The organism is Murinocardiopsis flavida (assembly GCF_003014485.1).
GTDB lineage: Bacteria > Actinomycetota > Actinomycetes > Streptosporangiales > Streptosporangiaceae > Murinocardiopsis > Murinocardiopsis flavida.
In genome coordinates, this window is the sequence record NZ_PYGA01000025.1 from 1 (window position 1) to 96,179 (window position 96,179).

Sequence of the window (96,179 nt, forward strand, 5' to 3'; positions counted from 1 at the left end):
CCGGAGTGGTTGCACCACTACAATCACCACCGGTTCCACACCGCGATCAGCGGCCCTCCCGCCACCCGCGTACCTAACCTCTCAGGTCAGTACAGTTAGCGCGCTTCGAGGTGGGCTTTTGCGGCGTGGATCTCCTTGGCGACGTCGGCGGGGAGGGTGCGGCGCAGGATCGGTTCGAGGAGCCACCGGGCGAAGGGGGCGAAGTCGATCGAGATCGTTCGCGTGACCCGGGTGCCGCCGTCGGCGGGGGCGGCCGCGAAGCTCGCGGCGAACCGGGACAGGCGGTGGTTGAGCCGGTTCTGCGGCAACGGGGCGTAGCGCACGTCGACGCGCTCGCCCGGAGTGAGCCGCATCTGGGAGACCAGCTTCGGTGCCGGGCCGGGCACGCCCGGCAGTTTCGGGCGGAACCTGAACTCGGTGAGGTCGCCCTCGCGGCGGACCCAGTCGATCGCGCCGATCTTGTCGTCGACCCGCGCATAGGCCTCCGGGTCCAGCACGAATGCCAGGAACTCCTCGGGTGTGCAGCGGATGACTTCGGCCACGGTCACTTCTACCATGGAAAGAGAGTACTCTCTTTCCATGGCGAGAACCACCCCCGGTGTGACACGGGAACGCATCCTCGACGCTGCCGTCCGGCTGTTCGCCGAGCAGGGGTACGACGCGACCTCGGTCGTCGACGTCCAGGTCGCGTGCGGGCTGAAGGCCGGGTCGGGTGCGCTGTACAAGCACTTCCCCTCGAAGCGGGCCCTGCTCGAGGCCGCGGTCGGCCGCAACCTGGAGACGATGGCGCGGCGCACCCAGGAGGTCGTCGCGCACGTTCCCGACGACCCGCGCGAGGCGCTGGGGCTCATGGCGGACGCGGTGTGGGGCGTGATCGACGCAGACCGCGACCTGGTCCGCATCATGCTGCGCGAGTTCACCGCGTTCCCCGAGCTCTTCGAGCAGATGTGGCAGGGCGTGGCGGCGGGCCTCTACAGCGAGTGCACGCGGTGGATCACCGTGCAGCGCGACCGCGGCGTCCTGGCCGCCGCGGATCCGGAGGCGACGGCCACCGTGCTGGTCTCGTCGCTCACCTACTATCCGCTGCTGGCGATCCTCATCGGGCACACACCCGGCGACCTCGGCCCGGACCGCTTCCGCGCCGCCTGGATCGACCACGCCGCCCGCACCCTCGCGATCCCCGCCCCGGAGTAGCGCTCACCCCGATCGCCCGGCCGAACGGCGCCCGCCGGGAGCGGCCGCTGGGTCGATGCTCTGCCGGTACTCCGCGGCCTCGGGGGTCTCGTCGTACTGGAGCAGGTCGCCCGCCACGCTCGCCAGCAGGTCCCGCACCTCGGACGGGGTGGCGTAGAAGAACTCGCGCCGGTGGTTGACGCGGTTGACCCGCTTTTCGGCCAGACGCCGGTGCATCTCCGCCTCGACCCCGACCGCGTCGTCGGAGAAGTGGATGGCGTGCACGTCGAAGTTGAACGGCACCGAGGCGTCGCTCAGTTCGCGCACGCGGTCCATCGGGTCCAGGCGGCGGGTCATGCCGACCTTGATCACCTGCTCTCCGAACGAGCCGAGGTTGGAGATCACGTACACGTAGCCCGCGCGGACGTTGGCGGCGCGCTGGTCGACGTCCGACATGGCCTGCTCGATGCCGTGGATCTGCTCCCGAAGCCGGTCCGCGCCCGAAAGGTCGCCCTTGTCCCGGAGGGCGGCGAGGGCGTTCTCGTAGTGCCGGCGCTCCTTGTCCAGGCGGTTCTTCTCGCGTTCGAGTTCGGCCTGCGCCTGGCGCTCCTCGCGCAGGCGCGCCTTCTCCTCGCGTTCGCGCTCCTTCTCCTCGGCGACCTTGTTGAGGTGGTCGGCGGTCAGTGACAGCTCGCGCCGACGCAGCCGGTGGTAGCGCCGGGAAATGCCGATGTCCATCGATCGGCCGAGCTTCTCGACGGTGTCCTTGGTCTTGTCCAGGCGGTCGGCGGACGTGGCGAGTTTGTACGCCTTCATGCCGCGCACGAGGTTGTCGGCCTCATTGTTGTAGGCGCGCAGCAGCAGTTTGGAGAACTCACCGACCATCTTCCGGCCTTCGGGAAGCGAGCCGTTCATGGTGAAGGAGGTCGTGGCCGTGACCGCGCCGCCGTCCTTGCGGTTCATCGCCTTGATCTCGTCCTTGAGCTTGGCGAGCGCGGTCCGGTAGGCGACCGAGTCGTCGAGCGGGTGCGTGTACTCGTAGACCCCCGCTTCCTGGAGCGCCGCGAGGTCTTCGGTGACGACGATGGTCCGGCGCAGATCGGTGAGATGACGTTCCAACCCCTCGATCTCGGCCGCGGCCTGGGAGGCGGCGGCTTTGCGGGCGGTGTCGGCGCGGCCGCGCTCCTCGGCCTGCTCGACCCGCAGGGCCGCGGTCTCACCCTCCAAGCGCTGTTTCAGTTCTTCGAGCCGGATGGCGTCGAGCGCGCCGAACCGTTCGAGGTCGGCGCGCAGCCGCGTGTTCTCCTCGGTCAGGTGGGCGACCTCGATCGCGAGTTCTTTCGCTCTGGAGCGCGCGCCGAATATGCCGATCTCGTTGTCCGCGTGGCGGGCGTGGGCGCCGCGCGTGCGCGGCGCCGCCGGAGGCGGTGCCCCCGCGGGGGCGACGGCCATCGGCGGGGTGCCGGCGGGCGGCTGCTGAACGGCGGGCAGGTGGGGGTGCCGGATCGCGGCCGTTGGTCGGCCCGACGCCGTTTCCACCCAGAACGGCCACCCGTTCGGCGCGGGTCCCCACGCCGGATCGGGGCGCCAATCGGCGGGCGGTGTCCACCCGGGCGGGGGAGCCGGCCAGTTGGGTGGCGGGTTGTACCGGTACCGCGGCTCCGCGTCGCCGCCTTGGTGTTTGCTCGTGGACACAGGGGCTCCTGTGAAGTGGGGCGGCCGAGCGGGGGACGCGGGTCTGCTGATCGAGGAGAGGGGAATCGGCTGCCACCGGCCCTCCACGAGGGCATGCTAATGCGGGTGACCGTCGAAAAGGCATGATTTACGCGGAATTGTAGGAGATCGAGAATTCTGCGAGGTCCGTGTGGGTGGGGGGCCGGGGGCTCTGCTCACCGGGACGGGTTCAGGGCGTGATCTCGATGAGGGACGGGGTGTCGGTGGCGAGGGCGCGGTCGAGGGCGGCGGCGAAGTCGGCGGGGGTGCGGACCTGCTCGCCGTGCGCGCCGAACGCCTGGGCGAAGACCGCGAAGCTCGGGTTGACGAGGTCGGTGCCGACGACCCTGCCGGGGAACCGCCGTTCCTGGTGGTCGCGGATGGTGCCATAGCGGGCGTTGTTGACGACGATGACGGTGATGGGGAGCCCGTACCGCACCGCGGTGGCCAGCTCCTGGCCGGTCATCAGGAAGCAGCCGTCGCCGGCGAAGGCGACGGTCGTGCGGTGCGGGTCGACCAGCCGGGCGGTGATCGCCGCCGGCAGGCCGTAGCCCATGGCGCCCGACTGGGTCGCGAGCTGCGACGGGTAGGCGGTGTAGCGGCGGTAGCGCTGGTGCCACGCCGTGTACATTCCGGCGCCCGCTGTGATCACGCTGTCGGCGGGCAGACGCGCGTTCAGCTCTCGCATGTAGGGGCGCGGGTCGATGCCGTCGGCGGCCGGGGCCTCGTGCGCGCGGAGGTAGACCTCCCGGAGCCTCCGGCGCCACGATGTGTCCGGTGCCGGTGCCGGTGCCGGTGCCGGTGCCGGTGCCGGTGCGGTCGCAGGCGCGTTCGCTGCCGCCGTCGCGTTCGGCAGTGCGGCGACGAACTGCGCCGGGCGCGCGCAGATGGCGAGGTCGGCGCGGTACACGGTGCTGAACACATCGGGGTCGGGGTGGACGTGCAGCAGGCTCGGCCCGCCGTCCGGCGTGAGCGCGCGGTCGAGTTCTTCGGCGGTGAGCCCGTCGGGCCGGGTGCCGATGAGCGCGACGAGGTCGGCCTCGCGTGCCGCCGCGGCGAGCCCCGGAGTCGTGTTCAGCCCTAGCGTGCCCACGTAGGCGTCGGAGTCGTTGTCGACGAGGTCCTGATGGCGGACCGCCGTTGCCACGGGCGCGCCGAGGGCGTCGGCGAACCGCAGGAGTCCGTCGGCGGCAGCCGCGGTCCACCCGCTGCCGCCCGCGACGAGCAGCGGACGCTCGGCGGCGGCGACCATCCGCACGAACGCGTCCACGCTCGCCGCCGACGGGGCGTGGTGGGTCTCGTCGGCCGGCGGGACGACCGGGGCGTCCGTCGTGGCGGCGAGGACGTCGGCCGGCAGGACCACGACAACGGGCCCTGGTTCGCCGGAGACGGCGGTCCGGAACGCGCGGGCCACCAGCTCCGGCAACCGGTCGGGCCGGTCGGCGTGCAGCACCGCCTTCGCCATAGGGGCGAACGTGAACCGGTGGTCGACCTCCTGGAACGACCGCCGTCCGAGGTGCGCGGTGTCCACCTGCCCCACGAGCAGCACCATGGGGACGGCGTCCTGGTGGGCGACGTGGACCCCGATGGCGGCGTTCGCCGCGCCGGGGCCCCGTGTCACGAGGCAGACGCCGGGCCTGCCGGTGAGCTTGCCGTGCGCGGCGGCCATGAGGGCGGCGCCGCCCTCATGGCGCGCGGTGATGAGCCGGATCCGGTCGCGCGCCTCGTACAGGCCGTCGAGCACCGGCAGGTAGCTTTCGCCGGGCACGCAGAACGCGAGTTCGGTGCCGTGCTCCAGCAGTTGTTCGACGACGGCGTGTCCGCCCAGCCGTTCCATGGTCCCTCGTTCCCTGTCGCCGTCCCCGTCGCCGTGTGTGCGCCGATCGTCTCGTTGCCCGTCAGCCGAGCATGCCCACCGCCTTGCCGAGGCCCTGGACGGCGGCAGCGGCGACGAAGACGGCGATGAGTCCGAGGCCCAGGTTGTCCTTCCAGGTGTTGACGTGGTCGCCCATGATCGCGCGCCGGTTCATCATGAACACCATGCCGATGACGATCATCAGCAGGAACGGCGAGGTGAGAACGTGTGAGATGACGACGAGGACGACGAAGCCCGGCGCCCCGGGCAGCGACCAGACGACGGCGAGCAGGCCCCAGCAGACCATCAGCGTGTAGAAGCCGTCCCTGCTCGCTTCGCCGCCCGTGCGGGCGGCGCGGGCGGGCCGGACGACGTGCAGCGCCTCCACGCTCATCTTGCTGAGGGCGAAGATCGAGCTCGCGACGGTGGTCCAGGCCGCGCCGAGCAGGCCGAGGTAGAAGATGTAGGGCCCCGCCGGGCCGATCGCGACGCCGAGGGCGCCCGCGATGTCGTCGGCGGTCTCGACCCCGCTCTTGCCGTGCAGCACCTCCGCGCCGATGGCCCACACGGCGACCGCGAGGAAGAACACGACCGCGATCCCGAACAGCAGGTCGTAGCGCTGGACCCGCCGGTGCGCGGGCGTCGTCCAGCCCTTCTCGTGCAGGAACTGCGGGTAGAAGAGGTTGGCCATCGAGCCGAGCGTCGCCAGGACCAGGCTGGAGGCGACCAGGCCGGAGTCGAAGATCCCCTCCTGCGGCGGCAGCTCGAACGCGAAGCCGCGCAGGAACTCGGCCCAGTTGATGCCGACCATGACGATGCCGACCACGAAGGACCCGACCATGACGGCGAGGACGACCTTGAAGATCTGCTCGATCAGCAGGTAGGTGCCCTTGAACGTCACGACGAAGACCGAGGCCGCGCCGACCAGCGTCCACACGAACGGCGACAGGACGCCGAAGAGCCCGTGCAGGGCCACGCCCACGCCGCTGAGCGTGAAGGCCATGAGGATGTGCGTGTAGACCACGAACGACACGAGCATGACCCAGCCGAAGATCGGGTGGGTCCGCGCGAATCCGCGGACGATGCTCGGGTCGCGCTGGAGGTTGTACAGCGGGTACTTCCCGAGGTTGTTCACGAAGATGAAGCGGAAGACGAGCGTCAGCGGCAGGACCCACAGCAGGGCGTAGCCGTAGTTGCCGCCCGCGACCGAGTTGTCGATCAGGTCGCCGGTCCCCACCCAGCTCAGCGCCATGACGATGCCGGGGCCGAAGGACTTCACGTAGCCGAGGAAGGATCCCTGGACCGGTGCCGGCCGGGGCGTCTCGGCGGCGACGGAGGGCGGGACCGGCACCCCGCCGTCCCAGCCTCCGGGCGGTGCCGCCGGGCGGTCCGCCGGCGCGTCGCGTCCCGTGTCGCCGGGTTCGGCCATGGTGACTCCTCTGTGTCGAGGGCTCCGTGCCGTGCCGCTCCGCGAAGGGCGGGGGCGCGGTGGGTGCGGGGAGGTGCTGGGAGTGTGCGTGCTGGGTGATGGCACGCACGTAAGCTGCGTCACAGTCATATCTTGATATGGTGGTATACCATAACCGCGGCCTAGAGAGAGGGCAAGGATGAGTCGACGAGGTCTGCGGATCGCCGTGGCGCCCGACACCGACGGACGCGTGGCGGCCGCCGCCCGCGGCGAGGGCGCCGAGGTGGTGCCGCTCGACCAGGCCGAGGCGCTGGCCTGGACGGTCTCGGACCCCGCCCGGTTCCCCACCGAACTCCCCGACGGCGTCCGGTGGGTGCAACTGCCCTCGGCGGGCGTCGAGGCGTGGTTCGCGGCGGGCACCATCGACGCCGCACGGGTGTGGACCTCGGCCGCCGGCGCCTACGCCGCGCCGGTCGCGGAGCACGCGCTGATGCTGCTCCTGGCGGGCGTCCGGCGGCTCCCGGAGAGCCTGGCCGCCGACACATGGCGCAAGACCGAGTTGCGGCCGCGCGTCGGCACGCTGGCGGGGGCGCGGGTCGCCATCATCGGGGCCGGCGGGATCGCCCGCGCCCTGATCCCCTCCCTCACGGCACTCGGCGCCGACGCCATCGCCGTGAACCGCAGCGGGCGCCCGGTCCCCGGGGCCGCCCGCACGGTGGCGGCCGACGCTGCGGAGGACGTGTGGTCCGCGGCCGACCACGTCGTCATCGCCGCGCCGCAGACCGCGCAGACGCACCACCTCGTGGGGGGCCGGCGGCTGGCGCGGATGAAGAGCACGGCGTGGCTGGTCAACGTCGCAAGAGGGACGCTGGTCGACACCGACGCGCTCCTGCACGCCCTGGACACCGGCGGCATCGCCGGCGCCGCCCTGGACGTCACCGACCCCGAGCCGCTGCCCGACGGCCACCCGCTGTGGACCCATCCGCGCGCCATCGTCACCCCGCACGTCGCGAACCCCACTGCGACGCTGGCCGCGGCGCTGGACACCCGCCTCGCCGAGAACATCCGCCGCTACCGCGACGGCGCCGCGCTGCTCGGCGTGGTCGACGCCGCGGTCGGCTACTGAATCCGCACTGATCCGACCCGCACCGACCCGCACCGACCCGCATCGAACTGACCTGACCTGCACCGAACTGACCCGACTTGACCTGACCCCGCACCGACCCAACCCGGACAGGACCGACATGGCGAGCACACCCGAGTCGACGCACGCGCAGAGCGGGGAGCCGGCGGCCGCCGAGCCGCTGGACGAGCACACGATGGCGGCCCTGCACACGGTCAGCACGGCGACGCTGACCACCCAGCTCATGGACCGCGGCCTGCGCAACACCTTCATGCAGGGGCCGCGGCCGCTCAGCGCCACCCGGCGCCGCGTCGTCGGCGAGGCGTTCACCCTGCGCTACATCCCGGGCCGCGAGGACATCGACGTGGTGTCGGTGTTCCAGGACTACGACCACCCGCAGCGCCGCGCCTTCGAGGCGGCACCACCGGGATCGGTCCTGGTCATCGACGCCCGGGGCCGGACGCGCGCGGCGGCACTCGGCAACATCCTCGCGACCCGGTTCCTGCGTCGCGGCGGCGCGGGGATCGTCACCGACGGCGCGGTGCGCGACCTCTCCGGGTTCGCGCGGCTCGACCTGCCCACGTTCGCCTGCGGCGCGGCGCCGACCACGAACCTCGCCCAGCACCATGCCGTGGACATGCAGCAGCCGATCGGCTGCGCCGAGGTGCCGGTCTACCCGGGCGACGTCATCGTCGGCGACGAGGACGGCGTCATCTGCGTCCCGCGCCATCTCGCCGCGTCGGTCGCCCACGACGCGGCGGCGCAGGAGGCGGTGGAGGAATTCGTACTGGCCCGCATCGACGAGGGGCGGCCGCTGCGCGGCACCTACCCGCCCGACGAGCGGACCCTGCGGGAGTACCGGGGGGCTCCGTGAGCACCGCGGCGGCGCGCAGCAGCGGTGCGCGGCGGTCGGCCGGGTCCGGCCGCGGCCGCCGGTCAGCCGGGTGCGGCCGCGCTGCGCAGCCGGGCGATCGACCGCTCGATGTGCGTGCGCATCAGGTCTTCCGCGCGATCGGCCTCGCCCGCCGCGGCGGCCTGCTGGATCTCGTGGTGCTCGGCCGCCTCGGCGCGCCACGTCGGCCAGTTCTCCCAGAGCACGCCGACCGTCGCCAGCGCGGTCAGGTCCTGGAGGTCGTCGAGGGCCTTGACGACGAACGGGTTCTCGCACTGGGAGTAGAGGCCGCGGTGGAAGCTCCGGTTGGCGGTCGCCAGCGCCGTCGCGTCGTCGTCGGCGGTGAACGCGTCGGCCTCGTCCATGGTCGGGAGGTGCCCGGCGACGTCGAGCGCGCCCTTGGCGCGGATCGCCGAGGCCAGCGCCCACGGTTCGAGGAGCGCCCGCTCCTCGTACACGTGCCGCACCTCGGTCAGGGTCAGCCGCCGGACGGCGACGCCCCGGTTGCGGGTCATGGTCAGCAGCCCGGTACTGGACAGCATGATCAGCGCCTCGCGGACGGGGGTCTTGGAGACGCCCAGCATCTCGGCCAGGCGCCGCTCGACAAGCACCTCGTCGGGATCGAGGCGCCCCGAGAAGATCGCGTCCCGGATGGCCTCGGCGACCAGGTCCGAGCGGGAGGTCGTCGTGCCCAGCGGGGGCATGCTCGATCCGACCTGCATATCAGCACACATAATATTGGTATACCACGCGGATCCGGGTGCTCCGGGTGCGCTGGAGGGGTCGCCCGATGAGTCCTGCCACTGACACAGCCGCGGCAACGGCCGACGGCCTCGACCGGGTGCGCGCGGCCCTGGCGACCGTGGTCGCCATCCCCGTGACCCCGTTCCGCCCCGACGGCGCGGTGGACGAGGCGGCCCACACCGTCCTGCTCGACCGGCTGACCGAGGGCGGGGTCACGGCGCTCACCCCCAACGGCAACACCGGGGAGTTCTACGCGCTGAGCCCGGCGGAGCGGCGCGCCCTCGTGGCGCGGACGGTGACGGCGGCCCCGCGCAGCCTGGTGGTCGCCGGTGTCGGGCTCGACCTCGCAACGGCGGCCGAGGACGCGCGTGCCGCGCGCGACGCCGGCGCCGGATGCGTCATGGTGCACCAGCCGCCGCACCCGTTCCGCAGCCTCGACGGCTGGGTCGACTACCACGCGGCGATCGCCGCAGCGGTCCCCGACATCGGAATGGTCCCCTACGTCAAGGATCCTGCGGTCGACGCGGCGGCGATGTCCGCGCTGGCCTCGGCGTGCCCCACTCTGGTCGGCGTGAAGTACGCCGTGCCCGATCCCGCGCGGTTCGCCGACCTCGTGGCGCACACCGAGGGCGCGCGGGCGACCTGGCTCTGCGGCGCGGCCGAGACCTGGGCGCCGTTCTTCGCGATCGCCGGTGCGACCGGGTTCACCTCGGGACTCGTCGGAGTTGACCCCGCCCGCAGCCTGCGCCTGCTGGCGGCGCTGCGCGCGGGCGACATGGGGGCGGCCATGGCCGAGTGGCGCGGCGTGCGCGGATTCGAGGACCTCCGGCTCCGCTCGGGCGCCGAGAACAACGTCTCGGTGGTCAAGGAGGCCCTGCACCAGTTGGGGCTCTGCTCCCGCGACGTCCGCCCGCCGATCACCCCACTGCGCGCGGCGGACGCGGCGGCAGTAGCGGACATCCTCGCCGAATGGGGCCTGAGCAGGGGATGCACCCGGCCCGGCGGCCGCTAGACCACGCCCGGGCGGCGGAGGGCTTCGGCGCCGCCGTCGGCGAAGATGATCTGGCCGGTGACGTAGGTGTTCTCGGCGCCGACCAGCCACGCGAGCAGGTCGGCCGGTGCCGTGGGCGGGGCGGCGGGCCCGTTCAAGGGCGCCGGAGCCCCCGCGGCGAGCATGGCGCGGCCCTCCTCGCTCGCGAGCACCTCGGCGGTCATGGGGGTCTCGATCACGCCGGGTGCCACGGCGTTCAGCGGGATTCCCGCGCCGGCCCACGCCGGGGTGGGCGCCTGGGCGCGCAGCCACAGCGCGATCGCGTTCTTGGTGGAGTTGTAGATGGAGTTCTCGGATTCGGCGGTCCACGCCTCGGTGATGGCGGCGGCCAGGGCGAGCGCCCGCACCTCGTCCCCTGCCAGCAGCGCGGCATGCAGGTCGGGGTCGACCCGGTCGATCGCGGCGAGCGACGACACGAGAGCGGCGCGCGGAGCGGGTGACTCCGCGAGGAGTGGCCGCAGGCCCTCCAGCGTGGCGATGGCACCGAAGTAGTTGACCCCGACGGTCGCCGGGACGGGCGCCGCCAGCCCGGCGACCGCCACGACGGCGTCGATCCGGCCGCCGGAGCGCTCGCCCGCCTGCACGACGAGGTCGGCCCGCCCCTGCGCGGTGGTGAGGTCGACGAGGATGTCGGTGTCGCGCAGGTCGACGCCGAGCACGGTGTGCCCCTCGCCGCGCAGCCGCGCGGCAAGCGCGTGGCCGATACCGGAGGCCGCCCCGGTCACCACATAGGTTCGCGTCATTGTGTTCGCCCTCTGCTTCCCATCGCTGCCGCCGCGGACCGCTCGGGCAACCCGAACGCGACCCTGAGCGGCCTGATTCTGCGGATCGCCGCATAACTCGCAATGCTCAAACCGAAGGACGATATCATGATGAGGATGAATGGGGCAGGGCCGCTGTCGGCGAACTGGATAATATAGTAGGCGGCAATGACCAGATAGGTCTGATGCAGAATATACACCGGCAGCGCGGCGGGGTTGAAATACGTGTCGAATGTCGATCCCCCGGAAAGGTACCGCCTGCCGTATCCGAGGATCGCGAGCAGTGTTGTCCAGCAGACCAGGAAATGCGCCGCAGTGGACAACGCGCTCGACTGCGCGCCGACCGTGTATGTCTCCGCGAGGATCCCCGCCGCCCCCGCCAGCGCCCCGGCGAGGTAACCGGCCCGGTGTTTTTCGATCATGTCGGTCACCGCGTCGTCGGCCGCGATGAAGTAGCCGAGCATGACGTATGCGGCGTAGACCGCGATGTTCTTGCCGCTCGCGTCCGGGAGCACCGAGAGCAGGGCCGGCCCGGCGAAGGGCAGCAGCACGAGGAGCGGGTGCCGAGGCCAGGCGGGTGCGTAGCCGGCGCGCGCGGCCAAGCGCATGAGGGGCAGCAGGGCGATCGAGATCAGAAAGAGGAAGAGGAGGAACCACAGGTGCGCGGGTGAGATCCCCCCGGCGTACTCCGACCAGTCGGAGAAGTCGGTGAAGTACCGCACCAGGAACTCGCCGTATCCGCCTCGATAGCCCAGATGGAACCGCATCGCGTAGTACGCCTGCGGTGGGACGACGACCAGCGCGCCGAAGAAGAACGGGACCAGTAATCGCGCGAACCGCTCCTTGGCGAATTCCGCCGCCGTTCTCCGCTGCAATGCGTGGTAGCTCGACATCCCCGCGAGGAGGAAGAGCAGGGGCATGAACCAGAAGGACGAATGCACCAGGACCGAGGCGGCCGCGCTCGGCGCGCCTTTGGCGTAGAAAGGCGAGATGTCGTCGAACACCCGCGCCGCGTGATAGGGGAACAGGAAGAGGATGGCGGCGTTGCGGAGCCGGTCGATGTAATGCTTCCGCATGAGGATTCTCCTTCGCGGTCGAATATCCCCGGGGCCGCTTACCGCGGTGCCCCGGTTCCGGTAGGCGGACGGCGCCTGTGCACGCGGCTCAACTGGTGGTGCGCAGCCGGATCGCCCCGTTGTCGGTCCGGGCCGTGATCCGGTGCCGGCTCCCGGAGTCCTTGCCGAGGCCGTTGCGCACCTCGCCGTTGTCGGTCGCGGTCGTCACGTCGTACGCGGCCTCGGGCACCTCGACGGTCACCCCGCCGTTCTCCGCCGCGGCCTCGACGTCGTCGGGGACCGCGGCGAAGGAGAGGTGGATCCTCCCGTTCTCGGAACGGGCATCGACCCGGTCCGACCTGATCCCGGTGGCGCGGAGCCCTCCGCTGGTGGTGCGCAGGGAGAGGGGAGAGGCGGCGTCATCGACGCGGACCGCCCCGTTGTCGGAGTCGATGCGCAGCGGCGTGTCGAAGCCGGCGGCGGTGACCGCCCCGCTGCCGCCGTCGACCGTGAGCCGGGTCGACCTGGGGACGCGTACTTCGTAGCGGGCATCGCATCCGCTGAGCACCGCGGGCCCGCATTCGGCCGTGAGGGTGAGCCGGTCGTCCTCGAACTCCCAGGCCGGCTCGGCCTTGGTGCCGGTGATCGACCACGCGGTGAACCAGCGTCGCACCGTGACTTCGTCGACGTCGGCGGGCCGGACGTCGAGTTCGCCGCTGCCGACCGCGATGGTGAGGCGCGGGCCGACCGGACCGAACCCGCGCTCCTCGGGGGCGGCGTCCTCGGCGGGGCCGCCGCACGCGGCGAGGGTCGCCAACGCCAGCAGGGTCCCGCCGACAGCGCGCGGTATGCGGCGCGGGCGATTCCGAAACGTCATGAGAAGACTCCAAAGGGTAATGAATCGGGGGTATGAGGTGCTTCCGTGCGGCGCGCAGAGGGCACGGCCGGTGGCGACGCCGCGGATCGGTGCGCAGCGGCGGGGACGGGTCAGGTGCCGTGGCCGCTCATGGCGGCCGCGGTCGGGGCAGGGGAGAGGCGGGTGGGAGAGGGTCGGAGGCCGGTCGGGCGGGGCTGCGGCTCAGTCGTCGGCAGGCGCGGCAGGCGCAGCAGGCACGGCAGTCAGGGCGGTGAGGACGGTGGCGAGGGCCTGCTCGACGCGGTCGGCGCCGACCTCCTCAGGGTCGGCCAGGTGTTCCATCGACAGGCCGTTGGTCAGGCAGTGCAGGATCAGGGCGGCGGTATCGGGGTCGGCGGTGAGCCGGGTCCCGCCCTGCTCGGCGAGCGCACCGATCGACCGGGCGGCCGCCGCCCGCTGGGCGCGGCGCAGCGGAGTGAGGATCGCCTGCGTCTGCTCGTCGCGCGCCGCCCGGGCCGCGAACTCCAGGCCGAGCTGGCCCCGCTCGGTGTCCCCGGTGATCCGCTGTGCGACGACGCCGGCCGCCCGTGCGGCGGCGCCGCCCGGGTCGTCGCCGATGCCGGTCATGACCGTGGCGAGCTCGGCGTCGGCGCGCTCACTGAGGATGGCGCCGAACAGCTCCTGCTTGCTGGCGAAGTTCGAGTAGACGGCGCCCTTGGTGAACCCGGCGGCGCGGGCGATGTCCGCCAGCCGGCTGTCGGCGTAGCCGCGTTCGGCGAAGACCTGTGTGGCGGCGTCGAGCAGGCGGCGGCGTACCTCCTCGCGGGGTGTGCGCGGGGTCGGACCTGGGGGAGCGGGCTCGTTGCCGGTCATAGTGGGAACCATAGCATACCCAAGGTATTGAATACTCTTGGTACTGAAATTTCCGACGGGCACCCGGAGCCCAGCGGAGGGCACTGGGCCGGGCGGCTCAGGGTTGGGGGGTGGGGGTCAGGAGGCGCTTGAGGGTGTCGAGTTGGGCCCCGACCAGGGCGCGCGCCTGGGCGGGTTCGAGGTCGGCGTGGCGGTGCATCGTCCACTCGTCGAAAGTGCGCAGTACCGCGAACGTGAGGCGGCCCTGCAACTCGGCGGGGAGGTCGTCGCGGACGGCGCCGGAGGCGCGGCCGATGGCGAGGGTCTCGCCGAGCCATTGCCCGATCGCGCGTGTGGACGCCGTCCAGCCTGTGGTGCGCAGCCGGATCACCCCGGGCACCATCCAAGCCTGATCGCGCGGAAACGGCTCCCTCACCTGCGGGTGGACTTTCGGCTTCCCGGTGGGGCGTGGGGATGCCCGGAGCCCGCTGGGCGCCAACGCCGCCCGGCGCCGATTCCGCTCAGAGAACGCTGGGGGAAGCCAACGGAGTAGTCCTGGGGCGGGGGGGCGCCGAGACGGCGGGTTCCGGGGAACGCGTTCGGCTGGGGTGCAGGCGGGCGTCGTCGCGCTCCCCCTCTGCCGGGCGTGCCGGTTCGGATCAGGGGGTGATGGAGCGGGCGATCTCTTCGGCGGCCTCTTTGGCGAGTTCGCCCAGTTCGGGGAACCGCGACTCCGGGACCCTGGTGTCGGGGCCCCAGATCCCGAGTACGGCGAGTGGCCGCGCGCGGGAGTCGAGGACCGGCGCCGAGACGCCGAACACGCTGGACTCCATCTCGCCGACGCTGACCCCGTAGCCGCGGCCGCGGGTCGCGGCGAGTTCGGCGCGCAGCACCGAAGGGTCGGTGATGGTGGTGCCGGTGTGCGCGGACAGCGTTTCGGCGAGCATGGTCTCGGCCTCGGACTCCGGCAGCCACGCCAGCAGCGTCTTGCCGGTGGAGGTGGCGTGCAGCGATGCCTGGTGGCCCAGCCAGCGGGCGCTGAGCACCGCCTGCGGAGCCACCTCGTCGATGTAGGTCAGGCCGACGCGCTGGGTGACCGCGAGGTTGGCGGTCTCGCCGGTGGTGGCGCACAGCCGCTCCAGTACCCCGTGGGCCCGCCGGATCAGGCCGTCCATCCGCGCCGAGGCGGCGAGGTGGGCGATGGCGAAGCCGATCGAGTAGCGGTTGGTGCTCGGATCGCGCTCGACGAGCGCGTGCTGCTCCAGGGTCGCCAGCAGCCGCCACGCCGTGGCCCGGTTCAGGCCGCACGCCGCGGCGAGGTCCGCCACCGTTTCGCCGTCGGGGGAGCTGGCCGCCACGGCGGTCAGCAGCGCGATCGCGCGCTCCAGCGACTGCACCCGTCCGGACCCCGGTGCGGCGCGGGCGGCGTGCTCGCCGCCGTTGACGTGAACGGGTCCCATCGGTCTCCCCCTGCTCCACGCTCGGCACCGGAGTCCCCAGCGTATCGGCGGTCCGGCGGTCGGCCCGCCCGTCCGCCGCGCCGCCGCACGGGTGCGGGCCGAGACGGCGTCCACCGCAGAGGCGACCGCGGTGGCGGGCGGGCGTGCGGCGAGGGACGACCGCGCATCCACGTATTGCATGATGCGAACAAGCATCGCATAATGCGAACATAGTGCGCGCTGCTGACCGACCCGCGATCAATGAGGAGGGCGCCGCCCATGACGGAGACCGATCGGACCGATCGCGTGGTCACCCCCTATGAGGGCGCGGCCGCACGCGCGTGGGACGACGCCGCGCCCATCGCGGCGCCGCTGTGCGTCCACGAGACCCGGGTGCGGCCCGAATGGCTCGACTACAACGGGCACATGAGCGAGTCGTGCTACCTGCTGGTCTTCGGCGACGACTCCGACGCCTTCTTCCGCTACATCGGTATCGACGAGGCGTACCGGGCGGCCGGGCATTCGCTGTACACGGTGGAGACGCACATCTTCAACCGCCGCGAGGCCGCCGCCGACGACCCGCTGCGCCTCACGCTGCACCTGCTCGACCACGACCCCAAGCGGCTGCATGTGTTCCACGCCATGCACAACGCCGAGACCGGGGCGCTGCTCGCCACCGCCGAGCAGATGCTGCTGCACGTCGCGACCGGGTCGGGGCGCACGGCCCCGATGCCCGAGCCGTTGCAGCGGCGCCTCGCGGCGATCCGCGCGGCGCACGCTGCGCTGTCCGTGCCGGACGAGGTCGGCCACGTCATCGGGATCCCCCGCCGCGCGTCCTGACCCCCTCTGCCGCACGACCCGGCACGGACCCGTCCTCGTGGTTCGGACGACCCCGCCGTGGTCCCCGCCGTTGTCCCGGCCGCGCGTCCTGACACCGCGCGCGGCCGCCGCCCCGAGCGCCCGGGCACCGCCGCGCCTGCGTCCCCCGATTCCCGCCCGCGTCCCGCCACCCCCGCCGATTCCCGCCCCCGCGCCGCCGATCACGACCACAGGAGGCCCACGGTGCATTTCGCGCTGACCGACGAGCAGCACATGATCGTCCAGACCGTCCGCGACTTCGTGACCGCAGAGCTGTACCCGCACGAGGACGAGGTCGAACGCCTCGACGACGTCCCGCCCGACCTGGCGCGATCCATCCGGCAGAAGGCCGTCGCGTCCGGCCTCTACGCCGCCAACATGCCCGCCGAGCTGGGCGGCGGCGGCCTCGACGGGCTGAGTATGACCCTGGTCGAGCGCGAGCTCGGCAAGGCGTCCTTCGCCTTGCAGATGCTCGTGGCCCGGCCCGGCAACATCCTCCAGGCGTGCGAGGGTGAGCAGCGGGAGCGGTACCTCCTCCCCGCGGTGCGCGGCGAGCGCCACGACTGCCTCGCCATGACCGAGCCGGGCGCCGGTTCCGACATCCGGTCGATGAGCACCACGGCCGTGCGCAGCGGCACCGACTACCTGATCAACGGGACCAAGCACTTCATCAGCCACGCCGACGCCGCCGACTTCGTGGTGCTCTTCGCCGCGACCGGCACCGAGGACACGCCGCGCGGACCCAAGAAGCGCATCACCGCCTTCGTGGTCGACCTCGACGCGCCGGGGGTGACCGTGCGCCGCGGGTCGGCCGCCGTCTCGCACCGCGGCTACCACCAGTGCGAGATCGCGTTCGAGGACTGCCGGGTGCCCGAGGCCCAGCGCCTCGGCGCCGAAGGCGCCGGGTTCGACCTGATGTCGGAGTGGCTGGGCGCGAGCCGCCTCACCGTCGCGGCGACCAGCGTGGGCCGGGCCCGCCGGGTCCTCGACATGACCACGGAGTGGGCCGCCACCCGGGAGCAGTTCCAGCAGCCCGTTGGGCGCTTCCAGGGGGTCGGCTTCCAGCTCGCCGACTCCGTCACCGAACTGGAGGCCGCCGAGCTGCTCACGCTGCACGCGGCCTGGAAGCTCGACAACGGCGGCATGACCGACCGCGACGCGGCGATGGCGAAGCTCTACGCGTCGGAGGCGCTGGGCCGCATCACGGACCGGGCCGTGCAGATCTACGGCGGGATGGGGCTCTTGGCGGAACTGCCGATCGAGCGGTTCTGGCGCGACGCCCGGGTCGAGCGGATCTGGGACGGCACCAGCGAGATCCAGCGGCACATCATCGCGCGCTCCCTGCTGCGCCCCCTGGGCGCATGAGCGGGGGCGCGACGGCCGCGGCCGGCACCGCGGATCCCGCAGCCACTGCAAGCCCCGCAACCACGGCAACCCCGGCATCCCCCGCGGCCCGCCGGGCGGCGGGGATGCGCCGTCTGCTCGCCCCCCGCAGCATCGCGGTCGTGGGCGGCGACGCCGCCGCCGAGGCCATCCGGCAGTGCCGCCGGGTCGGCTACACCGGTGCGGTGTGGGCGGTGCACCCCCGCCGCGCGCACATCGAGGGCGTGCCCTGCGTCCCCACCGTCGATGACCTGCCCGGCGTGCCCGACGCCGTGCTCCTCGCGGTGCCCCCCGCTGCCGCGGTCGAGGTCGCCGGGCGGCTGTCCCGCATGGGCGCGGGCGGCATCGTCTGCCACACCTCCGGGTTCGCCGAAGCGGGGGAGGAGGGCGCCGGACTCCAGCGCGCCCTGCTCGACGCCGCCGGCGACACCGTGGTGATCGGCCCCAACTGCAACGGCGTCCTGAACTACGCCGACGGCGTCGCCCTCTGGCCCGACCAGCACGGCGGCGAACGGGTCGACCGCGGGGTGGCGATCGTGTCGCAGAGCGGCAACATCGGCTTGAACTTCACCATGCAGCGCCGGTCGGTGCCGATCACGCACGTCGTCTCGCTCGGCAATGGGGCGGGCGCCGGCCTGGCCGACGTCGTGGACGCCCTGCTCGACGACGACCGGGTCGACGCGATCGGCCTGCACATCGAGGGCATCGGCGACGTCGCCGCCTTCTCCCGCGCCGCGCTGCGCGCACTGGAGCGCGGCGTGCCGCTGGCGGTGCTCAAGTCCGGCGCGTCGGAACTCGGCGCGCTCGCCACGCTCTCCCACACCAGCTCCCTCGCAGGCCCCGACGAACTGAGCGACGCGCTGTTCCGGCGGCTGGGCATCGCCCGGACACCGGACCCGGCCGGGCTGCTGGAGACGCTGAAACTCCTCGCCGTGCACGGGGGGCTGGCAGCGGCCGAGGTCGCGTCGGCGAGCTGCTCCGGGGGAGAGGCGTCCCTGGTCGCCGACCTGGCCGAGCCGCGCGGCCTGCGCATGCCCCCGCTGCCGGGCCCGGTCCGCGAACGGCTCGAAGGGGTCCTCGGGCCGCACGTGCCGGTCGCCAACCCGCTCGACTACCACGGCTACATCTGGGGCGACCTCGCGGCGCAGACCGCCTGCTTCGCCGCCTTCCTCGGCAGCGGGGCGGCGGCGCACCTGCTGGTACTCGACTTCCCCCGTCCGGACGTCTGCGGCACCGACCACTGGCGCACCACACTCGACGCGTTCATCGCCGCGCACCGCGCGCACCCCGTTCCGGCCTGCGTGGTCAGCTCCCTACCCGAGGGCCTCCCGGAGTCCGTCCGCGGGGAGATCCTCGCGGCGGGCATCGCCCCGATGCAGGGGATCGCGGAGTGCCTCGACGCCGTCCGCGCGGCCGCCGAGGTCGGCGCGGCGCAGCGGCGCGCCCGCGCGGGCCCGCCCGCGCCGCCCGGCCCGCCGCCCGCGGCAACGCGCCGCCTGGACGAGTGGGAGAGCAAGCGCGCGCTCGCGGCACACGGCGTCGCCGTCCCGGCGGGGCGGCTGGTCGCCGACGGCGCGGGCGCCGCAGCGGCGGCGGCCGACCTCGGCTACCCGGTCGTGCTCAAGGCGGTGGCGGCGCACCTGGCGCACAAGACCGAGGCCGGCGCGGTGCGGGTCGACCTGCGCACGCCCGACGACCTCGCCGCGGCACTGGAGTCGATGCGCGGGCTGGGCGACCGGTTCCTCGTCGAGCGGATGGCCGGCGGCGCGGTGGCGGAGCTGATCGTCGGCGTCCGGTGGGACCCGGTATTCGGGGCCGCCCTGACCGTCGGCGCGGGCGGGACGCTCGTTGAGCTGCTGCGCGACAGCGCGACCAGCCTGCTCCCGGTGTCGCGCGACGACATCGGGGCGTCGCTGCGCTCTTTGCGCACCTGGCCGCTGCTCGCCGGGTACCGGGGGCGGCCCGCGGGGGACGTGGCGGCGGCGGTCGAGGCGATCGCCGCTGTGGCGGACCTCGCCGCGGCGGACGCCGACCGCGTCACCGAGATCGATCTCAACCCGCTGCTGGTGCTGCCGGAGGGCGCGGTGGCGGTCGACGCGGTGGTCACCGTGCGCGCGGGCGCGGCGGTGGGAACGGCAGAACCGGACACGGAGGAGGACGGCGATGGGTGACGCGGTACGCACAACGGCGGCGGACGGGGTGCTGACGATCACCCTCGACCGCCCCAAGGCGAACGCGATCGACGTGGCGACCAGCAGGGAGCTGTACGCGGCGTTCGCGCGGCTGCGCGACGACGACGCCCTGCGCGTCGCCGTCGTCACCGGGGCGGGCGAGCGCTTCTTCTCCGCGGGCTGGGACCTCAAGGCCGCGGCGGAGGGCGAGGCCATCGACGCCGACCACGGCCCGGGCGGCTTCGCCGGGCTCACGGAGTTCTTCGGCCTGCACAAGCCGGTGGTCGCGGCCGTCAACGGCCTTGCGCTCGGCGGCGGCTTCGAGCTCGCGCTCGCGGCCGACCTGATCGTCGCCGCCGACACGGCCGAGTTCGCGCTCACCGAGGTCACGATGGGGATGGTCGCCGACTCCGGCGGGGTGCTGCGGCTGCCGCGCCGCGTCCCGCGCGCCGTCGCCGCCGACATGCTCTTCACGGGACGCCGCATGGCGGCGGCGGAGGCGCACTGGCACGGCCTGGTGGCGGAGGTGGTGCCGCAGGGCGAGACGGCCGCTGCGGCGGCGCGGCTCGCCCGGACCATCGCCGACGCCGCGCCGCTGGCGGTCGCGGCCGTCAAGGAGATCCTCGACGCCACCGAGGGCGACGACCTGGCAGCGGCCTACCGGCGGCTGCGCGCCGGGGACCTGCCGCGCTACCGGGCCATGCTGGGGTCGGCCGACGCGGAGGAGGGGCCGCGGGCCTTCGCCGAGAAGCGCCCGCCGCGCTGGCAGGGGAGGTAGCGGCGGGGGACGGTGCCCCGCGGATGCCCCGGTGACACGGGGGGCATCCGCGGGGCCCGGGTCACGCGCCCCGTGCCCGGGTCAGGCGCCCTGGGTCCAGGGCCGTTCGGGGTCGATCACCCGGCGAACCATCGGCTCGAAGACGTCGAGGGGCAGCGTGTCGTAGTCGGGGTCGAAGCTGGCCTGGTCGTACAGCTCGCAGAAGTCGACGCACGCCTGGTAGTGGGGGCTGTCGGCGAAGTGGTCGCGGGCGTTGCGGTCGTCCCCGTAGTGGTGGGCGTAGTAGTACATCTGGAACGCGCCGTGGTGCTTGACGATCCAGTGCACCTGCTCGCTGACGTAGGGGCGCACGATGGCGGCCGCCATCTCGCTGTGGTTGTCGGGGGCCAGGTCGTCGCCGAGGTCGTGGAGCAGGGTTGCCACCACGTAGTCCTCGGGGCGGCCGTCGCGGTGCGCGCGGGTGGCGGCCTGGAGGCTGTGCTCGTAGCGGGTGACCTGGTAGCCGTCGAAGGAGTCCTTCAGCGACTCCAGCGCGGCGAGGAGCCGGTCGGGCAGCCCGCGCTTGATCTCGGTCTCCCGTTCGGCGAGGAAGAGGTAGTCCTCCTTGGTCCCCTCGGACATCTGCCGGAAGCTCACGGTCCGCATGGTCGATCCTCCTAGGTGGTGGTGCGGCGCGGCGGCCGCAGGTCGATGACGACCGCGCCGTCGTCGATCCGGACGGGGTAGGAGCGCGCCCGGAGCCCCGGGTCGGCGAGGGACTGCCCGCTCTCGACGTCGAACTCCCAGCCGTGCCACGCGCAGCGCAGCACGCGCCCCTCGCGCTCGTACTCGAATCCGAAGAAGTCGTCGGCGGTGCGCGTGGTGCCTGTCAGCGGGCCTTCACACAGCGCGCCGCCGGCGTGCGGGCAGACGCCGTGCAGGGCGAAGAACCGGCCGTCGACGCGGAACAGCCCGATCCGCCGGCGGCCCACCTTGAGGAGCAGCCGCTCGCCGTCGCCGAGTTCGTCCTCCCGGCAGGCGGTCACCCGCCCGTCGGTGTCGCTGTCAAGCACCCGCACCGGCGGCCTCCTCGCGTGGCCGGGCCGCGGGCAGCCGGTAGAGGGCGCGGGCGTTGCCGTCGAGGACGGCGTCGCGCCACTCGGCGGGGAAGCGGGTGGTGAACGGGTCGTCGAAGTCCCAGTGGGGGTAGTCGGAGGCGAACATGAGCATGTCGCGCCCGCCGATGTCGTCCAGCGCGGTCCACAGCGCGTCGGGGTTGCGGGGCCGCTCCAGCGGCTGGGTGGTGACGCGGACGAACTCGTGGGCGTACTCGCTGGGCAGCCGCTTGAGCCACGGCGTCTCCTTGCGCAGCGCCGTGTAGTCGGCGTCGAGTCGCCACAGGACGGCGGGCAGCCACGCGACCCCGCACTCGACCAGGACCAGCCGGGTGTGCGGGTAGCGCTCGAAGACGCCGTGCGCGAGGACGCTGGCGAGGTGGCCCATGCCCGTCTCGCACAGCATGGCGTGGGTCTCCCAGTAGAAGGTGGGCGGGCCCGTTCCGGTGGGGTTGGCGTTGACGCCGCCCTGGCCGCCGAGGTGCGCGGCGATCGGCAGCCGCATCTCCGATGCGGCCTCCCACATGGGGTGGAAGAAGGGGTCGCCGTAGGGGCGCTGCGAGCCCGACGTCACCACGACCTGCGACACGCTGGGGTGGCCGCCGACCCGGCGGATCTCGGCGGCGGCGCCCTCGGGGTCCTGCGGGGCGACGGTGATGGAGATCCGCAGCCGGTCGTCCAGCGGCGCCCAGGTGTCGAGGACCCAGTCGTTGTGGGCGCGCGCCAGCGCGCTCGCGTAGTAGGGGTTGGCGAGCGTGGACACCTCCATGCCCTCCTCGCCGAGCAGGATCGCGTAGTCCAGGTCGTAGCGGTCCAGCAGCTGCTCGCACATGTAGGCGTAGTCGGTGGCGGGGGCGCCGCCGCTCGGCGGGAGGGTGTCGTAGCGCATGTAGCCCTCGGGGTGCAGCCAGGCGCGGTGCCCGTGGGGGAACGAGTCGCGGCCGCCGGGCAGCTCGCCCCGGTCGAGGTAGTCGCGGAAGCTCCGATCCAGGTAGGGGAGGAGGACGCGGGCGGAGTCCCACCCGTTGTGCACGTCGCAGTCGATCACCGGGACCTCCTTCGTTGTGCTCAAATTGCACGGCAATGCTCATATAGCACGGTACCGAACGTCAACACCGCGCCGTCGACCGCCATACTTGAACGCATGAAACCGCTGGAAACCGTCGACCGGGCGCTTCAGGTCCTCCAGGTGTTCGACCAGGACCACCGCGAACTCGGCGTCGGCGAACTCGCCGCGAGCCTGGGGATCCACCACAGCAGCGCGTCCCGGCTCGCCGCGACCCTCGCACTGCGCGGGTTCCTGGAGCGCTCCGCCGACTCCGAGCGCTACCGCGTCGGCCCGGAGCTGCGCCGCCTCGGCCTCCTCGGCCTCACGAGCCCCGACCTGCTGAACGAGGCCCGGCCCATTATGGACGCGCTCGTGGAGCGCGTCGGCGAGACCGTCGCGCTCTCCCAGGTCGACGGCGACCGCAGCATCGACATCGCCGAGGCGCCCGGGCGGCACGTCATCGGCGCCCGGCAGTGGCTCGGCCGCCGCTTCCCCCTGCACGCCACCTCCGACGGCAAGGTCTTCCTCGCCTTCGCCGTCGGGCGCCCGGCAGCGCTGGAGACGGAGCTGGAGCGGTACACCGAGTGGACGATCACCGACCCCAGCGTCCTCGCCAAGGCGCTCGACCGGGTGCGCGAACGCGGCTGGGCCTATGCGGGCTCGGAGTTCGAGGAGGGCCTCGCGGGGGTCGCGGCGCCCGTCTTCGACGCCGCCGGGCGCTGCGTCGCCGCACTCAACATCACCGGCCCCGACTACCGCATGCCCAAGGACCCCGACGAGCTCGGGACGGCCTGCCGCGCGGCGGCCGACCGCATCACCACCCGCCTCGGCGGCCCTTGAGCCACGGCGCCGGGACCACGCCGCCGGGACCACCCCGCAGAAGTCCCGCGACGCCTGGTCCAGCAAGCCAGGCCGCGGCGCCGGGGCGTGTTGCCTGCTGCGCGGCGCCGCGGCCCCGGCGCCGCTGTCAGTCGTCAGTCGGAAAGTGTGATCGCCCGCGAGGGGCACAGCCGCACGGCGGCCCGCGCCGCCTCGGCGTCCTCCCCGTCGGGCTCTCGTTCCAGGACGACGACGCGGCCGTCATCGTCGTCCTGTGTGAAGACGGCGGGGGCGGTCAGCGCGCACATCCCCGCCCCCGCGCACGCCTCGCGGTCGGTGCCGATCCTCACGACGGCGCCGCCCAGGTGACGGGGAGCCGCCGGACCCCGTAGACCGCCGAGGTCTCGCGGAGGGGGACCTCGGCGGCGGGGACCGCCAGCCGCAGCCCGGGGAACCGCTCGAACAGTGCGCGGTAGGCGATGCGCATCTCGACGCGGGCGAGCTGCTGGCCCAGGCACTGGTGGACGCCGTGCCCGAACGCGAGGTGGCGGCGGGCCCCCGTCCGGTCGAGCCGGAGGTCGGCCGAGTCGGGGAACATGTCGGGATCGCGGTTGACCGCGGGCAGCGACACCATCACCGTCTCGCCCTTGCGGACGAGTCGGCCGTCCAGTTCGACGTCCTCCAGCGCGGCCCGGGTGGGCGCGCCGAGGTGCAGGATCGACAGGTAGCGCAGCAGTTCCTCGACGGCGTTCGCCGCCAGTGCGTCGTCGGCGCGGAACGCGGCGAGCTGCCGCGGGTGCCGGAGGAGCGCGAAGGTCCCCAGCGCCAGCATGTTCGCCGTGGTCTCATGCCCGGCCACGAGCAGGATCAGCGCGATGTTGGTCAGCTCCTCGTCGCTGAGTTCGCCCTCTGCGACGAGGCCGCCGAGCAGGTCGTCGCCCGGCGCCGTGCGCGTGCGCCGCACCAGTCCGGCCAGGTAGTCGGTGAGCGTGCCCAACGCGGCCATGGTCTGCTGCTCGGTGCTCTCCAGGTCGACCATGACACTGCTCTGCTCCTCGAACAGCGTGTGATCGGAGTAGGGGACGCCGAGGAGTTCGCAGATCACCAGGGAGGGGATCGGCAGCGCGAACGCCGACACCAGGTCGGTCGAGGTCCCGGCCCGCTCCATGGCGTCGAGGCGGTCGGCGGTGATCGCGGCGATCCGCGGCTCCAGCCGGCGCATGCGGTGCACGGTGAACCGGCCGGTGAGCATCCGCCGATAGCGGGTGTGGTCGGGCGGGTCCATGTTGATGAACCAGCCGGGCGCCGCCGGCTGCCGCGCGCCTCCGGGCCGGGGAACCGTCGCGAAGACGGTGTGCTTGACGTCGGGCCGGTTGCTGAACCGCGGGTCCGCCAGGACGGCGCGCGCCGTCGCGTGGTTCGTCACCAGCCAGCCGACGTGCCCGTCGAAGTACGCCATGCGGGTGAGGGGTTCCGCGGTGCGCAGCCGGTCGAGCTCGGGCGGGGGGTCGAAGGGGCAGCCCGGAGCGCGCCCGGTCGGCAGGGCGACGGGTTCGGAACCGGCCCCGGTGGTCCTCGCAGGGTTTCTGGCCATGACGGCGCCTCTCGAACGTGCGGACAATAATAGGAGAGTACTCCTATTTTAAGAGTTGACAACCAAAATAGGAGTAGACTCCTAACCAAGGTTCGAGTGAGGACTGAGTGCGGGCCGCGCACCGCAGGGGGCCCGCACAGGGGAGAGGTGGCCGCCGCCGCGGCCGCGAAGCGTCCGGGCGAAGCGTCCGATGAAGCCAACGGCTACGAGACGTCCCGCGGATCGGCGGCGCAGCCGATAGGCTGTGGGCGCTCTGCGGCGCCGCGACCTCGCAGGGGATCCCCCCGAGCACGCCGCACGGCCAGACGGGAGTACACGCGATCCGCGCATGAGCACAACGACGGAAGCCGCCCGCAGCGGGCGCTGGGAGCGCAAGAGGGTCCGCACCAAGACGGCGATCCAGGGGCACGCCCTGCGGCTGTTCCGCGAGCAGGGCTACCAGGCCACCACCGTCGACCAGGTGGCGGAGGCCGCCGACGTCGCCCCCAGCACGGTCTTCCGCTACTTCCCGGCAAAGCACGACCTCGCCGTCCTGGCCGACTACTTCCCGCTCGCCGACGCCGCCCGGGAGGCGTTCGAGGCGCAGCCGCCCGAGTTGGGCTCTATCGGGGCACTGCGCGAAGCGATCCGCGCGGTCTTCGCCGACCTCACCCCCGCCGAGCGGTCCGCACGCTACGAGCGCGACCTGGCGTGGCTCGCGATCCCGGAAGTCTGGGCCGCGAACGTCGAGATCGTCACCAAGAGCCGGTCCATGGTCCGCGACCTCATCGCTGGCAGGTGCGGCCGCGGCCCCGACGACCCCGCGGTGCGCGCCCTCGCCGACGCCGTAGTGGGCGTCAGCCTCGGCGCCCTCCTCGACTCCCTGCACGCACCGGACGTCGACCCCGTCGAGGCACTGGACCAGGCCCTCGCCCACCTCGAACCCGGCCAGTCCCTCTAGCGGCCACCCCGAACGGCATCGCAGGCCGGCTCGCGATCGTCATCCGACACAACCCGCCTGATTTCTCCGGTCCAACGTATTCCGATATGGGTATATGATGGCTAACATGGCACGAGCAGCGACGACGTCGGACGTCTTCAATGCGATCGCCGAGCCTCAGCGCCGGGAGATCCTGGTGCTGTTGCGGGCCGGTGAGCGGTCGGTGACCGAGTTGTCCCGGGAGATGGGGGTGTCCCAGCCGGGGGCGTCCAAGCACCTGCGGGTGCTCCGGGAGGTCGGGCTGGTGCGCGACCGCAAGGCAGGCAAGCAGCGCCTCTACGAGCTGGACGCCCGTGGGCTGCGAGCGGTCCATGAGTGGACCGGCGGGTTCGAGCGGTTCTGGAACGAGAGCTTCGACAGGCTGGACGCCTACGTGCAGGACCTGAAGCAGGCAAGGCAGGAGGAGTAGCTGATGAGTGAGACAGGACGAGGAGCGCCGGCGCAGTCCGCGACGGCCGACCGCGAGGTCGTGGTCTCCCGGGGCATCGACGCTCCACGAGAGCTGGTGTTCGAGGCGTTCACCGAAGTGCGGCACCTGTCGCAGTGGTGGGGGCCGGAGGGGTTCACCACGACCACGCGGTCCTTCGAGTTCCGCGTCGGCGGGGAGTGGGACTTCGTGATGCACGGACCGGACGGGACGGACTACCAGGAGTGGATCACCTGGACCGAGATCGCTCCGCCGGAACGGATCGCGATGCTCCACGGTGAGTCCCGCGATGACCCGAACGCCTTCGAGTCGGTCCTGAGGTTCGAGGCCGACGGTGCGGCGACCCGGATCGAAATGCGCGCGGTGTTCCCCACCAAGGAGCTGCGCGACGAGGCGGTCGAGAAGTACCACGCGATCGAGGCCGGAAAGCAGACCCTCGGCAACCTGGCTGCCTACGTCACCGCGAACGTCCGGAAGGGAGCGGAGGACTGATGGCCGGAAAGGTGTTCTTCAGCGTGTCGATGTCGCTGGACGGCTTCATCGCGCCCGAGTCCTCCGAAGAACTGATGAAGCGGCAGTGGATGGAACTTCAGCGGTGGGTCTTCCCGCTGCGGTTCTTCCGGGAGAACCTGAAGCTCGGCGGGGGCGGCGAGGAGGGGCGCGACAACGACATCGTTCGGGAGACGTTCGAGCGCACCGGCGCGAGCGTGATGGGCAAGCGCATGTTCGACGCGGGCGAGCAGATGTGGCCGGAGGAGGCGCCGTTCCACACGCCGGTCTTTGTCGTGACGCACACCAAGCGCGACCCCTGGGAGCGGCCGGGCGGGACCGCGTTCCACTTCGTCAACGACGGCATCGAGTCCGCGCTCGACCAGGCCCGCGAGGCGGCCGGTGATCGCGACGTCCGCATCGCGGGCGGTGGCGCAACGATCCTGGAGTACGTGAACGCCGGCCTGGTCGACGAGTTCACGATCGCGCTCTCACCCGTGCTGTTCGGCTCCGGAATCCGCCTGTTCGAGGGCGTGGACGCGGGCCGCGTGGCCCTGGAACAGATCCGCGCGGAGCCGACACAGCGGGTGACCCACCTGACCTACGCAGTCCGAGAGCGGTAGCCGCACGGAGGACACCACGCGGCGGGCCCACCGACGGTCCTCCTACCAGGACGACCACCCCACCTGGGAGGATCGGTGGCCCCGGGCCACTCGGCGCCTATTAGGCCGCAACTACACCCTAGATCGTTAGGAGCCCCCAATGAGCTCCCACCGGATCCGATCAAGGCATTACATACGATCTTTGCAGCCCGTACGATATTCACGACGCGTGTGAATCGAAGATGGGTGGCGAGATGGAACGTCCTTGGGAGGCCGATCCGTCGGCGAAATTCGCGAAGCGATTGGGGAAATCAGCTGAGGAGTTGGGGGATTCAAAGGGCAGAGACGGGTGTCCGGACATCTGGCGCCTCGATAACGGTGATATTGCCGTAATTGGAAGAGATCTTACCGATAGCTATAATTCACGTCTCCCGGAGAACGTTCAAATTTCTCCAGATGAACGGTTGGTCGTCATTCCGGGAAATATGCTCACCGCTGCGAAGCCGGATATCGCCGATGAGTGACCGCCTCGTCCTGGATCTTCCTCCCTCGATGGGAAGACGACTTGCCCTGGACGACTACCGCCGCGACTTTCGGAAGCGAGATGGGGAGGTCGTCGACCGTCCCTCGTGGAAGTTTGAGCGGCGACAGTACTTCTATGAGAAAGGTGATCCCAGTCGAGAGGCGTTTCGACTAGGGAAATGGCGTGAGTCATTGAGGCTTCTCGATGCGGAACGGGATGAACTGCGTGTCTCGGCGCTAGAGGATGAAAAACGTGGACACCTCTTCCATCGGGTGCGTGTTGTGCAGGAACCACTAACACCGTATTTGCAGTGGGAGTTGCATGCCCTGCGTGTGCAGGAAGAATGTGGGCACCCGATTCGCGTAATCCAGGCAGAGGACCTGGGCCCATGGGAGAGGTTCCAGCTCTTGCCCGAGGTCGTGGTCCTCGGCGGCCGAACACTCTACGAGGTGGTCTACACGGAGTCCGGGGTCCTGGACGGGGGAATCCGGTTCACTGACTCCGACCTTGCCAAGCGGTGGGAATCCTTCATCAAGGATCTCTTCGTGGCAGGCGAGGACGTGATCTCCTACACGGACCGCCGTGTAGTCGAACTCCCCGCGCCGCTGGCCGGAGAATAGGTGAGCAGCGAGGATGCGGAGTGGTGACGAGGACCGGAACAATGGATCGCATTCCGAGCTGTCGGGGTCGTCGCGCGATGTAGTCCAAGCCGGGAACGTCAGGGGTGGAGTCCACTTCCACGCGCACGAGCAGCGTGGAGCAGGCGAGTTCGGGCCTCCCCGACCTCAGCAGCTCCCGCGGGATGTGCGGGGTTTTGTCAACCGCTCCCAGGAATTGGACGGACTCAACGCGATCCTGGCGAGCGCAGAAGCCGATCACCACGCCGTGTCCCTCTGCGTGATCGCCGGGACCGCGGGCGCCGGTAAGACGGCATTGGCATTGCACTGGGCGCATCTGGTGCAGGACCGGTTCGCGGACGGGCAGCTTTATGTCAACCTGCGCGGTTATGACCCAGGGGAACCGGTCGCGGCTGGCGATGCCCTGAACCGGTTCATCATCGCCTTGGGTGTTCCCGTTCAAGCGATCCCACAGGATACCGAGGCCGCTGCCGCGCTCTACCGCTCGCTGCTGGCCGAGCGAAGCATGTTGATCCTGTTGGACAATGCCGCAGCGGTCACCCAGGTTCGCCCTCTACTGCCGGGAAACTCCGACTGCCTGGTCATCGTGACCAGTCGCGGCCGGATGTCCGGTCTCGCGGTCCACGATGGAGCGCACCGTCTCACCCTTGGGGTTCTGCCCGAAGCGGAGGCGGTCGCGCTCCTACGTGCCGTCATCGCCGGGTATCGGCCTGAGGATGACGCGGACGCGCTGGCCGAGTTGGCCCGCCTGTGTGCGCGATTGCCCTTGGCCCTGTGTATCGCAGCGGAGCGTGCCGTGACACGACCGCATATGCGGCTGGCCGAACTGATCAGCGACCTGAAGGACGAGTCGGCACTCTGGGAGGCGTTGAGCACGGATGACGAGGAGGCCGACGCGGTCCGGTCAGTGTTCGCCTGGTCCTATCGGGCGTTGCAGCCGGCGGCCGCACGCCTGTTTCGGCTGCTCGGCCTGCATCCGGGGCCCGAGTTCGGCATTGGTGCGGCTGCCGCCCTGGCGGGCACGAGTGTGCGACGGGTGCGACAACTGCTGGACGTACTGGTCGGAGCCTTTGTCCTGGAGCAGACCGCACCCGACCGGTATGAATTCCATGACCTGCTGCGTGTTTTTGCCGCAGAGCAAGCTCAGCATGAAGAATCCGCTGGTCAGCGGGATTTGGCGACGCGTCGCATGCTCGATTGGTATCTACATACCGCCGACTCCGCACAAAGCTGGATCGAACCTGCTGAAGACCACCTGCCGCTCGACGTTCCGGCTGAAGCGGCTGCGCCATTGTCCTTCCCCGACTACGACCGCGCCGTGGATTGGGCTGAGCAAGAGCACGCCAATTTCCTCCCGGCGGTACGGGCTGCGGAGCAGGCCGGATTCGAACGGCACGCCTGGCTCCTGGCCGCAGTCCTTTGGAACGCACAGGCACCATCCGCTGTCGTCACCGACTGGCTTGAGATGGGGCGCATCGGCCTGCGCGTCGCGCGCAGGATCGGCGACCGTGCCGCCGAAGCGAAATTACTGGAGAACCTCGGGTTCGGCCATGTCCAGATCCACCGGACTACGGAAGGACTCGACTACCAGTACGGAGCCTTGGAGATTTGGCAAGAGTTGGGCGAGCGTTCGGGCCAGGCCGCAGCCCTGAACGCCATCGGCCTTATCCACCTGCGGGTGAGGAGGCTGCACGACGCTGAGGTGTGCTTTGCCCAGGCGATCACGGCTTTCGGTGAACTCGGCGAGCGCCACTGGGAGGCAGTATCCGTCGCCAACCTCGCCGAAGCACGGCACCAGGCGGGGCGTCTTCAGGAGGCCGAAGACTCGATCCGCAGGGCCATGGCTGCACATCGCGAGTTGGGAAGCAAGCGGAGTTTGGGAAACGCCTTGCGGATCGTCAGCGGGGTACACCTCGATCGGGGCGAACCGGACAAGGCCGCGAAGGCGGCGAACGATGCGCTGGAGATTGCCGCGGACCTTCGCGACCACGTGCTGGAAGGCCATTGGCTACTGGCGTTCGGAGATACTCAGCAGGCGCTCGGCCACTTCGACGAAGCCCTGATCGCCTACCAGCGGTCCGCCACACTTCAGCGTCGCCAAGGCGACCGCAGCCGTGAAGCACGTGCCTGGCAGGGGGCGGGCGAGGCGTACGGCCGACTGGGTCGCCTAAGCGAGGCGGCCGACTTCCACCGCAGGGCGGCCGCGGTGCAGCAGGAACTCGGCCACGCCTGGTACGAGGCTATGGCACTCGACGGGCTCGCGACCGTGGTGCGAGACGACCGTCCTGACGAAGCCCGCCGCCTCTGGAGCGAGGCGTTGAGGTTGCTCGCCGACTATGGCGACTCCCGCGCCGAGCAAGTACGCGAGCGCATTTCGGGCCAGCTGGCGTAGATCCGCCCGCATCCGTGACGGCCGCCCCCGGGGACCGGGGGCGGCCAGGTGGCGAGTCAAATAGTGCCGACGATGACGGTATGCGTCTCCAGCACGACGGCTCCTTCGGGCAGCGGCGTCGTGTCGTCGGGGGTGATGGTCCGCACCCAGATGCTGGTGCCGCGGGAGTAGAGATCGTGGCGTTCTATGGACTCCCACAGGTCGTAGGGGAGGGCGGCAGCCGCGCACGCGCAATGCGGACCAAACCCGCCAGAGAGGGGCGAGCGCATGCCCGCGAAGCAAAGACCGCTGTCGTCCGGCTCACCGCCGTCGATGACCTGCACGATCGACACGGACAGACTGACGCCGTCGGGGATGGCCACACTCATCGGGGAACCTCCAATGTGCGAAGACGAAGTGCAGGACCGTTGTCACTCAAAGAATTAGGTGTCTGACTTGGCCTGCACAGAATCGATGATCCATCTACCGAAAGGAGAATTCCAGTCGTTCTACTGACCTGCGGGGATCTAGTCCATGGTGTAGACGTGAGTAGGGTCTCGGTGCTCTTATCTACTATATGAAAGGAAACTACGACCCCCAGCGGCGCAGGCTCGGCCTCCAAGTGCGACGACTGCGCGAACAAGCAGGTCTTTCCCAGGAGGAGCTATGCAAGCTGCTCCCGATCCAGGCGGGGATGCTGAGTGCGATCGAGAGGGGGACCCGAGGTGTGAAATCGGACTATGTCGATGCAATCGACCTGGCGCTCTCTACAGGCGGCAAACTCAGGCGACTGCTGGAGTCCATGTCCTCCAGTGCGGGGACGCCATCATGGTTCAAGAACATCCTGGAGCTCGAACAGCAAGCGACGGAGTTCCGTGAGTACGATCCGCTGCTGATCCCCGGCCCCCTACAGTCAGCGGACTATGCGCGCACCATCCTTCGCGATGGCCGTCCGGATGACACCGATGACGAGATCGAAGCGCTCGTAGAGGCACGGATGCGCCGGAAGGACATTCTTTCCGGTGACCGACCGCCCATAATGCTCATCGTTCTGGACGAGATCGCGGTTCGCCGTCCGATCGGTGGAGACGGCGTCATGAAGGACCAATTGGCAAGCCTGCTCGATATGGCCGCCGATGCGAGGACCGTGCTTCAGATCGTCCCGTTCTCGACTACGAGGCACCCGGGACTCTCTGGCGCCTTCCGCCTCATCATTGGTCCTGACGTCGGTGAAGTCGTCTACCTTGAGACCGCGCTGGGCGGTTCGGTGGTCGATGACGTCGATGCGACGGGGAGGTGCTCCCGTACCTTCGGTGACCTGCGGGGCGTAGCGTTGCCCCCGCAGCAGTCACGCGAACTGGTCGAAAAGGTCATTAGAGGAGGTTTTTGAACATGCGGTCTGAGATTCACGCGTGGCGGAAGAGCAGCTATAGCAATGCGAGTGGTGGCCACTGCGTGGAGGTCGCAGAGCTTCCTGAGGGGGTGCTGGTGCGCGACTCACGCTTCCCTGCCGATGGGTGCCTGAGTTTCCCGACAGGGCAGTGGGCGGCCCTGCTGCGCGACGTCAAGGACGGGACGCTGTAGCACCCTGACCTCTGCATCGCCCCGGGTGCGGGGTCAGTCGGGGCGGGGGAGGGGGGTGAAGCGGCCGTAGGTGTGGTGGAGGTAGAGGAGTGGGCGTTTGGACTCGTCTATCGATGTCTTGGCGACTCGGCCGACCACCAGCCAGTGGTCGGCGACCCGCACGGTGGTGTGGCGGTGGCAGACCAGGTGGGCGCTTGTTCCGGCGAGGATCGGCGGGCCGTTCCAATCGGTGGTCCACCGTGTCGGCGGGGCGAAGCGGTCGATCCCCTGGGTGGCGAACCGCGTGGCGAGGTCGCCCTGGTCGTCGGCGAGCAGGTGGACGGCGAAGCGGTCCGCCCGCCGCATCCGAACCCAGGTCGATGACGTGTCGGCGACGTAGAACGAGACCAGCGGCGGGTCGGCGCTCACGCTCGTGAACGACGTCGCCGTGAGGCCGACGGGCCGCCCGTCGACCAGCGCGGTGACCGCCGTGACCCCTGCGGCGTGCCGACTGAGCGTCTGCCGGAACCGGGCGGAGTCGACCTGCCCGGCGTCCGGATCGGTGGAACCGGCCGCGGAGCCGTTCACGGTCCTGTCCTGGTGCTCGGTGGCGTTGGCTGCGGTCACGGTGATTCCCTCCGGACTTTCGTTGGCGGGTCGTCGGCGCCGGGTCAGCGCGCAGCGGCATCGTGGTCCATTGGGACGCGGGTCGCTGTTGGCGCCGACGTCGGCGGTCCAGTGCGGTGGGGGTCGCCGGTGTCGGTCGAATCAGCGGGTGATGGCGCCCTGGTGCAGTGCAGTCCGGACGGCCGGGGCGACCGCGGCGGCCCACTCCTCGGCGATCGCGGCCACTCGGGGCAGGTCGGACTCTGGCAGGGCGAGGCCCGGCGAGGGGACGAGCGCGCCGAGTTCCACCAGCAGCGGGCGCAGGTGCACCTCGACGGCGAGTGTGTGCGCCGGCGAGCCGACGACCAGCAGCGGCAGGGCGACGGTGCCCGCGAGCCCGCCGGTGCCGATCTGGTCGAGGAACACCTTGAGGAGCCCGGTGTAGGTGGCCTTGTAGGTGGGGCTGGCGACGACCAGTACGCGGGCCGCCAGCACCCGCTCCAGCGCGTGGGCGGCGTCGGGATGGCGCTCCCCCGGCTGGAGGAGTACCGGGGCGAGTTCGGCCAGTTCGATCACGTCGGCCTCGCCCGCGGTGCCGACCTCGGCGGCGACCGCGCGGGCCGCGGTGCGCGCGGCGGCGGACGTTCGGGAGTGGGCGCGGGGGTTGCCGACGACGACGGTGATGCTCATCGGGTGCGGTCCTGTTCATTGTGGTGGGCTTGTCGCGGGCTCAGAGTTGCGCTGAGCCGCGCGGGGCGAGCGGTGCGGGCGGTGCGCGGGCATCGTCGGCGGTGTGGGCTCAGAGCCGCGCGAGGGCGAGCGGTGCGGGTGGGCGCGTGGGCATCCATCGTCGGCGGTGTGGACTCAGAGCCGGGCGGCGGCGTCCGTTGCCCCGGCGTCCGCTGCCATCGGGGCGACGGACCCGGTGGAACCAGTGGAGGGGGACGGGGGAGTCCACCGGCCCCGTTCGCGCAGCAGCGGGAGCACTCCTTCGGCGAACCAGTACGCCTCCTCCAGGTGCGGGTAGCCGGACAGGACGAACTCGTCGATGCCGATGCGGTGGTACTCCTCGATCCGGTCGGCGACCTCCGCGTGCGAGCCGACCAGCGCGGTGCCCGCCCCGCCGCGCACCAGTCCCACCCCGGCCCACAGGTTGGGGTGGATCTCCAAGGCGTCGGTGCGGCCGTTGTGCAGCTCGCGCATCCGCCGCTGCCCCTCCGACTCGCTGGTGGCGAACCCGGCCTGCGCCTTGGCGATCGCGTCCGGACTGATCCGGGAGAGCAGCCGGTCGGCCTCGGCCCACGCCTGCGCCGCCGTGTCGCGGGTGATGACGTGCAGCCGTATGCCGAACCGCAGTGTGCGGCCGTGCGCCGCGGCGCGTTCCCGGACGGCGGCGATCTTCGCCGCGACGGCGTCGGGCGGCTCGCCCCACGTGAGGTAGGTGTCGACGTGGCGGGCCGCGACGTCCAGCGCGGCGGGCGAGGACCCGCCGAAGTACACCTGCGGGCGCGGTTCGGGGACCCGGCCCAGCCGGGCGCCCTCGACCCGCAGGTGGGTGCCTGCGAAGTCGACGGTCTCCGCGTCCCACAGCCGCGACACGATCTCCAGGAACTCCCCAGTGCGCGCGTAGCGGGCGTCCTTGTCGAGGAAGTCGCCGTGGCCGCGCTGCTCCGCCGACTCACCCCCGGTGACCACGTTGAGCAGCAGACGTCCCCCGCTGAGGCGCTGGAAGGTCGTCGCCATCTGCGCGGCAAGGGTCGGCGAGGTCAGGCCGGGTCGGAAGGCGACGAGGAACTTCAGCCGCTCGGTCTGCGCGATCAGCGCGGACGTCGCCAGCCAGGCGTCCTCGCACCACGTACCGGTCGGGGTGAGGACGCCCTCGAAGCCGAGCCGGTCGGCGGCGCGGGCGATCTGGGCGAGGTAGTCGACGGTGGGTTCGCGGGTGCGGTCGGCGGCGTCCTGCGCGGCGCCGTGGCCGCCGCCGACGATCCCCCTGCTGTCTCCGCTCGTTGGCAGGAACCAGTGGAAGGTCAGGCTCATGGTGTGGTCCTTCGGGTCGGGCCGATGCCGTGGACGTTGTGGGTCAGGGGCTGTCGCCCCGGTGGTGCGCGCGTGGGCGGGGAGGGGCGTGCACGTGGGTGGGGAGAGGGCTGCCGTGCGGGTGGTGTGCACGTGGGTGGGGAGAGGGCTGCCGTCGCGATTGCGAAGCATCCGGCGGCACGAAACACCACGCTTGAGGAGGCCACCGGACCTGCACCCCCGCTCGCGGCAGGCTCGCCCCACTACTCGGGGCACCCGAGCCCGGGCACCGGACCGCTAAGCCTGTGCGCACGGTCTGGCGGGAAAACTCCAGCGTGGTGCTCGCACCGCCGGATGCTTCGCAATCGCGGCGGTAACTTTTTCTGCGGGTGCGGGTGCGGGTGCGGGTGCGGGTGCGGGTGCGGGTGCGGGTGCGGGTGCGTTGGGGGCGGGGCGCGCGGGCTCACTTGGGGACGAGGTGATTGAACCGGTCGTCGGTGAAGTCCGCGATGGACGGCGCCTTCGGGATCTCGCCCGCCTCGGCGAAGGAGTCGGCGAGGCGCTGTTCCAGGGCGATCAGCTCCTTGTCGACCCGCCGCGGGGTCGGGTGCCGCCGCTCGGCCGCGACCCGGGTGACCTCGACCGGCAGCTTGCTGTGCGCCGCCCACACCTCGGCGTACTCGTCCGGGTTCCGACCGCTCCACACCACGGCGCGGTGGATCCGCTCGATGTAGTCCTCCAGCGCGGCGGCCTTGGCGGGGTCCTCCAGCGCGCTGTTGTTCGCGACCTGGAAGGAGAACGTGTTGCTGTACCCCTCGGCGTTCACCAGGATCTCGGCGTCGGCCTTGTCCTCGGCCTGGGCGACGTAGGGGTCCCAGACCGCCCAGGCGTCCACCCGCCCCTCGGAGAACGCCGCGAGCGCGTCGGCGGGTTGCAGGTACTTCACGTCGACGTCCTCGAACGCCAGCTTCTCCTGCTTGAGCACGCCGAGCAGGTGTGCGTGCGCCGAGCTGCCCCTGGCGACGGCGACCGTCGCCCCGTTCAGGTCGGCCGGGTCGGTGAGGTCGGACTTCGGCGGCACCACGATGGAGGATCCGTCGGGCGAGGCGTCGAACGCCGCGGCGATCGAGATGTCGGATCCCGCCGCCGCCGCGAAAACCGGCGGCGCGTTGCCGACCTGACCGATGTCGACCGCGTTGGCGTGCACAGCCTCCAGCAGCGGCGGTCCCGAGGTGAAGGTCGACCACTCCAGCGTGTAGGGGACGTCGTCCAGCTCGCCCGCCGCCTCCAGCAGCGGCTGCGCCCCGGCGATCTGGTCGCCGACCTTCAGGGTGACCTGGGACAGGTCCACCGAGCCGTCCTCGTTGACGGCTCCGTCGGCCGCGCCGCACGACGTGGCGAGCAGCAGGGCGGCGAGCGCGGCGGGTGCAGCGGGCAGCAGGTGTCTCATCATCGGTCTCCTGTCGGGTGGACGCCGAGGACGGCGAGGAGGCGGTCGCGGGCGTGCAGCAGCGCGTCGGCGTCGCGGTGCCGGGGGCGGGGGAGTCCGATGTGCTCCTCGTGCGCGATGCGGCCGTCGGCGAGGACGAGGACCCGGTCGGCGAGCAGCAGCGCCTCGTCCACGTCGTGGGTGACCAACAGGACGCCCGGCAGGTGCCGCCGCCACAGGTGCAGCACCAGGTCGTGCATTGTGATGCGGGTCAGCGCGTCGAGCGCGCCGAACGGCTCGTCCAGCAGCAGGAGTTCCGGTTCGCGTACCAGCGCTCGGGCGAGGGACGCGCGCTGCGCCTCGCCGCCGGAGAGTGTCAGCGGCCAGGCGTCGGCGTGGTCGGCCAGGCCGACCTCCCCGAGCGCGGCGACGGCGGCCTCCTTGGGCGCAGTCCCGTCGAGCCCGAGGGCGATGTTCGCCCAGACGCGTTTCCACGGCAGCAGCCGCGGTTCCTGGAACGCCACCATCGCCGAGTCGGAGGCCGCCACGGTGCCCTCGGCTTCGCGGTCGAGCCCGGCGAGCACGCGCAGCAGGGTGGATTTCCCCGACCCGCTGCGGCCGAGCAGGGCGACGAACTCGCCGGACTCGATCCGCAGGTCGACGTCTGCCAGCACCGGCCGCCCGTCGAACGCGCGGGACAGGCCGCGGACCTCGGCGGCTGCACCGCCGGAGGCGGCCGCCTCCGGTGCGGCCGGGCGGTCGGCTGTAGCGTCCACGGCGGTTGCGCGGGACGCCCCGCCGTCCAGCGCCGCCGATTGATCCGCTGTGCCGTCCACGGCGGCCGGGCGGGCCGCCGCGGCGCCGTTCACCGGGTGCCGAAAGCGCGCCGCCATACCAGCGCCCTCCTTTCGAGGAGCCGCACGAACGCGTCGGTGATCAGTCCGAGCAGGCTGTAGACGATGAGGCCGAGGACGACGATGTCGGTGCGCAGGAACTCCCGCGCGCTGTTGATCATGAAGCCCAGTCCGGCGTCGGCGTTGATCTGCTCGGCGACGATGAGCGCGAGCCAGGCCGAACCGAGGCTCAGCCGCAGGCCCACCAGCAGTCCGGGCAGCGAGCCGGGGAGCACGACGTGCCGGATGACGCCGAGCCGGGAGAGGCGCAGGACATGGGCGACATCGCGGAACTTCGGGTCGACCCCTCGGATGCCAGCGGCGGTGTTGACGTAGAGCGGGATGGTGACCGCGAGGGCCACCAGCGCGACCTTGGGCGTCTCGCCGATGCCGAACCAGAGGATGAACAGCGGGATCAGGCCGAAGATCGGCACGGTCCGCAGCATTTGCAATGGGGGGTCGACAAGGTTGTCGCCCCAGCGGCTCAGCCCCACGACGACCGCGAGCGCGATTCCTGCTGTCGCGCCGATGGCGAACCCGGTCAGGACCCGTTGCAGAGAGACGCCGACCGCGTCGACGAGTGAGCCGTCCTGGAGCAGGCCGAGCGCCGTCGCGGCGACCGTGCTCGGCGCGGGCAGCAGGCGCTCGGGGAGGATGCCGAGCGACGCGCCGAGCTGCCAGCCCACGAGCAGCGCGATGGGGCTGACCCAGCGGTCCAGTAGCCGGTTCCGGCGCCGGGGCGCGACGGCGGGGCGGCGCGGCGGAGCGCCGCTGCCGTTCTCCGTGGCCGGGGCGCGGGGTGGCGCCGCGGTAGCGGGCGGGTGCATGGGGCGGGGCCCTCCATCGATCGGGGACGCGCCCGGTGGTCGGCGCGCTCGTATCGAAGTTTACCAACCTAAATAGTAGGAATTAAAGCCCCCTCTGTCCCGGACATGAATGAGATCCCGGGAGTCTCACCCCGGCGACGTGCGATCGAGTGCGGCGTATGGCCGTTGAACTGCGGAATCGTCGCCTCAATGGTCCGGCCGGGTCGGGGGGTCTCGGGGAGGCGCGCGGATGTCGGTGGTGGGCGGGAGGATCGGCGGAGGGGCGTCCGGCCCCGCCGCCGGTCCCAAGGAGGAACCACCGATGCTCTTGCGCGATGTCGAACCCGGCGACGTCGATGCCTACGTCCGGATGCGGTGCGACCCGGTCATGATGGCCGAACTCGGCGGCCCCGCGCCGCGCGAGGGCATCGAGGCGAAGGTCGAGAAGGACGCCGCCACCACCGCGTCCGGCGAGACCTGGATCAAGATGATCGTCCCCGACGCCGGGCGGCCCGCGGCGGTGGCGGGCTCCGTGAGCCTGTGGTCCCACGACCTCGACGGCCCGACCATCTCGGAGATCGGTTGGATGGTGCTGCCCGAGTACCAGGGCCGCGGACTCGGCAAGCGTGCCGTCCGCGCCGTGCTCGAATCCGCGCGCGACACCGATCAGTGGGGGCTGATCCATGCCTACCCGGCCACGACCAACGCCCCCTCGAACGGTATCTGCCGCTCGCTCGGCTTCCACTTCGCGGGCGAACAGGACCTGCCCTTCGCCGACCGGGTCCTACGGGTGAACCACTGGACCATCGACCCGCGGACCGACCTGGCCTGAGGTCGGCTGGACCGGCCCCGCGTCCGCTCGGCTCAGTCGGGTCGGACCACCCGGTTCAACAGGACCTTCAGCTCGCGCAGTTCGCTGCTGGGCAGCACCCCCAGCGGGGTCTTCTCCAGCGCAGTCCGGACCAGTTCGGCGCGGACCCGGCGGCCCTCGGCGGTCATGACCACGACCCGCGAGCGGCGGTCGGCCGGGTCCACGGCGCGCTCGACCAGACCCCGTTCGACGAGCTGGTTGATGATGAAGGTCAGGTTCGGGGCGTTGCAGTACAGGCGCTCGGCCAGCACTTTCATCGAGGGCGGCGGTTCGGCCGGGTCGATGGACCACAGCGCCTGGAACGTCGCCGGCGTCAGGTGGTGATCGGCCAGCGCCTGCCCGATGAGGTCGTTGGTCCGCATCCAGATGTCGTGGATCGCGGCGACCACCTCGGTGAGGTCGGGTGCGGTCATGCCGCCATCCTACCGGAACTTTGAGTCTCGAAGGATCGTGCTAGCGTCAATGCTTCGAGACTCGAATCAATGGAGGACTTGTGAGAGACGACTATCGGGGCGTCACCGCGCTCGTCACGGGCGCGTCCAAAGGGCTGGGGCGGGCGTACGCGCTGGAGCTGGCGCGCCGGGGAGCGCGGGTGATCCTGCTGGCCCGCTCGGAAGGCGACCTGCGGGAGCTTGCCGCGCAGATCCGGGAACGGCACGGAAGGCACGGCAGACCGGGCACTACCGCTCCGGACATCGCGACATCGGGCACCGCGGCATCGGACGGCGAGGTGGCCGAGGTGGCGGAGGTGCTCGTCGGCGACCTCGCCGCCCCGGACGGCCCGGAGCGGATCGTGCGAGAGCTGCACGACCGCGGCCTGGCCGTCGACCTGCTGCTCAACAACGCGGGCGCGGGCAGCGCGGGCCCATTCCTCGACCGCCCGCTCCAACCGCAGCTGAGCTCCATCGGGCTCAACGTGAGCGGCCTGCTCGCGCTGACTCACGCGATAGGGACCGACCTGGTCGCCCGCGGCTCCGGCGGCATCATCAACGTCTCGTCCACCGCGGCCTTCCAGCCCATGCCCTACCAGGCCAGTTACGCGGCGACCAAGGCCTTCGTGCTCTCTTTCACCGAGGCGCTGGCCGAGGAGCTGCGCGGCTCCGGTGTCCACGTCATGGCGGCGCACCCCGGCGCGATCGCGACCGGCTTCTTCGACGGCACCTCGGCCACGATCAACGCCTACGCCGACACACCGGCCGCCGTCGCGGCCCGCACCCTGGACGACTACGCGCGGCGGCGCCCGGTGTCCTACCCGGGCCGGGCCCTGAACCGGCCCTTGACCTGGCCTGCGCGCCTGCTGCCCCGCACCACCGCCGCGCGGGTGGCCGGCGGGTTCAACCGGCGGCTGCGCCTGCACGAGGTCGTCGACATCGCCTAGCCGAGCGGTTCCCAGGTGCCCGGGTTCCCGAGAAGGGCGCCGGGCGACAAGGGCGGGGGAGCCCATGGCCGTGCGTCACGGCAGGACCATGGGCTCCCCCGCACCAGTGACTCTTGGGGGTACCGGTCCGGATTCCGGCCGAGAGCGGTCGCGGCTGCGCAGCAGCGACCGCCGAAGCGCATCCTGATCGGAACAGGCCAGACCGGCATCCCAACAGCTTCTTACGCGCGGACCCGGCACCCCGTGCGACCACCCGCCCCGAGGGCCCGGGGCCGGGCCCGCGCCCCGGGCCGGGCCCCGGCCGCTCTATGCGGGGCAGGCGGCAGCGGCGACGGGACGCTGCTCTGCCGCGGCGCCCAGCGAGGCGCCGACCAGCACCAGGCGCAGGGTGCGCTCGGCCGCGTCCGTGGTCAGCGCGACCGCCTGCTCCATGGCGCCGCCCAGGTCCACCGGGGCGGCGATGATCCCGGTGTAGGCGTCGATCCCGGCGCCATAGGTGCGCCACGCGCCGCGGCCGATCGTGCCCGCCAGCGCGATGACCGGCTTGCCGCTGAGCTTGGCCCGGCGTGCCACCTCCGCCGGCACCTTGCCGTTCGGTGTCTGGAAGTCGATCGCGCCTTCGGCGGTGATCACCAGGTCGGCCGCTGCCAGCCGGCCGTCGAGGTCCACCCCGTCGAGCAGGACGTCGAAGCGCGGGGAGAGGCGGGCGCCGAGCACCCCGGCGGCACCGGCACCCAACCCACCGGAGGCGCCGGTGCCGGGCGCGGTGCGCAGGTCGAGTCCGCTGTGCTCGGCGAGCAGCGCCGCCCAGTTGTCCATCGCCGCTCCGAGGCGGCGCACCTGGGCGGCGTCGGCGCCCTTCTGCGGGCCGAACACCTCGGCGACGCCCTTCGGTCCGGTGAGGATGTTGCACGGGTTGCAGGCGAGGACGATCTCGGTGTCCCGGAGCCGCGGGTCCATGCCGCGCACGTCCAGGTGGGTCGCACGCGCCACCTCGTAGCCGCCCCTGCCGATGGGCGCGCCCGCGGAATCGAGCACGTCGGCGCCGAGCGCCTGGAGCATCCCCGCTCCGCCGTCGCAGGTGCCGGAGTCGCCGCAGCCCACGATGATGCGTCGGCACCCCTCGTCGAGCGCGGCGCGGATGAGGGTCCCCACCCCGTAGGTGGACGTGCGACCGGGGTCGCGGGCGTCGCGGGGCACCAGCCGCAGCCCCGCGGCGGCCGCCATCTCCACGAGCGCGGTGCGCGGGCCGGGCCCGCCGAGGATCCCGAAGTGCGCCGGCACCGTGCGGCCCACCGGTCCGTCGACCCGAACGGGGACCACCGTGCCGCCCGTGCTGCGGGCCATCGCGGTCGCGGAACCCTCGCCGCCGTCGACCATGGGCGCGGTGTCGATCAGCGCCTCCGGCATGACCCGGTGCACGCCGGCCGCGATCGCGCCGGCGACGGTCGGTGCGTCGATGGACTCCTTGAATCCGCTGGGCGCGATCATGATCCTCATCGGCTCGCGAACAGGCATGGTTCCCTCTTTCGTCGGTAATCGGTGTGCGGCGCGCGATCAGCGCAGAGGAAGCCCGAGATGGGGCCAGACGGAATGGCTGAAGACCAGCACCAGTGCGACCATCAGCGGCCCCAGCAGGGCGGACAGTCGGATCAGGTCGGCACGTCGGTAGGTGGGCACGTCGGGCAGGTCGGCGAACATCGCCACCGGCTTGGCAGAGGACGGGAGTGTGTGGCAGAACCCGGCCGCGGCCGTCGAGGCGAACGCGACCGCCGCGGGGTCGAGTCCGGACGCGACCGCGAGGGGGACGATCACCGGGATGAGGACGGCCGAGCGTGCCGAACGCGACTGGAGCACCAGGTGCGCCGCTGCGCTCACCGTGACGACCATGGTCAACACGACCGTGCCGTCGCCCGGCCCGAACCCGCCGAGGGCGATCCCGGCGAGCCAGTCGGCGGCGCCCGACCGCGCGAGCGCGTCGCCGAGCGCGGCCGTGCAGACCATGAACAGCAGCAGGGCCCAAGGGACCGAGGCGAGGGCCGCCGACATGCGCACCGTCCCGAGCCCCGGTGCGGTCGCGGCGAGGGCGCCGACGAGCGCGACGAGCGTGGGGGAGAAGCCGTGCAGGGGCTCGGTGCACCACAGCACCACGACTCCGACGAGGACGCCGAGCATGCGCAGCTGCGCCCCGGTGAGGGGTCCGGTGGCGCCGTCGCCGACGAGCTCGGCCAACCGGTCCCGCCGCAGCTTCAGCGGGTCGCGGCGCTCGGCGCGGTCGGTCATGGTGATCAGCACCAGCTCGGCCGCCAGGTGCGAGCTGACCACCGCGAGGGGCAGGCCGAGCAGCAGCCACTGCCCGAACCCGATCCCCGTCCCGGTCATGGCCGCGAGCACCTCACTGGTGATGAGGTGCGCCGCGGCACCGATGAGAGAGGCGACCGCCGACAGCAGAACAACGGTGGGGAACAGCAGCGCGAGCGCCCGCACCAGGACGGGGCGGTCCGTGAGCAGCCGCGCCAAGGCCAGGAAGACAGGGAGCACGAGGGCCGCGCGGCCCGAAGTCGCCGGGACCGCCAGCGCGGTCAGCAGCACCGCGAGCGTGGTCATATGGGCGAGCTGGCGCGGGCTGCGGGCCCGCGCGATCAGCGCGAGCGCGGCCCGCGCCGGCAGCCCGCTCGCGCTCACCCCGGCGGCGATCACGCAGGCGGCGACGAGCAGCCAGATCGTCTCCGACCCGAGGACGCCGAACACGGCCTCCTCGGCGAGCAGGCCGCACGCCACGAGCGCGGCCGCGGCGGTGAGTCCGATGAAGACGTCGTCCAGCCGGGTGAGGGTCCAGCCGACCAGCGCCGCCGCGAACACCGTGATCGTGCCCCGGCCGGTGTCCGTCAGCCCGGACTGCCCGCCGGACTGCCCTCCGAACTGCCCGCCGGGCAGCAGCGTGTAGAGCGCGGCGAGCCCGCCTGCCGCCGCCAGCGTGCCCGTGACAACGAGGAGGCGGCGCGCAATGGTGCGGCGGGGGACAGCGGGCGAATCCCGATCGGCGGGCGTCGGGGGCTCTGGACTCATGGAGACCACAGTCGGACCTGGGACTGAAAGACCGATTAACGCCAGATGAGTGTTTGTTCACGGAGCGTTCCGCAAAGCACGGGACCAGCGCAGCAGTACGTTCATGTCCCAATAGGCCGGTCTCGCGCACCGTGTGCGCGGGCGTCGGTCATGACGGCTTCGTCGGATCCGGTACCGCCGTCGCACGCGGAGTGGCGGCGATCGGCGGGGAATGCGAGGGAAGCGGACAACGGAAACACGACTGCGCCCGCGGCCGTTGCTGCTGCTTTCGACCGCAGGCGGCCCGCATCCGGCACTGCGACAAGGCCGCCCCGCGGACGGGCCGCCCCCGAAAGGCCGGAAGCCCCCCGCAGCCGAGCGACACGACCGGCGGGGCCGTTGCCGAACACCAACCGGCGATGTGCTGCCGGACCGTCCGTCGTGCTGCCGGACCGTCCGTCGCGGTTGGGACCGGGTGTGGTCTGGGCGGGTGGGCGGGTGTGCCAGGCGGTTGACGGGTGATGTCGCGCGGCGGGGTGCCTGGGGCCCGGGGGCATAATGGGGACCGATTCGATGATTCAGGCTCGCGGAACGGTCATGAGGTGTTGATGGATCCCGATTCGCCTTCCGCCAAGGAGCACCGCACCGTCACCCGGATCACGACGATCCTGGAGACGGTGGCCGGGGCCGAGGGCGGTGTCCGGCTGCGGGACGTCGTCGACGTACTCGACGCGCCGAAGTCCTCGGTGTACGGACTCGTCCAGGGGCTCGCCGCGGTCGGCTACCTGGAGGAGCGCGAAGGGGTGTACCGCATGGGCCCCGCTGTGACCATGCTGCTGTCGCCCAACCGCTCCGCGCTGATCTCGGCGGCGCGGCCCGCGCTGGAGCACCTGCGCCGCCAGTTCGACGAGACCGTCACCCTCGCCGTGCGGGTGGGCTACTCCACGGTGTACCTGGACTCGGTGGAGTCGAGCCGGCCGATCCGCTACTCCGCGCCGCTGCGCCAGCGCCGCCCGCTCTACCCCACGAGCGCGGGCAAGTGCCTGCTCGCGTTCATGCCGCCGAACCTGCGGGGCTCCTACCTGGTGAGCGCGGTGGACGAGGGTGAACGCGGCGCGGTGGTCGCCGAGCTCGCCCAGGTCAGGGAGGAGGGGGTCGCCTACAACCGCGGCGACACCCTGCCCGACGTGACCGCGGCGGGGGCGATCGTGCTGCTGGGCGACCGCCCGGTCGCCGCCGTGGCGTGCGCGGGGCCGACGAACCGGATGGCCGGCGGGCTCGACGCCGTCGGGCGCGCGGTGCGCTCGACCGCCGACGACATCGCGCGCCGCATCTCCTGACGGCGTCGACGCCATGCGGATATACGTCCCTTCATACGCATATGAGAACATTCCCGGAACGGGAAACGACCGCGGACCGGGGCCGTCGCTCCGGGCGCCGACAGCAGGGAGTTGAGGCACGGTGCACGGAGGCCGACAGGACGAGGAGACCGGCGGAGCAGGCGGCGACCTGCCGCGGACGGTGCAGCGCGGCCTGTACTTCGAGGAGCTGAGCACGGAGACGGTCTATGACCACCGGCCCGGCCGCACGGTCACCGAGGCCGACAACACGTTCTTCAGCACACTCACCATGAACCCGCAGAGCCTGCACCTCGACGCGCACTTCAGCGCGGCGACGGAGTTCGGCCGCCCCCTCGTGAACAGCCTGTTCACGCTGTCCACGCTGGTGGGGTTGAGCGTCGCGCAGATCACCCAGGGCACGACGGTCGCCAACCTCGGGTTCGGCGCCGTCGAGTTCCCCAGCCCCGTATTCCACGGGGACACCCTCTACGCCGAGACCCGCGTGCTCGACAAGCGGCTGTCGCGGTCGCGCCCCGGCAACGGGGTCGTCCGCTTCGAGCACCGCGCGCACAACCAGGACGGCGAACTGGTGGCGCGCGCCGAGCGCACCGCTCTGATCCTGCTCCGCCCGCAGGCGGACGCCTGATGGGCGCGCCGGTGGAACCGTCGGTGGAGCTGCCGGGCCCCGCGCTGCTGTTCTGTCCCGGCGACCGGCCCGACCGCTACGACAAGGCCGCCGGGCGCGCCGACGCCGTCATCCTCGACCTGGAGGACAGCGTCGCCCCTGAGGACAAGGAGCGGGCCCGCGCCGAGGTGGTCGGGGCGCTCGGCCGGCTCGACCCCGCGCGCACGGTCGTGCGCGTCAACGCGCCGGGCACGGAGTGGTGGGACGGCGACGTCGCCGCCGTCGCGGCGGCGGGCGTGCGGCTGGTGATGCTGCCCAAGGCGCAGTCGCCGGAGGACGTCGCGGCGCTCGCCCCCGCGGGGGTGATCGCGCTGTGCGAGACCGCGGCCGGGGTGCTCGCCGCGCCGCAGATCGCCGCGGCCCCGTCCTGCCTGGCACTGAGCTGGGGCGGTGAGGACCTCATGGCGGACCTCGGCGGCGCGTCGAGCCGCGGCGCCGACGGAGCCTACCGCGACGTCGTCCGGCACGCCCGCTCGGCCGTCCTGCTCGCTGCGGCGGCGCATCGGCGCCCCGCCGTCGACACCGTCCACCTCGACATCGGCGACCTCGACGGCCTCGCGGCCGCGTCGGTCGACGCGGCGGAGTCGGGCTTCGCCGCGAAGATGTGCATCCACCCCGACCACGCCGCCGTCATCAGGTCGTCCTTCGCCCCCGCACCCGCCGACGCCGCATGGGCGCGGGGCGTCCTCGCCGCGGCGCGGGACGAGCCGTCGGGCGTGTTCCGCTACGAGGGGCGGATGATCGACGCCCCGGTGCTCGCCCAGGCCGAGTCCATCGTGCGCAGAGCGTGCGGCTGAGCTCGGCCCCGGCGCCGGGCCGCCGCCCGCGCAGATGCACGACTGGTGGGAACACTCCAGCGTGGTGCTTCGTGCCGCCGGGTGCTTCGCAGCCGCGACGGCAGCCGATACCTCCTGCTCCCGGGGGCTTCGCGGTCCCGCCCGCTTCGCGGTCCCCTGCTCCCGGGGGTGGGTTCGCTGTCCCCTCCTTCCGGGGGCTTTGCGGTCCCCGGCTCCCGGGGGGTTCGCGGTCCCGCCCTCTTTGCGGTCCCCTCTTGCCGGGGGGCGCTGTCCCCTGCTCCCGGGGGCTTCGCGGTCCCCTGCTGTGCCCGCTTCGCGGCGTGGCGCGCAGCGGGGGACCGCGACGGCGGCCGCCCCCTCCTTCCGGGGGCTGTGCGGACGCTCTCCCCTTTCGTCCGGGGCGCCGGGGTGCGGAAGGGGTCTCGGAACCGGGGGTCAGTAGGAGCGGGGGAGGCCGAGGGTGTGTTGGGCGAGGTAGTTGAGGACCATCTCCTGGCTGACCGGCGCCAGCCGCAGGATCCGCGACTCGCGGAAGTAGCGCTCCACGTGGTACTCGGTGGCGTAGCCCATGCCCCCGTGCGTCTGCACCGCGCGGTCGGCCGCCGCGAACCCGGCCTCGGCGCACAGGTACTTGGCCATGTTCGCCTCGGTGCCGCACGGGCGCCCCTGGTCGTAGCGCCAGGCGGCGTTGCGGGCCATCAGCCGCGCGGCGTCGAGCCGGGCGCGGGACTCGGCGAGCGGGAAGGCGACGCCCTGGTTGCTGCCGATGGGCCGGTCGAACACGACGCGGTCCTTGGCGTAGCGCACGGCGGCGTCCAGCGCGGCGCGCCCGATCCCGAGGGCCTCGTGCGCGAGCAGGATCCGTTCGGGGTTGAGCCCGTCGAGGAGGTAGCGGAACCCGTCGCCCTCGTTGCCGATGCGGGCCGAGGCCGGGACCCGCAGCCCGTCGATGAAGACCTCGTTGGAGGAGACCGCGTTGCGCCCCATCTTGGGGATCGGCCGGATGTCCATGGCGGAGCGGTCGATGTCGACCAGGAACAGCGACATCCCGTCGGTGGGCCGCTCGACCTGGTCGCGGGGCGTGGTGCGGGTGATGAGCACCATCTTCTGGGACTCGGCGGCCTTGGTGATCCAGACCTTGCGCCCGTCGATGACGTAGTCGTCGCCGTCGCGGCGCGCGAACGTCGAGATCCGGGTGGTGTCGGTCCCGGCGTCGGGCTCGGTCACCGCGAAGCACACGTGCAGGCTCCCGTCGACCACGGAGGGCAGGATCTCGCGCCGGAGCTCCTCGCTGCCGTGCTTGACGATCGTGTTGATGCCGAAGATGGTCAGGTGCAGGGTGCTGCACCCGTTCATCCCGGCGCCGGAGGCGGCGACCTCCTCCAGCAGGATGGCGGCCTCCTGGATGCCGAGCCCGCCGCCGCCGTAGGCCTCTGGCACGGCGATCCCCAGCCAGCCGGCCTCGGCGAAGGCGGTGTAGAACGCCCACGGGAACTCGTGGGCGGCGTCGCGCGCGGCCCAGTAGTCGGCGTCGAAGCGGGCGGCGAGGTCGGCGACGGCGTCGGCGATCGCGCGCTGGTCGTCGGTCAGGTCGAAGTCCACGGTGTCACTCCTCCTCACGGCCGAACGCGCCTTGGGCGCGCAGGGCGTCGATCGCGGCGGCGTCGTAGCCGAGCTCGCCCATGACCTCTGCGGTGTGCTGGCCCAGCGTCGGCGGCGGCGCAGAGGGGCGCGCCGGGGTTTCGGACGCCCGGAACGGGAAGCCGGTCCCCACGTAGGTGCCGGCGACCGGGTGCGGCAGCCGGACGATCTGCTCGCGCTCCTCCGCCCACGGGTCGGAGTACAGCTCGGCGATGGTGTTGATGTTGCCGCTGGGGATGCCCCGCTCGGCGAGGGCGTCGAGCCAGTACGCCGAGGTCTGTTCGGCGAGCAGCGGTTCGATGACCGCGTTGAGGGCGTCGCGGTGCTCGACCCGCAGCGCGTTGGTGCCGAACCGGGGGTCCTCGGCGAGGCCGTTGCCGAGCAGCGCGCAGAAGGACGCCCAGAACTTGTCGTTGGGCACGGCGACGGTGATCCAGCCGTCGGCGGTGGCGTACGCCTGGTAGGGCGCGATCATCTCGTGCTGCGAACCGCGCCGCTGCGGCGAGCGTCCGGTGTGGAAGTACATCCCGGCGCCGTAGACGTGCCAGGACATCTGCGCTTCGAGCAGCGAGAGGTCCATGTACTGGCCGCGCCCGGTGCGTTCGCGGGCCTGGAGGCCCATGAGCGCGGCGATGATCCCCCAGGTGCCGCCGTTCAGGTCGGCGACGGGGAACCCGGCCTTGACCGGCTCGCCGCCGGGCGCGCCGGTGACCCCCATGAGGCCGCCCATGCCCTGGGCGATGAGGTCGTATCCGGGCCGGTCGCGGTGGCGGCCGGTCTGGCCGAAACCGCTGATGGCGATGTAGATGAGCCGGGGGTTCGCCTCGCTCAGCGCGGCGTGGTCCAGGCCCCATTTCGCCATGGTGCCCGGCCGGTAGTTCTCCACGAGGATGTCGGCCTCGGCGGCGAGCTCGCGGGCGATCGCGCGGCCCGCCTCGGTCTTCAGGTCCAGGGTGATTCCGCGCTTGCTGCGGTTGGCCGCCATGAAGTAGACGGACTCGCGCTCCTGCGCCCCGCCGACGAAGGGCGGCCCCCATCCCCGCGTCTCGTCGCCGGTCAGCGGCGGTTCCACCTTCACGACCTCGGCGCCCATGTCGCCCAGGAACTGCGTGCAGTAGGGGCCCGCGAGGACGCGGGACAGGTCCAGGACGCGGATCCCTGCTAACGGCGGCATCTCGACTGCCCCTCTCGGTCGCCTGTGTTCGTTCTTATATAAGAACAATCGTTCGTACTCAGGGACACCGTAACCGATGTGGCCCCGAGTGGGGCAGGGGAGGCGGCGTGCCCGCCGGTGCGGGCCGCGTGGCTGCGGCGCTGCGTCGGGATCACCTTGTGTGCGTATATAGGAACAGTGGAAGAGTCTTCCTGGGTCGTTGCGGCGCACTCGGTCCGCAGGTGCGGTGGCGGTCGTGTTCCGGGCATCCGGCGTGCCCGTGCCGCTCCGCACGAAGGGACCGTGGGGCGGGCCTGTCGGGGTCCGCCGCGACGATCATGATTGACAGTGATTTGCGTCTCGCCCTACTGTCCAGGGGGTCACGTGATCGAGTTCTTATATAAGAACGCGTGGCCGAGCAGTGTTCGGTAGGCAACGACGTCGGTTTCCGGTGCCGGGCCCGCCACCCGACCGTTGTGGAGGTAGAGCGTGCACGATCGGCGCCGTGAGCTGAGAGACCCCCCGTCCCGCGGGCGGGGTTCGCCGTCCCGGGGCGCGCGCACCGGTGCCGCCGCACTGCTGCTCGCCCTCGCCGCGGCGACCGGGTGCACCCCGGCACCCGTCGAACCGGGGGAGGACGGCCGGTACACGATCGTCCTCGGCGACTCCTACCCGGTGGGCCACCCCATCTCCGAGCACGGTGCCGAGTACTTCATGGAGCGCGCCGAGAAGCTCAGCGGCGGCCGGATCACGTTCGAGTACTACCCCTCGGAGCAGATGGGCGCCGCCGACGAATTGATCGACTTCACCGGCGCCGGCGTCGTCGACATGGCATCCGTCGCACCCGCCTACGTCCCCGCCAAGCTTCCGATGTCGGGGGTCGCCGACCTCCCCGGCATGGTGTCGTCCTCCTGCGAGGGCGCACTCGCCACCGAGGCGCTGATGTCCGAGGGCGGCGTGCTGTTCGAGGAGGAGTTCCAGCGCTACGGCGTGCGCCCGCTCGTCATCGGCCTCATCCCCTCCTACGAGCTCATGACGGGCAGCACCGAGGTGACGGCGCCCGACCAGGCCCAGGGCATGCAACTGCGGTCCTCCGGCGGGACGATCGACGGGGTCGTGACCTCGTTGGGCGCCTCGCCCGTGAGCATGCCGGCGCCGGAGATGTACGAGGCCATCTCCCGCGGCACCGTCGACGGCACCGTCCTGGCGCCGTTGAGCGCCCTGCCCTACCGCCTGGACGAGGCCGCGCGGCACTCCACGCTCGGCGCCAACCTCGGCAGTTTCACCAACACCTACTCCATCAGCGAGGACGTGTGGGACGGCCTGCCCGCCGACCTCCGCGACGCGCTCGGCACCGCCGGGCGCGACACCACCCGCCACCTGTGCGCGGCCCTGGACGAGGAGAACACCGCCTCGCGCAAGAGCCTCGCCGAAGGCGGGATGGTCTTCCACCGCCTGACCGGCACCCAGCGCGAGCGCTGGGCTGAGGTGACCGGCCCGGCCCAGCGGCAATGGGCCGAGCACGTCGAGAGCATCGGACGCCCGGGGTCGGACGCGCTCGACTCGATGCACGACGAACTGGAGCGTGTCCGCGATGACCGAGAATGAGGCCCCGTCCCGGGCCGAGCGCGCCATCACCGGGATCGAGAACGCGCTCGCCACACTGGCCGCCCTCGCCCTCGGGGCGATGCTGCTGGTCATGGTGGCCGAAGTGGTGATGCGCTACATCCTGTCGGCCCCGCTGGGCTGGACGGTCGGATTCGTGCAGGACTACCTGATGGTCGCGGTGTTCTTCCTCGGCCTGTCCTACAGCTACCGCACCGGCGCCCACGTCACCATCGACTTCGTCTACCGGCGCCAAGGCCCCCGCGGTCGGCTGGCGATGGCGCTCATCGGCGACGTGCTGTCGTTCGCGCTGTTCGCGCTCGTCTTCGCGGCGGGGGTCGCGACGACCGCGCACGCGTGGACCCTGGGCGAGATCCCCGCGCCCGGCGGCGGCGCCCTGTCCTGGCCGGTCTGGACCTCCCACGTCTTCGTCCCCCTCGGCTGCGGCGTCCTGCTGCTCCGGCTTGCCGCGACCATCGCGGCGCACCGATCCGGCCCCGCGCGGGCCGACCTGGAGGCGGGAACCTGATGCTCGTCGCATCCGTCATCGTGCTCCTGTTCGTCCTCCTGCTGATCCGGATCCCGGTCGGCTTCGCCATCGGCATCACCGGCGCCGTCGGGCTCTGGGGGTACGGCGGCCTGCCGTTCCTCACCGGGATGCTGGAGGCCGCCTCGCACGGCCCCGTCGCCAGCTACACCCTCTCCGCCATCCCGCTGTTCGTCCTCATGGCGCAGTTCGTCCTGAAGAGCGGGATCACCGACGACCTCTTCGACGCGGCGCGCGCCTGGGTCGGCAGCGTGCCCGGCGGGCTGGGGGTCGCCACCGCCGGGGCCGGTGCGCTGTTCGCCGCGATCTCGGGGTCGAGCACCGCCGCCGCCGCGACGCTCGCGACCACCTCGACCGACGAGATGAAGAAGGCCGGCTACGACATGCGGATGGCCAGCGGGATGGTCGCCGTCGTCGGCACCCTCGCCGCCATGATCCCGCCGAGCATCATCCTGGTCTTCTACGCGGTGCTCGCCGAGCAGAGCGTCGGCAAGATCCTGGTCGCCGGGTTCCTCCCCGGTGCGTTCGTCACCGTGGCGCTGATCGCCACCCAGATGCTGCTCATCTGGCGCAACCCGGCGCTGGCGCCCAGGGGCGAGCGCCACTCGTGGGCGGCGAAGCTGCGCACACTCGTCGCCGCCGCACCCGTACTCGCCCTGTTCGCCCTGGTCACGGGGACGGTGTACTTCGGACTGGCCACCCCCACCGAGGCGGCGGCCCTCGGCGGGCTGGGCGGCCTGCTGTTCATGGTGTTCCGCAAACGGGCGACCCGCGAGCGGCTGCGCTCGGCGGCGCTGGAGACCGTGAACAGCACGGTGATGATCCTGATGATCATCTTCGGCGCCTACATCTTCGGCTACTTCCTCACCGTCACCCGGGTCACCCCGGCGCTGGTCGACACGGTCGCCGGGCTGCCCGTGCCGCCCATGGCGATCTTCGCGCTCATCGCCCTGATGTACCTGGTCCTCGGCTTCTTCATGGACCAGATGGCGATCCTCGCGCTGACCGTGCCCGTGGTGCTGCCGGTGGTCGAGGCGCTCGGCTTGGACCCGATCTGGTTCGGCGTCATGGTGGTGCTGATCGCCGAGATCGGACTCGTCACCCCGCCACTCGGCCTGAACGTGTTCGTCGTCGCCCGGGCGGCGCGCCAACCCGTCGAGCAGGTCTTCCGCGGCGCGGCGCCGTTCGCGGTGGCGATCCTGGTCGTCGTCGTGCTCTTCGCGGCGTTCCCCGACCTCGTCCTGTGGCTGCCCAACAGCATGACGGGCGACTGATGGGCGCCGGGGAGGCCGCGCCGGGACCGGACGGCGCGCGCGGGCCGCTGGCGGGCGTCCGGGTCCTCGACCTGACCTCCGTCCTGCTCGGGCCCTACTGCACACGGACGCTGGGCGACATGGGCGCCGAGGTCATCAAGGTGGAACCGCCCGAAGGCGACCCGGTCCGCAGGCTCGGACCGGCCCGCTCCCCGGGGATGGGCGGTACCCACCTCAACCTGAACCGCGGCAAGCGCAGCGTCGTGCTCGACCTCAAGCGCGCGGAGGCGCGCGGCGCCGCCCTGCGCCTCGCCGCGGACTGCGACGTGTTCGTGCACAACATGCGCCCGAGCGCCGCCGCGCGGCTGGGGCTCGCCTACGCCGACGTCGCCGCCGCGGCACCGGGCATCGTCTACTGCGCCGCGCCCGGGTTCGGCACCGAAGGCCCCTACCGCGACCGGCCGGCCTACGACGACATGATGCAGGCCGCGAGCGGGATCGCCGCCTTGCAGGCCCGCGACGGCGAGGCGCCCCGCTACGTCGCCACCGTCCTCGCCGACAAGGTCACCGGGCTCATGGCGGCGACGGGGATCCTCGGGGCCCTGCACCGGCAGCGGACCACGGGGGTCGGCGGCGAGGTCGAGGTCCCGATGTTCGAGACCATGGCGTCGTTCCTCATGGCGGAGCACCTCTACGGGGCCGCGTTCGAGCCTGCGCTCGGCCCCGTCGGCTACCAGCGGGTGACCTCGCCGCACCGGCGGCCGCACGCCACCGCGGACGGCCACATCGGCGTCATGCCCTACACCGACCGGCACTGGGCGGCGTTCTTCCACGCGGCGGACCGCCCCGACCTGGCAGCGGACCCGCGCTTCCGCGACCTCGCCGGGCGGACCGCGCACATCGACGCCCTCTACGAGGAGGTCGGCGCCATCGTGCGGACCCGCCCCACCGCCGAGTGGCTGCGGATCCTGCGCGCGGCCGACGTCCCCGTGTCCGACGTCGTCGCACCGGCCGACCTGCTCGACGACGACCACCTGCGCGCGGTCGGGCTCTTCGAGACCGCGGCGCACCCCACCGAGGGCGCCGTCCGCACCGTCCGCGGCCCGGTCCGGTTCGGCGCGGACCCCGCCCCCGCACCGCCCCATGCCGAGCGCCTCGGCGAGAGCACCGCCGAGATCCTGCGCGCGGCCGGCCTGGACGACGCCGCCATCGCCCGGCTGAGCGCGGCACCGGAGGGGTGACGTGCGGCGGCGTACCCGGTTGACCTCAACTGCCGTTGAGCTCCTAGGTTCGTCCCCGAGCACGCGGACAGGCCACCCCGGCGCCGCGGTGACGAAAGGGGCCGACCATGGCACGGCTGGAACTGGGACCGATCGGTGCCTCGATCGAGGTGAACGGACGCGACGGCTACGCGGCCGACGCCGTCGCACTGGAGAAGCTGGGCTTCTCCACGATCTGGCTGCCGGGCGGGCAGTTGGCGACCATGGACCCGATCACGGAGATCCTCCGGGCCACGACGCGGATCGGCGTCGGCAGCGCGATCCTCGCAGCGGAGGCGTTCGACGCCGCTACCGTCGCCGCCGGGTTCGCCGCTATCGAGGCCGCGCACCCGGGACGGTTCATCGCCGGGCTCGGCGGGGGCCACGGCCCCCGCCCGCTGGCCGCCATGGGCGCGTACCTGGACGAACTGGACGCCGCGACGCCGCCGGTCCCCGCCTCGGCGCGCGTCCTCGCCGCACTGGGCCCGCGCAAGCTGGAGCTCGCACGCGACCGCTCCGCCGGGGCCGTGCCGATGCTGGTCACCCCCGAGTACACCGCTCAGGCACGGGCCGTCCTGGGGAGCGGACCGGTCCTCTCCATCCAGCAGTTCGTGGCCGTCGACCAGGACGCGGAGCGTGTACGCGCGGCGGCGCGCGTCCCGCTCGGCTTCCTCGCAGGTGTCGGCGGCTACGCCGCGAACTTCCGGCGCATGGGATTCGCGGAGTCCGACGTCGCGGGCCTCGGCGACCGGCTCGTCGACGCAATGGTGCCGTGGGGCGACGCCGACGCGGTCGCCGCCCGCGTGACCGAGCACCTCGACGCGGGCGCCGACCAGGTCACCCTCGCACCCCTGACCACCGGCACCAGCGCGCCGGCACTCGACCAGCTGCGCCTCCTCGCGGAGCGCCTGATCGGCTGACCGCGCGAGGCCGCGGGCCTCGGCGCCGGTTCTCAGCGACCCGCTCGAATGCAGCGTGGTCACGGTCGACTACGATGCCGGGAATCGACGTGTTCGAGGTGATCGGCGGCTGCCCGAGCTGCGGTACGACAACGTCATCAGCCCCTCGCCGTTCTCCCCGACCGGCCCAAGGGCATGGGCGGCGGCGCCCCATAGCACGCCGTCCGCGCCGCCGTGCAGGACGCCATCCCTACCACCGGGATGGCGTTGAACAGCCACTGCTCCCAAGACGCCGTCTTCGGCCCGCTCGCGGGCTCCGGAGCGGAGAAAGTGCGGGTACTCCGATGCGGATCGACGGCGGCTTCACAACGGCGGGCACGCTCGTATGACGGCGCACCCGGCGACCGACGTCCACACCCACCTCGCGCCCCTGCTCGGCGCGGCCGCGCGCGAACGCAACGGGGTCGGCCTGCGCGACGGCCGCTACGTCGTCGCCGACCAGCCGGTCGGCCCCGACGGGCTCTACCGCCCCGAAGGGCTCACCGCCCACCTGGCCGCCCACGCCCTCGACCGCGCCATCGTCTCCGTGCCCCCGCCGTTCTTCCGGCAGGGGCGCGCCGCCGAGGACTGCCGCCGCTGGGCCGCCGATGTCAACGACGGCCTGCTCGCGGCGGTCGACGGGCACGGCGGCCTGAGCCCGCTCGCCTACCTCCCGTTGGACCGCCCCGACGCGGCGCTCGCCGAGTACCGGTGGCGGCGCGGCGACCCCGCCTGGGCGGGGTTCTCCGGCGCGGCGGGCGGCGGTTCACCCGCCATGGACGCCCCCGAGCTCGCGCCGCTCTGGGACGCCATGGCGGCAGACGGCGCCGCGATCCTGCTGCACCCCGGCCTGTCCACGGACCCCCGGCTGGCCCGCCACTACCTCGGCAACCTGCTCGGCAATCCGGTGGAGAGCACGGTGTCGGCGGCCGAACTCGTCTTCGGCGGCGTCCTGCACCGCTACCAGGGGATCGCGTTCATCCTCGCCCATTGCGGCGGCGCCACCGCCGCGCTCGCGGGCCGCTGGCAGCGCGGCTACGCGACCGGCAGCCCGGGGGTGGCCCCCCTCGACGAGGAGCCGTCCGCAGCCGTCCGCCGCTTCTACGTCGACGCGCTGGCGCACGAACCGGCGGTGGTCGACCTCGCCGCCGCCGTCATCGGCACCGACCGCATCGTGCTGGCCAGCGACTGGCCCTTCCCCATGGGCGTGGACGACCCGCACACCGCGGTCGCGCACCTGCCGGCCGCCGACAGGGAGCGGATCGCCCGCACCAACCCCGCGGAGCTGTTCGGCGGGCGGCGCGCGGCGGCACACCGCGGGGAGCGGCCGTAAGCCCGGCCGCGACCGGCGCGGCGACACCGGAGGCGGCGGCGACCGCTACGTCCAGCGGGCCGCGGCCCGCGGCTGCGTCGGGTTCGCCGCGTCCGACACCCGCCCGCTGATGCCGGCGCCCGGCGGCGCCACCCGCGTCGTCGGCGACGACCCGCTGGCGATCGGGGCGCCGCGCCCGGCGGCGATCCCGTCGTGCTCGACGTGGCGATGTCCGAGGCGGCGCTCGGCAGGATCCGGCCGGCCGAGCAGCAGGGCGACGAGCCACCGCCGCCCGCGCCGCCCCGCGCGGCGGGCGGCGTTCGACGTCCCCGCCGCCTTCGGCGCGCGGGGGAGCCGACCACAGGCGCGGTGTCGGGCGGATGCGCTGTTCGGGAGGCTTGACGCCGCGCGGCGAAGGGCGTAGCTTGGGCTTGTAATCAACCAAATGATTTATCAAGAAAACGGTTGATAAATGCGATCAGAGACTGAGGCCGACGAGCGGCTCGACCGCGCGTTCCTCGCGCTGGCCGACCCGGTCCGGCGGGGGATGGTCGCACGGCTCTCGCGCGGACCGGCGACGGTGAACGAGCTCGCCGAGCCGTTCGCCATCTCCAAGCAGGCGGTGTCCAAGCACATCAAGGTGTTGGAGGCCGCCGGACTGATCACCCGTTCCAGGGACGCCCAGCGGCGGCCCTGCCACCTCGAACCGGCGGCGCTCGAAGCGCTCACCGGTTGGATCGACGCCCAACGGCTCAACACCGAGGACCGGTTCCGCCGCCTCGACTCCGTGCTCGAAACACTGAAGGAGAAGGACCAATGACCGACAAGCCCGTCACCATCACCGCGCCCCCCGGCACGCCGTTCACCGAGATCGTCCGCGAGTTCGACGCACCGGTGGCCGCCCTCTACCGCGCCTACGTCGACCCCGCGCTGGTCGTGCAGTGGCAGGGGCCGCGCGGGCTCAGCATGGACCTGAAGGAGTACGACGCCCGCACCGGCGGCACCTGGGCCTACACCCACAGCGATCCCGAAGGCAACGCCTACGGCTTCCACGGGGTGTTCCACAGCGTCGTCCCCGACCAGGCCATCGTGCAGACCTTCGAGTTCGACGGCGCGCCGGGGCACGTGTGCCTCGAATCGATCCGCTTCGAGGACCTGGCCGGCCGCCGCGCCCGGGTCGTGACCCACAGTGTGTTCCAGTCCGTCGCCGACCGCGACGCGATGCTCCAGAGCGGCATGGAGACCGGCGTGGTCGACTCGATGAACCGCCTCGACGAACTGCTCGCCGCAGAGGGGAAGTAGCGCGCGCCGCCGGCGGCGCGGCTCACCCCGCGCCGCTGGGCCCCCGGTGCCGCGCGATCAGGTCGACGGCCATGGCGCGGGCGCGCTGCGCCGCTTCGGTGTCGCCCTCGGCCGCCGCGATGATCGACCCCTTCATCAGCAGGTGGAACGAGTGGGCGAACGCCTCGGGGTCGGCGAGCCCGGCCGCCTCGGCGCGCGACCGGACGATCGTCCGGATCCCGGCGAGGTAGTGCACGCTCGCGCGGCCGGCCGGATGGTCGGGGCCCATCTCCAGCAGCACGTTGATGAACGAGCACCCGTCGAACGCGCTGGGGGTGCGGAACCAGGTGTCGAAGACCTCGAAGACCGCCAGCAGGCTCTCCTCGGGGGAGTCGCGGCGCGAGCGGTCCTCGACGAAGTCGCGGGTCCACTCCTGCTCGCGGCGCGCGAGGAAGGCGAGGACGAGCTCGTCCTTCGACGGGAAGTGCTTGTAGAGGGTGGCCTTCGCCACCGACGACTTGGCGATGACCTCGTCGATCCCGACGCCCCTGATACCGCGGCGGGAGAACAGTGCATAGGCGGTCGCCATGATGCGCTCGCGCGCCGTGCCGCGCACCTGGTCCACGGGATCAGCCACCATCGTGCGCCCAGTGTATGGCCCGGCGCGGCGTCGGATCGACCGTTCTGTACAGACTCGTCTGTGCGTGCTACACAAAGAGCATCGTCTTCCCGGGTGCCACGGTGCGAGCAGCGCCGATGCGCCGCGCGGGAATCGGGTCGGCTCCGGCGGTCGAGCGCCGGCAACCGTGGAGAGGACCGCCTATGGCAGCCTCCGCAGATCCGGCCGCTGACGGCGAACGGCCCCGGGCCGGGGGCGATGCGCCCGCCGCCGATCCCGCCGCGCGGATCCGGGCCCGAGCGGTCCGGGCCGCGGCCCCGGAACTCCCTGACGACCGCGACGCGCTGAAGGCGGCGCTGGCACGGCTGCCGCGCCATGAGCGCCGCGCCGTAGTGCTGCGGTTCCTCGGCGGCAGGAGCCCGGACCAGATCGCGGCGGCCATGCGCGTGCCGCCGGAGCAGGTGCGGCTGCTGCTGACGCGGAGCCTGGACCGGCTCCGTACCGACCTGCTGTCCTGAGTCCCGCCGACACGGGACCGCCGGACCGGTCGGCGGAGAGGACGGTCGGCGCTCGCGGGCGGCGCGGGCGATATAGGACGGGAGTCGCCCTACATCCTCACTATCGTGGCCGGGTCAGTGCCGATCGGACCGGAGACGGCCGCCGAACCCCCGAAGGACCACGATGAGCGCCGAGATCCAGCCCTTCCGTATCGCCATCCCGCAGGACGACCTCGACGACCTGCGCGCCCGCCTGGCGGCGACCCGCTGGCCGCGGCGGCTCCCCGGCGCCGAATGGAGCAGGGGTGTGCCCGTCGCACACCTCAAGGCGCTCGCCGAGTACTGGCGCGACGGCTACGACTGGCGCGCGCACGAGGCGGAGTTGAACGCGTTTCCGCAGTTCGCCACGGTGATCGACGGCGAGCAGGTGCACTTCCTGCACGTGCGGTCGCCCGAACCCGACGCGCTCCCGCTGATCATGACGCACAGCTGGCCGAACTCCATCGCCGAGTTCACGGACGTCATCGGGCCGCTCACCGACCCCCGCGCACACGGAGGCGATCCCCGGCGGGCCTTCCACGTGGTGGCGCCGTCCCTGCCCGGATTCGGCTTCTCCCCGTTCCCAGAACCGGCCGACGACCGGCCGTGGAGCGCCGCCCGCGTCGCGGTGGCCTGGGCCGAGCTGATGGCGCGCCTGGGCTACGGGCGCTACGGCGCGCACGGCAACGACGCCGGTGCGCTGGTATCCCCGCAGCTCGCGCTCGCCGCGCCGGAACACGTCGTCGGCGTGCACCTCACCGGCGGACTCGGGATGCCCACCGGCGACCCCGCGGAACTGGAGGGCCTCGACGACGGGGAGCGCGCCGAGGTCGCGTTCCTCGCCGAGATGCTCAACGGGGCGGGCGGCAGCGGCTACGCCCCCTACCTCGCACGCCGGCCGCAGACCCTCTCCTACGGGCTGCTCGACTCCCCGGTCGCCCAACTCGCCTACCTCGTGGAGCGGTTCACGGAGTTCGACGGGTGGCCCGATGACGGTGGCGCGCCCGCGGAGCCCATCGACCGCGACCGGCTGCTGACCAACGCGAGCCTCTACTGGCTGACGGCGACCGCCGGATCGTCGTCCTGGACCTACTACGACGGCGCCGCGGGGATGCCCGTCGACCAGGCCGCGGTGCCCACCGGCGTTTCGCACGGGGGATCGGCGGTGTTCCGCCGGCTCGCCGAACGCGGCAACGACATCGTCCACTGGGCCGACAACACGGCCGGCAGCCACATGATCGCGATGTCGGACCCCGGACCGCTGGCCGCCGACATCGCGGAGTTCTTCGGCAAACTCCGCTAAGGCGGCGCCGGGGTCGAACGGCCCCGGCGCGTCCGGCGCAGCGGCCCGCTGCACACCGGCCTCCGCGGCATCCCGGCAGCGCGGGAAAACGGTTCGCCGTCCGGGGCGGGCGCCCCTACCCTGGTCCGGTGAGCGGAGAGATCCACGCCGACCCGGCGACGGCACGGTCCATCGAGCGCAACCGCGCCATGTGGGACGAACGCGTCCCCCTGCACGAGGTGAGCGACTTCTACGACGTCGCGGGCTTCCGCGCGGGCGCCGAGGCCCTCACCGACTTCCAGATCGCCGAGGTGGGCGACGTCCAGGGGAAGTCGCTGCTGCACCTGCAATGCCACATCGGCCTCGAAACCCTCGCGTTCGCCCGGCGCGGGGCCGCGGTGACCGGCCTGGACTTCTCGGAACCCGCGGTGCGCAGCGCGCGCGGGCTCGCCGCCGACATCGGCGCCGCCGACGCGGAGTTCGTGGCGGCCGACGTCTACGCCGCGCCCGAGGCGCTCGGCGGCCGCAGGTTCGACATCGTCTACACCGGTGTCGGGGCCCTCTGCTGGCTGCCCGACATCCCGCGGTGGGCCGGCGTCGTCGCCCGGCTGCTCGAACCGGGCGGCGCCTGCTACCTCGCCGAGTTCCACCCCTTCGGCGACGCCCTCGACGGCGAGACCGGCACCACCGTCACCTTCGACTACTTCGACGAGGACGGCGAGGTGATCGACATGTCGGGCAGCTACGCCGATTTCGACGCCGCGACCGCGCACAACACCAGCGTCCAGTGGCGCCACCGCGTCGGCAGCGTCGTCACCGCGCTGGCCGCGGAAGGGCTGCGGCTGGAGTTCCTGCACGAGCACCCGACGACCCTGTTCCAGCGGTTCGACGCCCTGGAGCGGCACGGCGACCGCTTCCACTACCCGACCGGGGTCCCGCGGGCGCCGCTGATGTACTCCCTGCGCGCCCGCGCGTGACACCGCCGCCGGCGACGAACCCGGACCCCCATGACCGAACGGATCCCGCCGGCGCTGCGCGGCGCCGGTCAGCTGGCCATGGCGCGCGCATCGCTCCGGGTCAGCGCGGTGCAGCGGAGCCGCGTCGGCCGGACGGTTCCCGCGCGTCCGGCGCGACGCCCCCGAGTTCCCTGGCGACGACGGCCAGCCGGCGGATCCGGTCCTCGATCGACGGGTGGCTGGAGAGCAGCCCGCCGCCCGTCGTGCGAACCGTCGTCCCGGATCCCTCCGTCATCGGCACGATGCAGAACGCCGCCGCATGACGCAGGGCGCGCGCGTCGGCACGGGGGATCCCGGCGTGCTCCGCACCGGCCTTGAGCAGCGCGCTGGACAGTGCAGAAGGACGTCCGGTGAGGTAGGCGGCGGCGCGGTCGGCCGCGTACTCCCGTGTGCGCGACAGCGGAAGGGTGAAAAGCAGTCCGACGAGCGCCACGAGTGCGGAGACGATGGCGAAGACGATCATGAAGCCGCCGAAGCCCAGGTAGAAGACCGCTGTCGTCGGAATGAGAACGAGGGTCGCGAGGGCCTTGCCGCCCCGGCGCGGTGCGGCCTGTTCCTCCCCGGAGTCGCCGCCGCCGACCAGGCCGACCCCGTGGCGGCGGTCGTACGCGCGCAGCCGCGACTCCGACCAGGTCCCGGCGGCGTCGAGTGCCAGTGCCAGGTGGGCGCAGGCCAGGCCGAGGAACGATGCGATCGTCATGACGAGGGCATCGCGATTCGCGACGTGTGAGAGTTCGTGCGCGACCACCGCCTCGATCTCGGCAGTGTCGAGCCGGTCGAGGAGGCCCCGGGTGACGCACAGGGACGCCGCCCGTCCACCGCGGCCGTAGGCGAACGCGTTGGGGGCGTCGATCTCGATGACGCGGATCCGGGGCTTCGCGATACCGGCGAGCGCGCACAGCCGCTCGACCGTTCTGTGCAGGTGCGGCTCCCGGTCGGCGCCGAGGTCGTGTTTGGTGAGTCCGGTGCCGACAGCGCGGGTGCCGACGACGTACTGCGCCGCGAGCGCGGCGGCGGCGAACGCGAGGATCGCCCACCAGGGGGCTCCCAGCCGCAGAGCCAGTCCGATGGCACCGAGGTAGCACGCGAGGACCAGGCCGAGGCTGAGAAGCATGCGCCGGGTCAACCGGGGATCTTGGGGAACGCTCTGCCGGACCATGGCCGGAAGTCTAGGGCGTGTCCCGCGGACGCCGCCGGGGCGGCGAGCGGCCCCGCCCCCACGGCGCCGCTTCTCGGCGGTCGCGCAGTGGGGCCCGGGCGCCGCCGCCGACTACGATCGTGTGCCCGGGTGGCCGACCCCTCGCTGTGCGCCGGGCCCGGTGCCCGCGGTGGCGGCGGGCCCGTAGGGTGAGACCCCCGCCCGCGGCCCCCACGGCAGCGCGCGCCCGCGCATGACACCCCCGGACCGCGACAGAGGACCAGGACCCCCATGACCGAACGGATCCCGCTGACCCTGCGCGGCCGCCGGTTCGCCTACACCGACACCGGCGGCGCCGGGACGCCCGTCGTCGCCCTGCACGGCGTGTTCGGCAGCGCACTGGACTTCGCCGAGATCGGCGCGCTGCTCGCGCCTGACTACCGCCTCGTCGCCCTCGACCAGCGCGGCCACGGGCTGTCCGAGCACGGCGGCGACTTCGGCAGGGACGCGTTCGTCGGCGACGCCGCGGCGTTCGTGGCCCACCTCGGCCTCGCCCCGGCGATCGTGCTGGGCCACTCCCTGGGCGGGGTGACGGCCTACCAGTTGGCGGCCCGCCACCCCGGACTCGTCCGCGCCCTGGTCGTCGCCGACATCGGCGCGGTGACCGACGGGTCGGAGCTGGACCACCCGGTCCTCGACATCACCGACTGGCCGCGCACGGCCCCGAGCCGCGACGCGCTCGCGCGGTTCCTCGCCGACCGGGACATGCCGGCGCTCGGCTACTTCATGGCCAGCGCCTACGACGACGGCGCCGGGTGGCGGATGCGCTTCGACCACGACGACATGATGGCGGCGCAGCACGGCAACAGCGGCGACTGGTGGTCCGACTGGCTGGCGGCGGCCCAGCCGGCGCTGCTGGTGCGTGGCGAGCGCAGCATGCTGCTGTCGGAGCGCCAGGCGCAGGCGATGGTGCGGCGGCGGCCGGGCACCCGGCTGCGCGAACTGCCCGGCTGCGGGCACTGGGTGCACCGCGACGACCCGGCCGGTTTCGTGCTGGCGGTGCGGGCGTTCCTCGACGGACTCGCCCGCACCGGCTGACACCCGGCCGGAGCCGCGGGCGGCGGCGGTGTCAGGCGGCGGGCTCGATGAGTTCGGGGCCGTTGTTGCGCACCGAGCCGACCGCCGTGCCGACCCGCAGCGGCAGCAGATGGGGGTCGGGTATGGCGTCGAGGAGGTGGCGCACCTGCGCCTTGTCGGTGGTGCCGCGGTCGAGCCAGTCGCCCACCATGGCATCGGGTACGACGACCGGCGTGCGGTCGTGGATGTGGCCGAGCGCGTCGGTGGCGGGTCGGGTGAGGATGGTGCAGGACCACAGCCATTTGGCGGGGTCGTCGTCCGCGACGCCGGGGTCGGGCCACAGTTCGTAGAGCCCGGCGAACGCCAAGGGGGAATCGCCCTCGGGGTGCAGGTAGTACGGGGTCTTCTTCCCGGTGCCCTGCTGCTGCCACTCGTAGTAGCCGTCGGCGGGCACCACGCAGCGGCGCTTCGCGGCGGCGCTGCGGAATGACGGCTTCTCGGTGACGGTCTCGGAACGGGCGTTGATCATCCGCGCGCCGACCTTCGGGTCCTTCGCCCACACCGGGACGAGGCCCCAGCGCGCGTTGCGCAGCAGCCGCACGGACCCGCCGTCGCGGGGTTCGTCGTGCACCACCCGCACCTGCTGGGTGGGGGCCACGTTCCAGGACGGCCCGAGTTCGTCGCCGACCCGCTCGTCGACCTCGAAGAGCGAGATCAGCCGGCGATCGTCCCTGGCACTCACATACCTTCCGCACATGCGCCCCAGTGTGGCACCGGGCTACGACGGACCGCCTCAGGGCGCCCCGGCGGCGAGCGGCTCGGGGGCGGGCCGCCGCGGGGCGAGCCCGGCGGCGCGGGCGAGGCGCGCGTAGGAGTCGGCCATGGCCTCGCGGTCGAAGGTGCTGGTGGTGATCAGCACCTCGTCGGCGCCGGTGCGGCCGATGAGCGCGTCGAGCTGCGCGGTCACCTCGTCCTCGGTGCCGTGGACGTGGCCCTCCATCGCCTCGTCGAACCGCTCGCGCTCGCGGGGCGACATCGTCCGGCCGAGGACGTCGTCGGCCGGGTCCAGCGGCGGGAACACCCCGTGCGTGCGCGAGTAGGCGTGCGCCCACGCCTCGGAGACCAGCAGGTGGCGCGCGCGGTCGGGGGTCGCGGCGACGGCGACGTTGCGGGACACCACGACGTGGGGCCGGTCCGCCCAGGCCGATGGGCGAAACCCCGCCCGGTAGCGGTCGATGAGGCGGACCATCTCGTCGTCGCCGCGGACGGCGGCGATCACCAGCGGCAGGCCGGCCTCCGCCGCGAACGCGGAACCCGCGCCGGTGGCGAGGATGAACGGGGCGGGAGAGAGCCCTTCGGCGGGGATCGCGCGCACGCCCGGGTAGGCGTCCTGCTCTCCCGTGAAGTAGCCGAGGAGCTCGCCGACCTGGGCGGGGAAGTCCTCCGCCGCGTCCTTGTCGCGGCCCAGCGCCCGCCGGATGCCCGCGGTGAACGCGACCGACCGGCCCAGGCCCATGTCGATCCGGCCGGGGTAGAGCGATTCGAGCACGCCGAACTGCTCGGCGACGACCAGCGGCCGGTGGTTGGGCAGCATCACCCCGCCCGTGCCCACCCGCAGGCCGTCGGTCGCCGCGGCGACGGCGGCGGCGAGGACCGTCGGCGCGGACCCGGCCACGCCGGGGACGCTGTGGTGCTCGGCGACCCAGAACCGGTGGTAGCCGAGGGCGTCGGCGCGGCGCGCGAACGCCACGGTGTCGCGCGGGGCCGCGGCGGGCCCCCTGCCGCGGCGGGTGCTCGAACGGTCCAGGACGGACAGAGGGGTCGAACTGAGCGTCGCTGTCATATCCGTGTAATCACCCGGGATGGCGCGGCATTCCGCCGGGGCGGGGTCGCGGGCGTCACGTTCGGGGCCGGATCGCCGCGTGTGCGGGCCTTGCCGGAAAGTAATGCGCGTCTGGCGCGGGAAGAGCGGGTACCTATCGCTTGGGTTATTCACGTGAGGAGTGTGGATATATGGGCGAGACGATGCCCCGCGTCCTTGGCGCCGCCGCGGTGCTGGCCGCGCTGGCCGTGGTGCTCCCGACAGCGGCGGTCGCGGCGGCGGGCGAGCGCGGTGGCGGCGGCGACGGTGGCGGTGGCGGTGGCGGCGGCGGGAAGTACGACTGGAAGCTCGTGCACGCCGAGGACTTCAGCCGCTTCAAGCCGGCCGGCGACACCGGGTGGAAGCCCGACAAGGACGGCCCGGGCAGCCCCTACGACGTCGACGGCTACGACAACGACGGCGAGTACTTCAAGACCATCGGCGGCGAGGCGTTCGAGGAGCACCTCGCGGGCATCGACCTGTACCGCCGCTCCTTCGAGTTCGGCAAGGGCGGTTGGCTGACCGCCGAGCTGGCGACCCGCGACAAGGGCGAGGGCGTCGGGAAGGGCGGCCCGTCGTTCAGCAGGAAGGTGCTCGACGGTGCGGGCCCGGCCGGCTACTTCGACAACCCCGGCCACAACGACGCCGTGGTCGTGCGCTCCACCGACGAGCTGCCCGCGGAGTACCGGGTCGAGGTCACCCTGAAGACCATCGACTTCGGCGGCCAGCGCAACGGCGAGTGGGACTACGACGGCAAGGTCAACGGCTACCAGCCCACCGGCTGCACGACGAACTTCCCCTGGGGCGCGTCGGGCGACTTCACGCCGGAGGAGTGCGACTGGTTCGACATCACCAAGGACTCCAACGGGTTCTACTTCCTCTCGATCATGGACTACGCCCGCCCGGCCCCGCACAACAACGTCTTCATCCACAACCACCGCAAGGTCGTCATGGACGGCTACAACCGCTACAAGTACACGGGCAACGGGCTGCGGTACTGCGACGCCGAGAGCGGCGAGCTGCAACCCTACGAATGGGGCAGCGGCAACGGCGTCAACATGATCTTCATGAACAAGGACCGCCGATACGCCAACCAGCCCGGCACCGAGTACGTGATGCACAGCGAATGCGGCACGGAGGTCGGCGGCGGCATCGTCAGCCAGGCCGACCTGATGCCCGAGATGATGCCGGAGCAGAGCTACGAGTTCGCCGTGGAGCGCCGCAGCGACTCCTACGTCCTGGAGCTCAAGGGCGAGTTCCGCCACGTCGGCGAGCGCACCCTCCGCTACGAGCAGGAGTTCGACGACGGCGTGAACCCGCTCTGGCACCACAACCGGAAGGCGGGCGACTACAACGGCGAGCACAACGCCGACTGGACCTACCCCTCGCCGAACGGCACCTACGTCGACGAGGACGTCTGGCCCAAGGGCTCGGCCTACCCCGACTACTTCCTCATCGGCCAACCGCACATGAACTTCTACGAGGGCAGCGCCCACATCGACGACATCCGCATGTACGTGCCGGGCAAGAGGTAGCCCGGCCCGGTGGCCGGCCGCGCACCCGCGCGGCCGGCCACCGGCACGTCCCGCAGCGGTGTCCGCAGCGGTGCCCGCGCCGGGCGCGGGCGGGCGCGGGTCACCACTCGGCGAAGGAGCCGTCGAGGTGCCGCCAGACCGGGCCGCGCCAGTCGGGGGTCGACCCGTCGGCCTCGCGGACCGCCTTCTCGTCGATCGAGATCCCGAGCCCCGGTGCGGTGGGCCGGGCGAAGTGCCCCTGGTGGAACGCGAATACCTCGGGTTCGGCCACGTAGTCCAGTACCTCCGCGCCGTCGTTGTAGTGGATGCCGATGCTCTGCTCCTGGATCAGGAAGTTCGGCGTGCAGAAGGCGATTTGCAGGCTCGACGCCAGGGACACCGGGCCCAGCGGGCAGTGCGGGGCGATGGGGACGTCGAACGCCTCGGCGAGGGACGCGATCCGGCGCACCTCCGAGATGCCCCCGGCGTGGGACAGGTCGGGTTGCAGGACGTCGATCCCCGCCTGGAGCGCCGGCAGCACGTCGGTCCGCGAGTAGAGCCGCTCACCGGTGGCGATGGGCAGCGGGCTGTCGCGCACGATGTCGGCGAGCCGGTGCGTGTACTCGGGCAGCACCGGCTCCTCCACGAACATGGGCCGCAGCGGCGCGAGGTGCGGGATGGCCGTGCGGGCGTTGCCCGCGGAGAAGCGGCCGTGGAAGTCCACGGCGAAGTCGCGGTCGGGGCCGAGCGCCTCGCGCGCGGCAGCGGCACGGCCGACCATCGCGTCGATGTCGCGCACCGTCGCCAGGCGGTGCATCCGCCCGGACGCGTTCATCTTCACGGCCGTGAACCCGGCCGCCACCTGCGCCCCGACCGCGTCGGCGACACCGGCCGGCTCGTCGCCGCCGACCCAGCAGTAGGCGCGGACCCATTCGCGCACGGGGCCGCCGAGGAGCACGTGGACGGGCGCGCCGAAGATCTTCCCGGCGATGTCCCACAGCGCCTGGTCGAGCCCTGCGACGGCGCTCGACAGCACGGGGCCGCCCCGGTAGAACGACGCCTTGGTCATGAGCTGCCAGTGGTCCTCGATGCCGAGGGGGTCCTTGCCGATGAGCAGCTCGGCGAGTTCGTGCACCGCCGTCCGCACGGTGGAGGCCCGGCCCTCGACAACGGGTTCGCCCCAGCCCACGACGCCGTCGTCGGTCTCGATCCGGCACAGCAGCCAGCGCGGGGGCACGGCGAAGGTCTCGACCCGGGTGATCTTCATGGGCACTCCTTGGACGCGTCGGGTACGCGGTCGTGGGGGCGGGGCGCAGCGGCGCACGCCGACGCGGGCCGGCCTGCGGGTCCAACTCCTCCTCCGCTGCGGTTCGCGCGCCGGGCGGGTCCGGAGTCCCCGCACTGCGCGGTTCGAGCGCGCCCGGCGGGCGGACGCGCGGCGCTGACACTGCCGGTGCACGACAACCTAGACCATGCCCCTCGGCCCGCCCCGAGCCAGCCCTCACCCGGCGTCCGCCCCCGGCGCGGGCCCGCCCCCGCCGCCGGCCCGCCGTCCGCCCCCGGCACCGCGCCGGTACGCGCCCGCGGCACCCGGTCCGCGGCGCGACCGGCGGCCGCCGCGCTCAGGGCAGGAGGAGTGACTTGCCGACGGTGGTGCGGGCGGCGAGTGCCGTGTGGGCTTCGGCGGCCCGTTCCAGTGGGTAGGTCTGCCCGATGACCGGCCTGAGGCGCCCCGCAACCGCCAGCTCCAGCGCCTCCGCGACCTGGAGCCGCGTCGCGGCGGCGTCGACCGGGGGGAGGTCGAAGAGCCCCGTCACCGTGGCGCCGCGCTCCTCGGCCGCCCGCGGGTCGATCTCGGCGAACGTGCCGTCGGAGTTGCCGTAGGTGAGGAACCGGCCGCCGGGCGCCGTCGCGTCGAAGGCGGCCCGGCCGAGGCGCCCGCCCGCGCCGTCGAAGACGACGTCGGCCCCGCCGCCGGTCGCCGCGCGGACCCGCTCGGCCCAGCCGTCCTCGGAGTAGTCGACCGCCGCCTCGGCGCCCAGCTCCGATGCGAGGCGGAGCTTGTGCGCGCCGCGGGCCGCGGCGACGACCCGGGCGCCCGCAGCGGCGGCGAGCTGGACCAGCAGTGTGCCGGCGCCGCCGGCCGCCGCGGCGACCAGGACCCGTTCGCCGGGCGCGACCCGGGCCGCCGCCATGAGCTGGAGCGCCGTGGGGGAGTCGTGCAGCAGCGCCGCGGCCTCCTCCAAGCCCAGTGCGTCGGGGACCGGGATCAGCTCGTCGGCCGCAGCGGTGGCCCGCTCGGCGTAGCCGCCGACGGGGTTCACCGATTCCCCGGCGCCCGTGCCGGTCCGCGCGAGGACGCGCCGCCCGATCCAGGCCGGGTCGACGCCCGCGCCGACCTCGGCGACCCGGCCGGCCCCGCCGCTGCCCGGCACGTAGGGGGGAGCGGTGGGGAGGACGCCGGCGGCCCACCCGCTGCGCACCAGCGTGTCGAAGAACATGACGTCGGTCGCCGCGAGGTGTACAACGACCTCGCCCGGCCCGGCGACCGGGTCGGGGCCCTCGACCGCCGCCAGCACCTCGGGGCCGCCGAACCGGGTCACCGTGATCTGCCGCATGCCCGCCACACTCCTCACTCCGTTGCGGACGGCGTCCGCGCTCACCCGCAGTCTCCGACCTCAACCGAGGTTGATGTCAACGCGCGGGGTGCGAGCGGCGGGGCGCGGCGCGGTTCAGAAGACCAGGGCCATGAGCTGGATGGGCACGATCGCGATGACCGAGGCGCAGGAGACGGCGAACGTGCAGGACTTGAGCGTGCCGCGGGTGGTCTGCCCGAGCAGCGTCTGGAGCAGCCAGAACGTGTTGCTGGTCGCGTGCACGATGAAGAGCGAGCCGGCGCCGGCCGCGAGCGCGACGAACACCGGGTCGATGCCCAGGGCGGGGATGATCGGCGACAGCACCCCCGCCGCGGTGATGGCGGAGATCGTCACCGAGCCGATCGCGATGTGCAGGGTCGCGGCGACCACCCAGACGAGCAGCAGCGGGGCGACGGTGCTACTGGCGAAGTAGCCCTCCAGGATCTCGCCGAGCCCGGCGGCCTGCACGGTCGCGGCCAGCGACCCGCCGACGCCGGTGAGGATCAGGATCTGCCCGCTCTCGTGGAAGCCGCGCTTGAACGCCGCCTCGTTCTCCTCGCGCGTCAGCTTCCAGCGGGCGATGAGGACGGCGCCGAGGAGGCCGATGAGCAGCGCCACCACCGGATTGCCGAAGAACTCCACGACCGGGCCGCCGATGCCGGCCATCTCCGCGATCGCGCCGAAGGCGATGAGGGCGAGCGCGAGCAGCAGCGGCGACAGCGACAGGCCGAGGGGCGGCAGCGCCCGCGTCGGCGCGGTCTGCTCTTGCTCCGCCGCCGCGTCGATCTCCGCGAAGTCGTGGTTCTCGTCGAGCTCGGGCTTCCAGAACCCGCGCTTGGCGAGCGCGGTGAAGACGAACAGCGTGGCCGTGATGGTGACCGTGGCGGTGACCAGACCGAACAGGAACATCTTCCCGAAGGGCACGTTCAGCACCCCCGCCAGCGCGACGGCGCCGACGCCCGGCAGCACGAAGGTGAGGCCGACCTCGATGCCCAGCGCCATGGCGGCCGCCATGCGGGCGGCACCGGCGGCGCCCACCCGCGACGCGAGCCGCCGCGCCAGCGGGGCCGTGATGACGAGGAGGGCGTCGGCGAAGATCGACTGCATGACGGTGCCGATGGTGACGGCGAAGGTGTAGGGCAGCGCCTTCGGGCCGAAGGTGCGCACCAGGAGCCGCACGAGTTTCTCGATGGCGCCGAGCGAGGACATCATCGAGCCGAGCAGCACCCCGAACGCGATGAGCAGGCCGACCTCCGCCATGAGGTCGCCGAACCCGGTGCCGATGGTGGTGAGCGTCTTCTCCGGCCCGAGACCGGTGATCAGCCCGAGGTAGATGGCGCCGAGGACGAGGGCGATGGCGGGGTTGACGCGGGCGCGCAGGATCAGCACCACGACGCCGATGATGGCGATCGCGGTGTGGCAGAGGACGGCGGTGTCGGACATGGGGCCTGCTTTCGTCGGCGGCGCGGTGACGCGGCGGCGCGCGGTCGCGGGGCGCCTTGCGGCGGGGGCTCGTACGGTGCCGGACCGGCACGGGACGGCCGCGCGGCGGCGCGGGTCGCGTGCTGCGGCGCAACGAGAGAGCAGAGCGGCGCACGGGCCGGCGGGGCGAGCGGAGGGCGGGCGGTGCGCAGCGGGCCGCGCCGGATGTGGGGCCGGGGCGGCCGCGCGTGGGGGTCCCCGGGCGACGGGGACGGACCACGTCCGGATTGTACACAGCACGATGTGACCTGCAACACCCCGGCCCGGCGCGCTCCAGCCCGGCGTATCCGGATCGGCGCATCCCGGCCCGGGGCTCGCCCGCTGCTGCGCCGCGGCACCCCCTTGTCGCCGCTGCCGCCGCCGATATACAGTCTTGCCGAATATTGGAAATACAAGTTCATATATTGGCAAGAGCAATCGGCGTCCGGGCGACGGGGCCGAGCAGGCGGGTTCAGCGCGCAGCACGACCAGCCGGGCCGGGGCACCGCCGGTCCGGGCACGCCGCCGCACAACGGCGGCGCCAGTCGACGGGAGATCCATGCGAACGGAGCCACCAGGTGGCGGCAACGGGCCCTTGACCGGCACCCGGGTCCTGGAGATCGGCAACTTCATCGCGGCACCGACCGCGGGGCGGCTGCTCGGCGAGTTCGGCGCCGACGTCATCAAGGTCGAGCGCCCCAAGACAGGGGACGAGCTGCGTACCTGGCGCCTGCACGAGGGCGACGTGTCGCTGCTGTTCCGCAGCCTGGCGCGGAACAAGCGCTCGATGACCCTCGACCTGCGCACACCCGAGGGCCGCGAGATCGCCCTCGAACTGATCGCGGGCGCCGACGTCGTCCTGGAGAACTTCCGCCCCGGAACGCTGGAGAAGTGGGGGCTGGGCCCCGACGAGATCCGCGCGGTCAACCCCGACGCGGTCCTGGTGCGGGTCTCCGGGTTCGGGCAGAGCGGGCCCTACCGCGAACGCCCCGGGTTCGGCGCGGTCGCCGAGGCGTTCGGCGGGATCCGCCACCTCACCGGCTACCCCGGCGAGCCGCCGGTGCGCACCGGGGTGAGCCTCGCCGACTCCGTCGCCGGGCTCTACGCCGTGATCGGCGCGCTCATGGGGCTGATCCGGCGCCGTTCGGGCGGCGGCGGGGAGACCGTCGACGTCGCCCTGTACGAGGCCGTCTACTCGCTGATGGAGTCGACCACCCCCGACTTCGACGCGTTCGGCGTCACCAGGGAGCCGACCGGCACCACGATGCCCGGCGTCGTCCCGTCGAACACCTACCCCTGCGCCGACGGCAAGTTCATCATCGTCGCCGGCAACGCCGACGCCATCTACGTCCGGCTGATGCGCCTGATCGGCCGCTCCGACCTCGCCGACGCCCCCGACCTCGCCACCAACACCGGCCGTGTGGCGCGCGGAGCGGAGATCGACGCCGCGATCGGGGCCTGGACGCGGTCCCTCGGCTCCGCAGCGGCGCTCGACCTCCTCGCCGGCGCCTCGGTGCCCAGCGGCCCGATCTACGACGTCGCCGACATCGCCGCCGACCCGCACTTCGCGGCGCGCGGAATGCACGAGCGCCACCCGGTGCGCATCGGCGGGGCGGAACCGCGCGAGGTCGCCTTCCCCGGCACCGTCCCCAAGCTCAGCGAGGCGCCGGGGGGCACCCGGTGGCTCGGCCCCGACCTCGGCGCGCACACCGAAGAGGTCCTCGCGGAACTCGGCTACACCGAGGCCGACTCCGCGGCGTTCCGCGAGAAGGGAGTGGTCTGACATGGGCGACGACGTCGTCATCACCGAGGTCTGCCTGCGCGACGGGCTCCAGATCGAACCCGTCGTGGTGCCCACAGAGGAGAAGCTGCGGCTCTGCGGGGACCTGGTCGACGCGGGCTTCCGCCACCTGGAGATCGGGGCGTTCGTGCACCCGGGCCGCGTGCCGACCATGGCCGACACCGCCGAGGTCGTCGCCGGGTCGGCGGGCCTGCCCGCGACGCTGCACACCCTGGTCCTCAACGAGCAGGGCGCCCGCCGCGCCGTCGCGGCCGGCGCGCGCGCCGTGCGGCTCGTGGTCTCGGCCAGCGACGGGCACAGCAGCGCCAACGGCGGGGTGCCGACGGACGAGGCCGCCGCCCGGATCGAACGGGCCGCGGCGGTCCTGCGCGACGCGGGGATCCCCTACGAGGGCTGCGTCGCCACCGCGTTCCACTGCCCGTTCGACGGGCCCACGCCCGAAGCCCGGGTCGCCGCCGTCGCCGAGATGTACGCCCGGATCGGTGTGCGCCGGCTGCACCTGGCCGACACCATCGGCGCCGCCTCGCCCGGCGACATCGCCCGCACGGTCGCCGCGGTGCGCGGCATCGTGGGGGCCGACCGGCTCGGCCTGCACCTGCACAACACCTACGGGATGGCCGCGGCGAACGCCTGGGAGGCGTACCGGCTGGGCGTGCGCCGGTTCGACGCCGCGCTGGGCGGGCTGGGCGGCTGCCCGTTCGCCCCGGGCGCCACCGGCAACATCGCGACCGACGACCTCGTCCACCTCTTCCACCGCGAGGGCATCGGCACGGGCATCGACACCGAGCGCCTGGGCGCCCTCCGCGACCGGCTCGCCGCCCTGGTCGGCCATTCCCTCGCCTCGGCGCTCGCGCGGATCCCGGCCGCACCGGCCGCCGCGCCCGCGAGATGAGCCCGATTGACTCTGCCGCATCGTGGAAATACGTTCTTTGACCATGGCCCAAGGGGAGATCTTCACGACCGGCGTCGGCGTACTCGACCGTGCGGTCGCCATCCTCGACCGGGTCGAGAGCCGCGCCATGGGCACCAGCGAGCTCGCCCGCGAACTCGGCCTGAGCGTGTCCACCACGCACCGCCTCACGGGCGCGCTGCTGGCGCACAAGCTGCTGCGCCGCGACCCCGGCGGCGACTTCCACCTCGGGCCGCGCTTCACCACCGCGGCCATCGCCGACACCGCGCGCCCGATCCTGGAGGAGCTCCAGGCCGCCACCCGCGAATCCGTCCAGCTGTGGGTGCGCCGCGCCGACCACCGGCTCTGCGTCCTCAGCGTGGAGTCCGACGAGGAGCTGCGCGCGGGGCTGCCCGTCGGCGCGATGATCCCGCTGCCGCAGGGGTCCGCCGCGCGCGTGCTGCTCGGTGAGCGCGACCCCGGCGGCGCCGCGTGGCTGGAGAGCCGGGCGGCCCGCGCGCCCGGCGTCGGTTCGGTCAGCGCCCCGGTGCGGCTGCACGGCGAGACCGTTGCGGCCGTGTGCCTGTCGGGCCCGCTGCACCGGCTCGACCCCGGCCCCGGCCTGCTGTTCGGCGCCCGGGTGGCAGCGGCGGCGCAGCAGGTCGAGGCGGCCGTGCGGGCGGGCGACGCCGCTCCGGCCGCGTCCGCCGGCTGACACCGACGCACGGCACGGCGCCCGCAGACCCCCGGGGGCGCCGCCCGTCCCGCGGCCCCGGAACGGGGGCCCGAGCGGCGCGGAGGAGCGGCGATGACAGGGGTGATCACCGGCTTCGGCGTCATCGCCGCCATCATCGCCGTCGGCTACATTGTGGGCCGCTCCGGCGTGCTCGGCGAGCACGGGCATACCGTCCTGACCCGGCTCGCGTTCAACGTCGCGACCCCCGCGCTGCTGTTCCACATCCTCGCGGGGGCCGACCTCGCCGTGCTCGTGTCGCCGACGTCGCTGATCACCGCGCTGAGCACGGTCGTCATCGGCGGGCTGTTCGCCGCGCTCGGTGCGCTGCGTCGCTGGGGACTGGGGCCCACCACGATCGGGGCGCTCTGCGCCTGCTTCGTCAACGCCGGCAACCTCGGCATCCCCATCGCGGCCTACGTCCTGGGCGACGCGGCGATCATCGCGCCGGTCCTGCTCTTCCAGATGCTGGTGACGCCCGCCGTCCTGGTCCTGCTGGACGTCGCCCGCCCCGGCGACGGGGGTGCCAGGAACCTGCGCGGCATCGCGCTGGCGCCGCTGCGCAATCCGGTGGTACTGGGCTCGGTCGCGGGGATCGCGGTCGCGGCGAGCGGGTGGACCGTCCCCGCTCCCGTCCTGGAGCCGTTCGTGCTCCTCGGGGCGATGGCGGTGCCCGCGGTGCTGCTGGCGTTCGGGATCTCGCTGCACGGCGCCGGCCTGCCCGCGACCGGGCCGGAGCGGTGGCCCGTCCTGGCGTCGGCGGCCATGAAGGCCGTGCTGCACCCGCTCCTCGCCTGGGGGCTCGGCGCCTTCGCGTTCGGGCTGACCGGCGCCGCGCTGTTCACCGTCGTGGTGATCGCAGCGCTGCCCGCCGCGCAGAACATCGTCACGTTCGCCGTCACCTACGCCACCGGCACCACACTCGCCAGGGAGTCCATCCTGCTGTCGACGGTCGCCTCGGCCCCCGTCCTGTTCGTCGTCGCCGTCCTGCTCGGCTGACGGACCCGCGGCGGCCCGCCGGAGCCGTGCGGGCCGCGGCGGGTCAGCGGGGCGCGAGGGCGGCGGCGAAGCGGGCGGTGATGGCCCCCGGCGCGGTCACGGCCGTGCCGACGACGACGGCGAACGCCCCCTCGTCCATGGCCCGGCGGGCCTGCTCGGGGTAGGCGATCCGGCCCTCGGCGAACACCGGCGCCGCGACCCGCGCCGCCAGTTCGGCGACAAGGGCGAGGTCGGGGCCGCTCGGCGCGGGCGAGCCGGGGATGTTGCCGGAGAGGGTCGTGGCCACGATGTCGGCCCCGGCGCCGAGCGCGGCGATCGCGTCGTCGGCGTCGGCGACGTCGGCCATCGCGAGCGCGCCCTCGGCGTGGACGGCGGCGGCCACGTCCCCCGGTGTCGACCCGTCGGGGCGCGGGCGTCGGGTCGCGTCGAAGGCGACGATGTCGGCGCCCGCGCGGGCGACGGCGGCCGCGTGGCCCGGCGTGGGCGTGATGTAGACGCCCTCGCGGCCGACCTTCCACAGGCCGATCACGGGGACGGTGACGGCGGCGCGCACGGCCCTGATGTCGTCGGGCCCTTCGGCGCGGATGCCGACGGCGCCGCCGCGCTCGGCCGCCACCGCCATGGCGGCCATGAACGCCGGCCCCTCCAGGGGGTCGCCCGGCGGGGCCTGGCAGGAGACGACGAGGCCGCCGCGCAGCGCGGGCAGGATGGGTCGCTCGGTCAACGGTTTCCCTCCAGGTGCGGGTCTGTGCCGCGGTCGAATGCGAGCGCGGCGGCGCCGGCGACGCTCGAGTCCGGGCCCAGGCTGGCGGCGAGCAGCGGCACCGCGCCGGAGCGCATGAAGGGCTCCGCGGCGAACGCGGCGCGCAGCGGCTCCCAGTACAGCGGGCCGATATCGGTGACGCCGCCGCCCAGGACGACCGCGTCGGGGTCGATGGCGGTCGCGAGCCCCGCCAGTGTCCGGCCGAGTACAGCGGCGCCCTCGGCGATCGCGGCGGCGGCGGTGGGATCGCCGCCCCGCGCCAGGTCGGCGATCGCGGGCAGGGCGAGGTCCGCGCCGCCGAGCTCCCGATGGCGCGCCGCGATCGCGGGGCCCGCGGCGGCGGCCTCCAGGTGTCCGGACGCGCCGCAGCTGCACCGGCGCCCCTCGGCGCCGGGCGCCGCGACGTGGCCGATGTCGCCCGCGGTGTGGTGCCCGCCGCGCCGCAGGGCGCCGCCCAGCGCCAGCGCGCCGCCCACACCGGTGCCCACGGCGGCGAACAGCACGTCGGCGCGGCCGCGCGCGGCGCCGAAGCGCAGTTCGCCGAGCGCGTGGGTGTTGCCGTCGTTGTCCGCCGTCACCGGCAGCCCGCACCGCTCCGACAGCCACGGGCCGACCGGCGCGCCGGCCCAGCCGGGCAGCAGGTCGGTGGCCGTCAGCACGACGCCGCGCGCGTGGTCGACCACGCCGCCGGTGCCGACGCCGACGCCGACGAGGCGGGGCCCGCCGTGCGCGCGGAGCTCGGACACGACGTCGGCGAGCGCGGCGAGCACGGCGTCGCGGCCGCCGGAACCGGGTGTGGGACGGCGCACCGCGTGCGCCACCGCCCCGGTGCCGTCGACGACCCCCGCGGCGATCTTGGTGCCGCCGACGTCGATGCCGATGGCGGTGGGGCCGGGCGGCGGGCTCATGGGGCCTCCCTGTGGACGGCGAACCGGATCTCGTAGCGGTCGGCGCGGTAGAGGCTGGTGGTCGACTCCACGGGGGCGCCGCGCTCGTCGTAGGAGACCCGGTCGACCCGCAGGGCGGGGGAGCGGGACGCGATCCCGAGCAGGGCCGACTGCTCCTCCCCGGTCACGACCGAGCGGACGGCCTGGTCGGCGCGCCGGGGCCGGATCTCGAAGTGCTCCGCCAGCAGGGCGTACAGCGAGCCGGTGAGGTCCATCGCCGCGAGCCCGGGGACGCGCGCGGCGACCAGCCGGCTGGTCTCCACGCACATGGGCGCGGAGTCGGCCAGCCGCACCCGCACCAGCCGCAGGAGCGGGGTACCGGTGCCCACGGCGAGGTCGGCGGCCTCGTCGTGGTCGGCAGCGGCCTCCCCGACCACGACGACGCGGGAACCGGGGGTCAGCCCTTTGGCGCGCATGTCCTCGCTGAAGGAGGTGAGCGAGAGCGTCTTGGCGACGGTGCGGGGCGCGACGTAGGTCCCGGCGCCCTGGACCCGGTAGACGAGCCCGGCGGCTTCGAGGGCTTCGAGGGCCTGGCGCACCGTCGCCCGGCTGACGCCGTGCTGAACGGCGAGCTCGCGCTCGGTCGGGAGGGCGGCGTCGTCGCCCAGCGCGCCGATGGCGGCCGCCAATGCGCGCCGGAGCCGCTCGTACTTCGGGACGGGGCCACCGGTGCGGGGTGTTCCGCTACTCACTCGAACCCCAATTGGTACGTACTTAAATGGATATTGGTTCTCTTGACATTGCCAGAGTTCGCAGGAACTCTACCGAATGTCAGCGAAGGAAGCCTATTGGTACGATCCATTTTGTCAACGTCGGTGAGAGGACAGCCCATGGTCGCGCGCAGCGAGCCGGACCCCGGAACGGCGGGCGGGAGCACCCGGGGGATCATCACGGTCGCCGCGGTCGGCGGGCTGCTGTTCGGCTACGACACCGGCGTCATCTCCGGGGCGCTGCTGTTCATCGAGCAGGACTTCACGCTGACCCCGCTCCTCTCCGGGGTCGTCGTGAGCTCGATCCTGGTGGGCGCCATGGTCGGCGCCCTCAGTTCCGGCTCGCTGTCGGACCGATTCGGCCGCCGCCCGCTGCTCATCGCCGCCGCGCTGCTGTTCGCCATCGGGTCGGTCGCGGCTGCGGCGGCGCCCAGTGCGGCCCTGCTGGTCGCGGCGCGCGTCGTCCTCGGCCTCGCGGTCGGGATGGCCTCGACCCTCGTGCCGGTCTACATCTCGGAGATGGCGGCGGCCGGCCGGCGCGGCCGGCTCGTCGCGGTGAACCAGCTGATGATCACCATAGGCATCGTGCTCGCCTACGCGGCGAACTACGCGTTCGCCGACGTCGGCGGGTGGCGCGCCATGTTCCTCGTCGCGCTGCTGCCCGCGGCGGTCCTCGGCGTCGGCATGGTGTTCCTGCCGGAGACCCCCCGGTTCCTCATCCGCACCGGCCGGACCGAGGAGGCCCGCGCGGTGCTGGCGCGGCTGCGCGGCGGCGCCGGCGTCGAGGCCGAGATCGCCGAGATCGCGGGCGCCCGCGGCGAGACCGGCGGTGCGGGGCTCCGCGGCCTGCTCCGCCCATGGGTGCGCCCGGCCCTGGTCGCCGGGATCGGCCTCCAGATCCTCGGCCAGGCCAGCGGCGTGAACACGGTCATCTACTACGCCCCGACGATCTTCAGGGAGACCGGGCTGGAGGCGTCCGGCGCGATCCTGGCGACCGTCGGCATCGGTGCCGTGAACGTGGTCGGCACGCTGGTCGGCATGAACGTGGTCGACCGGTGGGGCCGGACGCGGCTGCTCACGGCCGGGGCGGCGGTCATGGCGGTGTCGCTGGCGGTGCTGGCGGTCGCACTGGGGATCGGCGGCCCGGCGGCGCCCGCGCTGGCGTTCGGCGCCGTGGTGCTCTACGTCGTCGCGGTCGCCACCAGCCTGAACGTGGTCGTGTTCATCATCCCGACCGAGCTGTACCCGTTGAGCGTGCGCGGTTCGGCGATGAGCGTGACCCTGTTCGCCAACTGGGGGATGAACTTCCTCGTGGCGCTGACCTTCCTCTCGCTGCTGGAGGCACTGGGCGGGGCCGCCACCTTCTGGGCCTACGCCGCGGTGTGCGCCGCGCTGGCGCTGTTCGCCGCCCGGGTGATCCCCGAGACCAAGGGCAGGACGCTGGAGCAGATCGAAGCCGACCTCCGCGCCGCGGGCACCCCGACCCACCGGCCGTGAGCGGCGCGCCACCCCCGACCATGAGAGCCGGGCTACCCCGGCGGCCGCGCCTGGACCGCGTCGCGCACCCGCGGGGAGAACCCGAGGCGCCGCGACAGGTCCGCCGCCGCCTCTGCGGTCGCGGCGCCCACGTCGGGGAGCCGGTCGAGGGTGAGGCGGTTCTCGGGGCCGGCCACCGAGATCGCGGCGACGGGGATCCCGCGGTAGTCGATGACCGGCGCGCCGACCCCGTGGATCCCGGCCTCGTTCTCGGCGGTGTCGACGCTGTAGCCGCGCTCTCGGCAGGCGAGCAGCTCGGCGCGCAGCGCGCCGGTGTCGACCGTCGTGCGGGCGGTGCGCTCCGGGACGCCCTCGGCGAGGACCGCGTCGACCTGGGCAGGCGCCGACCAGGCGAGGATCGCCCGGCCCAGTGCCGTCGTCGCGGCGGGGTTGGACCGCCCGAGCCCGGAGTTGACGCGCACCGGATGCGGGCTGTCGATCTTGTCGACGTAGACCACCCGGTCGCCGTCGAGGACACCGAGCGCGCAGGTCTCGCCCGTCTCCTCGTTGAGCTCCCGCAGGAGGCCGCGCGCCTCCGCGCGCAGCTCCACCGATTCCAGGTAGGCGGCGCCGAGTTCGAGGCAGTGGCGGCCCACCCGCCACCGCCCGTTCTCGCCGATGCGCACGACGTTCAGCTCGGCGAGGACGTTGAGCAGGCGGTGGGCCGTCGCCTCGGGGATGTCGGTCACGCGGGCGAGGTCGGCGAGGGGCACCCCCCGGTGGTCGGTCGCGACGGCGTCGAGGAGGGCGAACGCGCGGACGAGGTTGCGCGCGGGGCCGCTTTTGGCGCCCTCGGTGGTCGTGTCGGGGACTGCTCGGCTGACGCCTTGTTCTGGCATGACCTGGCTTTCAGACATCGGTGGGAGCGCCACGGGGGCGGGCGCGCTCCGGGCGGGCTCGCCCTCTGTGGCGAAGAGTAATCGTCGGCCCGCCGCGCTATGACGCAGTTGTGCGCGGGCGCGCCGCCGCGGCGGCGCCGGGTGGGTCAGCCGCCCAGGTAGGCGTGTGCGAGCCGGTCGTAGAGCAGGACCGCCTCGTCGAGCTGGCCGACGCCGACGCACTCGTTGGGGCCGTGCGCCACCGAGAGCCATCCCGGCCCGAGCGCGGTGATGGAGGGGATCCCGGCGATCCGGATGAAGTGCGTGGCGTCGGTGCCGCCGGGGTATGCGGCGAGCGGCAGCTCGCGCCCCAGCACCTCGCGGCAGGCCCGCTGGGCGGCGCCGAGCACGGGGTGGGCGAGGTCGAGTTCGGCGGGTTCCATCCAGCCCAGCGACCCGGGGACGTAGCGCAGGTCCCACGCGACGTCGTCCGGCAGCGCGTCCGCGAGCAGCGCGCGGACCTCGCGCTCCAGCGCGCCGCGCTCCATCCCCGGAACGGTGCGGATGTCGCAGCTCACGACGGCGTTGCCGGGGTGGACCCCGTAGAAGACCCCGCCCTCGGTGCGCACGGCGGCGTTCACGGTGGGGCGGCTGTCGACGGCGGCGGGCGCGGTGGAGCCGGGCCGGAACCCCGACAGCGCGACGGTGGCCCGGGCGGCGGCGACGGTCGCGCTGGTGGGCAGCTGCTCGGACAGCCCGCTGTGGCCCTGCGTCCCCTCGATGACCACCTCGAAGCAGCAGATGCCGCGGGAGACGACGTACAGGGCCTCCCACGGTTCGCTGATGCCGGAGGGCTCGCCGATCACGATGGCGTCGGCGTCGACGAGGCCGCGCCGGGACAGCTCCTTGGCGCCGTGCTCGCTGCCGGCCTCCTCGTCGGCGGTCAGGACCAGTGTCAGCCGCCCGCGCGACGCCCGCCCGGCCCAGCGCTCCGCGGCGAGGAGCATCGCCGCGACGGCGCCCTTCATGTCGGAGGACCCGAGCCCGTAGGCGAGGTCGCCGTCGACGGTCAGCTCCAGCGGGTCGGTGCGCCAGACAGGGAGGGCGTCGCCGATCGGCTTGGTGTCGAGGTGGCCGGAGAGCCCGAGGCGGGGTCCCGGTCCGGCGTCGATCGTGACCAGGACGTTGCAGCGCCCTTCCGCGGTCTCGACCACCTGCGCCTCCATGCCGCGCTGGGCCGCGTAGTCGCAGGTGAACTTGGCGATGTCGCGTTCGCCGGTGCCTGGGTTCTGCGAGTCGATCCCGACGAGCTGCCGGGTCAGGTCCAGCACGGACGGTGCAGGCGTCACTGGGTTCTCCTCTGTGGGGGTCGTGACGGGTGCTCGGTAAACGGCGCGGTTCGAGTATTGACAGAGTCTTTCATTTTCATCTTAGATCTGAAAGAGCCATCCAGAAACACGGCCGACCGTGAGCAGTGCCACCCGCGATGCGGAGATCGCTCCCCTGCGGAGCAGAGCGAGGAGAGGTCATGGGAGTGCGGCACACGACCTGGCGCAACCGGATCGCCTGTGCGGCGGCCGCGTGCATCGCCCTCAGCGGATGCACGATGCAGCCGCCCGGAGGCGCGGACACGGCGGCGGGGGACGCACCGGCGCCCAGCACCGGCAAACCCGTCATCGGCGTCGCGGCGATCGACCTGACCTCGCCGTTCTTCGTGGGCATGCGCAAGGCCGCCGACGTCGCCGCCGAGGACTACGGGGTCGCGACGACCTGGCAGAGCGCCGAGGGCAGCGTCGAGAACCAGATCTCCACCATCCAGAACTTCATCAACCAGGGGGTCGCGGCGATCCTGGTCGACCCCCTGGACAAGAACGCGCTCGGCACCGTGATCAAGCGCGCCGAGGCCGCGGGGATCCCCGTGGTCAGCATGGGCAACAAGATCGACGCCGAGGGCGCCTACAACACGCTGTACCGCGACGCCGACAACATGGCCACGGTCGCCCGCGCCTCGGCGACCGCCTTGGGCGGCGAGGGCGAGATCGCGCTGCTCGTGGGGGCCCGGGGCAACTACGTCTCCGACACCAGGGAGAAGGCGTTCCGCACGACCCTCCGCGAGGAGTACCCCGACATCGACCTGGTGTCGGTGCAGCCCACCGCGTTCGACAGCCGCAAGGCGTCCAACACCACCGTCACCTGGATGACCACCGACCCGGACCTGGACCTGGTCGCCTGCATCAGCGACCCGCTGTGCCTGTCGGCGAAGACCACCGCGTCGTCGCTGGGCCGGGCGGACCTGCGCGTCGCCGGGCACGACGGCGACGCCGATATGCACGGGCTGCTGGCGGACGGGTCGATGGTCGTGGACGTGCTCACGGGCGCCGGCCGGGTGGGCTACTGGAACCTCGCCGTCGGGGCGCGGCTGGCCGACGGCGCCGACCTGCCCCGCGAGCTGTACCTGCCGTCCTACGTCGTGAGCACCGACCGCACCGCCGAGGAGCTGCGCGGAAAGGGCCTGGACCTCGACTATGCGACCCCGGAGGAGGCGGCCGCCATCGCCGAGGACTACGGCGACGAGTTCGGCCCCGGCCTCGACGACGCGGACATGACCGTGCGGCCCTGACGCGGCCCCTCACCCCAGCCTCCAGCCCTCTCCTGCAAAGGGAACCCGCATGATCACCTCCGCACCCCAAGGCCGGCCGGCTCGCGCCGCGTGGGCCGCCGCGGCGGCGGTGCTGCGCCGCAGCCCGCTGCTGCTGTTCACGGTCCTCACCGTCGCTGTGTTCGCCGTGCTGCGCCCCGACTTCCTCAGCATCGCAGGGTTCCTCGACATCGGCCAGCAGATCGCGGTCGTCGCCGTCATCGCCTTCGCGATGACCGCGGTCATCGTGGCCCGCGGGATCGACATCTCCGTCGGCGCGACCCTCGCGGTCTCCGGCGTGGTCGCGGCCCTGGTGCTCCAGGCGGGGGCGCCGGCGCCCGTCGCCATGGCGGCCGCGGTCCTGACGGGCGCGGCGATCGGCACCCTCAACGGGGTGCTCGTCGGCCTGCTCGGGGTGAGCCCCCTCATCGCCACACTGGGCACGATGGCGTTCGGCAACGGCGCGGCGCTCGCCCTGTCGGGGTCCTCCTCGGTCGGGGTGCAGAGCACCGCCATGCTCATGCCGGGCGGCAGCTACGTCGGCCCCGTGCCCAGCTCGCTGATCATCGCGCTCGTGTGCATGGCCGGCTGGGCGCTGGTCCTGCGGTACACCCTCTACGGCCGCTGGCTCTACGCGGTCGGCGGCAACATCGACGCCGCCCGCTCGGCGCTGGCCCCGGCCCGGCTCGTGCAGATGTCCACCTTCGTGCTGTCCGGTGCGTTCGCCGGGCTCGGCGCGATCATCATGATCGGCCGGGTCGGCTCCGCGCAGCCGCTCGCGGGCCAGGGCCTGGAGTTCGCGGCGATCACCGCCGTGGTCGTCGGCGGGGCGAAGCTCTCCGGCGGCGTGGGCGGTGTCGGCGGCACCATGCTCGGCGCGACCTTCGTCGGCGTCATCACCGCCGGGCTGTCCTTCCTGCAACTGCCCCAGCAGGCGATCTACGTGATCACCGGGCTGCTCGTCATCGTCGCCGTCCTCGCCACCCAGCGCTCCGAACTCGCCGGGCTGCTCCGCGGGCTGCGCCGCTCCGGCGGCGCCCCCTCGGCGGGCGGCCCGCGGCGGGAGCTGGCCCTGGCCGGGGTCGGCAAGCGGTTCCCCGGTGTGCGCGCCCTGCACGACGTGACGTTCAGCCTGCGCGCTGGCGAGGTGACCGCCCTCGCGGGGGAGAACGGGGCGGGCAAGTCCACCCTCGTCAAGGTGCTCGCCGGGGTGCACGAGCCCGACAGCGGGCGGGTGGAGCTCGACGGGACACCGGTGCGGCTGCGCTCGGCCGACGACGCCCGCGCCGTCGGCGTCAGCGTCATCCACCAGCACTTCAGCCTCGTGCCCGACCTCACCGTGCTGCACAACCTCTTCCTCGGCCGCGAACCCACCCGGCTGGGCGCGCTGCGGCTGCCCCTGATGCGGCGCAGGGCCGCGAAGCTGTTCGCCGACCTGGAACTCGGCATCGACCCGGACACCCCCGTCGCGGGGCTGACCGTCGGCGAGCAGCAGCTCGTCGAGGTCGCCAAGGCGATGCTGGACGACTCCTGGCTGATCGTCATGGACGAGCCCACCTCGGCGCTGTCCACCAGGGAGCGCGAGCGGCTCTACGCGCTGGTGCGCCGGCTGGTCGCCCGCGACGTCGCCGTCCTCTACATCTCGCACAAGATGGAGGAGGTCTTCGACCTGTGCGACCGCGTGGTGGTCCTGCGCGACGGCGCGTTCATCGGCGAGCGCGCGACCGCCGACATCGACGAGGCCGGGCTGATCACCATGATGGTGGGCCGCACCGTCGACCAGGTCTTCCCCCACCGCGCCGCCGAGACCGGGGAGGTGCTGCTGGAGATCGACGCGATCGGCGACGGCGGCCGCCTCCGGGACGCGAGCCTGACGGTCCGCGCCGGCGAGGTCGTCGCACTCGCCGGGCTCATGGGCTCGGGCCGCAGCGAGGTGCTGCGCTGCGCGGCGGGGCTCGCCCGGCATTCACGCGGCCGGATCGCCGTCGCGGGCGCGGAGCTGCGGCCGGGCGACCGGGTGCGCGCCAACGGCGCCGGAGTCGCCTACGTTCCCGAGGACCGCCACCGCGAGGGGATCGTCCAGGCGATGAGCGTCGCCGACAACATCGCCCTGGCGTGGCTGCGCCGCCACTCCCGGTGGGGTCTCGTCCCCGCGGGCGCCGCGGCGGTCGTCGAGGACGGGATCTCTCGCCTCGGCGTCAAGCCGCCGACGCCAGGCACCGCGGCGGGGGTCCTGTCGGGCGGCAACCAGCAGAAGGTCGTCCTCGCGCGCTGGCTCGCCACCGAGCCCCGCGTCCTGCTCCTCGACGAGCCGACCAACGGTGTGGACGTCGGCGCCAAGGCCGAGATCCACGGCCTCATCGCCGACCTCAAGGACCGCGGGATCGCCGTCCTCATGGTCTCCAGCGAACTCCCCGAGGTCCTCGGCGTCGCCGACCGGATCGTGGTCATGCACGCCGGCCGGACCGCGGGGGAGCTGCCCCGCGGCAGCAGCGAGGAGGAGGTCATGGCCCTCGCCTTCGGCAGGGCCGCCCCGGCAGCCACCAGTTGAGAACAGCACGCACGCGGCGCCCCGGCGCCCGGCAACCGAAAGGAAAGCGATGACCCTCAAGACCGCCGTCGTGGGAGCCGGATTCATGGGCGGGCTGCACGCCCGCACCGTGGCGGAGTCCGATGTCGCCTCGCTCGCCGCCGTCGTGGACTTCGACGCCGGGGCCGGGGGGCGGCTCGCCCGCGAGCTCGGCACCCGGCACCTGCCCTCGGTCGAGGACGCGCTCGCCGAGGACATCGACGCGTTCATCGTCGCGGTGCCCGACCGCGCCCACGTCGCCCCCGCCCGCACCCTCCTGGCAGCCGGCAAGCCCGTGCTGCTGGAGAAGCCCATGGCGGACACCCTCGACGGCGCCCGCGCCATCGCCGCCGCGGCGGAGGAGGGCGGCGGCCGCCTCATGGTCGGCCAACTGCTGCGCTTCGACCCCCGCTACGCGGGGGCGGCCCAGGCCGTCGCGTCCGGGGCGATCGGCACCCCGCTGCACGTCACCGCGGGCCGGATCGCCAACCGCGAGATCGGCCTGCGCATGGCGGGGACCAGCTCCGTGCTGTTCTACCTCGGCATCCACGACGCCGACGCCATGCAGTGGGTCACCGGGCAGCCCATCACCCGCGTCTACTCCCGCGCGGTGTCCAAGCTGATGCCCGCCAACGGCGTGGCGTCCGAGGACGCCATCCTCACCGTCTGCGACCTGGCGGACGGGACGGTCGGCCAGCTCTTCAACGGCTGGACCCGCACCTCCGACGACCCGGTGGGGATCGACGGCCGCCTGGAGGTCATGGGCACCGAGGGCACGGTCGCGGTGGACGTCCGCGACCACGGCCTGCGCGTCTTCGGCCCCGGCGGGCTCACCACCCCCGACGCCCTGCACTGGCCCGAGACCAACGGCCGCATCCGCGGCGACCTCGCGGCGGAGGTCCGCCACTTCGCCACCGCCGTGCGCGACGGCGACGAGTTCGCGGTGCCGGTCGCCGACGCCATGCGCGGCGTCGCCGTCAACGACGCCATCCTGCGCTCCGTCGCCAGCGGCGCCCCCGAGGACGTCGAGCGGGTCGACTGATGCGACCGGGCGCAGAGGTGCGGGCGGCGCACTTCCCCGACCTCGCCGGGACCCGCTACCTCGACACGGCCACCCAGGGCGTCGGCCCCTGCGCCGCCGCCACGGCCATGTCGGACGCGGTCCGCGAATGGGCCGGCGGCACCGCCGACTACACGCGGTGGGAGGCCGCGGGCGAGCGCGCCCGCGGCCTCGCCGCGGGCCTCCTCGGCCGCCCGGACACCGAGGTCGCCCTGGTGCCGTCCCAGGTCGCTGCGGCGGCCATGGTCGCGCACCGGTTCCCCGACGCCGTCGTCGCGGTCCCCGAGCAGGAGTACCGGGCGAACCTGCTGCCGTGGACCACCTCCCGCCCGGCCGACCGCGTCCGCCTGATCCCCGCGCCCGCGACAACGGAGCGGATCCTCGCCGCGATCGACGGCGGGGCGGGGCTGGTGGCCGTGTCGAGCGTGCAGTCCGCCGACGGCCTCCGCGTCGACCTGGCCCGCGTCGTCGAGCGCGCGCACGCGTCCGGCGCGCTGGTCTACGTCGACGCGAGCCAGTCCTTCGGGGTCGACGCCGGCCTCGCAGCCAGCGGCGCCGACGTCATCGCCGCCGTCGGGTACAAGTGGCTGCTCGGGCCCCGCGGCCTGTGTTACCTGATGGTGCGCCCCGGCCTCAGGGAGCGCGTCGCGCCGCTGCTCGCCTCCCCGGAATCGGCGCACGACGCCCGGCACTACGGGACGCACTACCGGCCCTGGGACGACGGCCGCCGCTTCGACCAGCCGCCCGCCTGGCCGGCACTGGTGGGCGCGGTCGCCGGGCTGGAGCTGGTGTCCGGGTTCGGCGCCGCCGCGCTCGACGCACACAGCACGGCGCTGGCCAGCCGGATGCGGACCGGCCTCGCCCGCATCGGCCTCGACGCCGTCGCCGAGGACCGCCCCTCGCCCATCGTCGCCGTCCGCGCCGGCGACCCCGGCGCCGTCGTGGCCCGCCTCGCCGCCGCCGGGATCCGCGCGGCCGCCCGCACCTCGCTGGTGCGCTTCGCCTTCCACCTGTACAACGACACCGCCGACGTCGACGCCGCACTGCGCGTGCTCGCCGACGCCGCCAGCCCGCAAGGAGCCACACCATGAGCCAGCCGGTCGCCCCCATGTTCATCGACGGCAAGGAGCACACGCCCGACCGTCCCACGCGGGTCCTGCGCAGCCCCGGTGACGGCACCGAATGCGGCGCCATCCGGCTGGGCACCACCGAGGACGTCGACCTCGCCGTGCGCGCCGCCCGCGCGGCGGCCCCCGGCCTGCGCACCACGCCCGTCTTCGAGCGCGCCGACCTGTGCCGCCGCCTCGCCGACGCGGTCGCCGCGAACCGCACCGACCTCGCCCGCCGGCTCAGCACCGAGCACGGCAAGCCGTTCCACACCGAGGCGCACGGCGAGATCGACGCGGTCGTCAACGCGTTCCGCGACGCCGCCGACCAGGTGGTGTCCATGCGCACCGAGTCCATCGCGGTCCGCGACCCCGCCAAGCGGGTCGCCGTCACCCGGCGCCCGCGCGGCGTCTACGCCGTGGTCACGCCGTGGAACTTCCCCCTCGCGGTCGCCTCGATCTACTACCTGGCGCCCGGCCTCGCCACCGGCAACGCCCTGGTGTGGACCCCGGCGCCCAGCGTCGCGGGCGTCGCGGCGGAACTGACGGCGATCCTGCACGACGCGGGACTGCCAGCGGGGGCGCTGAACCTGGTCACCGGCGAAGGCCCCGTCGTCGGCAACGCCGCGATCCGGCACCCCGGCGTCGACGCGGTGGCGTTCACCGGGAGCACCGCCACCGGGCACCGCATCGCCGAGGCCGCCGTGGGCAAGCCGCTGCAACTGGAGCTCGGCGGCAACGGCCCCACGATCGTGCTGCCGGACGCCGACCTGGACCTCGCCGCCCGCGCGATCGCCGGGGGCTGCTTCGCCAACGCCGGCCAGATCTGCACCTCCACCGAGCGCATCCTCGCCCACCGCGACATCGCGACCCCGCTCGCCGAGCGCATCGCCGAGCACGCCGCCGCCGTCGTCCTCGGCGACCCCTTCGACCCCGCCACCACCATGGGGCCGGTGCACACCGCCGACCTCGCGGCGAAGGTCCGCGGCCAGGTCGAGGCGGCGGTCGCCGGGGGCGGCCGCCTCGTCGCGGGCGGCACCGCGCTCCCCGACGCGCCCACCCCCAACTACGTCCCCGCGACCGTGGTCGACGGCGTCCCCCACGACGCCGAGCTGCACGTGGCGGAGACGTTCGGGCCGGTCGCGCCCGTGGTGCACTTCGCGGACGACGCCGAGCTGCGCTCCCTGGTGCACCGCAGCGACTTCGGCCTGTCCGGCGCCGTCTTCAGCGCCGACATCGAGCGCGCCATCCCGCTCGCGGAGTCCCTGCCGTGCGGGATCGTCAACCTCAACGAGGCCAGCAGCTACTGGGAGCCCAACATCCCCGCCGGGGGCGTGTCGGGCACCGGCAGCGGCTACGGCCGCACCGGCGGGCCGTGGTCGCTGGAGGAGATGACGGAGCAGCAGGCCATCGTCATCACGACCCGGAGCGGGGACTAGGCTATGTCGGCGCGCACCCGGCGCGGCCTGATCGCGCTCGCCCCCGTCGTCCTGCTGCTCGTGCTCCTCGCGGCGTTCACCCTGATGGACCCGCGGATCGCGACACCGGTCAACCTGCGAAACATCGTGCTCCAAGCGGTGCCCGTCGCGCTGCTGGCGCTCAGCGCATACGTCGTGCTCGTCACCGCGGGGATCGACCTGTCCGCCGGGTACGCCGTCGGGCTGGCGGGGGTGGTGATGGCGGGCCTGCTCACCGGCGGCAGCGGGCTGCCCGCGGCCCTGCTGGGCGGCCTTGCCGCTGCCGCCGCCGTGGGCCTGGTGAACGGGGTGCTGATCGGGCTCGCCGGACTGCCCCCGTTCGTGGCCACCCTGGGCACCATGACGATCGTGCAGGGGCTGACCATGTTCGCCGCCCCGCAAGGGCTCATGGTCGTCGACGACCCGTTCCTCACCTGGCTCGGGCAGGGCACGATCGCGGGCCTGCCTGTTCCGGTCCTCGCTGTCGCCGCGGTGTCGGCGGCGGTCTGGTTCCTGATGCGCCGCACCCGCTTCGGACTGCGAACCTACGCCTACGGCTCCGACCAGGCCGCGAGCCGCCTGACGGGGGTGCGCACCGGGCCGCAGATGGTGGCCGTGTACCTGCTCGCCGGTGTCCTCGTGTTCGGCTCGGCGCTGCTGCTCGTCGCGCAGGTGCCGCTCGTGCAGCCCAACATGGGCGGGATCCCGCTGCTGCTCGATGCCATCGCCGCGGCGGTCCTCGGCGGGACCAGCATCTTCGGTGGCCGCGGCAGCGTCGGCGGCGTCCTCGTGGGCGTGCTGATCATCGGCCTGGTCACCAACGCCTTGCAGATCCTCGGCGTGGACCCCTCCGCCATCGACCTGTTCAAGGGCCTGATCATCGTGGCGGCCCTCGTGCTCGACGTCGGCCTGCGCACCCTGCACACCCGCGCGGTCAAGGCGGCGGCGTGACCGGGGGAGCGGGGCGGCCGTGGACGCTGCACTGCGCCGCGTGCGGCGGGGCCGAACCGGGCGGCGGCGGATTCCGCTGCCCCGCGTGCGGCGGGGTGCGCCGGGCGGAGCCGCCGCCCGGTTCCGCCGTCCCCGCTGACAGTGGCGCGCCGGGAATGTGGCGCTACCGCTCGGCGCTGCCGCCCGTCCCCGCGCCCGTCACCATGGACGAGGGCGGCACCCCGCTGCTGGACCGCCCCGCGCTGGCCGAGCGGTTCGGCGTCGCGGCGCTCGCGGTGAAGGACGAGACCCGCAACCCCACCCTGTCTTTCAAGGACCGGGCGATGTCGCTCGGCGTGAGCCTCGCGGCGGGCGTCCCCGGCCTCCCGGGCGTGGTCGCCGCCTCGACCGGCAACACCGCCGTCTCGGCCGCGGCCTACGCGGCGCTGGCCGGGGTCCCGTGCCGCCTGGTGTGCGCCGAGGCCGCCGCCGGGGGCGCCAAACTGCGCATCGCCCGCGCGCTGGGCGCCGAGGTCCGCGCCGTGCCCGGGGACTTCAGCGCGGCGCATCGCGCGGCCGCCGCGCTGGAGGAAGCCGGCTGGTACACGCTGACCACCACCTTCCGCAACCCCTTCCTCGCCGAGGCGCACCGCAGCGTCGCCTTCGAGATCGCGGCGCAGACGCTGGGGCGGCCCCCCGGCTGGGTCCTCGTCCCGGTCGGGGCCGGGCCGCTGCTCTGGGGCATCCACCAGGGGTTCGCCGCGCTGCACGCCGGAGGGCTGCTGGACGCCGTGCCCCGGATGGTCGCCGTCCAAGCGGCGGCCTGCGCCCCCATCGTCCGCGCGTTCGACGAGGGCGCCGCCGAACCGGCCCCTGCCGACCCCGGGCCCACCTCCGCCGGGGCGATCGCGGACCCGCTGCGCGGCTACACCGACGAGGGCGCGCTGACACTGCGCGCGGTCCGCGCGTCCGGCGGCGCCGCCGTCGCGGTCGACGACACCGCCATCGAGGACGCGATGCGCGTCGCGGCGCGCGCCTGCGGCCTGCTGCTGGAACCCGCCGCCGCTGCGCCGTTGGCAGCCGTCGCCGCCCTGCGCCGCAGCGGTGCCATGCCGCCCGGCGCCGAGGTGGCCGTGCTCGCCACCGGGCACGGCGCGAAGGAACCCGACCGACTCGCCGGCTGAGCCCGGCGGTCGCCGACTTGAGGGAGCACGCATGACCCGTCCCGTGCGGATCGCGATAGCAGGAGCCGGCCGCTTCGGCGCACTGCACCTGGAGACGTTCGCCGACCTGCCGGCCGAGGTCGTCGCCGTCGCCGAACCCGACGCCGGCCGCCGCGCCGAGGTCATGGCCCGCTACCGGATCGCGCGCGGCTACCCCGCCCTCGACGCACTGCTCGCCGCGGAGGACGTCGACCTGGTCGACGTCGCCGCCGACGAGGCGCGGCACGGCGGCCTGGTCCTCGCGGCGCTGCGCGCCGGCGCGCACGTGTTCGTGGAGAAGCCGCTGGCGCTCGACCCGGCGGACGCCGCGGCGATCGAGGCCGAGGCCGGGCGGCGCGGGCTCGCCGTCGTCGCCGGGCAGATCAGCCGGTTCGCCGCGGGCTACGCCCACATCCGCGGCCTGCTCGCTTCGGGCGCACTGGGCGACCCCGTCCACCTGCGGTTCCGGCGCGACTTCTCGCGCACCTGGTTCCCCGCGTTCGGGGACCGCGTCCACCCGGTGTGGGAATCGGGGATCCACGACATCGACCTCGCCCTGTGGTTCGCCGGGGCGCCCTGCGTGTCCGGCTACGCGGTGCAGCGCTCGGTCAGCGGTCGGGCACACCCCGACCTGTTCGCCGCGACCCTGGAGTTCGCCAACGGGGTGGTGGCGACCATCGAGAGCGCATGGCTGGTGCCCGAGGGCGCGCCGCAGACACTGCGGGGCGCCCTGGACCTCGAGGGCACCATCGACGCGACGGCCGAAGTGCTCGGCACCCGCGGGACCGCCTCCTACCGGCTCGCCAACGACGGGCTGGCGGTGCGCACCGACGACGCGGTCGCGCACCCCGAACTCACGCTGTGGCCCACGGTCGCCGGGAAAATCGGCGGCGCGCTCCGCGAGGAGCTCGCCTACGCCGTCGACGTCGCGGCGGGCGTGCGCGGCAACGACCTCATGCCGCTCGGCGAGGCGGTCGAGGGGGTCCGCATCGCGGCGGCCATCGAGCGGACCGGCGCCAGAGGCGGCCCGCTCGACCTCGCGAAGGAGGGCCCCGTGCGCGGCCAGGACGCGGAGGCCGACCGGGTCGGCATCGGGCGCGACCAGGGCGCGGAGCCCGACCGGTCCGCCCCCGGTGCGAACGGGCGCCGGCCGTGAGCGCCCGGCGCATCACCGACCGGATCTGGCTGGTCGGCAGCGGCACCGACCCGCAGGCAGGGACCGACCCGCACGACTGCCACGCCTACCTCCTCGACGGCGGCACCGAGGCCGCCCTGGTGGACTGCGGGACCGGCCTGGCGCATGAGCGGCTGCTCGCCAACATCGAGGACACCGGCTGCCTCGACCGGCTCACGACGATCCTGGTGACCCACTACCACGCCGATCACGCCGGGGGCGCGGCCGCGCTGCGCGCGGCGACGGGCGCCGAGGTCCGCGCCGCACCGGAGGCGGTCACCGCCCTGGCGGCGGCCGACGAGTACACCACCCAGGTCGCCGCGGCGCGGACGGCCGGGATCTACCCGGCGGACTACCGGCTCCCCGGGTGCGCGGACGCCCGCCCGATCACCGGCGGGACCGTGCTCCGCGTCGGCGGCGCCACCGTCGAGGTCCACGACGCACCCGGGCACTGCGACGGCCACCTGTGCCTCCTCGCCGACATCGGCGGCGAGCGGGCCCTGTTCAGCGGCGACGCGGTGTTCGCGGAGGGCCGGGTGTCCATCCAGCCGATCCCGGACTGCCGACCGCACGCCTACGCGAGGACCTGCCGGGCCCTGGCCGAACTCGCCCCGGACGCACTCCTGCCCGGCCACGGCGCCATGGCCCCCACCGGCGGCGCCCGCCACCTGGACCAGGCCCGCGACCACTTCGCCCGCCTCACCGTCCCCCCGAACCTGGGCGCCTGAACACCCCGCAGCCGCTGCCATCGCATTCTCCGATCCGGTTCCATTGATCTCCGGAATGGCCGACCCTGGACATGGAAACAAAAAAAGAGAAAATGCCGGGTACATTACTGGGAACCGACTTGGAATATGCGTTACGGGGGAATTCCATGCGGGTATTGGGGCGGGTTTCCGGCTATTCCGATCCAGGGGCGTCGACTCTCGAATATGCGGCTCTCGTGGTGCTTTCCGCGGCGTTGTTCGGCGGGCTCGTGAACATCCCGACGACCGTCCGGCCGAGTGTCACCGAGGCGGTGTGCGCGCTGCTGGACCTCGGCGGGTGCGCCGACCCGCCCGCCGAGCGGGCCGGGCCCGACCCGCCGCCCGAACCGGCGGAGCCGGACGTCCAGGACGTCGATCGGGGCACGGGGCCGCGCGGCGGCAGCGGTCCGCAGGTGGACGCCCGGCAGGAGCCCGGGTCGGGGGAGGAGATCGGCGCCCCGCTCTCCTGGGATTCCGAGCGGCCGCTCACCGCGGGGCCCTACGGCCCCGGCCACTCCTGTAGCGAAATACCGGCCGACAACGGCGCCGGCCCCGAAGAGGAGGCGTTCGAGAAGACCGGATACCACTACAGCCGGACCGTGGAATTCGATCCGCCCGCCAACACCGGCTGGTGGGTCGCGCTCGATTCCACCAAGTCGCCCGACGGCCAGATCAAAGGCGAATCCGGATACCAGAACGGCGTCGACAAGGCGAAGGTCTACGCCAAATGCGACGAAGGCAGGATCCAGGAGAGCTTTGTGCCGACCGAGGACGGGCTGGTGCACCGTATAGCCCAGGGGCACGTGGTCTGCCCGCACGACCCCGAGAACTGCTACGGCCCGTCGTTGTCGGTCTCGGCTTGGGGCGAGGGCCTGTACCAGCCGGAACCGTCCGAATAGCCCGTCGCCGCGCGGTTCCGCGCCTCCGGGGCGGGACCGGTTGCGGGACGGGGGTTGGTGCGGCCCGCGCGACCGGGTGTGCGCGGGCCGGGGCGCGTCAGCGGGCGCGCAGGACCACCAGGTTGCAGGTGATCGCTTCCTTCGTGTGGTAAACGCTCCGGGGGGTCGCCTCCTCCAGGGTGGCCGCGCCGCTCTCTTCGAGTTCGGCCACCCGGGCGCGGTAGCCCTTCGCCGCCCAGATGCGGTCGAGGATGGTCACGACGACCGGCGCACCGGGGCGCGCGACCCGCACCAGCTCGTCCAGTGCTTCGGGGCCGACGTGGCCTTCGGTCAGGGTGCCCACGCAGATGACGGCGTCGTAGGAGGAGTCGGCGGCGGCCAGCCGCGCGGTGAGGTCGGCCTTCGCGAGGGCGCGGTACACGCCCTTGCCGCGCGCCTGGTCGAGCATTGCCGTGGAGAGGTCGAGCCCGTCGATCGTGCGCAGCCCGGCGCGGTCGAGGGCGACGCCCACGAGCCCCGTGCCGCACCCGGCGTCGAGGATCTCGGCATCGGGCGAGCCCGGCAGCAGCAGCTCCGCGAGGCGGCCCGCGGCGTGCGCGGGGGCCGCGTAGCCCATCTCCTCCGTGAGGTCGTGATCGTACTTCTCCGCCCACTCGTCGTAGACGGTCTCGCACTCGTCGGGGCTCGAAAGCGCGTAGACGCGATCCAGCATGTGGTGCTGTGTACTCACCGGTGGCCTTCCGTGCAGTGACTCCACGGCTCCGTTGCCGAAAGAGCAGATCAAGGACGTAGAAGTCCTAACCCGCTCATACGGCTTGAAACCAGGACACCCGTGCCGGCAGCCCCATCAGCCCTGGTAACCGAGGTGCCGACCTGGTCGGACGCGGTTGCCCGCGGTCGTCAAGAGTAGTTCCGCCACACCGGGCACCGCAGCAGGCACGATGTCTCGGTCGCCTCTGGGGCGGTCGGTGCCGCTTCCTCGATCGACCCTGCGAGGCCGACCAGGTCGACCCCTGGAGCGTCGGATCGGAGGCGCACATACCGACCGTCGGCGGACTCCGTCCGCACCTCCGTCCACCCGAACGGCCACCGGTGCTCGTCGTCGCCCAGTTCGGAATCGGTGTACGCCGGCTCCATCGTCACCACGAGCAGCCCGGCCCGTTTCTCGCAGCGCACTTCTCCTGGCAGCTCGGTTCCGGTGCCGCACTTCTCGGGCGCGAGCACGTCGGCCGAGAAGGACTCTTCGGTGTCCTGCCCAGCGGGGAGCCGGTGCGGCGTGGATCCGATCAGCACCGTACGGCCCAGCAGGTCGCGGTAGACGAGCTCGGGGAAGTCCGACGAGGCGTAGGCGTGGGTGAGCGTCCACCCGGGCGCGTCGAGTACTGCGACGGTGTCGTACCGGAGCAGCTGCTCGGACGCCTCCCGTTGCTCCCCCCGCGCCTCGACGTAGCGCATCGACCCGTCGATGAGGAGGAGCATCGCCGCCACGGCCGCCATGGCGGCCGGCAGGCGGAGGCCGTCGCGGGGGATACGCGCCACGATCTTCAGCGCGGTGAAGACCAGGAGGGCGGGGATCGCAATGAAGAGCAGCGTCCACCCGCCCGTGGGCCGGGCCGCATGGGCTTCCAGGCAGAAGGCGACACAGAAGATCGACGCGAGCGCTGCGAGGGCGCTGAGTACAAAGGGGTGGCGGACGTCGCGCATCTTGAGGTACAGACCCGAGGCAAGCAAGACGGCACCTGCTGCGGGCAGGAGGTGGACCAGGTTCTCGGACATCGGCGCGGGCATGCCGTCGGACGTCAGCAGGAGCCAGGTGAATATGGTGGCGGTCATGACCGGTGTGTGCGCGAAGGCCACGGCGGCGGACGGGGTGCGGGGCTTGTCGGCGGGGTCCTGGTGGGGTGCGGACATGATGGGTTCGACGCCGCCGGACGGCCGGGTGTTGCCTCATGGCCGGGAGCGGCCGCACTCGGTCGTGAAAGCGCGGGCGGCCGCGCTCCTCAGCGCTTGCGGCCCACGCAGAACACGCGCCGGAACGGGAAGAGGGTGCCGTGCGGGCCGGCGGGGTAGGCGTCGCGAAGCAGCGCGGCGTACTCGGCCTCGAAGTCGGCGGCGGCGTCGGCGTCGAGGGCGTCGAGGACCGGGCGCAGGCCGGTGGCGCGCACCCACTGCAACACGGGGTTCTCCCCGTTGAGCAGGTGCACGTAGGTGGTCTCCCAGACGTCGGCCGTGCAGTCGGCGTCGACCAGCAGGCGGGCGTATCCGGCGGGATCGTCGACGCTCTCGCCGCCGCGCAGCACGCCGCCGAGCCGCCCGGACCAGCGCGGCGAATCCGCCAGCTGCCGCATCAGCGCGTGCGACGGTGCGTCGAAGTTCCCGGGGACCTGCCACGCCAGCCACGCGCCGGACGGCAGCCCGGCGGCCCAGCGCCGCAGCAGGCCGCGGTGCTCGGGGATCCATTGCAGAGCGGCGTTGCTGACCACGACGTCGACGCCCTCGGGCTGGAAGTCGCGGAGGTCGCCGTGGCGGATGTCGAGGCGCTCGGAGCCGTCCCCCGGCGCGGCGGCGACCATGTCGGGGGAGGAGTCGATACCCGTGACCGCGGCGCCGGGCCAGCGGCGGGCCAGCATGGCGGTCAGCGCCCCGGTGCCGCAGCCGAGGTCGACCACGGTGTCCGGGGCATCAGCCCGGATGCGCGCGGTGAGGTCGAAGAAGGGGCGGGAGCGGTCGGTGTCGAATCGGGCGTAGAGCTGCGGATCCCAGGTCATGTTCCCCATCCCGCCCTTTCCGGGGTTGTTCGCGGCACGTCGGAGCATCGTAGCCCCGGCGCGGCGGCCCCGCCCTCTCAGCTTGTTGTTTAACCTTGCCCGGGGACCTGGCCTACCCGGATCAATCGTTTCCCGGACAGAGAACGCGGCCGTCCCCCACGCTTCGAGATGTCG

94 protein-coding genes are annotated in these 96,179 nt (G+C 73.0%); 51 read left to right on the top strand and 43 right to left on the bottom strand.

Annotation, left to right across the window (positions count from 1 at the left end):
• Positions 1 to 95: 95 nt before the first annotated feature.
• The gene (locus CLV63_RS27030) at positions 96 to 557 is read right to left on the bottom strand and encodes an SRPBCC family protein (protein ID WP_106586057.1); all 462 of its coding nucleotides are present in this window, start codon (positions 555 to 557) and stop codon (positions 96 to 98) included.
• Positions 558 to 579: 22 nt separating this feature from the next.
• On the opposite strand from CLV63_RS27030, the gene CLV63_RS27035 reads away from it, so the two are divergent.
• Positions 580 to 1,194, top strand: a complete 615-nt coding sequence (locus CLV63_RS27035; RefSeq protein WP_106586058.1) for a TetR/AcrR family transcriptional regulator — start codon at positions 580 to 582, stop codon at positions 1,192 to 1,194.
• 3 nt (positions 1,195 to 1,197) lie between these two features.
• Here CLV63_RS27035 and CLV63_RS27040 read toward each other — a convergent pair whose 3' ends face one another.
• From CLV63_RS27040 to CLV63_RS27050, 3 genes are all read right to left on the bottom strand, one after another.
• Positions 1,198 to 2,868, bottom strand: a complete 1,671-nt coding sequence (locus tag CLV63_RS27040; protein WP_245929088.1) for a DUF4041 domain-containing protein — start codon at positions 2,866 to 2,868, stop codon at positions 1,198 to 1,200.
• Between the two features lie 208 nt (positions 2,869 to 3,076).
• A complete protein-coding gene (locus CLV63_RS27045; protein ID WP_106586060.1) occupies positions 3,077 to 4,723 on the bottom strand; it encodes a thiamine pyrophosphate-dependent enzyme in 1,647 nt (548 codons plus the stop codon).
• Between the two features lie 61 nt (positions 4,724 to 4,784).
• A complete protein-coding gene (locus CLV63_RS27050) occupies positions 4,785 to 6,170 on the bottom strand; it encodes an Nramp family divalent metal transporter (protein WP_170134339.1) in 1,386 nt (461 codons plus the stop codon).
• Between the two features lie 178 nt (positions 6,171 to 6,348).
• Here CLV63_RS27050 and CLV63_RS27055 point away from each other — a divergent pair, with 178 nt between their 5' ends.
• Positions 6,349 to 7,275, top strand: a complete 927-nt coding sequence (locus CLV63_RS27055) for a D-isomer specific 2-hydroxyacid dehydrogenase family protein (RefSeq protein WP_106586062.1) — start codon at positions 6,349 to 6,351, stop codon at positions 7,273 to 7,275.
• A gap of 118 nt (positions 7,276 to 7,393) precedes the next feature.
• Positions 7,394 to 8,146 (top strand): ribonuclease activity regulator RraA, encoded by a 753-nt coding sequence (locus CLV63_RS27060; RefSeq protein WP_106586063.1) that lies wholly within the window; start codon positions 7,394 to 7,396, stop codon positions 8,144 to 8,146.
• A gap of 62 nt (positions 8,147 to 8,208) precedes the next feature.
• On the opposite strand, the gene CLV63_RS27065 is transcribed toward CLV63_RS27060, so the two are convergent.
• A complete protein-coding gene (locus CLV63_RS27065; protein WP_170134340.1) occupies positions 8,209 to 8,886 on the bottom strand; it encodes a GntR family transcriptional regulator in 678 nt (225 codons plus the stop codon).
• 68 nt (positions 8,887 to 8,954) lie between these two features.
• On the opposite strand from CLV63_RS27065, the gene CLV63_RS27070 reads away from it, so the two are divergent.
• Positions 8,955 to 9,920: a dihydrodipicolinate synthase family protein gene (locus CLV63_RS27070; RefSeq protein ID WP_106586065.1), complete on the top strand. Its 966-nt coding sequence runs from the start codon at positions 8,955 to 8,957 to the stop codon at positions 9,918 to 9,920.
• Here the strand turns inward: CLV63_RS27070 and CLV63_RS27075 are convergent.
• The 6 genes from CLV63_RS27075 to CLV63_RS27100 form a co-directional block, all read right to left on the bottom strand.
• On the bottom strand, positions 9,917 to 10,702 hold the full coding sequence (locus tag CLV63_RS27075) for an SDR family oxidoreductase (RefSeq protein ID WP_106586066.1): 786 nt from the start codon (positions 10,700 to 10,702) through the stop codon (positions 9,917 to 9,919). The two genes, CLV63_RS27070 and CLV63_RS27075, sit on opposite strands and share 4 nt — an antisense overlap.
• Complete coding sequence (locus CLV63_RS27080; protein ID WP_106586067.1) at positions 10,699 to 11,796, bottom strand: acyltransferase family protein; 1,098 nt, start codon at positions 11,794 to 11,796, stop codon at positions 10,699 to 10,701. Before CLV63_RS27080 ends, CLV63_RS27075 begins: the two co-directional genes overlap by 4 nt.
• A gap of 88 nt (positions 11,797 to 11,884) precedes the next feature.
• A complete protein-coding gene (locus tag CLV63_RS27085) occupies positions 11,885 to 12,652 on the bottom strand; it encodes a DUF4097 family beta strand repeat-containing protein (protein WP_106586068.1) in 768 nt (255 codons plus the stop codon).
• Positions 12,653 to 12,853: 201 nt separating this feature from the next.
• Complete coding sequence (locus CLV63_RS27090) at positions 12,854 to 13,504, bottom strand: TetR/AcrR family transcriptional regulator (RefSeq protein ID WP_211301497.1); 651 nt, start codon at positions 13,502 to 13,504, stop codon at positions 12,854 to 12,856.
• 97 nt (positions 13,505 to 13,601) lie between these two features.
• Positions 13,602 to 13,886 (bottom strand): hypothetical protein, encoded by a 285-nt coding sequence (locus CLV63_RS27095; RefSeq protein ID WP_106586070.1) that lies wholly within the window; start codon positions 13,884 to 13,886, stop codon positions 13,602 to 13,604.
• A 256-nt stretch (positions 13,887 to 14,142) separates the two neighbouring features.
• Positions 14,143 to 14,943: an IclR family transcriptional regulator gene (locus CLV63_RS27100; protein ID WP_106586071.1), complete on the bottom strand. Its 801-nt coding sequence runs from the start codon at positions 14,941 to 14,943 to the stop codon at positions 14,143 to 14,145.
• Positions 14,944 to 15,201: 258 nt separating this feature from the next.
• Between CLV63_RS27100 and CLV63_RS27105 the strand changes: the two genes are divergently transcribed.
• From CLV63_RS27105 to CLV63_RS27120, 4 genes are all read left to right on the top strand, one after another.
• Positions 15,202 to 15,762: a thioesterase family protein gene (locus CLV63_RS27105; protein ID WP_106586072.1), complete on the top strand. Its 561-nt coding sequence runs from the start codon at positions 15,202 to 15,204 to the stop codon at positions 15,760 to 15,762.
• Positions 15,763 to 15,984: 222 nt separating this feature from the next.
• Entirely contained in the window at positions 15,985 to 17,145 is a 1,161-nt protein-coding gene (locus CLV63_RS27110) for an acyl-CoA dehydrogenase family protein (protein ID WP_106586073.1), read from the top strand.
• A 104-nt stretch (positions 17,146 to 17,249) separates the two neighbouring features.
• On the top strand, positions 17,250 to 19,334 hold the full coding sequence (locus CLV63_RS27115) for an acetate--CoA ligase family protein (protein ID WP_106586074.1): 2,085 nt from the start codon (positions 17,250 to 17,252) through the stop codon (positions 19,332 to 19,334).
• Positions 19,327 to 20,112 (top strand): enoyl-CoA hydratase-related protein, encoded by a 786-nt coding sequence (locus CLV63_RS27120; protein WP_106586075.1) that lies wholly within the window; start codon positions 19,327 to 19,329, stop codon positions 20,110 to 20,112. Before CLV63_RS27115 ends, CLV63_RS27120 begins: the two co-directional genes overlap by 8 nt.
• Before the next feature lie 81 nt (positions 20,113 to 20,193).
• Here the strand turns inward: CLV63_RS27120 and CLV63_RS27125 are convergent, their stop codons facing one another.
• From CLV63_RS27125 to CLV63_RS27135, 3 genes are read right to left on the bottom strand one after another with little or no spacing between them, the layout of a single operon-like run.
• A complete protein-coding gene (locus tag CLV63_RS27125) occupies positions 20,194 to 20,757 on the bottom strand; it encodes an HD domain-containing protein (RefSeq protein WP_106586076.1) in 564 nt (187 codons plus the stop codon).
• 11 nt (positions 20,758 to 20,768) lie between these two features.
• The gene (locus tag CLV63_RS27130; protein WP_106586077.1) at positions 20,769 to 21,170 is read right to left on the bottom strand and encodes a Rieske (2Fe-2S) protein; all 402 of its coding nucleotides are present in this window, start codon (positions 21,168 to 21,170) and stop codon (positions 20,769 to 20,771) included.
• The gene (locus CLV63_RS27135; RefSeq protein WP_106586078.1) at positions 21,157 to 22,278 is read right to left on the bottom strand and encodes an amidohydrolase family protein; all 1,122 of its coding nucleotides are present in this window, start codon (positions 22,276 to 22,278) and stop codon (positions 21,157 to 21,159) included. Before CLV63_RS27135 ends, CLV63_RS27130 begins: the two co-directional genes overlap by 14 nt.
• Positions 22,279 to 22,350: 72 nt before the next feature.
• On the opposite strand from CLV63_RS27135, the gene CLV63_RS27140 reads away from it, so the two are divergent.
• On the top strand, positions 22,351 to 23,094 hold the full coding sequence (locus CLV63_RS27140) for an IclR family transcriptional regulator (RefSeq protein ID WP_106586079.1): 744 nt from the start codon (positions 22,351 to 22,353) through the stop codon (positions 23,092 to 23,094).
• Between the two features lie 134 nt (positions 23,095 to 23,228).
• Here the strand turns inward: CLV63_RS27140 and CLV63_RS27145 are convergent, their stop codons facing one another.
• Complete coding sequence (locus tag CLV63_RS27145; protein ID WP_106586080.1) at positions 23,229 to 23,423, bottom strand: ferredoxin; 195 nt, start codon at positions 23,421 to 23,423, stop codon at positions 23,229 to 23,231.
• Positions 23,420 to 24,667, bottom strand: a complete 1,248-nt coding sequence (locus CLV63_RS27150) for a cytochrome P450 (RefSeq protein ID WP_106586081.1) — start codon at positions 24,665 to 24,667, stop codon at positions 23,420 to 23,422. The genes CLV63_RS27145 and CLV63_RS27150 overlap by 4 nt, the downstream gene beginning before the upstream one ends.
• A 328-nt stretch (positions 24,668 to 24,995) precedes the next feature.
• Here CLV63_RS27150 and CLV63_RS27155 point away from each other — a divergent pair, with 328 nt between their 5' ends.
• The 7 genes from CLV63_RS27155 (at position 24,996) to CLV63_RS27190 (ending at position 30,717) form a co-directional block, all read left to right on the top strand.
• Positions 24,996 to 25,607: a TetR/AcrR family transcriptional regulator gene (locus CLV63_RS27155; protein WP_106586082.1), complete on the top strand. Its 612-nt coding sequence runs from the start codon at positions 24,996 to 24,998 to the stop codon at positions 25,605 to 25,607.
• 106 nt (positions 25,608 to 25,713) lie between these two features.
• Complete coding sequence (locus tag CLV63_RS27160; protein ID WP_106586145.1) at positions 25,714 to 26,055, top strand: ArsR/SmtB family transcription factor; 342 nt, start codon at positions 25,714 to 25,716, stop codon at positions 26,053 to 26,055.
• A 3-nt stretch (positions 26,056 to 26,058) separates the two neighbouring features.
• Entirely contained in the window at positions 26,059 to 26,565 is a 507-nt protein-coding gene (locus CLV63_RS27165) for an SRPBCC family protein (RefSeq protein WP_106586083.1), read from the top strand.
• Positions 26,565 to 27,185, top strand: a complete 621-nt coding sequence (locus tag CLV63_RS27170; protein WP_106586084.1) for a dihydrofolate reductase family protein — start codon at positions 26,565 to 26,567, stop codon at positions 27,183 to 27,185. Before CLV63_RS27165 ends, CLV63_RS27170 begins: the two co-directional genes overlap by 1 nt.
• Before the next feature lie 233 nt (positions 27,186 to 27,418).
• Positions 27,419 to 27,688 (top strand): hypothetical protein, encoded by a 270-nt coding sequence (locus CLV63_RS27175; RefSeq protein WP_106586147.1) that lies wholly within the window; start codon positions 27,419 to 27,421, stop codon positions 27,686 to 27,688.
• Positions 27,681 to 28,307, top strand: a complete 627-nt coding sequence (locus CLV63_RS33795) for a DUF6879 family protein (protein ID WP_170134342.1) — start codon at positions 27,681 to 27,683, stop codon at positions 28,305 to 28,307. The genes CLV63_RS27175 and CLV63_RS33795 overlap by 8 nt, the downstream gene beginning before the upstream one ends.
• Positions 28,308 to 28,521: 214 nt before the next feature.
• Positions 28,522 to 30,717, top strand: a complete 2,196-nt coding sequence (locus CLV63_RS27190; RefSeq protein ID WP_211301498.1) for an ATP-binding protein — start codon at positions 28,522 to 28,524, stop codon at positions 30,715 to 30,717.
• Between the two features lie 56 nt (positions 30,718 to 30,773).
• Here CLV63_RS27190 and CLV63_RS27195 read toward each other — a convergent pair whose 3' ends face one another.
• Positions 30,774 to 31,085 carry a hypothetical protein gene (locus CLV63_RS27195; RefSeq protein WP_106586087.1) on the bottom strand — a complete coding sequence of 104 codons (312 nt, stop codon included), beginning with the start codon at positions 31,083 to 31,085 and terminating at the stop codon, positions 30,774 to 30,776.
• Positions 31,086 to 31,273: 188 nt separating this feature from the next.
• On the opposite strand from CLV63_RS27195, the gene CLV63_RS27200 reads away from it, so the two are divergent.
• Positions 31,274 to 32,086, top strand: a complete 813-nt coding sequence (locus CLV63_RS27200) for a helix-turn-helix domain-containing protein (RefSeq protein WP_106586088.1) — start codon at positions 31,274 to 31,276, stop codon at positions 32,084 to 32,086.
• 2 nt (positions 32,087 to 32,088) lie between these two features.
• Positions 32,089 to 32,280 (top strand): DUF397 domain-containing protein, encoded by a 192-nt coding sequence (locus CLV63_RS27205; RefSeq protein WP_106586089.1) that lies wholly within the window; start codon positions 32,089 to 32,091, stop codon positions 32,278 to 32,280.
• A 33-nt stretch (positions 32,281 to 32,313) separates the two neighbouring features.
• Here CLV63_RS27205 and CLV63_RS27210 read toward each other — a convergent pair whose 3' ends face one another.
• The 6 genes from CLV63_RS27210 to CLV63_RS27240 form a co-directional block, all read right to left on the bottom strand.
• Positions 32,314 to 32,886 carry a flavin reductase family protein gene (locus tag CLV63_RS27210; RefSeq protein ID WP_394339815.1) on the bottom strand — a complete coding sequence of 191 codons (573 nt, stop codon included), beginning with the start codon at positions 32,884 to 32,886 and terminating at the stop codon, positions 32,314 to 32,316.
• 141 nt (positions 32,887 to 33,027) lie between these two features.
• On the bottom strand, positions 33,028 to 33,555 hold the full coding sequence (locus CLV63_RS27215) for an NADPH-dependent FMN reductase (RefSeq protein ID WP_106586090.1): 528 nt from the start codon (positions 33,553 to 33,555) through the stop codon (positions 33,028 to 33,030).
• 174 nt (positions 33,556 to 33,729) lie between these two features.
• Entirely contained in the window at positions 33,730 to 34,905 is a 1,176-nt protein-coding gene (locus tag CLV63_RS27220) for an LLM class flavin-dependent oxidoreductase (RefSeq protein WP_106586091.1), read from the bottom strand.
• A gap of 442 nt (positions 34,906 to 35,347) precedes the next feature.
• On the bottom strand, positions 35,348 to 36,337 hold the full coding sequence (locus tag CLV63_RS27230; RefSeq protein WP_106586092.1) for an ABC transporter substrate-binding protein: 990 nt from the start codon (positions 36,335 to 36,337) through the stop codon (positions 35,348 to 35,350).
• Entirely contained in the window at positions 36,334 to 37,206 is an 873-nt protein-coding gene (locus CLV63_RS27235; protein ID WP_106586093.1) for an ABC transporter ATP-binding protein, read from the bottom strand. Before CLV63_RS27235 ends, CLV63_RS27230 begins: the two co-directional genes overlap by 4 nt.
• Positions 37,179 to 38,033 (bottom strand): ABC transporter permease, encoded by an 855-nt coding sequence (locus tag CLV63_RS27240; protein ID WP_106586094.1) that lies wholly within the window; start codon positions 38,031 to 38,033, stop codon positions 37,179 to 37,181. The genes CLV63_RS27235 and CLV63_RS27240 overlap by 28 nt, the downstream gene beginning before the upstream one ends.
• A gap of 301 nt (positions 38,034 to 38,334) precedes the next feature.
• Here CLV63_RS27240 and CLV63_RS27245 point away from each other — a divergent pair, with 301 nt between their 5' ends.
• A complete protein-coding gene (locus CLV63_RS27245) occupies positions 38,335 to 38,844 on the top strand; it encodes a GNAT family N-acetyltransferase (RefSeq protein ID WP_106586095.1) in 510 nt (169 codons plus the stop codon).
• 32 nt (positions 38,845 to 38,876) lie between these two features.
• Here the strand turns inward: CLV63_RS27245 and CLV63_RS27250 are convergent, their stop codons facing one another.
• Positions 38,877 to 39,296: a MarR family winged helix-turn-helix transcriptional regulator gene (locus tag CLV63_RS27250; RefSeq protein ID WP_106586096.1), complete on the bottom strand. Its 420-nt coding sequence runs from the start codon at positions 39,294 to 39,296 to the stop codon at positions 38,877 to 38,879.
• 80 nt (positions 39,297 to 39,376) lie between these two features.
• Here CLV63_RS27250 and CLV63_RS27255 point away from each other — a divergent pair, with 80 nt between their 5' ends.
• Positions 39,377 to 40,261, top strand: a complete 885-nt coding sequence (locus CLV63_RS27255; protein WP_106586097.1) for an SDR family NAD(P)-dependent oxidoreductase — start codon at positions 39,377 to 39,379, stop codon at positions 40,259 to 40,261.
• 306 nt (positions 40,262 to 40,567) lie between these two features.
• On the opposite strand, the gene CLV63_RS27260 is transcribed toward CLV63_RS27255, so the two are convergent.
• Entirely contained in the window at positions 40,568 to 41,779 is a 1,212-nt protein-coding gene (locus CLV63_RS27260) for a glycerate kinase family protein (RefSeq protein WP_211301499.1), read from the bottom strand.
• Positions 41,780 to 41,818: 39 nt separating this feature from the next.
• Positions 41,819 to 43,330 carry an SLC13 family permease gene (locus CLV63_RS27265; RefSeq protein ID WP_106586099.1) on the bottom strand — a complete coding sequence of 504 codons (1,512 nt, stop codon included), beginning with the start codon at positions 43,328 to 43,330 and terminating at the stop codon, positions 41,819 to 41,821.
• Positions 43,331 to 43,917: 587 nt separating this feature from the next.
• Here CLV63_RS27265 and CLV63_RS27270 point away from each other — a divergent pair.
• From CLV63_RS27270 to CLV63_RS27280, 3 genes are all read left to right on the top strand, one after another.
• Complete coding sequence (locus CLV63_RS27270) at positions 43,918 to 44,649, top strand: IclR family transcriptional regulator (protein ID WP_106586100.1); 732 nt, start codon at positions 43,918 to 43,920, stop codon at positions 44,647 to 44,649.
• A gap of 121 nt (positions 44,650 to 44,770) precedes the next feature.
• Positions 44,771 to 45,295: a MaoC family dehydratase gene (locus tag CLV63_RS27275; protein ID WP_245929090.1), complete on the top strand. Its 525-nt coding sequence runs from the start codon at positions 44,771 to 44,773 to the stop codon at positions 45,293 to 45,295.
• Positions 45,295 to 46,131 (top strand): HpcH/HpaI aldolase/citrate lyase family protein, encoded by an 837-nt coding sequence (locus tag CLV63_RS27280; protein WP_106586101.1) that lies wholly within the window; start codon positions 45,295 to 45,297, stop codon positions 46,129 to 46,131. The genes CLV63_RS27275 and CLV63_RS27280 overlap by 1 nt, the downstream gene beginning before the upstream one ends.
• Positions 46,132 to 46,566: 435 nt before the next feature.
• On the opposite strand, the gene CLV63_RS27285 is transcribed toward CLV63_RS27280, so the two are convergent.
• Both CLV63_RS27285 and CLV63_RS27290 read right to left on the bottom strand, forming a co-directional pair.
• On the bottom strand, positions 46,567 to 47,733 hold the full coding sequence (locus CLV63_RS27285; protein WP_106586102.1) for an acyl-CoA dehydrogenase family protein: 1,167 nt from the start codon (positions 47,731 to 47,733) through the stop codon (positions 46,567 to 46,569).
• A 4-nt stretch (positions 47,734 to 47,737) separates the two neighbouring features.
• Positions 47,738 to 48,946 carry a CaiB/BaiF CoA transferase family protein gene (locus CLV63_RS27290; protein ID WP_106586103.1) on the bottom strand — a complete coding sequence of 403 codons (1,209 nt, stop codon included), beginning with the start codon at positions 48,944 to 48,946 and terminating at the stop codon, positions 47,738 to 47,740.
• 468 nt (positions 48,947 to 49,414) lie between these two features.
• On the opposite strand from CLV63_RS27290, the gene CLV63_RS27295 reads away from it, so the two are divergent.
• The 8 genes from CLV63_RS27295 (at position 49,415) to CLV63_RS27335 (ending at position 57,141) form a co-directional block, all read left to right on the top strand.
• A complete protein-coding gene (locus tag CLV63_RS27295) occupies positions 49,415 to 50,533 on the top strand; it encodes a TRAP transporter substrate-binding protein (protein WP_106586104.1) in 1,119 nt (372 codons plus the stop codon).
• Positions 50,520 to 51,059 (top strand): TRAP transporter small permease subunit, encoded by a 540-nt coding sequence (locus CLV63_RS27300; RefSeq protein ID WP_106586105.1) that lies wholly within the window; start codon positions 50,520 to 50,522, stop codon positions 51,057 to 51,059. The genes CLV63_RS27295 and CLV63_RS27300 overlap by 14 nt, the downstream gene beginning before the upstream one ends.
• Positions 51,059 to 52,351 (top strand): TRAP transporter large permease, encoded by a 1,293-nt coding sequence (locus CLV63_RS27305; protein ID WP_106586106.1) that lies wholly within the window; start codon positions 51,059 to 51,061, stop codon positions 52,349 to 52,351. Before CLV63_RS27300 ends, CLV63_RS27305 begins: the two co-directional genes overlap by 1 nt.
• Positions 52,351 to 53,571, top strand: coding sequence for a CaiB/BaiF CoA transferase family protein (locus CLV63_RS27310; protein ID WP_106586107.1), 1,221 nt, complete (start codon positions 52,351 to 52,353; stop codon positions 53,569 to 53,571). The genes CLV63_RS27305 and CLV63_RS27310 overlap by 1 nt, the downstream gene beginning before the upstream one ends.
• Positions 53,572 to 53,678: 107 nt before the next feature.
• Positions 53,679 to 54,509 carry a TIGR03620 family F420-dependent LLM class oxidoreductase gene (locus tag CLV63_RS27315; protein ID WP_106586108.1) on the top strand — a complete coding sequence of 277 codons (831 nt, stop codon included), beginning with the start codon at positions 53,679 to 53,681 and terminating at the stop codon, positions 54,507 to 54,509.
• Positions 54,510 to 54,873: 364 nt separating this feature from the next.
• Positions 54,874 to 55,860 (top strand): amidohydrolase family protein, encoded by a 987-nt coding sequence (locus CLV63_RS27320; RefSeq protein ID WP_106586109.1) that lies wholly within the window; start codon positions 54,874 to 54,876, stop codon positions 55,858 to 55,860.
• A gap of 451 nt (positions 55,861 to 56,311) precedes the next feature.
• On the top strand, positions 56,312 to 56,659 hold the full coding sequence (locus tag CLV63_RS27330) for an ArsR/SmtB family transcription factor (protein WP_106586111.1): 348 nt from the start codon (positions 56,312 to 56,314) through the stop codon (positions 56,657 to 56,659).
• Positions 56,656 to 57,141: an SRPBCC family protein gene (locus CLV63_RS27335; RefSeq protein WP_106586112.1), complete on the top strand. Its 486-nt coding sequence runs from the start codon at positions 56,656 to 56,658 to the stop codon at positions 57,139 to 57,141. The genes CLV63_RS27330 and CLV63_RS27335 overlap by 4 nt, the downstream gene beginning before the upstream one ends.
• Positions 57,142 to 57,163: 22 nt before the next feature.
• Here CLV63_RS27335 and CLV63_RS27340 read toward each other — a convergent pair whose 3' ends face one another.
• Entirely contained in the window at positions 57,164 to 57,760 is a 597-nt protein-coding gene (locus CLV63_RS27340; RefSeq protein WP_106586113.1) for a TetR/AcrR family transcriptional regulator, read from the bottom strand.
• A gap of 182 nt (positions 57,761 to 57,942) precedes the next feature.
• Between CLV63_RS27340 and CLV63_RS27345 the strand changes: the two genes are divergently transcribed.
• The 3 genes from CLV63_RS27345 to CLV63_RS27355 all read left to right on the top strand — a co-directional run bounded on the left by CLV63_RS27345 (position 57,943) and on the right by CLV63_RS27355 (position 60,534).
• Complete coding sequence (locus CLV63_RS27345; RefSeq protein ID WP_211301500.1) at positions 57,943 to 58,257, top strand: sigma-70 family RNA polymerase sigma factor; 315 nt, start codon at positions 57,943 to 57,945, stop codon at positions 58,255 to 58,257.
• A gap of 163 nt (positions 58,258 to 58,420) precedes the next feature.
• Complete coding sequence (locus tag CLV63_RS27350; RefSeq protein WP_106586115.1) at positions 58,421 to 59,578, top strand: epoxide hydrolase family protein; 1,158 nt, start codon at positions 58,421 to 58,423, stop codon at positions 59,576 to 59,578.
• Between the two features lie 128 nt (positions 59,579 to 59,706).
• Positions 59,707 to 60,534, top strand: a complete 828-nt coding sequence (locus tag CLV63_RS27355) for a class I SAM-dependent methyltransferase (protein WP_245929092.1) — start codon at positions 59,707 to 59,709, stop codon at positions 60,532 to 60,534.
• Between the two features lie 100 nt (positions 60,535 to 60,634).
• On the opposite strand, the gene CLV63_RS27360 is transcribed toward CLV63_RS27355, so the two are convergent.
• Entirely contained in the window at positions 60,635 to 61,732 is a 1,098-nt protein-coding gene (locus CLV63_RS27360) for a M48 family metalloprotease (protein ID WP_106586116.1), read from the bottom strand.
• A gap of 270 nt (positions 61,733 to 62,002) precedes the next feature.
• Between CLV63_RS27360 and CLV63_RS27365 the strand changes: the two genes are divergently transcribed.
• On the top strand, positions 62,003 to 62,809 hold the full coding sequence (locus tag CLV63_RS27365) for an alpha/beta fold hydrolase (RefSeq protein ID WP_106586117.1): 807 nt from the start codon (positions 62,003 to 62,005) through the stop codon (positions 62,807 to 62,809).
• 31 nt (positions 62,810 to 62,840) lie between these two features.
• Here CLV63_RS27365 and CLV63_RS27370 read toward each other — a convergent pair whose 3' ends face one another.
• On the bottom strand, positions 62,841 to 63,545 hold the full coding sequence (locus tag CLV63_RS27370) for an SOS response-associated peptidase (protein ID WP_106586118.1): 705 nt from the start codon (positions 63,543 to 63,545) through the stop codon (positions 62,841 to 62,843).
• 36 nt (positions 63,546 to 63,581) lie between these two features.
• Positions 63,582 to 64,631 carry an MsnO8 family LLM class oxidoreductase gene (locus tag CLV63_RS27375; RefSeq protein ID WP_106586119.1) on the bottom strand — a complete coding sequence of 350 codons (1,050 nt, stop codon included), beginning with the start codon at positions 64,629 to 64,631 and terminating at the stop codon, positions 63,582 to 63,584.
• A gap of 170 nt (positions 64,632 to 64,801) precedes the next feature.
• Here CLV63_RS27375 and CLV63_RS27380 point away from each other — a divergent pair, with 170 nt between their 5' ends.
• Positions 64,802 to 66,184 carry a hypothetical protein gene (locus tag CLV63_RS27380; RefSeq protein ID WP_245929094.1) on the top strand — a complete coding sequence of 461 codons (1,383 nt, stop codon included), beginning with the start codon at positions 64,802 to 64,804 and terminating at the stop codon, positions 66,182 to 66,184.
• Between the two features lie 100 nt (positions 66,185 to 66,284).
• On the opposite strand, the gene dgoD is transcribed toward CLV63_RS27380, so the two are convergent.
• The 3 genes from dgoD to CLV63_RS27395 form a co-directional block, all read right to left on the bottom strand.
• Entirely contained in the window at positions 66,285 to 67,430 is a 1,146-nt protein-coding gene (dgoD, locus tag CLV63_RS27385; RefSeq protein ID WP_106586120.1) for a galactonate dehydratase, read from the bottom strand.
• A 355-nt stretch (positions 67,431 to 67,785) separates the two neighbouring features.
• On the bottom strand, positions 67,786 to 68,781 hold the full coding sequence (locus CLV63_RS27390; protein ID WP_106586121.1) for a zinc-binding dehydrogenase: 996 nt from the start codon (positions 68,779 to 68,781) through the stop codon (positions 67,786 to 67,788).
• A gap of 114 nt (positions 68,782 to 68,895) precedes the next feature.
• Positions 68,896 to 70,242 carry a GntP family permease gene (locus CLV63_RS27395; RefSeq protein WP_106586122.1) on the bottom strand — a complete coding sequence of 449 codons (1,347 nt, stop codon included), beginning with the start codon at positions 70,240 to 70,242 and terminating at the stop codon, positions 68,896 to 68,898.
• Positions 70,243 to 70,819: 577 nt separating this feature from the next.
• Here CLV63_RS27395 and CLV63_RS27400 point away from each other — a divergent pair.
• The 4 genes from CLV63_RS27400 (at position 70,820) to CLV63_RS27415 (ending at position 74,682) form a co-directional block, all read left to right on the top strand.
• Positions 70,820 to 72,043, top strand: a complete 1,224-nt coding sequence (locus tag CLV63_RS27400; RefSeq protein ID WP_106586123.1) for a CaiB/BaiF CoA transferase family protein — start codon at positions 70,820 to 70,822, stop codon at positions 72,041 to 72,043.
• A gap of 1 nt (position 72,044) precedes the next feature.
• Positions 72,045 to 72,953 carry a hydroxymethylglutaryl-CoA lyase gene (locus CLV63_RS27405; RefSeq protein ID WP_106586124.1) on the top strand — a complete coding sequence of 303 codons (909 nt, stop codon included), beginning with the start codon at positions 72,045 to 72,047 and terminating at the stop codon, positions 72,951 to 72,953.
• Positions 72,954 to 72,996: 43 nt separating this feature from the next.
• The gene (locus tag CLV63_RS27410; protein ID WP_106586125.1) at positions 72,997 to 73,665 is read left to right on the top strand and encodes an IclR family transcriptional regulator; all 669 of its coding nucleotides are present in this window, start codon (positions 72,997 to 72,999) and stop codon (positions 73,663 to 73,665) included.
• Positions 73,666 to 73,758: 93 nt separating this feature from the next.
• Entirely contained in the window at positions 73,759 to 74,682 is a 924-nt protein-coding gene (locus CLV63_RS27415) for an AEC family transporter (RefSeq protein WP_106586126.1), read from the top strand.
• Positions 74,683 to 74,725: 43 nt separating this feature from the next.
• Here CLV63_RS27415 and CLV63_RS27420 read toward each other — a convergent pair whose 3' ends face one another.
• The 3 genes from CLV63_RS27420 to CLV63_RS35080 are packed head-to-tail and all read right to left on the bottom strand — an operon-like array spanning position 74,726 to position 77,084.
• On the bottom strand, positions 74,726 to 75,406 hold the full coding sequence (locus tag CLV63_RS27420) for an N-acetylmannosamine-6-phosphate 2-epimerase (protein WP_106586127.1): 681 nt from the start codon (positions 75,404 to 75,406) through the stop codon (positions 74,726 to 74,728).
• Entirely contained in the window at positions 75,403 to 76,353 is a 951-nt protein-coding gene (locus tag CLV63_RS27425) for an ROK family protein (protein WP_211301501.1), read from the bottom strand. The genes CLV63_RS27420 and CLV63_RS27425 overlap by 4 nt, the downstream gene beginning before the upstream one ends.
• Positions 76,350 to 77,084, bottom strand: coding sequence for a GntR family transcriptional regulator (locus tag CLV63_RS35080; protein WP_106586128.1), 735 nt, complete (start codon positions 77,082 to 77,084; stop codon positions 76,350 to 76,352). The genes CLV63_RS27425 and CLV63_RS35080 overlap by 4 nt, the downstream gene beginning before the upstream one ends.
• Positions 77,085 to 77,222: 138 nt before the next feature.
• Between CLV63_RS35080 and CLV63_RS27435 the strand changes: the two genes are divergently transcribed.
• Positions 77,223 to 78,599, top strand: a complete 1,377-nt coding sequence (locus CLV63_RS27435) for a sugar porter family MFS transporter (protein ID WP_106586129.1) — start codon at positions 77,223 to 77,225, stop codon at positions 78,597 to 78,599.
• 32 nt (positions 78,600 to 78,631) lie between these two features.
• Here CLV63_RS27435 and CLV63_RS27440 read toward each other — a convergent pair whose 3' ends face one another.
• Entirely contained in the window at positions 78,632 to 79,477 is an 846-nt protein-coding gene (locus CLV63_RS27440) for an IclR family transcriptional regulator (protein ID WP_170134343.1), read from the bottom strand.
• Positions 79,478 to 79,623: 146 nt separating this feature from the next.
• Complete coding sequence (locus CLV63_RS27445; protein ID WP_146165677.1) at positions 79,624 to 80,805, bottom strand: M20 family metallopeptidase; 1,182 nt, start codon at positions 80,803 to 80,805, stop codon at positions 79,624 to 79,626.
• Between the two features lie 179 nt (positions 80,806 to 80,984).
• On the opposite strand from CLV63_RS27445, the gene CLV63_RS27450 reads away from it, so the two are divergent.
• From CLV63_RS27450 to CLV63_RS27495, 10 genes are all read left to right on the top strand, one after another.
• Positions 80,985 to 82,076: a sugar ABC transporter substrate-binding protein gene (locus CLV63_RS27450; RefSeq protein ID WP_170134344.1), complete on the top strand. Its 1,092-nt coding sequence runs from the start codon at positions 80,985 to 80,987 to the stop codon at positions 82,074 to 82,076.
• Positions 82,077 to 82,125: 49 nt separating this feature from the next.
• Positions 82,126 to 84,645, top strand: coding sequence for an ATP-binding cassette domain-containing protein (locus CLV63_RS27455; protein WP_106586133.1), 2,520 nt, complete (start codon positions 82,126 to 82,128; stop codon positions 84,643 to 84,645).
• A gap of 49 nt (positions 84,646 to 84,694) precedes the next feature.
• On the top strand, positions 84,695 to 85,705 hold the full coding sequence (locus tag CLV63_RS27460) for a Gfo/Idh/MocA family protein (RefSeq protein WP_106586134.1): 1,011 nt from the start codon (positions 84,695 to 84,697) through the stop codon (positions 85,703 to 85,705).
• Positions 85,705 to 86,814, top strand: a complete 1,110-nt coding sequence (locus CLV63_RS27465; protein WP_106586135.1) for an aminotransferase class V-fold PLP-dependent enzyme — start codon at positions 85,705 to 85,707, stop codon at positions 86,812 to 86,814. Before CLV63_RS27460 ends, CLV63_RS27465 begins: the two co-directional genes overlap by 1 nt.
• Positions 86,811 to 88,268, top strand: a complete 1,458-nt coding sequence (locus CLV63_RS27470; RefSeq protein ID WP_106586136.1) for an aldehyde dehydrogenase family protein — start codon at positions 86,811 to 86,813, stop codon at positions 88,266 to 88,268. The genes CLV63_RS27465 and CLV63_RS27470 overlap by 4 nt, the downstream gene beginning before the upstream one ends.
• Before the next feature lie 3 nt (positions 88,269 to 88,271).
• A complete protein-coding gene (locus tag CLV63_RS27475) occupies positions 88,272 to 89,237 on the top strand; it encodes an ABC transporter permease (protein ID WP_106586137.1) in 966 nt (321 codons plus the stop codon).
• Complete coding sequence (locus CLV63_RS27480; protein ID WP_146165678.1) at positions 89,234 to 90,400, top strand: threonine synthase; 1,167 nt, start codon at positions 89,234 to 89,236, stop codon at positions 90,398 to 90,400. The genes CLV63_RS27475 and CLV63_RS27480 overlap by 4 nt, the downstream gene beginning before the upstream one ends.
• Before the next feature lie 31 nt (positions 90,401 to 90,431).
• Positions 90,432 to 91,574 carry a Gfo/Idh/MocA family protein gene (locus tag CLV63_RS27485; RefSeq protein ID WP_106586139.1) on the top strand — a complete coding sequence of 381 codons (1,143 nt, stop codon included), beginning with the start codon at positions 90,432 to 90,434 and terminating at the stop codon, positions 91,572 to 91,574.
• Positions 91,571 to 92,320: an MBL fold metallo-hydrolase gene (locus CLV63_RS27490; RefSeq protein ID WP_106586140.1), complete on the top strand. Its 750-nt coding sequence runs from the start codon at positions 91,571 to 91,573 to the stop codon at positions 92,318 to 92,320. The genes CLV63_RS27485 and CLV63_RS27490 overlap by 4 nt, the downstream gene beginning before the upstream one ends.
• 215 nt (positions 92,321 to 92,535) lie before the next feature.
• Entirely contained in the window at positions 92,536 to 93,237 is a 702-nt protein-coding gene (locus CLV63_RS27495) for a hypothetical protein (protein ID WP_106586141.1), read from the top strand.
• 97 nt (positions 93,238 to 93,334) lie between these two features.
• Here the strand turns inward: CLV63_RS27495 and CLV63_RS27500 are convergent, their stop codons facing one another.
• From CLV63_RS27500 to CLV63_RS27510, 3 genes are all read right to left on the bottom strand, one after another.
• Positions 93,335 to 93,949: a class I SAM-dependent DNA methyltransferase gene (locus CLV63_RS27500; protein ID WP_106586142.1), complete on the bottom strand. Its 615-nt coding sequence runs from the start codon at positions 93,947 to 93,949 to the stop codon at positions 93,335 to 93,337.
• A gap of 188 nt (positions 93,950 to 94,137) precedes the next feature.
• Positions 94,138 to 95,148, bottom strand: coding sequence for a hypothetical protein (locus CLV63_RS27505; protein ID WP_106586143.1), 1,011 nt, complete (start codon positions 95,146 to 95,148; stop codon positions 94,138 to 94,140).
• Between the two features lie 89 nt (positions 95,149 to 95,237).
• Positions 95,238 to 96,005, bottom strand: coding sequence for a trans-aconitate 2-methyltransferase (locus tag CLV63_RS27510; protein WP_211301502.1), 768 nt, complete (start codon positions 96,003 to 96,005; stop codon positions 95,238 to 95,240).
• Positions 96,006 to 96,179 lie beyond the last annotated feature (174 nt).

Bases quoted from the DNA above. Each gene is read 5' to 3' on its own strand.
- CLV63_RS27030 (WP_106586057.1), bottom strand. From the start codon at position 557: ATGGTAGAAGTGACCGTGGCCGAAGTCATCCGCTGCACACCCGAGGAG.
- CLV63_RS27035 (WP_106586058.1), top strand. From the start codon at position 580: ATGGCGAGAACCACCCCCGGTGTGACACGGGAACGCATCCTCGACGCT.
- CLV63_RS27045 (WP_106586060.1), bottom strand. From the start codon at position 4,723: ATGGAACGGCTGGGCGGACACGCCGTCGTCGAACAACTGCTGGAGCAC.
- CLV63_RS27050 (WP_170134339.1), bottom strand. From the start codon at position 6,170: ATGGCCGAACCCGGCGACACGGGACGCGACGCGCCGGCGGACCGCCCG.
- CLV63_RS27055 (WP_106586062.1), top strand. From the start codon at position 6,349: ATGAGTCGACGAGGTCTGCGGATCGCCGTGGCGCCCGACACCGACGGA.
- CLV63_RS27060 (WP_106586063.1), top strand. From the start codon at position 7,394: ATGGCGAGCACACCCGAGTCGACGCACGCGCAGAGCGGGGAGCCGGCG.
- CLV63_RS27065 (WP_170134340.1), bottom strand. From the start codon at position 8,886: ATGCAGGTCGGATCGAGCATGCCCCCGCTGGGCACGACGACCTCCCGC.
- CLV63_RS27070 (WP_106586065.1), top strand. From the start codon at position 8,955: ATGAGTCCTGCCACTGACACAGCCGCGGCAACGGCCGACGGCCTCGAC.
- CLV63_RS27075 (WP_106586066.1), bottom strand. From the start codon at position 10,702: ATGACGCGAACCTATGTGGTGACCGGGGCGGCCTCCGGTATCGGCCAC.
- CLV63_RS27080 (WP_106586067.1), bottom strand. From the start codon at position 11,796: ATGCGGAAGCATTACATCGACCGGCTCCGCAACGCCGCCATCCTCTTC.
- CLV63_RS27085 (WP_106586068.1), bottom strand. From the start codon at position 12,652: ATGACGTTTCGGAATCGCCCGCGCCGCATACCGCGCGCTGTCGGCGGG.
- CLV63_RS27090 (WP_211301497.1), bottom strand. From the start codon at position 13,504: ATGACCGGCAACGAGCCCGCTCCCCCAGGTCCGACCCCGCGCACACCC.
- CLV63_RS27095 (WP_106586070.1), bottom strand. From the start codon at position 13,886: ATGGTGCCCGGGGTGATCCGGCTGCGCACCACAGGCTGGACGGCGTCC.
- CLV63_RS27100 (WP_106586071.1), bottom strand. From the start codon at position 14,943: ATGGGACCCGTTCACGTCAACGGCGGCGAGCACGCCGCCCGCGCCGCA.
- CLV63_RS27105 (WP_106586072.1), top strand. From the start codon at position 15,202: ATGACGGAGACCGATCGGACCGATCGCGTGGTCACCCCCTATGAGGGC.
- CLV63_RS27115 (WP_106586074.1), top strand. From the start codon at position 17,250: ATGCGCCGTCTGCTCGCCCCCCGCAGCATCGCGGTCGTGGGCGGCGAC.
- CLV63_RS27120 (WP_106586075.1), top strand. From the start codon at position 19,327: ATGGGTGACGCGGTACGCACAACGGCGGCGGACGGGGTGCTGACGATC.
- CLV63_RS27125 (WP_106586076.1), bottom strand. From the start codon at position 20,757: ATGCGGACCGTGAGCTTCCGGCAGATGTCCGAGGGGACCAAGGAGGAC.
- CLV63_RS27140 (WP_106586079.1), top strand. From the start codon at position 22,351: ATGAAACCGCTGGAAACCGTCGACCGGGCGCTTCAGGTCCTCCAGGTG.
- CLV63_RS27150 (WP_106586081.1), bottom strand. From the start codon at position 24,667: ATGGCCAGAAACCCTGCGAGGACCACCGGGGCCGGTTCCGAACCCGTC.
- CLV63_RS27155 (WP_106586082.1), top strand. From the start codon at position 24,996: ATGAGCACAACGACGGAAGCCGCCCGCAGCGGGCGCTGGGAGCGCAAG.
- CLV63_RS27160 (WP_106586145.1), top strand. From the start codon at position 25,714: ATGGCACGAGCAGCGACGACGTCGGACGTCTTCAATGCGATCGCCGAG.
- CLV63_RS27165 (WP_106586083.1), top strand. From the start codon at position 26,059: ATGAGTGAGACAGGACGAGGAGCGCCGGCGCAGTCCGCGACGGCCGAC.
- CLV63_RS27170 (WP_106586084.1), top strand. From the start codon at position 26,565: ATGGCCGGAAAGGTGTTCTTCAGCGTGTCGATGTCGCTGGACGGCTTC.
- CLV63_RS27175 (WP_106586147.1), top strand. From the start codon at position 27,419: ATGGAACGTCCTTGGGAGGCCGATCCGTCGGCGAAATTCGCGAAGCGA.
- CLV63_RS33795 (WP_170134342.1), top strand. From the start codon at position 27,681: ATGAGTGACCGCCTCGTCCTGGATCTTCCTCCCTCGATGGGAAGACGA.
- CLV63_RS27195 (WP_106586087.1), bottom strand. From the start codon at position 31,085: ATGAGTGTGGCCATCCCCGACGGCGTCAGTCTGTCCGTGTCGATCGTG.
- CLV63_RS27200 (WP_106586088.1), top strand. From the start codon at position 31,274: ATGAAAGGAAACTACGACCCCCAGCGGCGCAGGCTCGGCCTCCAAGTG.
- CLV63_RS27205 (WP_106586089.1), top strand. From the start codon at position 32,089: ATGCGGTCTGAGATTCACGCGTGGCGGAAGAGCAGCTATAGCAATGCG.
- CLV63_RS27215 (WP_106586090.1), bottom strand. From the start codon at position 33,555: ATGAGCATCACCGTCGTCGTCGGCAACCCCCGCGCCCACTCCCGAACG.
- CLV63_RS27220 (WP_106586091.1), bottom strand. From the start codon at position 34,905: ATGAGCCTGACCTTCCACTGGTTCCTGCCAACGAGCGGAGACAGCAGG.
- CLV63_RS27230 (WP_106586092.1), bottom strand. From the start codon at position 36,337: ATGATGAGACACCTGCTGCCCGCTGCACCCGCCGCGCTCGCCGCCCTG.
- CLV63_RS27235 (WP_106586093.1), bottom strand. From the start codon at position 37,206: ATGGCGGCGCGCTTTCGGCACCCGGTGAACGGCGCCGCGGCGGCCCGC.
- CLV63_RS27240 (WP_106586094.1), bottom strand. From the start codon at position 38,033: ATGCACCCGCCCGCTACCGCGGCGCCACCCCGCGCCCCGGCCACGGAG.
- CLV63_RS27245 (WP_106586095.1), top strand. From the start codon at position 38,335: ATGCTCTTGCGCGATGTCGAACCCGGCGACGTCGATGCCTACGTCCGG.
- CLV63_RS27250 (WP_106586096.1), bottom strand. From the start codon at position 39,296: ATGACCGCACCCGACCTCACCGAGGTGGTCGCCGCGATCCACGACATC.
- CLV63_RS27260 (WP_211301499.1), bottom strand. From the start codon at position 41,779: ATGCCTGTTCGCGAGCCGATGAGGATCATGATCGCGCCCAGCGGATTC.
- CLV63_RS27265 (WP_106586099.1), bottom strand. From the start codon at position 43,330: ATGAGTCCAGAGCCCCCGACGCCCGCCGATCGGGATTCGCCCGCTGTC.
- CLV63_RS27270 (WP_106586100.1), top strand. From the start codon at position 43,918: ATGGATCCCGATTCGCCTTCCGCCAAGGAGCACCGCACCGTCACCCGG.
- CLV63_RS27280 (WP_106586101.1), top strand. From the start codon at position 45,295: ATGGGCGCGCCGGTGGAACCGTCGGTGGAGCTGCCGGGCCCCGCGCTG.
- CLV63_RS27290 (WP_106586103.1), bottom strand. From the start codon at position 48,946: ATGCCGCCGTTAGCAGGGATCCGCGTCCTGGACCTGTCCCGCGTCCTC.
- CLV63_RS27300 (WP_106586105.1), top strand. From the start codon at position 50,520: ATGACCGAGAATGAGGCCCCGTCCCGGGCCGAGCGCGCCATCACCGGG.
- CLV63_RS27305 (WP_106586106.1), top strand. From the start codon at position 51,059: ATGCTCGTCGCATCCGTCATCGTGCTCCTGTTCGTCCTCCTGCTGATC.
- CLV63_RS27310 (WP_106586107.1), top strand. From the start codon at position 52,351: ATGGGCGCCGGGGAGGCCGCGCCGGGACCGGACGGCGCGCGCGGGCCG.
- CLV63_RS27315 (WP_106586108.1), top strand. From the start codon at position 53,679: ATGGCACGGCTGGAACTGGGACCGATCGGTGCCTCGATCGAGGTGAAC.
- CLV63_RS27320 (WP_106586109.1), top strand. From the start codon at position 54,874: ATGACGGCGCACCCGGCGACCGACGTCCACACCCACCTCGCGCCCCTG.
- CLV63_RS27330 (WP_106586111.1), top strand. From the start codon at position 56,312: ATGCGATCAGAGACTGAGGCCGACGAGCGGCTCGACCGCGCGTTCCTC.
- CLV63_RS27335 (WP_106586112.1), top strand. From the start codon at position 56,656: ATGACCGACAAGCCCGTCACCATCACCGCGCCCCCCGGCACGCCGTTC.
- CLV63_RS27340 (WP_106586113.1), bottom strand. From the start codon at position 57,760: ATGGTGGCTGATCCCGTGGACCAGGTGCGCGGCACGGCGCGCGAGCGC.
- CLV63_RS27345 (WP_211301500.1), top strand. From the start codon at position 57,943: ATGGCAGCCTCCGCAGATCCGGCCGCTGACGGCGAACGGCCCCGGGCC.
- CLV63_RS27350 (WP_106586115.1), top strand. From the start codon at position 58,421: ATGAGCGCCGAGATCCAGCCCTTCCGTATCGCCATCCCGCAGGACGAC.
- CLV63_RS27360 (WP_106586116.1), bottom strand. From the start codon at position 61,732: ATGGTCCGGCAGAGCGTTCCCCAAGATCCCCGGTTGACCCGGCGCATG.
- CLV63_RS27365 (WP_106586117.1), top strand. From the start codon at position 62,003: ATGACCGAACGGATCCCGCTGACCCTGCGCGGCCGCCGGTTCGCCTAC.
- CLV63_RS27370 (WP_106586118.1), bottom strand. From the start codon at position 63,545: ATGTGCGGAAGGTATGTGAGTGCCAGGGACGATCGCCGGCTGATCTCG.
- CLV63_RS27375 (WP_106586119.1), bottom strand. From the start codon at position 64,631: ATGACAGCGACGCTCAGTTCGACCCCTCTGTCCGTCCTGGACCGTTCG.
- CLV63_RS27380 (WP_245929094.1), top strand. From the start codon at position 64,802: ATGGGCGAGACGATGCCCCGCGTCCTTGGCGCCGCCGCGGTGCTGGCC.
- dgoD (WP_106586120.1), bottom strand. From the start codon at position 67,430: ATGAAGATCACCCGGGTCGAGACCTTCGCCGTGCCCCCGCGCTGGCTG.
- CLV63_RS27390 (WP_106586121.1), bottom strand. From the start codon at position 68,781: ATGCGGCAGATCACGGTGACCCGGTTCGGCGGCCCCGAGGTGCTGGCG.
- CLV63_RS27395 (WP_106586122.1), bottom strand. From the start codon at position 70,242: ATGTCCGACACCGCCGTCCTCTGCCACACCGCGATCGCCATCATCGGC.
- CLV63_RS27400 (WP_106586123.1), top strand. From the start codon at position 70,820: ATGCGAACGGAGCCACCAGGTGGCGGCAACGGGCCCTTGACCGGCACC.
- CLV63_RS27405 (WP_106586124.1), top strand. From the start codon at position 72,045: ATGGGCGACGACGTCGTCATCACCGAGGTCTGCCTGCGCGACGGGCTC.
- CLV63_RS27410 (WP_106586125.1), top strand. From the start codon at position 72,997: ATGGCCCAAGGGGAGATCTTCACGACCGGCGTCGGCGTACTCGACCGT.
- CLV63_RS27415 (WP_106586126.1), top strand. From the start codon at position 73,759: ATGACAGGGGTGATCACCGGCTTCGGCGTCATCGCCGCCATCATCGCC.
- CLV63_RS27425 (WP_211301501.1), bottom strand. From the start codon at position 76,353: ATGAGCCCGCCGCCCGGCCCCACCGCCATCGGCATCGACGTCGGCGGC.
- CLV63_RS27435 (WP_106586129.1), top strand. From the start codon at position 77,223: ATGGTCGCGCGCAGCGAGCCGGACCCCGGAACGGCGGGCGGGAGCACC.
- CLV63_RS27440 (WP_170134343.1), bottom strand. From the start codon at position 79,477: ATGCCAGAACAAGGCGTCAGCCGAGCAGTCCCCGACACGACCACCGAG.
- CLV63_RS27450 (WP_170134344.1), top strand. From the start codon at position 80,985: ATGGGAGTGCGGCACACGACCTGGCGCAACCGGATCGCCTGTGCGGCG.
- CLV63_RS27455 (WP_106586133.1), top strand. From the start codon at position 82,126: ATGATCACCTCCGCACCCCAAGGCCGGCCGGCTCGCGCCGCGTGGGCC.
- CLV63_RS27460 (WP_106586134.1), top strand. From the start codon at position 84,695: ATGACCCTCAAGACCGCCGTCGTGGGAGCCGGATTCATGGGCGGGCTG.
- CLV63_RS27465 (WP_106586135.1), top strand. From the start codon at position 85,705: ATGCGACCGGGCGCAGAGGTGCGGGCGGCGCACTTCCCCGACCTCGCC.
- CLV63_RS27470 (WP_106586136.1), top strand. From the start codon at position 86,811: ATGAGCCAGCCGGTCGCCCCCATGTTCATCGACGGCAAGGAGCACACG.
- CLV63_RS27475 (WP_106586137.1), top strand. From the start codon at position 88,272: ATGTCGGCGCGCACCCGGCGCGGCCTGATCGCGCTCGCCCCCGTCGTC.
- CLV63_RS27485 (WP_106586139.1), top strand. From the start codon at position 90,432: ATGACCCGTCCCGTGCGGATCGCGATAGCAGGAGCCGGCCGCTTCGGC.
- CLV63_RS27500 (WP_106586142.1), bottom strand. From the start codon at position 93,949: ATGCTGGATCGCGTCTACGCGCTTTCGAGCCCCGACGAGTGCGAGACC.
- CLV63_RS27505 (WP_106586143.1), bottom strand. From the start codon at position 95,148: ATGTCCGCACCCCACCAGGACCCCGCCGACAAGCCCCGCACCCCGTCC.
- CLV63_RS27510 (WP_211301502.1), bottom strand. From the start codon at position 96,005: ATGACCTGGGATCCGCAGCTCTACGCCCGATTCGACACCGACCGCTCC.